At 63.2% G+C, this 115343-nt stretch carries 99 protein-coding genes, 1 tRNA gene and 1 riboswitch (2 of these 101 cut by a window edge); of the genes, 50 read left to right on the top strand and 50 right to left on the bottom strand.

Annotation, left to right across the window (positions count from 1 at the left end; genetic code table 11):
* From KY494_RS00700 to KY494_RS00645, 12 genes are all read left to right on the top strand, one after another.
* Positions 1-1088, top strand: the 3' portion of a protein-coding gene (locus tag KY494_RS00700; protein ID WP_219889477.1) for a phospholipase effector Tle1 domain-containing protein. 4099 nt of this gene lie to the left of the window's left edge; 1088 of the gene's 5187 nt are visible here — the last part of the coding sequence; the start codon falls outside the window, past its left edge; its stop codon occupies positions 1086-1088.
* The gene (locus KY494_RS00695) at positions 1085-1681 is read left to right on the top strand and encodes a hypothetical protein (RefSeq protein WP_219889476.1); all 597 of its coding nucleotides are present in this window, start codon (positions 1085-1087) and stop codon (positions 1679-1681) included. Before KY494_RS00700 ends, KY494_RS00695 begins: the two co-directional genes overlap by 4 nt.
* Positions 1682-1766: 85 nt before the next feature.
* Positions 1767-2360 carry a hypothetical protein gene (locus tag KY494_RS00690; RefSeq protein ID WP_219889475.1) on the top strand — a complete coding sequence of 198 codons (594 nt, stop codon included), beginning with the start codon at positions 1767-1769 and terminating at the stop codon, positions 2358-2360.
* Positions 2361-2607: 247 nt separating this feature from the next.
* On the top strand, positions 2608-3648 hold the full coding sequence (locus KY494_RS00685; RefSeq protein ID WP_219889474.1) for a right-handed parallel beta-helix repeat-containing protein: 1041 nt from the start codon (positions 2608-2610) through the stop codon (positions 3646-3648).
* 943 nt (positions 3649-4591) lie between these two features.
* Positions 4592-5611 (top strand): IS481 family transposase, encoded by a 1020-nt coding sequence (locus KY494_RS00680; RefSeq protein ID WP_219889473.1) that lies wholly within the window; start codon positions 4592-4594, stop codon positions 5609-5611.
* 386 nt (positions 5612-5997) lie between these two features.
* Positions 5998-7971, top strand: coding sequence for a phospholipase effector Tle1 domain-containing protein (locus tag KY494_RS00675; RefSeq protein ID WP_219889472.1), 1974 nt, complete (start codon positions 5998-6000; stop codon positions 7969-7971).
* On the top strand, positions 7968-8561 hold the full coding sequence (locus KY494_RS00670) for a hypothetical protein (protein WP_219889471.1): 594 nt from the start codon (positions 7968-7970) through the stop codon (positions 8559-8561). Before KY494_RS00675 ends, KY494_RS00670 begins: the two co-directional genes overlap by 4 nt.
* 85 nt (positions 8562-8646) lie before the next feature.
* Complete coding sequence (locus KY494_RS00665) at positions 8647-9243, top strand: hypothetical protein (protein WP_219889470.1); 597 nt, start codon at positions 8647-8649, stop codon at positions 9241-9243.
* A gap of 85 nt (positions 9244-9328) precedes the next feature.
* Positions 9329-9925, top strand: coding sequence for a hypothetical protein (locus KY494_RS00660; RefSeq protein ID WP_219889469.1), 597 nt, complete (start codon positions 9329-9331; stop codon positions 9923-9925).
* 83 nt (positions 9926-10008) lie between these two features.
* The gene (locus KY494_RS00655) at positions 10009-10602 is read left to right on the top strand and encodes a hypothetical protein (RefSeq protein WP_219889468.1); all 594 of its coding nucleotides are present in this window, start codon (positions 10009-10011) and stop codon (positions 10600-10602) included.
* 286 nt (positions 10603-10888) lie between these two features.
* On the top strand, positions 10889-11203 hold the full coding sequence (locus KY494_RS00650) for a hypothetical protein (protein ID WP_219136722.1): 315 nt from the start codon (positions 10889-10891) through the stop codon (positions 11201-11203).
* A gap of 104 nt (positions 11204-11307) precedes the next feature.
* Entirely contained in the window at positions 11308-11652 is a 345-nt protein-coding gene (locus KY494_RS00645) for a hypothetical protein (protein WP_219889467.1), read from the top strand.
* A gap of 88 nt (positions 11653-11740) precedes the next feature.
* Here the strand turns inward: KY494_RS00645 and KY494_RS00640 are convergent.
* The 4 genes from KY494_RS00640 to KY494_RS00625 form a co-directional block, all read right to left on the bottom strand.
* A tRNA-Val gene (locus KY494_RS00640) sits at positions 11741-11815 on the bottom strand.
* Between the two features lie 83 nt (positions 11816-11898).
* Entirely contained in the window at positions 11899-12615 is a 717-nt protein-coding gene (dnaQ, locus tag KY494_RS00635) for a DNA polymerase III subunit epsilon (protein WP_219889466.1), read from the bottom strand.
* 87 nt (positions 12616-12702) lie between these two features.
* The gene (gene rnhA, locus KY494_RS00630) at positions 12703-13140 is read right to left on the bottom strand and encodes a ribonuclease HI (protein WP_071076881.1); all 438 of its coding nucleotides are present in this window, start codon (positions 13138-13140) and stop codon (positions 12703-12705) included.
* Positions 13133-13909, bottom strand: coding sequence for a class I SAM-dependent methyltransferase (locus tag KY494_RS00625; RefSeq protein WP_219136725.1), 777 nt, complete (start codon positions 13907-13909; stop codon positions 13133-13135). Before KY494_RS00625 ends, rnhA begins: the two co-directional genes overlap by 8 nt.
* Positions 13910-13928: 19 nt before the next feature.
* Here KY494_RS00625 and gloB point away from each other — a divergent pair, with 19 nt between their 5' ends.
* On the top strand, positions 13929-14738 hold the full coding sequence (gene gloB / locus KY494_RS00620; protein WP_219889465.1) for a hydroxyacylglutathione hydrolase: 810 nt from the start codon (positions 13929-13931) through the stop codon (positions 14736-14738).
* A 79-nt stretch (positions 14739-14817) separates the two neighbouring features.
* Here gloB and aceB read toward each other — a convergent pair whose 3' ends face one another.
* Positions 14818-16416, bottom strand: coding sequence for a malate synthase A (gene aceB / locus KY494_RS00615; RefSeq protein WP_141169697.1), 1599 nt, complete (start codon positions 16414-16416; stop codon positions 14818-14820).
* Positions 16417-16632: 216 nt separating this feature from the next.
* Here aceB and KY494_RS00610 point away from each other — a divergent pair, with 216 nt between their 5' ends.
* Positions 16633-17544 (top strand): LysR family transcriptional regulator, encoded by a 912-nt coding sequence (locus KY494_RS00610; protein WP_035819455.1) that lies wholly within the window; start codon positions 16633-16635, stop codon positions 17542-17544.
* 254 nt (positions 17545-17798) lie between these two features.
* On the opposite strand, the gene KY494_RS00605 is transcribed toward KY494_RS00610, so the two are convergent.
* The 4 genes from KY494_RS00605 to KY494_RS00590 form a co-directional block, all read right to left on the bottom strand.
* Complete coding sequence (locus KY494_RS00605) at positions 17799-18002, bottom strand: cold-shock protein (protein WP_010398811.1); 204 nt, start codon at positions 18000-18002, stop codon at positions 17799-17801.
* 298 nt (positions 18003-18300) lie between these two features.
* Positions 18301-18663, bottom strand: a complete 363-nt coding sequence (locus KY494_RS00600) for an Hpt domain-containing protein (protein ID WP_219889464.1) — start codon at positions 18661-18663, stop codon at positions 18301-18303.
* Between the two features lie 20 nt (positions 18664-18683).
* A complete protein-coding gene (gene upp / locus KY494_RS00595; RefSeq protein WP_219136729.1) occupies positions 18684-19334 on the bottom strand; it encodes a uracil phosphoribosyltransferase in 651 nt (216 codons plus the stop codon).
* A 144-nt stretch (positions 19335-19478) separates the two neighbouring features.
* Entirely contained in the window at positions 19479-21161 is a 1683-nt protein-coding gene (locus KY494_RS00590) for an isovaleryl-CoA dehydrogenase (protein WP_219889463.1), read from the bottom strand.
* Positions 21162-21557: 396 nt separating this feature from the next.
* On the opposite strand from KY494_RS00590, the gene KY494_RS00585 reads away from it, so the two are divergent.
* Both KY494_RS00585 and KY494_RS00580 read left to right on the top strand, forming a co-directional pair.
* Positions 21558-23297 carry a bifunctional diguanylate cyclase/phosphodiesterase gene (locus KY494_RS00585; RefSeq protein ID WP_219889462.1) on the top strand — a complete coding sequence of 580 codons (1740 nt, stop codon included), beginning with the start codon at positions 21558-21560 and terminating at the stop codon, positions 23295-23297.
* Positions 23294-24790: an HDOD domain-containing protein gene (locus tag KY494_RS00580; protein WP_219889461.1), complete on the top strand. Its 1497-nt coding sequence runs from the start codon at positions 23294-23296 to the stop codon at positions 24788-24790. The genes KY494_RS00585 and KY494_RS00580 overlap by 4 nt, the downstream gene beginning before the upstream one ends.
* Before the next feature lie 208 nt (positions 24791-24998).
* Here the strand turns inward: KY494_RS00580 and aroC are convergent, their stop codons facing one another.
* Positions 24999-26093 (bottom strand): chorismate synthase, encoded by a 1095-nt coding sequence (aroC, locus tag KY494_RS00575; protein ID WP_099667641.1) that lies wholly within the window; start codon positions 26091-26093, stop codon positions 24999-25001.
* A 418-nt stretch (positions 26094-26511) separates the two neighbouring features.
* On the opposite strand from aroC, the gene KY494_RS00570 reads away from it, so the two are divergent.
* The gene (locus KY494_RS00570) at positions 26512-28773 is read left to right on the top strand and encodes a bifunctional diguanylate cyclase/phosphodiesterase (RefSeq protein WP_219136734.1); all 2262 of its coding nucleotides are present in this window, start codon (positions 26512-26514) and stop codon (positions 28771-28773) included.
* A 67-nt stretch (positions 28774-28840) separates the two neighbouring features.
* Here KY494_RS00570 and KY494_RS00565 read toward each other — a convergent pair whose 3' ends face one another.
* Together KY494_RS00565 and KY494_RS00560 are read right to left on the bottom strand one after the other, a co-directional pair.
* Positions 28841-29287 (bottom strand): CBS domain-containing protein, encoded by a 447-nt coding sequence (locus KY494_RS00565; RefSeq protein ID WP_010398828.1) that lies wholly within the window; start codon positions 29285-29287, stop codon positions 28841-28843.
* Between the two features lie 224 nt (positions 29288-29511).
* Entirely contained in the window at positions 29512-30135 is a 624-nt protein-coding gene (locus KY494_RS00560) for a 2OG-Fe(II) oxygenase (RefSeq protein ID WP_219136736.1), read from the bottom strand.
* A gap of 281 nt (positions 30136-30416) precedes the next feature.
* Here KY494_RS00560 and KY494_RS00555 point away from each other — a divergent pair, with 281 nt between their 5' ends.
* From KY494_RS00555 to KY494_RS00535, 5 genes are read left to right on the top strand one after another with little or no spacing between them, the layout of a single operon-like run.
* A complete protein-coding gene (locus KY494_RS00555; protein WP_219889460.1) occupies positions 30417-31727 on the top strand; it encodes an O-acetylhomoserine aminocarboxypropyltransferase in 1311 nt (436 codons plus the stop codon).
* A gap of 1 nt (position 31728) precedes the next feature.
* Positions 31729-32541, top strand: coding sequence for an alpha/beta fold hydrolase (locus tag KY494_RS00550; protein WP_219889459.1), 813 nt, complete (start codon positions 31729-31731; stop codon positions 32539-32541).
* 34 nt (positions 32542-32575) lie between these two features.
* Positions 32576-33982, top strand: coding sequence for a PoNe immunity protein domain-containing protein (locus KY494_RS00545; protein ID WP_219889458.1), 1407 nt, complete (start codon positions 32576-32578; stop codon positions 33980-33982).
* A 30-nt stretch (positions 33983-34012) separates the two neighbouring features.
* A complete protein-coding gene (locus tag KY494_RS00540; RefSeq protein ID WP_219889457.1) occupies positions 34013-36001 on the top strand; it encodes a WG repeat-containing protein in 1989 nt (662 codons plus the stop codon).
* Between the two features lie 21 nt (positions 36002-36022).
* A complete protein-coding gene (locus KY494_RS00535; protein ID WP_219889456.1) occupies positions 36023-36337 on the top strand; it encodes a hypothetical protein in 315 nt (104 codons plus the stop codon).
* Between the two features lie 7 nt (positions 36338-36344).
* Here KY494_RS00535 and KY494_RS00530 read toward each other — a convergent pair whose 3' ends face one another.
* A complete protein-coding gene (locus KY494_RS00530; protein ID WP_258194569.1) occupies positions 36345-37721 on the bottom strand; it encodes a YihY family inner membrane protein in 1377 nt (458 codons plus the stop codon).
* Positions 37722-37788: 67 nt separating this feature from the next.
* Between KY494_RS00530 and wrbA the strand changes: the two genes are divergently transcribed.
* Genes wrbA through KY494_RS00485 form a run of 9 tightly spaced genes read left to right on the top strand, consistent with a single transcriptional unit; the run spans position 37789 to position 47974 of the window.
* Positions 37789-38397: an NAD(P)H:quinone oxidoreductase gene (wrbA, locus tag KY494_RS00525; RefSeq protein WP_219891421.1), complete on the top strand. Its 609-nt coding sequence runs from the start codon at positions 37789-37791 to the stop codon at positions 38395-38397.
* Positions 38397-38807, top strand: a complete 411-nt coding sequence (locus tag KY494_RS00520; RefSeq protein WP_219891420.1) for a DUF2069 domain-containing protein — start codon at positions 38397-38399, stop codon at positions 38805-38807. Before wrbA ends, KY494_RS00520 begins: the two co-directional genes overlap by 1 nt.
* Complete coding sequence (locus KY494_RS00515; protein ID WP_219889455.1) at positions 38804-40219, top strand: FAD-binding oxidoreductase; 1416 nt, start codon at positions 38804-38806, stop codon at positions 40217-40219. Before KY494_RS00520 ends, KY494_RS00515 begins: the two co-directional genes overlap by 4 nt.
* Positions 40216-40638 (top strand): DUF4124 domain-containing protein, encoded by a 423-nt coding sequence (locus KY494_RS00510; RefSeq protein ID WP_219889454.1) that lies wholly within the window; start codon positions 40216-40218, stop codon positions 40636-40638. The genes KY494_RS00515 and KY494_RS00510 overlap by 4 nt, the downstream gene beginning before the upstream one ends.
* Positions 40626-43223, top strand: a complete 2598-nt coding sequence (locus KY494_RS00505; RefSeq protein ID WP_219889453.1) for an FtsX-like permease family protein — start codon at positions 40626-40628, stop codon at positions 43221-43223. Before KY494_RS00510 ends, KY494_RS00505 begins: the two co-directional genes overlap by 13 nt.
* On the top strand, positions 43223-44299 hold the full coding sequence (locus KY494_RS00500) for a carotenoid 1,2-hydratase (RefSeq protein ID WP_219889452.1): 1077 nt from the start codon (positions 43223-43225) through the stop codon (positions 44297-44299). The genes KY494_RS00505 and KY494_RS00500 overlap by 1 nt, the downstream gene beginning before the upstream one ends.
* A gap of 34 nt (positions 44300-44333) precedes the next feature.
* Positions 44334-46196, top strand: coding sequence for an ABC transporter transmembrane domain-containing protein (locus KY494_RS00495; protein ID WP_219889451.1), 1863 nt, complete (start codon positions 44334-44336; stop codon positions 46194-46196).
* A 2-nt stretch (positions 46197-46198) separates the two neighbouring features.
* On the top strand, positions 46199-46873 hold the full coding sequence (gene leuE / locus KY494_RS00490) for a leucine efflux protein LeuE (protein ID WP_219889450.1): 675 nt from the start codon (positions 46199-46201) through the stop codon (positions 46871-46873).
* A gap of 9 nt (positions 46874-46882) precedes the next feature.
* The gene (locus KY494_RS00485; RefSeq protein ID WP_219889449.1) at positions 46883-47974 is read left to right on the top strand and encodes a low specificity L-threonine aldolase; all 1092 of its coding nucleotides are present in this window, start codon (positions 46883-46885) and stop codon (positions 47972-47974) included.
* A gap of 134 nt (positions 47975-48108) precedes the next feature.
* On the opposite strand, the gene KY494_RS00480 is transcribed toward KY494_RS00485, so the two are convergent.
* Both KY494_RS00480 and KY494_RS00475 read right to left on the bottom strand, forming a co-directional pair.
* The gene (locus KY494_RS00480) at positions 48109-49491 is read right to left on the bottom strand and encodes an OmpP1/FadL family transporter (RefSeq protein WP_258194568.1); all 1383 of its coding nucleotides are present in this window, start codon (positions 49489-49491) and stop codon (positions 48109-48111) included.
* A gap of 236 nt (positions 49492-49727) precedes the next feature.
* Positions 49728-52472 carry an EAL domain-containing protein gene (locus tag KY494_RS00475; protein WP_258194567.1) on the bottom strand — a complete coding sequence of 915 codons (2745 nt, stop codon included), beginning with the start codon at positions 52470-52472 and terminating at the stop codon, positions 49728-49730.
* A 175-nt stretch (positions 52473-52647) separates the two neighbouring features.
* Between KY494_RS00475 and KY494_RS00470 the strand changes: the two genes are divergently transcribed.
* Positions 52648-53622 carry a thymidylate synthase gene (locus KY494_RS00470; RefSeq protein ID WP_219889446.1) on the top strand — a complete coding sequence of 325 codons (975 nt, stop codon included), beginning with the start codon at positions 52648-52650 and terminating at the stop codon, positions 53620-53622.
* Positions 53622-54665, top strand: coding sequence for an SMI1/KNR4 family protein (locus KY494_RS00465; protein WP_219889445.1), 1044 nt, complete (start codon positions 53622-53624; stop codon positions 54663-54665). The genes KY494_RS00470 and KY494_RS00465 overlap by 1 nt, the downstream gene beginning before the upstream one ends.
* Here KY494_RS00465 and KY494_RS00460 read toward each other — a convergent pair.
* The 4 genes from KY494_RS00460 to KY494_RS00445 form a co-directional block, all read right to left on the bottom strand.
* A complete protein-coding gene (locus tag KY494_RS00460; protein WP_219889444.1) occupies positions 54662-56947 on the bottom strand; it encodes an outer membrane beta-barrel family protein in 2286 nt (761 codons plus the stop codon). The genes KY494_RS00465 and KY494_RS00460 overlap by 4 nt on opposite strands.
* Before the next feature lie 187 nt (positions 56948-57134).
* On the bottom strand, positions 57135-58460 hold the full coding sequence (locus KY494_RS00455) for a VWA domain-containing protein (RefSeq protein WP_219889443.1): 1326 nt from the start codon (positions 58458-58460) through the stop codon (positions 57135-57137).
* A 9-nt stretch (positions 58461-58469) separates the two neighbouring features.
* The gene (locus KY494_RS00450; protein ID WP_219889442.1) at positions 58470-59723 is read right to left on the bottom strand and encodes a TerD family protein; all 1254 of its coding nucleotides are present in this window, start codon (positions 59721-59723) and stop codon (positions 58470-58472) included.
* A gap of 123 nt (positions 59724-59846) precedes the next feature.
* Complete coding sequence (locus KY494_RS00445; RefSeq protein WP_219889441.1) at positions 59847-60422, bottom strand: TerD family protein; 576 nt, start codon at positions 60420-60422, stop codon at positions 59847-59849.
* Positions 60423-60646: 224 nt separating this feature from the next.
* On the opposite strand from KY494_RS00445, the gene KY494_RS00440 reads away from it, so the two are divergent.
* The 4 genes from KY494_RS00440 (at position 60647) to KY494_RS00425 (ending at position 65947) form a co-directional block, all read left to right on the top strand.
* On the top strand, positions 60647-61405 hold the full coding sequence (locus tag KY494_RS00440) for an alpha/beta fold hydrolase (protein WP_258194566.1): 759 nt from the start codon (positions 60647-60649) through the stop codon (positions 61403-61405).
* A gap of 8 nt (positions 61406-61413) precedes the next feature.
* Positions 61414-61899, top strand: a complete 486-nt coding sequence (locus tag KY494_RS00435; protein ID WP_219889439.1) for a dihydrofolate reductase — start codon at positions 61414-61416, stop codon at positions 61897-61899.
* A 238-nt stretch (positions 61900-62137) separates the two neighbouring features.
* The gene (locus tag KY494_RS00430; protein ID WP_071076848.1) at positions 62138-64402 is read left to right on the top strand and encodes an arginine/lysine/ornithine decarboxylase; all 2265 of its coding nucleotides are present in this window, start codon (positions 62138-62140) and stop codon (positions 64400-64402) included.
* 159 nt (positions 64403-64561) lie between these two features.
* Positions 64562-65947, top strand: coding sequence for a sigma-54 dependent transcriptional regulator (locus KY494_RS00425; RefSeq protein ID WP_258194564.1), 1386 nt, complete (start codon positions 64562-64564; stop codon positions 65945-65947).
* On the opposite strand, the gene KY494_RS00420 is transcribed toward KY494_RS00425, so the two are convergent.
* The 10 genes from KY494_RS00420 to KY494_RS00375 form a co-directional block, all read right to left on the bottom strand.
* A complete protein-coding gene (locus KY494_RS00420) occupies positions 65907-66641 on the bottom strand; it encodes an amidohydrolase family protein (RefSeq protein ID WP_258194563.1) in 735 nt (244 codons plus the stop codon). The genes KY494_RS00425 and KY494_RS00420 overlap by 41 nt on opposite strands.
* Before the next feature lie 9 nt (positions 66642-66650).
* Positions 66651-67301: a hypothetical protein gene (locus KY494_RS00415; protein WP_219889437.1), complete on the bottom strand. Its 651-nt coding sequence runs from the start codon at positions 67299-67301 to the stop codon at positions 66651-66653.
* A 34-nt stretch (positions 67302-67335) separates the two neighbouring features.
* A complete protein-coding gene (locus KY494_RS00410; RefSeq protein WP_219889436.1) occupies positions 67336-67632 on the bottom strand; it encodes a hypothetical protein in 297 nt (98 codons plus the stop codon).
* Positions 67633-68147: 515 nt separating this feature from the next.
* Positions 68148-69194, bottom strand: a complete 1047-nt coding sequence (locus KY494_RS00405) for an aminotransferase class I/II-fold pyridoxal phosphate-dependent enzyme (RefSeq protein WP_219889435.1) — start codon at positions 69192-69194, stop codon at positions 68148-68150.
* A gap of 20 nt (positions 69195-69214) precedes the next feature.
* Positions 69215-71374 (bottom strand): hypothetical protein, encoded by a 2160-nt coding sequence (locus KY494_RS00400; protein WP_219889434.1) that lies wholly within the window; start codon positions 71372-71374, stop codon positions 69215-69217.
* 10 nt (positions 71375-71384) lie between these two features.
* Positions 71385-72677 carry a hypothetical protein gene (locus KY494_RS29530; RefSeq protein ID WP_375143497.1) on the bottom strand — a complete coding sequence of 431 codons (1293 nt, stop codon included), beginning with the start codon at positions 72675-72677 and terminating at the stop codon, positions 71385-71387.
* 67 nt (positions 72678-72744) lie between these two features.
* Positions 72745-73464: a hypothetical protein gene (locus tag KY494_RS00390; RefSeq protein WP_219136765.1), complete on the bottom strand. Its 720-nt coding sequence runs from the start codon at positions 73462-73464 to the stop codon at positions 72745-72747.
* A 63-nt stretch (positions 73465-73527) separates the two neighbouring features.
* Positions 73528-74091, bottom strand: a complete 564-nt coding sequence (locus KY494_RS00385; RefSeq protein WP_219136766.1) for a hypothetical protein — start codon at positions 74089-74091, stop codon at positions 73528-73530.
* Between the two features lie 720 nt (positions 74092-74811).
* The gene (locus KY494_RS00380) at positions 74812-75459 is read right to left on the bottom strand and encodes a hypothetical protein (protein ID WP_219889433.1); all 648 of its coding nucleotides are present in this window, start codon (positions 75457-75459) and stop codon (positions 74812-74814) included.
* A gap of 2 nt (positions 75460-75461) precedes the next feature.
* The gene (locus KY494_RS00375) at positions 75462-75968 is read right to left on the bottom strand and encodes a Spy/CpxP family protein refolding chaperone (protein WP_219889432.1); all 507 of its coding nucleotides are present in this window, start codon (positions 75966-75968) and stop codon (positions 75462-75464) included.
* Between the two features lie 191 nt (positions 75969-76159).
* Between KY494_RS00375 and KY494_RS00370 the strand changes: the two genes are divergently transcribed.
* Positions 76160-76849, top strand: a complete 690-nt coding sequence (locus KY494_RS00370) for a response regulator transcription factor (protein WP_219136769.1) — start codon at positions 76160-76162, stop codon at positions 76847-76849.
* 2 nt (positions 76850-76851) lie between these two features.
* Positions 76852-78336 carry a cell wall metabolism sensor histidine kinase WalK gene (locus KY494_RS00365; protein ID WP_219889431.1) on the top strand — a complete coding sequence of 495 codons (1485 nt, stop codon included), beginning with the start codon at positions 76852-76854 and terminating at the stop codon, positions 78334-78336.
* A gap of 40 nt (positions 78337-78376) precedes the next feature.
* On the opposite strand, the gene KY494_RS00360 is transcribed toward KY494_RS00365, so the two are convergent.
* The 5 genes from KY494_RS00360 to KY494_RS00340 form a co-directional block, all read right to left on the bottom strand.
* Entirely contained in the window at positions 78377-78718 is a 342-nt protein-coding gene (locus KY494_RS00360) for a FlxA-like family protein (RefSeq protein WP_219889430.1), read from the bottom strand.
* A gap of 121 nt (positions 78719-78839) precedes the next feature.
* The gene (gene dcd, locus KY494_RS00355) at positions 78840-79409 is read right to left on the bottom strand and encodes a dCTP deaminase (RefSeq protein ID WP_071076830.1); all 570 of its coding nucleotides are present in this window, start codon (positions 79407-79409) and stop codon (positions 78840-78842) included.
* Positions 79410-79542: 133 nt separating this feature from the next.
* Complete coding sequence (locus KY494_RS00350; protein WP_219889429.1) at positions 79543-80343, bottom strand: alpha/beta fold hydrolase; 801 nt, start codon at positions 80341-80343, stop codon at positions 79543-79545.
* A gap of 58 nt (positions 80344-80401) precedes the next feature.
* On the bottom strand, positions 80402-81097 hold the full coding sequence (locus KY494_RS00345; RefSeq protein ID WP_219889428.1) for an HAD family phosphatase: 696 nt from the start codon (positions 81095-81097) through the stop codon (positions 80402-80404).
* 21 nt (positions 81098-81118) lie between these two features.
* Positions 81119-81880, bottom strand: a complete 762-nt coding sequence (locus tag KY494_RS00340; protein ID WP_219889427.1) for a TSUP family transporter — start codon at positions 81878-81880, stop codon at positions 81119-81121.
* 151 nt (positions 81881-82031) lie between these two features.
* On the opposite strand from KY494_RS00340, the gene KY494_RS00335 reads away from it, so the two are divergent.
* The gene (locus KY494_RS00335; protein ID WP_219133870.1) at positions 82032-82955 is read left to right on the top strand and encodes a LysR family transcriptional regulator; all 924 of its coding nucleotides are present in this window, start codon (positions 82032-82034) and stop codon (positions 82953-82955) included.
* A gap of 180 nt (positions 82956-83135) precedes the next feature.
* Here KY494_RS00335 and KY494_RS00330 read toward each other — a convergent pair whose 3' ends face one another.
* The gene (locus KY494_RS00330) at positions 83136-83900 is read right to left on the bottom strand and encodes a hypothetical protein (RefSeq protein ID WP_219889426.1); all 765 of its coding nucleotides are present in this window, start codon (positions 83898-83900) and stop codon (positions 83136-83138) included.
* Between the two features lie 39 nt (positions 83901-83939).
* A complete protein-coding gene (locus KY494_RS00325) occupies positions 83940-86363 on the bottom strand; it encodes a DNA internalization-related competence protein ComEC/Rec2 (protein WP_219889425.1) in 2424 nt (807 codons plus the stop codon).
* A gap of 205 nt (positions 86364-86568) precedes the next feature.
* Here KY494_RS00325 and KY494_RS00320 point away from each other — a divergent pair, with 205 nt between their 5' ends.
* A complete protein-coding gene (locus KY494_RS00320) occupies positions 86569-87402 on the top strand; it encodes a class I SAM-dependent methyltransferase (RefSeq protein ID WP_219889424.1) in 834 nt (277 codons plus the stop codon).
* 87 nt (positions 87403-87489) lie between these two features.
* Positions 87490-89475 (top strand): helicase-related protein, encoded by a 1986-nt coding sequence (locus KY494_RS00315; protein ID WP_219889423.1) that lies wholly within the window; start codon positions 87490-87492, stop codon positions 89473-89475.
* A gap of 16 nt (positions 89476-89491) precedes the next feature.
* On the opposite strand, the gene KY494_RS00310 is transcribed toward KY494_RS00315, so the two are convergent.
* The 11 genes from KY494_RS00310 to KY494_RS00260 form a co-directional block, all read right to left on the bottom strand.
* The gene (locus tag KY494_RS00310) at positions 89492-89965 is read right to left on the bottom strand and encodes a T6SS effector amidase Tae4 family protein (protein WP_219133875.1); all 474 of its coding nucleotides are present in this window, start codon (positions 89963-89965) and stop codon (positions 89492-89494) included.
* A 215-nt stretch (positions 89966-90180) separates the two neighbouring features.
* Complete coding sequence (locus KY494_RS00305) at positions 90181-91422, bottom strand: sorbosone dehydrogenase family protein (protein WP_219889422.1); 1242 nt, start codon at positions 91420-91422, stop codon at positions 90181-90183.
* Positions 91419-92225, bottom strand: coding sequence for a TatD family hydrolase (locus KY494_RS00300; protein WP_219889421.1), 807 nt, complete (start codon positions 92223-92225; stop codon positions 91419-91421). Before KY494_RS00300 ends, KY494_RS00305 begins: the two co-directional genes overlap by 4 nt.
* A 9-nt stretch (positions 92226-92234) precedes the next feature.
* Complete coding sequence (gene lolD / locus KY494_RS00295; RefSeq protein ID WP_035819561.1) at positions 92235-92960, bottom strand: lipoprotein-releasing ABC transporter ATP-binding protein LolD; 726 nt, start codon at positions 92958-92960, stop codon at positions 92235-92237.
* Positions 92961-92976: 16 nt separating this feature from the next.
* A complete protein-coding gene (locus KY494_RS00290) occupies positions 92977-94236 on the bottom strand; it encodes a lipoprotein-releasing ABC transporter permease subunit (protein ID WP_219133878.1) in 1260 nt (419 codons plus the stop codon).
* A gap of 117 nt (positions 94237-94353) precedes the next feature.
* Entirely contained in the window at positions 94354-95631 is a 1278-nt protein-coding gene (locus tag KY494_RS00285; RefSeq protein ID WP_219889420.1) for a lipoprotein-releasing ABC transporter permease subunit, read from the bottom strand.
* Between the two features lie 104 nt (positions 95632-95735).
* The gene (locus tag KY494_RS00280; RefSeq protein ID WP_258194561.1) at positions 95736-97019 is read right to left on the bottom strand and encodes a TolC family protein; all 1284 of its coding nucleotides are present in this window, start codon (positions 97017-97019) and stop codon (positions 95736-95738) included.
* Positions 97019-98332: an HlyD family type I secretion periplasmic adaptor subunit gene (locus KY494_RS00275; protein WP_219889419.1), complete on the bottom strand. Its 1314-nt coding sequence runs from the start codon at positions 98330-98332 to the stop codon at positions 97019-97021. The genes KY494_RS00280 and KY494_RS00275 overlap by 1 nt, the downstream gene beginning before the upstream one ends.
* Entirely contained in the window at positions 98329-100482 is a 2154-nt protein-coding gene (locus KY494_RS00270; protein ID WP_219889418.1) for a type I secretion system permease/ATPase, read from the bottom strand. The genes KY494_RS00275 and KY494_RS00270 overlap by 4 nt, the downstream gene beginning before the upstream one ends.
* Positions 100483-100564: 82 nt before the next feature.
* Positions 100565-101236 carry a thioester domain-containing protein gene (locus KY494_RS00265; protein WP_219133882.1) on the bottom strand — a complete coding sequence of 224 codons (672 nt, stop codon included), beginning with the start codon at positions 101234-101236 and terminating at the stop codon, positions 100565-100567.
* A 66-nt stretch (positions 101237-101302) separates the two neighbouring features.
* Positions 101303-104815 (bottom strand): SdrD B-like domain-containing protein, encoded by a 3513-nt coding sequence (locus KY494_RS00260; protein WP_219889417.1) that lies wholly within the window; start codon positions 104813-104815, stop codon positions 101303-101305.
* A gap of 386 nt (positions 104816-105201) precedes the next feature.
* Between KY494_RS00260 and KY494_RS00255 the strand changes: the two genes are divergently transcribed.
* The 8 genes from KY494_RS00255 (at position 105202) to KY494_RS00220 (ending at position 113745) form a co-directional block, all read left to right on the top strand.
* Positions 105202-106254 (top strand): hypothetical protein, encoded by a 1053-nt coding sequence (locus KY494_RS00255; RefSeq protein ID WP_258194560.1) that lies wholly within the window; start codon positions 105202-105204, stop codon positions 106252-106254.
* The gene (gene recJ / locus KY494_RS00250) at positions 106251-107951 is read left to right on the top strand and encodes a single-stranded-DNA-specific exonuclease RecJ (RefSeq protein WP_219889415.1); all 1701 of its coding nucleotides are present in this window, start codon (positions 106251-106253) and stop codon (positions 107949-107951) included. Before KY494_RS00255 ends, recJ begins: the two co-directional genes overlap by 4 nt.
* A gap of 115 nt (positions 107952-108066) precedes the next feature.
* Positions 108067-108654, top strand: coding sequence for an RDD family protein (locus KY494_RS00245; protein WP_219889414.1), 588 nt, complete (start codon positions 108067-108069; stop codon positions 108652-108654).
* 15 nt (positions 108655-108669) lie between these two features.
* Positions 108670-109086 (top strand): fosfomycin resistance glutathione transferase, encoded by a 417-nt coding sequence (gene fos / locus KY494_RS00240; RefSeq protein WP_219889413.1) that lies wholly within the window; start codon positions 108670-108672, stop codon positions 109084-109086.
* A gap of 267 nt (positions 109087-109353) precedes the next feature.
* Positions 109354-109440, top strand: a riboswitch (cyclic di-GMP riboswitch).
* Positions 109441-109523: 83 nt separating this feature from the next.
* Entirely contained in the window at positions 109524-112139 is a 2616-nt protein-coding gene (locus KY494_RS00235; protein ID WP_219889412.1) for a S53 family peptidase, read from the top strand.
* Positions 112140-112236: 97 nt separating this feature from the next.
* A complete protein-coding gene (locus tag KY494_RS00230) occupies positions 112237-112674 on the top strand; it encodes an MbcA/ParS/Xre antitoxin family protein (RefSeq protein ID WP_219889411.1) in 438 nt (145 codons plus the stop codon).
* Between the two features lie 2 nt (positions 112675-112676).
* On the top strand, positions 112677-113372 hold the full coding sequence (locus tag KY494_RS00225) for an RES family NAD+ phosphorylase (protein ID WP_375143444.1): 696 nt from the start codon (positions 112677-112679) through the stop codon (positions 113370-113372).
* Positions 113373-113424: 52 nt separating this feature from the next.
* The gene (locus KY494_RS00220) at positions 113425-113745 is read left to right on the top strand and encodes a DUF2288 domain-containing protein (protein WP_096235806.1); all 321 of its coding nucleotides are present in this window, start codon (positions 113425-113427) and stop codon (positions 113743-113745) included.
* Here KY494_RS00220 and KY494_RS00215 read toward each other — a convergent pair.
* The 3 genes from KY494_RS00215 to KY494_RS00205 form a co-directional block, all read right to left on the bottom strand.
* Positions 113742-113882 carry a hypothetical protein gene (locus KY494_RS00215; RefSeq protein WP_219889410.1) on the bottom strand — a complete coding sequence of 47 codons (141 nt, stop codon included), beginning with the start codon at positions 113880-113882 and terminating at the stop codon, positions 113742-113744. The two genes, KY494_RS00220 and KY494_RS00215, sit on opposite strands and share 4 nt — an antisense overlap.
* A gap of 99 nt (positions 113883-113981) precedes the next feature.
* Complete coding sequence (locus KY494_RS00210) at positions 113982-114179, bottom strand: hypothetical protein (RefSeq protein ID WP_219889409.1); 198 nt, start codon at positions 114177-114179, stop codon at positions 113982-113984.
* A gap of 82 nt (positions 114180-114261) precedes the next feature.
* On the bottom strand, positions 114262-115343 hold the end of the coding sequence (locus tag KY494_RS00205; protein WP_219889408.1) for a YDG domain-containing protein. 9076 nt of this gene lie beyond the right edge of the window; only the last 1082 of its 10158 coding nucleotides appear in the window; its start codon lies off the right edge, out of view; its stop codon occupies positions 114262-114264.

The following is a 115343-nucleotide window of genomic DNA, read 5'->3' as shown; positions in this document are numbered from 1 at the left end:
GCAATCCGCTCAAGTATGTCGATCCGAACGGGCTGATCCTGTTTGCGTTTGATGGGACGGGCAACAGCGAACATCCGAAGCCGGACAGTTCGATTTCCAATGTACTGAAGTTCTACGAGGTCTATGACGAAATTCAAAATGGAAAGAAATTCTATATCACCGGCATCGGCACCACCAACCAGGATATGCCCTACGCCGGCAGCGCCATTACGGGCGAAGGCTTCGACCAGCGCGTGAGCCTGGGATTGAAATTTCTCAACGACTACATCAAAGAAAGCGCGAACACCGGGCTACTGGATATTGACGTGGTGGGTTTTAGCCGTGGTGCAGCCGAGGCACGCTTTTTTCTCAATGTCGTTGCTGACAACCTCAAGAAAAATGACGGCGCCTATGTCATTGATGGCAAGAGCCGCTGCCTGAACCTGCGCTTCGAAGGCTTGTGGGATACCGTGCCGCATCTCGGCATATTGCATCAGGACGAAAAACAATATTTCTTTTTAGTACCGGCCGCCGTCAAATACGCGGTGCACGCCGTGGCGCTGAACGAACACCGGGGCGGCGGGGATGACTTCGATCTGCGCTCCATCATGGACAGACCCGGCCAGACCAGTTCGGCGAACCGCCTCGAAAAGGCGTTCATCGGCAGCCATTCCGACATCGGCGGCGGCTTCGGCACGGGTGACCTGTCCGATGTAGCGCTGATGTGGATGGTTGAACAGGCAAAGGGACAGGGAATCGCCATAAGCGAAAAAAAACTAGAAAAAAATGGATGGGACATCATCACCAACCCCATCTTGCATGACCGTAGCGGCAACAGATTCTCTGACGGCGATGCCACTTTCACACGATACGTTACTTATGAAAATGGCCAGGAAGTTCTGCAGACTAACGCGGTCTTTGATGGCAAGCGGACCTCCGACACCACTGGAGTTATCAACTTATTCCCCGATGCTTACAAGTGCGGCACGATCGCCAATCCCGATATCGGGCTGGTGGACATGAACAAGTACAAGCTCTGGCTGGCCAGTTATGGCTTAAGCATGACCACCGCCCCTACCATCAACACTTCCTGCAAGGCACCATCATGAAAACATATCTGCTCCAGACGATTTGCTTCCTGGCGACCGTCGTCCTCTGCACAGCCTGCTCTGTAACACGCTCACAGGACGGCCCCGGCATGATCGTGACCTTCAGTAACGGCATCCAAGGAAAAGAGGTCGACGTGCTGCGCGCGCGAACCGCGAACAGCATATTTTTTCCGACCCCTGGCTCCCTGGGACCGGCCAAGAACCCCATGAAAGACGGCGGGGCCACCATGGGTGCCGCACCGGATGGACGCGAACTGCCGCAATGGGTGGAGTTCGAGTGGCAGGTATGGCCCTATCCCTACCCGGACAGGCCCTCTGATCCTGTAGCGCGGCAAGTCTGGAGTGACGGCGTGCACGCCCTGTCGCGCGCCTTGCCCATCCAGACAGCCCGCGTCGCCGTCCGGTCGCGCGTGCCGCAAGACGTCATCGACGAAGTGCTGGCGTCAAACAGGCAAAGAGCGCCCAACGCGCTGCCGGACAAAGATCTCTGGGTGTATTTCATCTGGTACGAGACGGGCATCAAGCTCCGCTGGAAACTGAAAAGCAGCTGCTGTGGCTTGCTGCGCGAAGGCGGCGACGAGCTTCCGCCATGACCAATCCGCTTGGCAAAGACCAGCGGACCAGCGCTCCCACCGTGGCCGCCGGCTCTACCTTCAACGCTTCCTGCAAGGCACCATCATGAAAACATATCTGCTCCAGACGATTTGCTTCCTTGCGGCCATCGCTCTCTGCACTGCCTGTGCGACACCACGTTCGCAGCAAGGACCCGGCATGATCGTGACCTTCAGCAACGGCATCAAAGGCAAGAAGGTCGACGTGCTCCGCGCGCGAACCGCGAACAGCATATTTTTTCCGACCCCCGGCTCCCTGGGACCCGACAAGAACCCCATGACTGGCGGCAAGACCATGGGTGCCGCGCCGGATGGCCGCGAACTGCCGCAATGGGTGGAATTCGAATGGAAGGTATGGCCCTATCCCTACCCTGACGTGCCTGCCGAGCCGGTAGCACTGCAGGCATGGAGTGACGGCGTGCACGCCATGTCCCGCTCACTGCCCATCCAGACGGCCCGCGTCGCCGTCCGCTCGCGCGTGCCGCAAGACGTCATTGACGAAGTACTGGTGTCAAACAGGCAAAGAGCGCCCAACGCGCTGCCGGACAAGGATCTCTGGGTGTATTTCATCTGGTACGAGACGGGCATCAAGTTTCGCTGGAGGCTGCTACAGGGCTGTTGCAAGATGCTGCGCGAAGGCGGCGACGAGCTTGCGCCATGACCAAATCGCCTGGAAACGACCAACGGCTAGCTCTACACGGCACTCGACGCGCAGTCTTAGGCCAGTGCGTGCAACAACCGCAAGCGGTTCGGCACGTGGCCTGAGAATTGAAGCGCGCGCATCATGAACCTCCTTACCCCTTTGATGCCCAAGCAAAGCGCAGCGAAGCATTAAATAAATTAAAGCCATCTGACTACGTTGGCACCATTCTGCCCCAGGGAGCTGCGCCGCTACCAGAGGAAAAAAAATGAACACCTGCCGTCAATTCTGTTCGCGTCGATTCCGAATGCGCGTACTCATCCTTGGGTTCCTGCTCGCTACATGGACGTTATGGCGGATGGATAGCCCGCCAGTTCTGTTGCCGCCGCGTCTAGTAGCCAAGTCATTTCTGCCTTGTATCGAAATTCGGCCAGGATTCGGACCATATCAGGAGGCAGTAATCAAGGCTTCGGGCCTGTACTGCATCGCAGAGGATTTCTGGCAACAGCGCCTATCCGACTTCGCTGGGCATACCGGGCCAGCGCCTTATCGTCATTTACTTGGAGTGATAGCGAACGACGTCACTGTCGACATGGCTAACCACACCTTGCACAGCGACGGACACTCCAGCGGTATTGTCGCGGTCCGGATTGATAAGGAGGACGAGAAACCTGTGGCCAAGAACATCACTATCCGGGATGGTGTTCTCGACATCAGGGGCCTAGGTACGGCAGTGGAGGTCATAGACCACTGGCCCATGTACAGCATTGACGAGCCGGTACCGAAAAATTTTCCCGGCTTCAAAAAATCAGGCGTGGTGCTGGATAATTTACTCATCAAGACTGACAACGTGGGGGTAATCCTGGAAGGAGACGGCAATATCATTCGCAACTGCGTCATCGAGAGCGGCGGCGACAGCGCCATCATGATGGCCGGACCGAATGGCCAAATACTGAACAATATAATTGTCCTCACAGACCCACTCATTCCAACATGGCTGGCCAATGCTTCCGAAGGTTACCTGTATCAGTACGAGAACCTGTCCAAATCCCGAAACAATCCGCGTGCGGCCGTAACCCTGCACCAAGCTAACGGTACGTTAATCAGCGGTAATCGAATCGAGGTCAAGGGTAAATCCACCACCCGACATAACATCTACCTCACCGACGCCAGCATTGGCGTGCGCGTTGAGAGCAACACGATAGTGGGGGTGGACGCTCCCGTCGTCTTGATGAAAGATAGTACGGCCACATTAAAGAACAATGTATTTGAAAAACGGATGAAGAAACCATGGTGGCGTCTATGGTGACGTGCATGGCCATTACCTGCGGCGCTATCACGCCACTGTCCAGGGACACAAAATGGGCCTAAATCACAATGCCGCGCGGTCGATTTCCGTACGCAAGTCATTCTGGCAGAGAAAGCCACTCCTCCTATGCCAGGCCTGCACAGCATTGCTGTCAACCTTTGACAACGGCACCTTCCATACTTTTTGGCAAGGACGAGTTCATGAATGGCATTGGGGGGGCGGAATAATGAAGTCGCCTAAAACTATCCGCTTGGTTCTGGCAGCGCTCTCGCCACCGGGTCTGTATGGCATCTACTCCCTCAGTGTACTGATACTGGGCAGCCCATACTTTGCTACCCCTATGAGCATATTAATTTATGCCAGCATTCTGGTCCAAGGCTGCTGTGTCATATGGGAAGTCACATATTTATTTATTCAGAACGCTCTCGCAACGCCTCCCACTGACCCTCCATCGCACAAGGGGATGACGGTATGTTTTATCAGTCAGTTGGTGTGCTGGCCTTTGTTTTTTTTGCACGGCAGTTACATGATGGTATTGCCATATGCAATCCGTCTCGGTGCTATGGAAGCACCGATGCCAAGAACAGCTGACTTTAGTCTCGTCGCTCTGTTTTACTTACTGTGCGTCCTAGTACTGCCCTCCCTGATAGCAATACTTGGTTTACTGCTGTTCCTATGGCGGTCGCGCCGGCCATACCGAGAAAAATGCATTGCTTTTACTTTCTTTGTGGGTACATTCAATATAGTGCTCGTGTTGAATCTCAGCGGATTAGCACCATTACCCACTGAATTGCTGCCTCTGTTCTGGCTACTGCCGACAATCGTCACATTGACGTACCTGTTTAGAATTGGGTGATCATATTCCTATTCGCAGCTTGCCCTACTTCAAAGCCAGGCGCCTGTTGAGTACACTGTTGATTCCTGTCACCTCACCGCCAGCGCCATGACCCAAGCCCTTCACAGCCGAGCCCGCACCACCCACCTGATCCGGGAAGAAATCCGCAACTCGACACTGCCCCAACGGGAGCTTGCCGAGCGCTATAACGTGAGCCGCCTGACGATCCGTAAATGGCAGAACCGCGACAGCGCCGAGGACCGTTCGCACCGGCCCCACACCATGCATACGACGCTGACGCCAGCGCAGGAACTGGTCGTCATCGCGCTACGCACCACCTTGCTTTTGCCCACCGACGACTTGCTGGCGGTGGCGCGTGAGTTCGTCAACCCGGCGCTTTCGCGTGGCGCCCTGGGCCGCTGCTTGCGGCGCCATGGTGTCTCCAGTTTGCTTAAAATGGCCGCACTCGAAGACGACAAACCGGTTACCAAAAAGTCGTTCAAGGACTACGAGCCGGGCTTTTTACATATGGATATCAAGTACTTACCGCAGATGCTCGATGAAACCGAACGCCGTTACCTGTTCGTCGCCATTGACCGCGCCACACGCTGGGTCTTCATGGAAATCTATGCCAACCAGTCCGACAGCAGCAGTACCGACTTCCTGCTCAAACTGAAAAATGCTTGCCCGATCACCATCGTCAAACTACTCACTGACAACGGCAGCCAGTTCACCGACCGTTTTACCAGCAAGAAAAAAGACCCTGTCAGCGGCGACCGTATCCCGAGCGGCAAGCATGTCTTTGACGTGCTGTGCAAGCAATTGGTGATCGAACATCGATTGATTCCGCCGCGTCACCCGCAAACCAACGGCATGGTCGAACGCTTCAATGGCCGTATCAGCGAGGTCGTCAACCAGACTCGTTTCGGCTCCCGGGCCGAACTGGAATCGACGCTGCGCAATTACCTGAAAATCTACAACCACAACATTCCCCAGCGCGCCTTGGATAACGCAACACCGATTCAGGCGATGAAGAAATGGCAGGAGAAAAAGCCGGAATTATTCGTTAAACGCGTATATAACCAGGCCGGTCTTGACACGTACCTAGATGACGATATGAAGCAATAGTTCATATTTCGCCGCTTCTGAATATGCTATTTACCGATATAAATATTTTAAACCAACGCCAATTAGAATATTGAATATAAAATTTGTGCGACTGAAATGCGGATGACGCTGAGCGGCCTCAAATACCAAGCATATTTACATAACAATTACGGCGAACCTTTAGACCGAAAACTCTACCAAGGCACGATTCTTCCTAAGTAACCTCTCTCTCGGGGCGTGAAATGCATATCAGGATTATATTTAATTTTGCAGTTCTATGTTTCGGATTGGCAATGACATGTTCAAGTTTTGGACAAGAATGTTTTCATGTGCTTCTTCCTCATGGCCTCAATGACGTACGGGTGCCCAGCAAACTCTCTCTCGTTAGAATTCAAGGTGAAGATACCATGTTTCCCGCGGGCTTCTGGATATTCCATAGCGGCCAAAGTCTGGCACTGAGTGGCCCAGCGCACTTCTGCCTTGAGCAGGACATAGTTAGAAATACCGGATTAACAACCCTACTTGGCGAGCCTGGCGGCTTAGGTCCATTGGTAAGACTCTCTAATAGCGACATTGTCTTTGACCTAAACGGTCACGCGTTACGTTCAGACCGAGCCAGCGTTGCTATCCATGGATACTCTGGAGGATATGTCAATCATATAAAGATAAAAAATCTAATCTTTCGAAATGGCACTATTGAAGTAAAAGGTAGCGGCATTTCATTGACGGGGTGGCAGTATCTGGAGCAACGCCCGAATTATCGCCCGGGGCCCGACCAAATCGACACGGCGCTACATAGGTACGGCCCAAACTTCCGGGAATTTGGCGACACCAATATCTTGCTGGAAAACCTCACCATCAAAAGCGGCGACTTGGCCGCGTATCTGGTTGGCCGCAACAATATCATTCGTCATTGCCACATCGAAGTGGAGGGGCATGAGGCGGTCGCGCTGTTTGGCGCAAACAACCAGTTGGTCGACAATACCATTATCATCAAGCGCGCAAGGCCAATCCCTGCCCCACCCCGCCAGCCACCGGCCCACCTGAATATTGGCTCTTACTACCAGCAATACGCTGCCATATGGATACGCGATGCGCCAGGTTTAATCATCCGGGGCAACAAAATCACCATCGAGGGGCTGTTCAACGCCAAAGAGGCGATTATGCTCATCAACAGCCCCAACGTCATTATCGACAACAACGAGGTCACCGGCGCCGACAAGCTCTACCTGACGCCCGACCCGCTGGGCCTGCGCGCCGGCGCCGGCGCCAACAGCTACGTCTATGTCGCGGGCAATCCGCTCAAGTATGTCGATCCGAACGGGCTGATCCTGTTTGCGTTTGATGGCACGGGCAATAGCGAACATCCGAAGCAGGACAGTTCGATTTCCAATGTGCTGAAGTTCTACGAGGTCTATGACCAGATCAAAAATGGAAAGGCTTTTTATATCACCGGCATCGGCACCACCAACCAGGATATGCCCTACGCCGGCAGCGCCATTACAGGCGAAGGCTTCGACCAGCGCGTGAGCCTGGGATTGAAATTTCTCAACAATTTCATAGGAACCGATAGCGATACCAACATTCTTAATATTGACGTGGTGGGCTTCAGCCGTGGTGCAGCCGAGGCATGCTTTTTTCTCAATGTCGTTGCCGACAACCTCAAGAAAAATAACGGCGCCTATGTCATCGATGGCAAGAGCCGCTGCCTGAACCTGCGCTTCGAAGGCCTGTGGGATACCGTGCCGCATCTCGGCATATTGCATCAGGACGAAAAACAATACTTCTTTTCAGTACCGGCCGCCGTCAAATACGCGGTGCACGCCGTGGCGCTGAACGAACACCGGGGCGGCGGGGATGACTTCGATCTGCGCTCCATCATGGACAGACCCGGCCAGACCAGCTCGGCGAACCGCCTCGAAAAGGCATTCATCGGCAGCCATTCCGACATCGGCGGCGGCTTCGGCACGGGCGACCTGTCCGATGTAGCGCTGATGTGGATGGTTGAACAGGCAAAGGGACAGGGAATTGCCATAAGCGAAAAAAAGCTAGAAAAAAATGGATGGGACATCATCACCAACCCCATCTTGCATGACCGCAGCGGCAACAGATTCTCTGACGGCGATGCCACTTTCACACGATACGTTACTTACGAAAATGGCCAGGAAGTTCTGCAGACTAACGCGGTCTTTGATGGCAAGCGGACCTCCGATACCACTGGAGTTATCAACTTATTCCCCGATGCTTACAAGTGCGGCACGATGGCCAATCCCGATATCGGGCTGGTGGACATGAACAAGTACAAGCTCTGGCTGGCCAGTTATGGCTTAAGCATGACCACCGCCCCTACCATCAACACTTCCTGCAAGGCACCATCATGAAAACATATCTGCTCCAGGCAATTTGCTTCCTGGCGGCCATCGCCCTCTGCACAGCCTGTGCCGCACCTCGCTCACAGCAAGGCCCCGGCATGATCGTGACCTTCAGCAACGGCATCAAAGGAAAAGAGGTCGACGTGCTGCGCGCGAAAACGGCGAACGGTATATTTTTTCCGACTCCTGGTTCACTTGGTCCAGACAAGAATCCCATGACCGGCGGAGCCACCATGGGCGCCGCTCCCGATGGCCGCGAACTGCCGCAATGGGTGGAGTTCGAATGGCAGGTATGGCCCTATCCCTACCCGGACAGGCCCTCTGATCCTGTAGCGCGGCAAGTCTGGAGTGACAGCGTGCACGCCATGTCCCGCTCACTGCCCATCCAGACGGCCCGCGTCGCCGTCCGCTCGCGCGTGCCGCAAGACGTCATTGACGAAGTGCTGGTATCAAACAGGCAAAGAGCGCCCAACGCGCTGCCGGACAAGGATCTCTGGGTGTATTTCATCTGGTACGAGACGGGAATCAAGTTTCGCTGGAGGCTGCTGCAGGGCTGTTGCAAGATGCTGCGCGAAGGCGGCGACGAGCTTGCGCCATGACCAATCCGCTAGGCAAAGACCAGCGGACCGGCGCTCCCACCGTGGCCGCCGGCCCTACCTTCAACACTTCCTGCAAGGCGCCATCATGAAAAAATATCTGCTCCAGGCAATTTGCGTCCTGGCGACCGTCGTCCTCTGCACAGCCTGCTCTGTAACACGCTCACAGGACGGCCCCGGCATGATCGTGACCTTCAGTAACGGCATCCAAGGAAAAGAGGTCGACGTGCTGCGCGCGCGAACCGCGAACAGCATATTTTTTCCGACCCCTGGCTCCCTGGGACCGGCCAAGAACCCCATGAAAGACGGCGGGGCCACCATGGGCGCCGCGCCGGATGGCCGCGAACTGCCGCAATGGGTGGAGTTCGAATGGAAGGTATGGCCCTATCCCTATCCCTCCATGCCTGCCGAGCCGGTAGCACTGCAGGCATGGAGTGACGGCGTGCACACCATGTCGCGCGCCTTGCCCATCCAGACGGCCCGCGTCGCCGTCCGGTCGCGCGTGCCGCAAGACGTCATCGACGAAGTGCTGGTGTCGAACAGGCAAAGAGCGCCGCGGGCGCTGCCGGACAAGATGCTGTGGGTGTATTTCATCTGGTACGAGACCGGCATCAAACTCCGCTGGAAACTGAAAAGCAGCTGCTGTGGCCTGCTGCGCGAAGGCGGCGACGAGCTTGCGCCATGACCAATCCGCTAGGCAAAGACCAGCGGACCGGCGCTCCCACCGTGGCCGCCGGCCCTACCTTCAACCCTTCCTGCAAGGCACCATCATGAAAACATATCTGCTCCAGGCAATTTGCTTCCTGGCGGCCATCGCCCTCTGCACAGCCTGTGCCGCACCACGCTCGCAGCAAGGACCCGGCATGATCGTAACGTTCAGTAACGGCATCAAAGGCAAGAAGGTCGACGTACTGCGTGCCAGAACGGCGAACAGCGTATTTTTTCCGACCCCCGGCTCCCTGGGACCCTCCAAGAACCCCATGAAAGACGGCGGGGCTACCATGGGTGCCGCACCGGATGGACGCGAACTGCCGCAATGGGTGGAGTTCGAGTGGCAGGTATGGCCCTATCCCTACCCGGACAGGCCCTCTGATCCTGTAGCGCGGCAAGTCTGGAGTGACGGCGTGCACGCCCTGTCCCGCTCACTACCCATCCAGACGGCCCGCGTCGCCGTCCGATCGCGCGTGCCGCAAGACGTCATTGACGAAGTACTGGTATCAAACAGGCAAAGAGCGCCCAACGCGCTGCCGGACAAAGATCTCTGGGTGTATTTCATCTGGTACGAGACCGGCATCAAACTCCGCTGGAAACTGAAAAGCAGCTGCTGTGGCTTGCTGCGCGAAGGCGGCGACGAGCTTGCGCCATGACCAAAGCAGCAGGCAACAAGCACCGGCCGGCGCGCCCACCGTGGCCGTCAGCTCCACCTTCAACCCTTCCTGCAAGGCACGTCATGAAAAAATATCTGCTCCAGGTAATTTGCTTCCTGGCGGCCATCGCCCTCTGCACAGCCTGCTCTGTAACACGGTCGCAGGACGGCCCCGGCATGATCGTGACCTTCAGCAACGGCATCAAAGGAAAAGAGGTCGACGTGCTGCGCGCGCGAACCGCGAACAGCATATTTTTTCCGACCCCTGGCTCCCTGGGACCCGACAAGAATCCCATGACTGGCGGCAAGACCATGGGTGCCGCGCCGGATGGCCGCGAACTGCCGCAATGGGTGGAGTTCGAATGGCAGGTATGGCTCTATCCCTACCCGGACAGGCCCGCTGATCCTGTAGCGCGGCAAGTCTGGAGCGAAGGGGTACACGCCCTGTCCCGCTCACTGCCCATCCAGACGGCCCGCGTCGCCGTCAAGTCGCGCGTGCCGCAAGACGTCATCGACGAAGTGCTGGCGTCAAACAGGCAAAGAGCGCCCAACGCGCTGCCGGACAAGGATCTCTGGGTGTATTTCATCTGGTACGAGACCGGCATCAAACTCCGCTGGAAACTGAAAAGCAGCTGCTGTGGCTTGCTGCGCGAAGGCGGCGACGAGCTTGCGCCATGACCAAATCGCCTGGAAACGACCAGTGGTTAGCTCTACAGAGGATTGGACGCACACGCCTATATGCGCAGCAGAAATACTCGCTATCTCGAAAAAGACATAGAAAGCAGCGCCACCCACAGGCTCCATGCCGACACCCCGGCCTTGCGGCTTACCGCGTGACGGTACAGCAGGGAGCGAGCTGGGTTGACAGGTTACTCGTCAAGCAACACCAGTCCGATCACAGCATGACACCGCCACCAGGCGCCACCAGGCGGCTCGACCGCCACAACACACTAAGGAGAACACTATGCACTCTTTGACAGCGGTACCTGCCGCCTTGCTGGTGCTGGGCTTGTGTACCCCGGCATCAGCGGATTTCCACATGGAATACGAAGACATCATTGCCTCGATCGATGCTCATGCTGTCGTTTGCAGCGAATTGGATGAGGAAAGCGTTCGTAGAACCCAGGTGACATTGGAAAAAAAACTCACCGAAGAGCAACTGCAAAACCTTCCCTGCGTCCGCAAGACAGATATCTACAAAAGAACTTTCCAGCATGAATACAACTGGCTCATGTCCCTCACCACTAAAGAGCGGCAAAAGGCCTGCCACCACGGGTGATAAAAGTAATTATCCGCGCTGGCGTCAGCAGACGGGCCACAGAAATGACATCGCCACAGTGGCCAGCGCCAAGGCTAACAAAACTGATTTATGGAGATAACAACATGAACTCGATTACAAGCATGGCAACGGTCCTATTGATGCTGGGCGTGTGCACAACCGTCTTATCGGCTGATTTCGAGCGCGATTATGAAGAAATCATTGCCGCCCTGGACGCTCATGTTGCCGCCTGCAGCGAACTGGAACCAGCCAGAGTAAAAATGGCCCAATTCCTGCTGGAATCGGTCATGAGCAAGGAGAAGTTGCAAGATATAGACTGCATCCGCAAGACCGAGATCTACAAGAAATACTTCGAGATAGAATACGGCGTACTCAGGACAAGCAGCACCGAAGTCAGGCAACGCCTCTGCCAGCAAGAGCTCGGTGATCGTAAGCCTGCGGATCAGTAAATGAGATTGCGATACGACCGGCAATAAAAAAGCCGACTACATAAATGTGTCGGCTTTAATATAAGTACTTGATTGTATTGCGAATTCTTGGTGGGAAGTGCAAGTTTCGAACTTGCGACCCCTGCAGTGTGAATGCAGTGCTCTACCCCTGAGCTAACCTCCCGAAGCGAGGCGAATTATCGCATAGGTGTTGCGGCATCTGCAAGGGCTGGCGACAGGAAATTTAGCATGCCGCGCTTTTTTTTCTCAGGCGGCCGCTGGTGGCGCCAGGACGGCGGTCCAGATGCACTGGCCTTTGGCGGCCTTGTCGAGGCCGGCGATGGTGGCTTCGTGGGCGGCCAGTTCGTCGGCCGTGGCGCTCTGGAAGATGACTTCGGCCAGGGGCACGATTTCCAGGGCGGCGCCGTCGGCGGCCACTTCCACTTCTTCTTCCATGCTCAGGCTATTCTGGCCCCGTGTCATGGCCAGGTAGACGTCGGCCAGCAATTCCGAGTCGAGCAGCGCGCCGTGCAGCTTGCGGTGGGCGTTCGAGACTCCGTAGCGGTCGCACAGGGCGTCGAGCGAGTTGCGCTTACCCGGATGCATTTCCTTTGCCTGCACCAGGGTGTCGATTACGCCATGCACTTGCTCATGCACGGGCGGCAGGTTCAGGCGCTTGAATTCCGCGTTGAGGAAGCCGATATCGAACGGCGCGTTGTGGATGATCAATTCGGCGCCGGCGATAAATGTGCGGAATTCTTCCGCGATTTCCGCGAATTTCGGCTTGTCGCTAAGGAATTCCGTCGTCAATCCGTGGACGGCCAGCGCGCCCTCTTCCGAGTCGCGCTCGGGATTGATGTAATGGTGGAAATTATTCCCCGTCAACATGCGGTTGCTCAATTCGACCGCCCCGATCTCCAGGATGCGGTCGCCCGTGCGCGGATTCAGGCCGGTGGTTTCAGTATCGAGAACAATTTGACGCATGGCGGATTCATTCGTAAAAGCAAAAAGCGAAGGGCACAGTATAGCAAACCTGTGCCCTTCGATGACAACCGGCGACGCCAGGCATTCTTACGCGCGCACGGTTTCCACGCCCAGATTGGCCAGCTCATCAGCCCGCTCGTTGCCCGGATGGCCATTGTGGCCGCGCACCCAGCGCCATTCCACTTCATGAACGGCCTGAGCCGTATCAAGGGCTTGCCACAGGTCGACGTTTTTCACGGGCGCCTTGGCCGCCGTTTTCCAACCGCGCGCCTTCCAGCCGTGGATCCATTCGCTGATGCCCTTCTGGACATACTGGCTATCGGTATACAACACCACCTGGCACGGGCGTTTGAGCGCCGTCAAGGCTTCGATCACGGCCTTCAATTCCATGCGGTTATTCGTCGTATTCAGTTCCCCGCCGTAAATTTCTTTCTTGGCACCATCGGCCACCATCAGTGCGCCCCAGCCGCCCGTGCCGGGATTGCCCTTGCATGCGCCATCGGCGTAAATCTCAACCTTATCCATCTTGCTGTTCCCGCCTTTTATTCGTGACCGGTGCGCCTGCGGGCGCCGTCGCCGGTTTCTTGGTCCACGCCGGACCGATCAAACGCATCCCTTTGACACGCTTGATCGCCTGCACTATATACACTGCGCCCAGATATGGCCACCAGCGCGCACCGGCCTTGTCCATGAAAGCGTTGCGACGCAGCCATTTTTCTGTCTTGCAGGCAGGTGCGTAGCAGCCGAAGTGGCTTTGGCTGACGCCCATGTTCAGCAATTTTAACCAGTCTTTCATGCGCGGCATAGAGATCAGCTCGCCCGCCTGCGGCAGGTAATGGCGTCCCGTGACTCTTCCGAGGCCCTGGCGCATGCCCCACAGGCTGGCCGGATTGAAGCCGCAGACGATCACGCGCCCCTCGGGGATCAGTACGCGCTCCACTTCGCGCAAGACCTGATGCGGCTCGGCGGCAAATTCGAGTACGTGCGGCAAGACCACCAGATCCAGGCTTTGCGAGTCGAACGGCAGCTCGTCGAAAGCCGACACCAGGGTCAGGCGGCGCTCCTGCGGTGGGCGTGGCGGCAGGCGCGCATCGAGCAGCCATTTGTTCGGCATGCGGTTGGCCGCCAGCGCATCGAGCTGCGGCAAGCCGATTTGCACGGCGTTGTAACCGAAGATATCGACCGTCAGGCTGTCGAGGCATTGCTGCTCCCAGGCGCGCACGTACAGACCGGCTGGGGTCTGCAACCAGCCGTCAAGCGCTATAATGGATTTTTCGGATGCCACACTGTCCATTCAGTTTTCTCTTTTGCTCATGACACATTCCCCTGAACACGCTTTATCGGTACTTGCCGTGCCCGCCTTTGCCGACAACTATCTGTGGCTGATCCATGACGGCCGCCACGCCGCCGTGGTCGACCCTGGCGATGCAATGGCCATCCTCGATGCGCTGCAAGCACATCAGCTGACCCTGTCCGCCATTTTACTCACGCACCACCACGCCGACCACACGGGTGGCGTCCCTGAATTGTTGCAGCATTTCGCCGTGCCCGTCTTCGGCCCGCGCAATGAGGCTATCACAGCCATCACGCAAGCGCTTGGCGAAGGCGATGTCGCCTATGTGCCAGAGCTGGGTTTGCAGATGACCGTCATCGACGTGCCCGGCCATACCAAGGGGCATATCGCCTATGTGCGCCAGCGCTCGGAGCAAGGCGATGCACCATGGCTGTTTTCCGGCGACACCCTGTTTGCCGGCGGCTGCGGCCGCCTGTTCGAAGGCACGCCGGGCCAGATGGCCGACTCGCTGGGCAAGCTGGCCGCCCTGCCCGACGATACCGAGGTATTTTGCGCGCATGAGTACACCTTGTCCAATCTGCGCTTCGCCAACGCCGTCGAACCAGGCAACCTTGCCCTGCAGGAACGCATCGCCATCGACACGGAAAAGCGCCAGCAGGGTTTAGCGACCGTGCCGTCGACCATTGCCATGGAAAAAGCCACGAACCCCTTCCTGCGCTACCGCGAACCGGCCATCTTGACCAGCCTGAAGGTGGAAGGCAAGCTGGCCAGCGACGCTTCGCCCGTGGAAGCATTTGCGGCGCTACGTATGTGGAAAAACAACTTTTAAGATTCTGTTTCTAAAAAGAAAAATCCCGGCGACACCATCAGGTATCGCCGGGATTTTTTATCGATCTACTTGATCAGGATCAGATTTCTTCATACAGCGGCAAGGTCAGGAATTCAGCGAACGATTCCGACGTCGACATTTCCTCGAAAATCTGGCCCGCGCGCACATAGGTCGGACCGTTGCCGCCTGGCGCATCGCGCTGCACCTTGGCCAGTTCTTCCGGAATCATGGCGCGCACCATGTCGGCCGTGACCTTGCGGCCGTCTTCCAGCACGCCCTTGCTGGAACGAATCCATTGCCACACTTGCGAGCGGCTGATCTCGGCCGTGGCCGCATCTTCCATCAGGTTGTGGATAGGCACGCAACCGTTGCCGGCCAGCCAGCTGCCCAGGTAATGGATGCCCACGTTGATGTTGTAACGCAAGCCCGCTTCCGTGATCGGCGCTTCCGGCTGGAAGTTCAGCAGATCCGATGCTTTCACATCGATGTCGGGACGCTGTTTCTCGATCTGGTTCGGTTTGTCGCCCAGCACCTTGGTAAACTCGCCCATGGCCAGTTCCACCAGACCCGGATGTGCAACCCAGCCGCCGTCGTAGCCGTCGGTGGCATCGCGCGCCTTGTCGTTGCGCACGCCGCCCATGGCGATGTCGTTCTTTTCGGGATCGTTCTTGATCGGGATCAAGGCTGCCATGCCGCCGATGGCTGGCGCACCGCGTTTGTGGCAGGTTTTCAGCAGCAGCAAGGCGTAGGCGCGCATGAACGGCGCCGTCATGGTGACCTTGGCGCGGTCGGCCAGGCAGAAATCCTTGTCCAGCTTGAATTTCTTGATGCACGAGAAGATGTAATCCCAGCGGCCAGCGTTCAGGCCCGAGCTGTGTTCTTTCAGTTCGTACAGGATTTCATCCATCTCGAAGGCAGCCAGGATGGTTTCGATCAGCACGGTCGCCTTGATCGTGCCTTGTGGCAAGCCCAATTCGTTTTGCGTCATGACGAAAATATCGTTCCACAGACGCGCTTCCAGGTGCGATTCCATCTTCGGCAGGTAGAAGTACGGGCCGGCGCCGCGTGCCAGCTGTTCCTTGGCGTTATGGAACATGAACAGGGCGAAATCGAAAATGCCGCCGGAGATGCGCTTGCCGTCAACCAGCACGTGCTTTTCATCGAGGTGCCAGCCACGCGGACGCACGACGAGGGTGGCGATCTTGTCGTTCAGCTTGTACGACTTGCCATTTTGCTCCAACGAAATCGTCTTGCGCACGGCGTCGAACATATTGATCTGGCCCGTCAGCTGGTTATCCCAGTTCGGCGTGTTCGAATCCTCGAAGTCCGTCATGTAGCTATCCGCGCCGGAATTGAAGGCGTTGATGACCATCTTGCGCTCGACGGGGCCGGTGATTTCCACGCGGCGGCATTCCAGCGCCTTCGGAATCGGTGCGATCTTCCAGTCGCCGTCGCGGATATGCGCGGTTTCTGGCAGGAAATCAGGACGCTCGCCCGCGTCGAGGCGCTTGGCGCGTTCCACGCGCACGGCCAGCAACTCCTGGCGGCGCGGCTCGAATGCGCGCGTCAGCTTGGCCACCAGCGCCAGCGCTGCCGGCGTCAAAATCTGTTCGTAGCCGGGCTGGATTTCACCCGTGATTTGCATGCCTTCGGGAAGTGCGATCGTGTTCTGCGTCATGAAGTTCTCCGGTTTTTAATAAATATAAGCAAAGGGTATCTGGTGATCCAAGTATAAGCGGAATGACTGCGCGGACAAGCGGGACAAAGGCGTAAAAACACTCTGCCGGGCGGCGCGTTTGTTCTATAGTATTGCACTATAAGGCATGGAAACGAGATTAAAAATCACTTCATCTATGCGTTTTTATCACAAGTGACGAGATAGCGAGCACAGCATATGGGCCAGTTCAGACAAATATCGACCTTCGTGGAAGTGGTGGCCAAGGGCAGCCTGTCGGCGGCGGCGCGCGCGGAAGGCATCGCACCGGCCATGATAGGCCGGCGCCTCGATGCGCTGGAGCAGCGCCTGGGCGTCAAATTGCTGCAGCGCACGACGCGCAAGCTGGCCTTGACGAATGAAGGCGCCGCCTTCCTGGAAGATTGCCAGCGCATCCTGGGAGAATTGGAAGAAGCGGAAGCGGCCGTGGCCGAGCGCAGCGTGAAGGCCAGCGGCCATTTGCTCATTTCCGCGCCGGCCGGCTTCGGACGCCAGCACGTGGCGCCATTGATCCCCTCGTTTGTCGCCGAGCACCGCGACGTGACGGTGTCGTTGAACCTGAACGACCGCCTCGTCGACCTGATCGGCGAAGGCATCGACGTGGCCATCCGCATCGCCAGCCTGTCCGATTCCTCGCTCGTGAGTACGAAACTGGCCGACAACCAGCGCGTGCTGGTCGGTTCGCCCGCCTATTTGAAACGGGCGGGCACGCCGCGCATCCCGGCCGACCTGGCAAAACATAATTGCCTGGCGATCAGTAGCGAAGGCAGCCAGCGTGGCTGGACCTTCCGCGAAAACGGCAAGAATGTCATTTTGAAGGTGGCCGGCAATATGGTCTGCAACGATGGCGAAGTGCTGCACGACTGGGCCTTGGCCGGCAAGGGCCTGGCGTGGCGCTCGATGTGGGAGGTCGGTGCGGAAATCGCCTCTGGCCAATTGGTGACGGTACTGGACCAGTTCGCCGCGCCGGGCAATGATATTTATGCCGTGTTCGCCCAGCGCCGCCACTTGCCGCTGCGCATACGGGCGTTCGTGGATTTTTTGCGGCATAGCTATTCGCAACCCGACTACTGGCGTGAACGGGCTATCTAGATAGCGCCCAAGCCTAGACGTGGGTGCGCAGGTCGGCGCAGGTCGGCTTAGCGCAGCGTAAGCCGACACCAGCCCATACATCTTGCCAGCACCACCATTGTCGGCTTACGCGCAAGCGCTAAGCCGACCTACCAGGCGACGCAAGCCCGCCAAAAAGAGCGCGCAACCCACGCCAAACCGCTGCCTCACGGAAATTCAGGCGAAAAAAAATCCTCGGAGACCGAGGATTTCTTTATTTCGTTTGATCCAGCGTATTAGATTGGCTGAATGTTCGAAGCTTGCTTGCCTTTAGGGCCAGCGGTCACTTCAAAAGAAACGCGTTGGTTCTCTTGCAGGGACTTGAAGCCGTTCGACTGGATAGCCGAGAAGTGAGCGAACAGATCTTCGCCGCCTTCGTCAGGGGTAATAAAGCCGAAGCCCTTCGAATCATTGAACCATTTTACGATGCCAGTTGCCATTACAATTTCCTATTTCAGTTAAGTTGGGCTTGCGCCCGTTATATCGTTTGAAGCAAGAAAGAAATGACAGACAAACTGCACTACTACCTCGAATCCAACGATGCCCAATTATACCAACAAAACTGAGAAAAACCATTCTTTCGCAAAATAAACTTGCGAACACTACTTTAATAGCCAAATCCCCGTCTTGCGGCGCCCTGTACCAGCGGCATGCAGACACTATATCCTAATCTGCGCCGCCGACGCTTTGCGTTGCATCAAATGAATCATTGCAACCACATCTCTATGGTGCTGTCACTTACACGCTGAAATGGGTGGCGCCCGCATCGCGCGCGGCCCAGTGCAGCAGCGTCTCCACTTGCGCCCGCACGGCGGGCCATTCCGCCACCGCCTGCGCCGGCGCGTTGAGCATGGCGCGCACCTGCTGTTCGATGCGCCGGCATTCCTGGCCCAGCGCGGCAAAGCCGAAGGTGGCGGCCGAGCCGGCGACCGCGTGCAGCGCGCGGTGCAACTGCGTCAGCGGCTCCAGACGGGGGCCTTCGCTGTCGCAGCGGCCGCTGGCCTGCGTGATCGCTTGCATCAGGGCCGGCACGCTGGCCGCATATTTTTCGTTCAGGGCGCGCAAACGCGCGCGAAAATCCGGGTCGATCAAGGTTGCCATCGCAATACTCGCGGATTGGCTTACTTGGTGCCAAAGATGCGGTCGCCGGCATCGCCCAGGCCCGGTACGATGTAGGCATGCTCATCCAGGTGCGAATCGAGCGAAGCGCAGTACATCTTGACCTTCGGATGCGCGTTCTGGAACACGGTCACGCCTTCCGGTGCGGCCACCAGGGCCAGGAAGATGATCTGCTCGTCCGTCACACCGCGTTTCTTCAGCACGTCGACGGCGTACACGGCCGAATTGCCGGTGGCGACCATCGGGTCGCACAGGATGAAGGTGCGCTCGTTCAGGTCGGGCAGGCGCACCAGGTATTCCACGGGCATGTGGGTGGTGGGATCGCGGTACACGCCGATGTGGCCCACGCGGGCCGATGGCACCAGGTTCAGCAAGCCATCGCTCATGCCGATGCCGGCGCGCAGGATGGGCACGATAGCCAGTTTCTTGCCGGCAATGACTGGCGCATCGATGGTCACCAGCGGGGTCTTGATTTCGCGCGTAGTCAGCGGCAGGTCGCGCGTGATTTCATAGCCCATCAGCAAAGTGATTTCCTTGAGCAATTCGCGGAAGGTGCGCGTCGACGTGTCGTGCTCGCGCATGTGGCTCAGTTTGTGCTGGATCAAAGGGTGATCGGTAATGAACAAATTCGGGAAGCGTGGATCTTGTTTCATATTGTTGTTCTTTCTCTGCTCTGGCGCGGCGGCAAGCCTGGGCCGCAGGCGCGCCGTGTGTCGATAAAATGATGGATTGCCGCATTATCCCAGCCCACAGCCCGCCTGTGGCCGGAATTTTCGAAATAATCGGTTTTATTGAAATCAATCCTCGCGCAAGGCGCGCGCCAGGATGGCCGCGCAATCGGTGCCGGCCGGCAAGCGGCCATACGCGCCGCCCGGCGCTTGCGCCAGCCGCGACTGCAGGAAGGCCTGCGCAACAAAGGACGGCGCATGGCGCAGCAGCAATGCCGCCTGCACGGCCAGCACGATGCGCTCGGATAATTGCCTGGCGCCAAACTCGTCCGTTTGCGGCCCGTCCAGGTCGGCCAGCAGGCGCGCGCGGTACTCGGCGAAAATGGCATCGGCATCGCCGGCCAGTGCCAGCTCGCCCGCCAGCGCGTCGCGCGCGGCCGGCGACTTGCCGAAGGCGCGCAAGACGTCGAGACACATGACGTTGCCCGAACCTTCCCAGATCGAATTGACGGGCAGCTCGCGATATAAACGCGCCAGCGGCGCGTCCTCCACATAACCGGTGCCGCCCAGCACTTCCATGGCTTCCGCGCCGAAACCTGGACCGCGCTTGCAGATCCAGTACTTGCCGGCCGGCGTCAGCACGCGCGCCAGCATCGCTTGCCGCGGATCGTCCTTTTCATCGAAACAGCGGGCCAGGCGCAGGGCAAAGGCCGTGGCGGCTTCCGATTCGAGCGCCAGGTCGGCCAGCACGTTCTGCATCAAGGGCTGCCCGGCCAGCGGCTTGCCGAACACGGCCCGCTGGCGCGCATGGTGCAACGCCTGCGCCAGGGCGGCGCGCATGATGCCGGCGCTGCCCAGCACGCAATCGAGGCGCGTGTGGCTGGCCATTTCCAGGATAGTGGGAATGCCCCGCCCCGCCTGCCCCACGAGCCAGCCGTAGGCATTGGTAAATTCCACTTCCGACGAGGCGTTCGAGCGGTTGCCCAATTTATCTTTCAGGCGCTGCACGCGGATGGCATTGCGGCTGCCGTCGGGCAGGTAGCGGGGCAGGAAGAAGCACGATAATCCGCCCTCGTCCGCCTGCGCCAGGATCAGGTGTGCGTCGCACTGCGGCGCCGAAAAAAACCATTTGTGGCCGACGATGCGCCAGGCGCCGCCGGCCTCGTCGCCGAACAGGGCCCGCGCCTCTGCCGGCGGCACGGGCACGGCGCGCGTGGTGTTGCTGCGCACATCGGAGCCGCCCTGCTTTTCCGTCATGCCCATGCCGACCAGGGCGCCGCGCTTCTGTTCCACGGGCAGGGAGCGGGGATCGTATTCGCGCGAGAGGATTTTCGGCAGCCAGCGCGCGGCGATTTGCGGCAGATCAAGGGCCTGGCGCAAGGCCGGCACCGAGGCATACGTCATCGTCACGGGACACTGCGTGCCGTTTTCCACCTGCCCCACTAATAGATAGGCGGCCGCGCGCGCCACCTGGGCACCGGGACCGGGCGACGCCCACGGCGACGCGTGCGCACCGGCGCCCACGAGGATGTCCATCAGCGCATGCCAGGCCGGGTGGAACAGCACTTCGTCGATGCGCCGGCCGGCCCGGTCGAACTGCTGCAGCTCGGGCGTGTGGAGATTGGCCAGGCGCGCCAGCGCATACGTCTCGGCGCGGCCCAGTTTCTCGCCCAGCGCGTCGAGCTCCTGCCGCGCCGCGCCGCCGCCCTCGCGCAGCAGCGCTTCGATCAGCGCCGGGTCGCAGGCGAACAGATTGACGTTTTCAAACGGCGTGGCCTGGTTGAAAACTTCATGCGTGTCAAAAGCATTCATGGGAGTCTCCCGCGATTTGTTATCATGGCGCCCTTGCTGTCGCTGGCGCACCGTCAACACCGTCTGCCAGCCAGACTAGCGCAAAGCGCATGGCGGGGCAAGCGCGCCAGTGGAAGCAAGTACAGAAAAATATTTCCATGTGGAACGAAAATGCCTGCGCGTGTCGCGCAGCATGATTTTTTTCATGGAAGGCAGGAATATTTACAAAACCTGAAGCAATGTTGCTCTATTTCATGTAATCGAATGCTTTTCAATGATACATTTCGTGTGGATCGCATTCCGATAGTTGCCCTCCGGCCCGCTATGGCGCGCGTCACGCACGATGCACTCTTTCCGTTGGCGCCCTGCCCTGCAGCGTGCGCCGGCACTGATAACAAAAAGGTTAAAGCCCGCACGATGTTTTCCAGCACCCCATCCGCCGCCCACCGCGAGGCACGCCACGAGTTGGACAACCTCATGGAAGAGGCCGGCGACGTCGTGTTCCGGCTCGATACGGACGGCCTGATCCTGTTCGCCAGCAAGCGCGCGGCCACCCTGTTCAGCGCGCCCTCGGGCCTGTCCGGCCACTTGCTGCTGCCGCTGGCCGCCGAAGCATCGCGCGCGGCGCTGCAGGCAGCGCTGGAAGATTCCCTGGAAGAGCCGGGCCGCCTGGAAGTGCGCCTGCAAACGCCGGACCAGGAAATCTGGTTCGAGCTGCGCCTGTCTTCTTATATGAACGCAGCCGGCGTGACCGAATTGCTGGTGGTCGGGCGCGACACCTCGGCCCAGCACAACACGGAAGAACGCTTGCGCCACATGGCCACGCACGATGCGCTGACCGGGCTGCCGAACCGCCTGCTGCTGTCGGACCGCATCCGCATGGTGATCGCCCAGGCGGCCCGTTCGGGCCAGGGGTTTTCGGTCGCCACCATCGGCCTCGATGGTTTTAAAAAGGTCAACGATGGCCTGGGCCACCCCGTCGGCGACGCCGTGCTGCGCCTGGCCGCCGCGCGCCTGCGCAAGACCCTGCGCGACAGCGATACCCTGGCGCGCGTGGGCGGCGATGAATTCGTCGCCGTGCTGCCTGGCAGCGCCACCGACGCGCAGATCAAGCTGGTGACGGGCCGCCTGCTGGCCACCCTGCAGGCGCCGTTCGAAGTCGATGGCCACACGATCTACGTGGGAGCGTCCGTCGGCGTATCGATCTATCCGCTGCACGCGGAAGATGAAGTGCGCCTGGTGGCGCTGGCCGATGCGGCCATGTCGCGCGCCAAGGAAACGGGCAAGGCCCGCTGCCTGGTCTACAGTCCGCGCCTGAATGGCCCGTCGGAGCACGATATTTCGCTGGAAGCGGCGATGTTCCACGCCGTGCGCGAGGGCGAATTCCTGCTGTTTTACCAGCCCATCGTCGATGCGCACACGCGACAGATTCAGGGCTTCGAAACCCTGATGCGCTGGAAGCACCCGACCCTGGGCCTGGTGCCGCCCGTGCGCTTCATCCCGATTGCCGAAGCCAATGGCCTGATCAACCTGCTCGGTGCATGGGCGCTGAAGGCGGCCTGCGTGCAGCTCAAGCAGTTCCAGGAAGTGGCCAGGCGGCCGCTGTACATCTCCGTCAACATCAGCCCGCGCCAGTTCCGCAACGACAAATTCCTCGACGTGCTCGATGACGCCATCGCCTTTTCGGGACTCTCGGGTGAACACCTGGTGCTGGAAATTACGGAAGGCACCCTGATGATCGATCCCGTGCATGCGGAAACCATCCTCGTCAAGATGACGGAGCGCCGCGCGCGCATCGCCATCGACGATTTCGGCACCGGCTACTCTTCGCTCGCGTATCTGAAGCGCTTCCCCATTTCCGTACTGAAGATCGACCGTACCTTCATCAAGGACTTGCCCGAATCGAGCAAGGACGCGGCCATCTGCAACACCATTCTCGACCTGGCCAAGCATTTGAATTTGTCCGTGGTGGCCGAAGGCGTGGAAACGGAGGAGCAGATGCGCTTCATGGAGTCGCGCGGCTGCCAGTATGTGCAAGGCTATTTGACGGGCAAACCGATGCCGGCCCATGCCGCGCTATCGGCCTTGAGCGAAAAAACCCATGCGGCGCTGGTGCCCACGCCGTCTGCCAATGAACAGCGCGGAGGGGTGCAATGAATCCAGGTCATTTCGCGGTACCGACACAGCTCGGCAAAAACACCCTGGACCTGCTGTGGGCGCGCACGCGCCAGCAGGGCGACATGCCCGGCTTCGCGAAAGCCATCAGCGCCATCCTGGGCGCCATGCGCGGCGAGGATGACCACGAATTCGACATCACGCAAACGGTGCTGTCCGATCCTGTCCTCACGCACAAGGTGCTGCGGCTGGCCAACAGCGGCATGTATTCGGCCTTCGGTCAGCGGGTCAACACGGTCTCGAAGGCCGTGCTGGTGCTGGGCATCGACGCCATCGGCCACCTGGCGCTGGGACTGAAGCTGATCGAGGAGCTGTCGCAGGCCTCGCCCGACTCCGTCAGCGCGCACGTGGAAATGGAAAAGGCCGTGCTGGCCGGGATGGTGGCGCAACAAGTGGCCAGCAGCGCCGGCAGCCTGCAGGCGGAGCAAGCCGTCGTCTGCTCGATGCTGCACACCCTGGGCCGCATGATGGTGACGTTCTACATGACGGACTTCTGGGCGCGCATGCAGGCGCATGCGGGTCCCGGCAACGAGGCGGCCGCCGCGCGCGAAATCCTCGGCCTGTCGCTGCCGGAAGTGGGCTATGCCACGGCCGCCCACTGGGGCTTGCCGCAGCACCTGATCAACGGCATGCGTCCGATGGAGCCGTCGCCCGACAATGCGCCCGTCAGCGGCGCGGACTGGATGGCGGGACTGTCGACCATGGCGGCGCGCTGCGCCGACTCGCTGTGGCATGACGATGCGGCCGGCGCGGCGCAAGTGCACGCGCTGATCGACGACTATGCGGGCACGCTGGGCATCGCTGCCACGGACCTGGTGGTGGCGGTGGACAAGGCGAAGATGATGGCGGCGGCCGACCTGTCGATCGCCCCCCTGTCGAAACCGGCCGAACGGCGCGCGCGCCAGCTGGCCTCGACGCGCATGCGCGCCGAAGGCAACCGCATCCTGATCGGCGGCCTGGCCGACCTGCGCGGCGCCATCGGCAGCGCCAGTCCGGGCCAGATGGTCTCGATGGCGCTCGAAACGCTGCACCAGGGCTTTGATTTTTCGCGCTCGGTGGCGTTCGTGCGCAACCACCGTGATCATTTGTACTCGGCGCGCATCAGCATGGGCGAAGGCATGGCCGACCTGCAGGACCTGATGGTATTTGGCGACGCGTATGAGCCGAACGTCTTCCACGCGGCCCTCAATAGCGACCGCGTGATCTTCATCGACAATGCGCGCGACCCGAAATTTGCCGCCAAGCTGCCGCAATGGTGGAAAGCGACGTTATCGGAAGCGCGCAGCTTCGTCGTGCTGCCCCTGTCGGCCAACGGCCACCCCACGGGCTTCCTGTACGGCGACTGGGACGACAGCTTCCCGCCGATTCAATTGAACCAGACGGAATTCAACCTGATCAACGATATCCGGGCGTTACTGGTGCAGTCGGTGGAGATGCGGCACCAGTTGGAGTTGGTGGCGAACAAGGTTGCATGAGAACACCTGACCAAACCTACTGCGCGTCGGTATAGGCGGCCTGCGATGCTCACCGTACTAGAGTACGGTTGCGCTTCTTAGCCACCTCTCCCTTCCGCTCGCTACGGTTTTGTCAGGTGTCGCAAGCGTCGTTGTTAACCGAGAAAACGACCATCATGGGTCGTAGGTCGGATTAGGGCCGCAGGCCCGTAATCCGACAACATTCAACTTACTTCAACTTCGGCGTATTCACCGACACATCGCCGCACTGCGCGCGGTGCATCAGCGCGTGGTCGATCAGGACCAGCGCCAGCATGGCTTCGGCGATCGGCGTGGCGCGGATGCCCACGCACGGGTCGTGGCGGCCGAACGTTTCCACCATCACGGGATTGCCCTCTTTGTCGATCGAGCGGCGCGGCGTGCGGATCGACGACGTCGGCTTGATGGCGATCGAGACGCTGATATCCTGCCCCGTCGAGATGCCGCCGAGTACGCCGCCGGCGTTATTGCCGATAAACCCTTCCGGCGTCAGTTCGTCGCCGTGCTCGGAACCCTTTTGCGCCACCGAATCGAAACCGGCGCCGATTTCCACGCCCTTGACGGCATTGATGCCCATCATGGCGTAGGCGATGTCGGCGTCGAGCTTGTCGTAGATGGGCTGGCCCAGTCCCACCGGCACGTTTTGCGCAATCACGTCGATGCGCGCGCCGATGGAATCGCCGTCGCGGCGCAATTGATCCATCGCCTCTTCCATGCGCGCGATCAGGTCCGCGTCGCCGCTGGCGGCAAAGAAGGGGTTCGCATGCACGTGTTCCCAGGATTGAAACGGCACGGGAATATCGCCCAGCTGGCTCATGCAGCCCTTGAAGGTGGTGCCGTACTGCTGCAGCAGCCATTTCTTGGCGATCGCCGCCGCGCCCACCACGGGCGCCGTCAGGCGCGCCGAGGAACGCCCGCCGCCGCGCGGGTCGCGCACGCCGTATTTATGCCAATAGGTGTAATCGGCGTGGCCGGGACGGAAGCTTTCCGCGATATTGCCGTAATCCTTGCTGCGCTGGTCTTCATTGCGGATCAGCAGCGCGATGGGCGTGCCCGTCGTCACGCCCTGGTACACGCCGGAGAGGATTTCCACCGTATCCGATTCCTGGCGCTGCGTCACGTGGCGCGAAGTGCCCGGCTTGCGGCGGTCGAGCTCGGGCTGGATATCGGCTTCCGACAGGATCAATCCCGGAGGACAGCCATCGATCACGCAGCCGATGGCCGGGCCATGCGATTCGCCGAAAGTGGTAACAGTAAACAGCTTGCCAAAAGAATTGCCGGACATAGTAGGAAGTGTGAGGACTGGAAAACTCAATTCTACCAGCCTGCGGGGCAGGCCATGCCGCTAATGCCGCAGCAAGGCCCGATATTCCCGCGCGTTATCCCCATTTTTAAATCCCGTGTTTTTTTTCATACAAAAAACACCAGATATGAGTTGCAATCATGCAATACGAGAAATATTGCTCTACGGAATAGGCTTAAAAAAACATTTTGCTTATTAAATCGCTATATACTTGGATGATGGGCGAGCCTCGACGACACTTGAGTGCTGCTTTTTCGATGCGCCCTGAGTGCATCAGAAATGGCCAGGGCTAGGCGCGCCGCCGAAGACAGTACGCAAGTACGGCGAGGCGGTGCAACAACGCCATGGACATTTCTGATGTGCTCACATCCCGTACTGAGTCATCCTGGAGAAGCTATACATGCCCGCACCGATCATCCCCCTTGACGCCAACAAGGACGATCACGACGACCTGGTATTCCTCGATGAGCAACCAGTGCCGCCGCTGGCCGTCGCACCGCGCAGCGTCTGGCGGGTGATGATCATCGACGACGATGAAGACGTCCACTCCACCACCACTTTCGCCCTGGGCAACCTGGAAATGCAGCATCGCCCGCTGGAATTCGTGCATGCGTATTCGGCCGGCCAGGCACGCGAACTGCTCAAGCATGAAGACGACATCGCCGTCATCCTGCTCGACGTGGTGATGGAACAGGATGACGCGGGCCTGCACCTGGTGCGCTACATCCGCGAAACCCTGAAAATGACGGATGTGCGCATCATTCTGCGCACGGGCCAGCCCGGCTATGCGCCGGAAATCGACGCCATCCGCGATTTCGACATCAACGACTACAAGACCAAGTCCGAACTGACGCGCATCAAGCTGTTTACCACGGTGACGGCCGCCATCCGCTCGTACGAACAGATACGCTCGATCAGCAACAGCCGGCGCGGCCTGGACCAGATCGTCCACGCCAGCACGCAGCTGATGGCGCTGCACGGCGTGCAAAACTTCTCGGCCGGCGTACTGGCGCAGATCGCCGACCTGCTGGACATCCGCGCCGATGGCCTGCTGTGCGTGCAGGACTTGCAGGACAGCGGCGCCAGGGAGCTGCTCGTGTCGGCCTGCACGGGCAGCTTTTCCAGCTTGCCGCACAGCGCCCTGTGCGGCCTGCAAAACCCGCGCGTGATGGCGGCCATCGAGCACACGCTGGCGCAGCGGCGCAATGTCTACGCGCACGACTACGCCACTCTGTACTTCGCGGGCAAGGCCAGCCGCGATGCGGCCGCCTACCTGGTCCTGCCGCGCCCCCTCTCGGCCATCGATGAAAGCCTGCTGGAAGTATTTTGCAGCAACGTCGCCGTGGGCCTGGACAACGTCGAACTGGTATCGCACCTGCACAACGCCGCCTTCTATGACCAATTGTCGAAGCTGCCGAACCGCACGCGCCTGGTGGAAATCCTCGACGCCGCCCTGGCCGGGCCCGCGCGCGACGACGCCACCCTGGCGCTGGTCGACCTCGACCATTTTGCCGAGACCAACGACGCGCTGGGACACCAGTTCGGCGACGCCCTGCTGATCGCCGTGGCGGGCCGATTGCAAACCCAGCTGGGTCCCCAGCTGACGGTGGCGCGCCTGGGCGGCGACATCTTTTGCGTGCTGGGCGACTCGTCGCAAGTCAACCCGAGCAAGATCCTGGCCCTGTTCCAGGCGCCGTTCTGCATCGACGGGCAAGATGTACAGCTGTCCGCCACCCTGGGCCTGGTGCGGCTGGGCGAACATGCGGGCACGGGCGCCGATGCGCTGAAGGATGCCGATATCGCCCTGAAACGGGCAAAAAGCCAGCAGCGCGCCGGGCACTTCTATTTTTCGCGCAGCATGGGCATCGAAATCCGCGAAAGAGTACGCATGATGCACGCGCTGCGCACGGCCTTCAGCCAGGACCAGCTGTTTGTCGTGTACCAGCCGCAGATCGACCTGACCACGCGCCGCCCCGTGGGCGCCGAAGCGCTGCTGCGCTGGCAGACGCCGGACGGCAAGTTCATCTCGCCCGACCGCTTCATCCCCATCGCCGAGTATTCGGGCATCATCATCGACCTCGGTGAATGGGTGCTGCGCACGGCGTGCCGCGAACTGGTGCTGCTGCGCGAGCAGGGCCACCGCAACTTCGTCATGTCCGTCAACGTGTCGCAAGTGCAGTTCCGCCACCCGCTGTTCCTGGAAATGCTGCGCGCCGCGCTGGAAGAGACGCAGGCGCCGCCCGAATTCATCGAGCTGGAAATCACGGAATCGATGGCCATGGAAGAGCCGGACCTGCTGATCAAGATGTTGTGGCAAATCAAGCAGACGGGCGTCAGCATCGCCATCGACGACTTCGGCACGGGCTTCTCGTCGCTGTCGTACCTGCAGCGGCTGCAAGTGGACCGCCTGAAAATCGACCGTGCGTTTGTGACGGAAATCACGGGTTCCGCGCGCGGCAGCAGCATCGCCGAAATGGTCATCCAGCTGGGCCGCAACCTGGGCCTGGCCGTGATCGCCGAAGGGGTGGAAGACGAGCGGCAAGCACAAATCCTGCAAGCGCTGGGCTGCCCCATGGCGCAGGGTTTCCTGTTCGCCCGCCCGATGACGGCCACGGCGCTGGGCACCTGGCTGAACAACGAGGCGCTGCAGGGCGCGGCGTAGGCGCCACTCACATCAAGAATGCAAAACGCCGGCAGTGCCGGCGTTGTTTTTACTGCATTGCGATCGCTTAATCGGTGGTTTCGGCCGGCCAGTCGCGAATATATGCTTTCAGCATCTGGTTTTCAAAGCTTTGCGCCTCGAGCACGGCGCGCGCCACGTCGTAGAAGGAGATGACGCCCAGCAAGGTCTTGGCGTTCATGACGGGCAGGTAGCGCGCGTGCTTTTCCAGCATGATGCGGCGCACTTCATTCACTTCCGTGTCGGGCGTGACGGTGATCGGGTGGTCATCCATGTGCTTGCGCACGGTGCCGCCGCCGATCTGGCCCGCGTTTTCATGCAGCGCGTTGAGCACTTCGCGGAAGGTCAGCATGCCGACCAGGTCGCCAAATTCCATGACCACCAGCGAACCGATGTCTTTTTCAGCCATGGTATTGGCCGCGTCAAGCAGGGGCTGGTCAGGCGTGACCGTGTAGAGGATGTTGCCCTTGACTTGGAGAATTTCAGATACTTTCATATTGGCCGTCCTGTCCGCGTGATTGGTATTTTAGTTATTCTAGCCCTTACTGCGACTGTAGCCTATGCCTGCGGAAAAATCCAGCCTTGCGCGCAATCAAATCGAGGGGGATTGTCGGGCGAGAAAAACGTAGCGAGCGGATGCGCGGCGCGGCCGAGAAGCGCAGCGGTACGCGAGTACCGTGAGCATCGCCGGCCGTGCCCCGCGACGCGCAGTAGTTTTTCTCACGCTCTGCGGCGAAACCAGCCGGCGATGGATAGACGTTCACGCGCCGTCGGCAGCACCTCGTGCAGCATCTCGCCCGACAGAAACATGGCCATGCGCCCTGCTTCGGGCGCGATATCCACGCTGGGGCCGCCATCGGGGTGCAAACGCAGCGCGCCGCCGTGTTCGGGCAGCCAGTCGTCGTTCAGATACAGCACGACGGACACGGTGCGCTTGTCGTCGTCGCGGAAACGGTCCAGATGGGCTCGGTAAAAGGCGCCCGGCGCATACAGGGCGAAATGGCTTTCGTACTCTTCCAGCCCCAGGAACAGCTCGCGGTTGAGGGTCTGGCGCAACGCTTCCATATGCTGCAGATAGCTATCGCAGGCGCTTGAGCGGCCCGCTTCCAGCCATGCGATATGGTCGCCGCGGATATCGGGCTGCAGCAGCGGCGCATGGCCACTGCCCACACCGGCGCCCTTCATCTTGCCGCTCTGCATCGCTTGCACGCATTCGGCGGCCAGTTGGCGGCTGAGTTCAGGGGAAATGAATTGCTCTTGCATCAGCCAGCCTGCGCGGCACAGGCCGTCAACGATAGACGGTCCGGGCACGGCAAGGGCGCCGTCGAACGATATTGCGGGCATAAAGTCTTTCCTGGTGGACATACATGAGAGTGCGCCTGAAGCCCAGGATGTCGTTCGCTTGCAGCTGCTTCCCCGCGGTGCGGCGCACGCGCAATGGTCGAACAACCCGAATATCGCTGATCCGCCATCCTACCACCGCCATGCGGAGGCGGTCACTTTTTTTGACTTCAAGTGACCCGCGCCGCCCGTCAGCACGGCGCCATGCGCCCTGCACGCGAGGCCTTTTACTCAGCGCTAAATCAGGTTACGATCTTGCCACTATAAAACTTGGCGGAGACACCATGAGCGGCCCGAAATACCCCGGTTTCGACACTTTATCCCTGCATGCGGGCGCGGCGCCCGACCCGGCCACGGGCGCGCGCGCCACGCCCATCCATTTCACGTCCTCGTTTGCCTTCAAGAGTTCGGAGCACGCGGCCTCGCTGTTCAACATGGAGCGGGCCGGCCACGTGTACTCGCGCATTTCGAATCCCACCAACGCCGTGCTGGAAGAGCGCATCGCCGCGCTCGAAGGGGGCGTGGCCGGCATCGCCACGGCCAGCGGCCAGGCCGCCATGCACCTTGGTTTATGTACCATCGCCGGCGCCGGCTCGCACATCGTTGCCTCGCGCGCCCTGTACGGCGGTTCGCACAACCTGCTGGCCTATACATTGAAACGCTTCGGTATCGAGACGACCTTCGTCGACCCGCGCGACGTGGATGCCTGGCGCGCCGCCATCCGTCCAAATACGAAAGTGCTGTTCGGTGAAACGCTGGGCAATCCCGGCCTCGACGTGCTGAACATCCCCCAGATTGCCGCGCTGGCGCACGAACACCAGTTGCCGCTGATGCTAGATTCGACGTTCACCACGCCCTACCTGCTGCGCCCCTTCGAGCATGGCGCCGACCTGGTATTCCACTCGGCCACCAAGTTTTTATGCGGCCACGGCACGGCCATCGGCGGCTTGCTGGTCGATGGCGGCACTTTCGACTGGCAGGCGGCGTACGACAAGACGGGCCGCTTTGCCGAACTGTGCGAACCATATGACGGCTTTCACGGCATGGTCTTCGCCGAGGAATCGACGGTGGCGCCGTTCGCCCTGCGCGCGCGGCGCGAAGGCTTGCGCGATTTCGGCGCCGTCATGAGCCCGCACAATGCCTTCGCCATCCTGCAAGGCATCGAAACCCTGGGCTTGCGCATGGACCGCCACGTGGCCAACACGCGCAAAATCATCGACTTTTTGCTGGCCAATCCGGCAGTGGATGCCGTGTCCTACCCCGAACTGCCATCGCACCCCGACTACGCACTGGCCAAGACCCTGCTGCCGAAAGGCGCGGGCGGCGTCTTCACTTTCCGCCTGCGCGGCGACCGCGCGGCGGGCCAGCGCTTCGTCGACAGCCTGAAAATCTTCTCGCACCTGGCCAACGTGGGCGACGCCAAGTCGCTCGTCATCCACCCCGCCTCCACCACGCATTTCCGCGTGCCCGATGAGCAACTGGCGCAGGCGGGCATCACGCAGGGCACCATGCGCCTGTCGGTGGGCCTGGAAGACGCGGACGACTTGATCGAAGACCTGGCCCGTAGCCTGAAACTGTCGCAGAAAGGCGCCTGACATGTTATTCACCATCGACAACACCACGGCCTACTGCTATACGGGCGGCAAACTATACAACCCGGATCAACCCACGGCCGTCTTCATCCACGGCGCGCAGAACGACCATTCCGTGTGGGCCCTGCAAACGCGCTACTTCGCCCACCACGGCTGGAACGTGCTGGCCGTCGACTTGCCGGGCCACGGGCGCAGCCTGGGCGCGGCGAAAACAAGTGTGGAAGAACTGGCGCGCTGGATACTGGCCGTGCTGGACGCGGCCGGCGCGGCCAGGGCCATGCTCGTCGGCCACAGCATGGGCTCATTGATCGCGCTGGAAGCGGCGTCCCTGGCGCCGGAACGCGTCAGCCACCTGGCCATGCTCGGTTCCACCTACCCGATGAAGGTCTCGCCGGCGCTGCTGGAAACGGCGCTCCAGGACGAACAGGCGGCCATCGACATGGTCAATATCTGGTCGCACTCGTCGATCGCGCAAAAGCCGTCGTTTCCCGGCCCCGGCTTCTACGCCATGGGCGGCGCGCGGCGCTTGAAACAGCGCATCGCCGCCCTCAATCCCGCTCACGTGTTTCACACGGATTTTTATGCCTGCAATGCCTACGCGAACGGCGAAATCGCCGCCGCTTCGGTACACTGCCCCACTGTATTCATTTTCGGCGTGCGCGACATGATGACGCCGCCCAAGTCGACCAGGCTGCTGACAGCGGCCATCGCGCACGGCACCGTGGTGCAGGTCGACAGCGGACATGAATTGATGGCCGAGCAACCGGACGCCGTGCTCGACGCGCTGTTTGCATTTGCGCAAAGCACCCCGGCATGACGCCATGCCACGCACACTTTTTCAGGATCGATGAATGATGTTGTTGAATACCCTGCACGATGAACTGACTGGCCGAGGCAGCGGCACGGAAGCGGAGCGGCACGAACGCTATAAATGGCTGGAACAGCTGCGTTTCACTAACCCGCTGGCGGACGAAGGCGGCCCCATGGCCGGCATTCCGTACTACCAATGGTGCCGGCTGCCGCAGGCGCTGGTCGTGGCGGGCCAGCACACGGATCTGCTGGTCGGCACCACGAGCTCCCAGTACCTGGTCTTCGAGGGCCGCCACGCGGCAGCCTTCGCGGCCGAACTGGGCCTGCAATACGACGCCAACAACCGCATCGACCGCCCCGGTGGCCTTGACGAGCTGCTCGATGCCTATGAAGAGCAGGACGACGGCAACTGGACCACCTTGCCGAATGAAGCGCCGGCGCCACCGCTGGCCGGCTGGGACGACGTGTACTTCCGCGTGCGCGACCTGAGCGACGGCAGGACCATCCAGAGCGTGACCACCATCGCCTACGAAAGCAGCCGCTTCCCTGGCTACACCCTGCTGGGCACGACCATGGTGGGCGTCGGCGCCATCGTCCACGACGACGAGACGGCGCAATATATGCAGCAAATCTTCGCCGACTGGGCCATCCAGCGCGATTGCGCGAACGCCTGCCTGCCAGCGCAGGAAGCGTGGCCCCACGCGCCGCGCCAGACGCCACCCGAGACGTTCGGCACTGCGTTCGACTTTGGCCGCAACCTGACTTACCTCGATGCCCTGCTGGCCGCCTACGGGCGCGCGCAGGCGCAGGCGGAAAACGACGGTGGTGACGCCGCCTACTGGGCGTGCGCGGCCGCCAGCACGGCCTACCAGGTCTTCTCGCTGCGCTACACGGCAGGCTTGCCCTTGCCTGACGTGGAAACGGCGCTGGAAGTGGCCGTCGCCGCCAGCGAAACGGCGCGCGCGGCCCTGGCCGCCGCCTACGATGACGATGCCTTGCCCGCCTTTGATTTCGAACAATTGACGGACTATGCGCGCACCCTGCAGTTGCTGGGCGCGACCCTGCTGTTCGGCCGCCACGACCTGGCTGCCCGCCTGGCCGCCCTGCAGACAGCCTTCGATGGCGACGATGGCGTGTATGAGGCACTGCTGTCGACCATTGATCCGCAGCGTCCCGCCGTCGACGAATGGTATTTCGCCGAGCCCTACTCGGCCCTGTTCGAGTGCCTGGACGTGGACGATCGCGCGCAGCAACTGGAACACCTGCGGCACTACCTGGCCAGCTGGCATGGCGCGTTGGTGCGCGAAGACTGGTTCAACGGCCATTTGCGCGCGCACGGCCTGGGCGGCTACTACGGCCTGTGGGCCTTCGAGGCAGCCGCCGTGGCCAAACACCTTGGCCTGGAACGCAGCGCGCTGGCGCATTGGGTCATGCCGCCTACCCCCTGAACACCCCCCTTATTCTTTCAGATAGCATTCATGATCAACACCGCAGCCCTGTTCAGCACCGCCTTCCTGCCCGGCCAGGCCGGCTTCGACACCGAGACGATCACCGGCCTGGCCGAATGGCGGCTGGACGTACCTGCGCTGTTCAAGTTGCTCATCGGCGCAGGCACGCAAGCCGTCGCCTGGCCCATCTACGGCGATGGCGAAGACTGTCCCTGCGTGCTGGCCGCGCCGATGGCGCAGGCGCAGGCCAGCTGGCAAGCCTTGTCCGCGCTGATGGACAAGCCGCGCGACGCGGCCGCCATCGTCGCGCGCGCCGGCATCAGCACCCTGCTGGCGGGCGGCCAGGCGTGGCTGATCCTCGATTGCGTGCAGCTGGTCCGGCACGATATCGACACGCCGGACTACGCCGCCGCGCTCGAGGCCCTGCGCGCCGAAGCGCAAGCCCTGCACCTTGCCCTGCTGCGTGGCGACAGGGAAGCCCTGGCGCCCCTGCTGGCCGCCGGCGCCGCATCGCCGGCCACCGGCTACTGGTCGGCGTCCGCCAGCGCGCAGCTGGCCGAAGTCGAGGAACTCGATGCGCAAGACGTACCGTTCCTGCAAGGCCTGGAAGTGGTGGGATGGGAGGAAGATGCGCTGTGCTATGAGGTAAGCAAGGTCGGACAGCCCGATATCCTGGGCCTGGTCACGCCGTATGGGCGCTGGATCGTGCCGCTGTCGCTGAATGTGACGGCACTGGGGGCGCGCCACGCGGACGACGGCTGGATCACGTTTGCCACGGCGGACGCCCCCGACGCGCACGGCGTGCTGGATTTGAACGGCATGGTGGTGCTGCCGCCCGCGCCCGGCGCCCTGTACGTGATCAGCCCCCACCTGCTGCAGCAGATCGATGCGGACGGCGCCAGCCGCTTGCTGCGCCTGCCCGATGGCGCCCTGCTGATGGACGGCGTGGACCACATCGGCCAGCGCGACGATGGCTATATCGACATCGAGCGCCAGGCGCACGATGACGAGCGCAATGTCTGCGGCGTGCTCGACGCCACCGGCAAGGTGGTGCTACCGACTGCCTACAGCTCCGTGCAGGATTTTGGCACGAAGAAGAAAATCGCCATCGTCAGCCAGCGCATCGATGGCCGCTTCCTGTTTGGCCTGGCGAACAGCCAGGGCGAGCTGCTGGCGCCATGCCAGTACGAAGCCATCGATAGCGCCACCACCTCGTCGCCGCCCAAAGTGCGCAAGAACCTGATCTTCGCCATCGACGCGCAAGGCCTGGCCTGCATGCTGACGCTGGATGGCAAACCGGCCTTCACGCCGCTGTACCCGCCCGCCCATCATTTGCGCGGCGTGGCCGTGCAAAGCGATTTTTTATATGTGGTCAAGGACGGCATGGCCTGGAGCATGGATTTCACTGGCCAGTTGCTGGAACAGTTCGACACCGTGGACAACTTCAAGGCGGCCATCACGGCCCAGTTGAGCGAGGCCATCGGCCTGGGCAAGAAAAAACCCGTCAGGCGGCGCAGCTTTACGCCGTCGCAAATCCTGGCCAAGGCCGACTGCGAGCAGTTGCGCAGCATGGCCGCCCTGCTCTTGCTGGGCGATGCGGACCTGGCCGCGCGCTGCGTGGACATCACTTTGGAAGAGCTGGCGGAGGACGACCCGGAAGAGGAATACGAAGGCGATACGCCCGAGGCGGCGTGCTTCTTCCTGCTCTGGTCCACGGCCGCCGATGCGCTGGGCCACGGCACCACGCTGGACTGGAAAGCCGTCGATGAAGTGCCGCGCATCGGCCAGCATATCGGCCTGCCCGCGCTGCGGGATTTTTCGTGGGCGCAGCGCGAGGATGGCGACGCCATGGCCGAGGGCCTGGCCGCCATCGCCGCCCACCTGGCGCCGCATCAGCTACGCCTGGTCAACCTGCACGGTGGCGAGGATACGTATTATCTGGGCGTCGTGCGCGCGCAGGATGCGGCGGCGTTCAGCAAGGTGGCGCTGCAGGCGGCCTTGCGGCCCGTGCTGCTGTGATTTTTCCAATACAAGGAATCCATGCACGCGAAAAAATTCATCGATGATGTCGTCGCATCCAATGCGTCGCTGCTGGTCTTGTATGCGCAGGGACGCGAGGGACAGACGCAACTTGGCGCCCTGCTCGACGGGCTGGCACTGGACGAGGCCCAGCGCGAACAGGTTCTGGCCTTGATCAAGCTGGCGATCGATGACGCCACGTACCAGCTGGTGTGCGGCATCGAGGGCAGTGCGTCGCTGGGCGACAATCAGCAAGATTACACGCTGCTCGACGAAGATGGCAATACGCTGACGGGCGCGCTCGATGCGCTGCTGTACGACAGGTTGAACACCTGATCGACTGTCAGTTGCAGCGCACTTCCCCGAAATGCTGCGCCAAAGTCAGGCCCAGTCCCTGCTCCACGGCGTTTTCCACCTGCGCCGCCAGCGCGGCCGCTTCTTCCGCCGCCTTGATGTCGCGCTCGTTGGTGGAACCGGCCGGATAGCCGGAGTTCACGCGCATGCCGCCGAAAACGAACAAGCGGTAGACGTCGGCCAGGCTGATGCGGTTGACGTTGCCCAGCAAGACCCAGTGGTCGGAACTGTCGGCCACGCGCTTGCCCCACTGTACGCGCACGGCGCCTTCCACGTTGACTCTGCCCACCCATCCCTGCTGCACCATCTTGTCGAGCAGGGTTTCCATCTCTTCGAAGCCCAGGCGCGTGCTGCGGCGAATTTCGGCCGCGCCCACCAGGGCCGAATCGGCGCAGTGACAGGCCTGGTGCAGCACCTTCAGGATGGCGACGGCGTCGACGAATTCGCTGCCCGGCGCCGCCTCGTACCACCAGCGCTCGTATTTCACGACGGGCAAGGCCGCCACCAGCAAGGCGCCCACCAGGGTGATCATCCAGCTCAGGTAAATCCATACGAGGAACAGCGGCAAGGCGGCCAGCGCGCCATAGATGCGCGAATACGTGGGGAATTCCTGGATGAATTCACCGAAGCCCCGCTTGGCCACCTCGAACGCCAGCGCCGCCAGCAAGCCGCCCCAGGCCGCGTCGCGCCAGTCCACGTCGCGGTTCGGCACGGCGATGTAGAGCAGGGTAAACGCCAGCATGGTCAGGCCGATCGACACCAGCGTATAAAACACGGCGCCGAGGAAAGGCACGGCCCCCACCACGCCGCTGGTGGCCATGAAGAGGCGCGACGTCACCGTCAGCGACACGCCCACCAGCAGCGGCCCCAGGGTGACGATGGCCCAGTAGACGAGCAGGCGCTTGGTCCAGCGGCGCTCCTGGCGCACGCGCCAGATGCGGTTGAAGACGCGCTCGATCAAGCCCATCATGCCCACCGAAGTGACGATCAGGGCACCCGCGCCGATGGCCGACAAACGCGTGGCCTTCGAGGCAAACGTCGTCAGATAATCGAGGATGGTGTTCGATATCCCCTTGGGCATCACGCTTTGCACGAAATAGTCTTCCAGCGCGTGGCGGAAGGTATTAAACAGGGGGAAGGTGGTGAAGATGGCCAGGGCCAGGGTGAGCAGCGGCACCAGCGCGAACACGGTGGCGAACGTCAGGCTGCCGGCCACTTGCGGCAGGCTTTCCTCGCGCACGCGGCGGCGCGCGAACTGCAGCAGGTCGCGCGTTTCGGACCACGTCAGGCCGCGCACGACGGCCAGCCCCATGCTCAGGGCGCGCCACAGATATTGAAAGATCGGGAGTATATATTTTGAAAACATGTGCAAAATCAGAACGGCGCCATGACAGCAGTCGTATCAGGCTGTAAAGCGCCCTATAATACCAATGATGAAGCCAACCAATCTGATTATTCTCGTATTGTTTTATTCACGCCATGGCGCCACGCGCCAGCTGGCCGAGTTGATAGCCCAGGGAGTGGAAAGCGTGCCTGGCTGCGACGCGCGCCTGCGCACCGTGCCCGCCGTCTCGACGGTGGCCGAAGCGACGGCGCCGGAAGTCCCGCCTGATGGCGCTCCTTATGTGGAACTGGAAGACTTGCAGGACTGCGCGGGCCTGGCCCTGGGGTCGCCCACGCGCTTCGGCAACATGGCCGCCGCCATGAAGTACTTCTGGGATGGCACGGCCAGCGACTGGCTGGCCGGCAGCCTGTCCGGCAAGCCCGCCTGCGTGTTCACGTCCACGGGCAGCCTGCACGGCGGCCAGGAATCGACCCTGCTGTCGATGATGATCCCCCTTTTCCACCACGGCATGCTGGTCATGGGCCTGCCCTACACGCATCCCGAACTGATGACGACGTCCACGGGTGGCTCGCCGTATGGCGCCACGCACTGGTCGGGCATCGACGGCGACAAGGCCTTGAGCGACGATGAAAAGCGCCTGGCCATCGCCCTGGGCCGGCGCCTGGCGGAAAACGCCGCGAAACTGGCAGGCGCATGATGCACGGCACACTGCACAAGTATTTTCACTGGGGCGCCATCGCCAGCCTCGTCACCCTGATCGTCTGGTGCCTGCTGTGGGAAACCGTCGTCGCGCCGCTGCAGCCGGGCGGCTCCTGGGTCGTCCTGAAGGCGGCGCCCCTGCTCATTCCCCTGTACGGCGTCATCAAGCGCGACGTGTACACCCTGCAATGGTCGTCGATGGTGATCCTGCTGTATTTTACAGAGGGCGTGGTGCGCGGCTACAGCGACACGAACCCCACCTCGGCCATCATGGCCTGGGGCGAGGCGGCCATCGTCTGCATCTATTTTGCCTGCGCCGTGCTGTATCTGCGCCCGTATAAAAAGGCCGCCAAGCGCATGGCCAAAGAGCTTCTGGAAAAAGTGAATAAAGTGAGCATCAAGAAATGACTGGCCAAACCGATTTCCTCGCCGCCTGCCGCGACCTGGTGGGCGACACCTATGTACTCACCCTGGACGCCGACATGGCGCCCTTCCTCACCGACTGGCGCGACAGGTTTACCGGCAAGGCCCTGGCTGTGCTGCGCCCCGCCACGGTCGACGAAGTGGCCGGCGTGCTGCGCGCGTGCGCGCAATGGCGGATTCCCGTCGTGCCGCAGGGCGGCAATACGGGCCTGGTCCTGGGCAGCATCCCGGACGCTGCCGGCACGGCCGTCGTGCTGTCGCTGGCGCGCCTGAACGGCATCCGCGCACTCGACCCCGTCAACCGCACCATCACGGTGGACGCGGGCTGCATTTTGCAAACCATCCAGGAAGCGGCCAGCGCCGCCGGCTGTCTGTTCCCGTTGTCGCTGGCGGCCGAGGGCAGCTGCACCATCGGGGGGAATTTGGCGACGAACGCGGGCGGCACGGCCGTGCTGCGCTACGGCAATACGCGCGAGCTGTGCCTGGGCCTGGAAGTGGTCACGCCGCAGGGCGAGATCTGGAGCGGCTTGCGCGGCCTGCGCAAGGACAATACCGGCTACGATCTGCGCGACCTGTACATCGGCGCCGAGGGCACCCTGGGGGTCATTACCGGCGCGGTGATGAAACTGTATCCGCAGCCGAAAGCCTGCATCACGGCGCTGGCCGCCATGCCCTCGCCTGCCCACGCCCTGCGTTTATTAAGCCTGATGCAGGACCATTGCGGCGCCAGCCTGACGGGTTTTGAACTGATGTCGCAGTATTGTCTGCAACTGGTGGCGCAGCAGTTCCCCCAGCTGCCGCGTCCTTTCGCCGAGCCGCATGGCCAATATGTGCTGCTCGAACTGTCGAGCAGCCAGTCCGAGGCGCATGCCGTGGAATTGCTCGAAGCGAGCATCGGCGCGGCCCTGGAAGACGAGTTGATCGAGGATGCCGTCGTCGCCAGTTCCGTGGCGCAGTCCGAAGGCCTGTGGCAGCTGCGCGAACACATTCCGCTGGCGCAGGCGCAGGCGGGCAAGAACATCAAGCACGATATCTCGCTGCCCATTTCCCGCATCGCCGACTTCATCGCCGTCACGGACGTGGCCCTGGAAAGCGCTTTCCCCGGCTGCCAGCTCGTGTGCTTCGGCCACCTGGGCGACGGCAACCTGCATTACAACGTGGCGCCGCCAGCCGGCATGACGGATCGCGACTTCCTGGCCAACCAGGACGCCATCAACCGCATCGTGCACGACCAGGTGCACGCTTTTGGTGGTTCGATTTCGGCCGAACACGGCATCGGCGCCCTGAAGAAGGATGACCTGGCCCGCTACAAGTCGCCGCTGGAACTGCAGCTGATGCGCGCCGTGAAGCAGGCGCTGGACCCGCAGAACATCATGAATCCGGGGAAGATATTGTGAAGCCGTCGTATCTCCTGCTCATGGCCTTGCTGACCGGTTCCGCCAGCGCGCAAGACATCTACAAATGCGTGCAGGATGGCCAGACCAGCTACAGCGCCGCGCCCTGCACGGGCGGCCAGCTGCAGATCCTGGAAATCCCCTCGCCCCCGCCTGCCGTCGACAAGGGCGCGGCCACGCGCCAGCAACGGGTGGCCAGCCAACTGGAGGCGGCACGCAAGAAGCAGGAAAATCTGGCAGACCAGGCGCGCGAACGGGCCGCCAGGCAGAAAGAAACACATGACAAGCATTGCGCCCAGCTGCGGCTGGAGCAAAAATGGGCGGCGCAAGACGCCGTCGGCGCGGGCGACAAGAACCGCGACGCGGCGCAACTGAAAGCGCGGCGCGCCGGCGAACGCCTGGCCGTCGAATGCCTGAATTGAGTGCGCCGCTGGCCAGCCCGGCGACGATGCGCCTGCTGTCGCGCTGGCTGCTGCTGGGCGAATGGCGCGCGCATCCCGTGCGCGCCTTCGTCGCCATCCTGGCCATCGCCATCGGCGTGTCGCTGGGCTTTGCCATCCATTTGATCAACGCGGCCGCCTTCAATGAATTTTCCACGGCCGTGAAAAGCCTGTCCGGCCAGGCCGATGTGCAGGTGGCCGGGCGCGAAGCGCTGTTCGATGAAAGCATCTATCCATGGCTGGCGCAGCGCGACGGCGTGGCCATGGCCTCGCCCGTGCTGGACCTGCAAGCCGCAGTGGCCGGCCGCGCCGGCAAGGACGGCGGCCCGCTGCACATCCTGGCGCTCGACGTCTTCCGCGCCGGCTTCATCTCGCCCGACCTGATCGGCGCGCCCGCCGAAGGCCAGCCTTTCGACACACTGGCCGACGACGCCCTCTTTTTATCGCCGGCCGCCTTGCGCTGGCTCGGTGTGGCGCAGGGCGACACGATTGCCCTGCAATCGGGCACGGGCCAGGTGCGGCTGCGCGTGGCCGGTTCGCTGCAGCGCGCGCGCGCCGGCCAGCGCATCGCCGTAATGGATATCGGCGCGGCGCAGTGGCGCTTCAACAAACTGGGCAAGCTGTCGCGCATCGACTTGAAACTGCGCCAGGGCGTCAACCGCGACGCCTTCCAGGCGGATCTCTCTCGCGCACTGGAAGCGCAGTATCCGGGCCGTTTCCAGGTGGGCCAGCCGAATGACGAGAACCAGAATAGCCGCAACAATAACCTCAGCCGCGCCTACCGGGTCAACCTGACGGTGCTGGCCCTGGTGGCCCTGTTTACGGGCGCCTTTTTGGTGTTTTCCACGCAAGCGCTGTCCGTCATCCGCCGCCGCGGCCAGTTCGCGCTGCTGCGCGTGCTGGGCATGGAGCGGGGACAATTGCTGCGCCAGGTGCTGCTCGAAGGCGCCAGCCTGGGCGTGGTCGGCGCTGCCCTGGGCATCGCCGGCGGCTTTGGCCTGGCCGCTGTCGCCCTGCGCTTTTTCGGCGGCGACCTGGGCGCCGGTTATTTCGCGGGCGTGCAGCCGCAGGTGCAATTCACGCCCGTCGCCGCCTTCGTGTATTTTGCGCTCGGCCTCGGCGTGGCCTTGCTGGGCTGCGCCGCGCCCGCGCTGGAAGCGGCGCGCGCGGCCCCCGCCATCGCCCTGAAATCGGGCAGCGAGGAAGTCGTGACGACACGCCTGGCGAAAACCTGGCCCGCGCTGGCTTGTTTGCTGCTGGCCGGCGCATTGACCCTGCTGCCGCCCGTGTTCGAGCTGCCCCTGTTCGGCTATCTGTCCATCGCGCTGCTGCTGATCGGCGCCATCGCCCTGATGCCGCAACTGGCGGCCGTGGTCTTCCGCTTGCTGCAGCGCGCCTGGCTGCGCACGGACGCGAGCCAACACGCGCCCGTGCGCAGCCTGACCCTGTCCCGCCTGGCGAACGCCTCGGGCCAGGCCGGCATCGCGCTCGGTGGCGTGCTGTCGAGCTTTAGCCTGATGGTGGCGATGGCCATCATGGTGTCGAGTTTCCGCGTCTCCGTCGACGACTGGCTGCTGCAGATCTTGCCGGCCGACGTGTATACGCGCACGACCGCCAGCGGCGGCACGGCAGGCCTGAACCCGCGCGAACAAGCCGCCATCACCGCCCTGCCCGGCGTGGCCAGGGTGGATTTCCAGCGCCTGCGCTCGCTGTCGCTGGCGCCCGACCGCCCGAACGTGATGCTGCTGGCGCGCCCCGTCAACCTGGCCGATCCGGGCAAGAGCATGGTGCTGGTGGGCGAGACATTAGCCGTGCCCGATGGCGCGAAACCCGTGTGGCTGTCCGAGGCGGCGGCCGACCTGTACAACGTCAAGCCTGGGCAGCAGATAGCGCTGCCGCTGGCGGGCGGCTTGCACCAGTTCTTTGTCGCCGGCATCTGGCGCGACTATGCGCGCTCTTCCGGCGCCATCCAGATGCCGCTGGGCGACTACCGCGCGCTGACCGGTGACATGGATGTCAGCGACGCGGCCCTGTGGCTGGCCAAGGACGCCACGGGCGAGCAACTGCAGCAGCGCCTGAAGGCGCTACCGTTTGGCGCCAGCCTGGAAGTGTCGAACCCCTCGGCCATCCGCGCTTTGAGCCTGCAAATCTTCGACCGCAGCTTCGCCGTCACGTATTTATTGGAAGCGATCGCCATCGTCATCGGCCTGTTCGGCGTGGCCGCCACGTTTTCCGCGCAAACCCTGGCGCGCGCGCGTGAATTCGGCATGCTGCGCCACGTGGGCGTGACGCGCGGCCAGATCTTGTCCATCCTGGCGCTGGAAGGCGGCGCGCTGACGGCGCTGGGCATCGCCACCGGTTTTGTTCTGGGCCTGTTGATCAGCTTTGTGCTGGTCTTCATCGTCAACCCGCAATCGTTCCACTGGACCATGCAACTGCACCTGCCCTGGCCCCTGATCGCCAGCGTGGCCGCCGCCCTGTTGACGGCGGCCGCCCTCACTGCCCTTATCGCGGGGCGCCAGGCGCTGTCCGCTGGCCCCATCCGCGCCGTCAGGGAGGACTGGTAATGCGCCGTTTGACTTGTTTATTATTGTTCTGCAGCGCCGCCGCCATCGCCGCGCCGCCCGCCTTCGCCCCCGTCACACCGCTGCCGGCCGGCCAGACCCTGCGACTGCCGCACGATTTCGGCGCCCATCCCGCGTATAAAACGGAATGGTGGTACGCCACGGGATGGGTCAAGACCGCCGGCGGCGAACAACTGGGCTACCAGGTGACCTTCTTTCGCAGCGCCACGGCCGCCGATGCAGACAACCCCAGCGCCTTCGCGCCGAAGCAGCTGATCATCGGCCATGCGGCCCTGTCCGACCCGAAGGTGGGCAAGCTGCTGCATGACGAAAAAAGCGCGCGCGAGGGTTTCGGCCTGGCTTACGCCAAGGTGGGCGACACGGACGTCAAACTCGACGACTGGCGCATGCGGCGGCAAGCGGACGGCACTTACCAGGTCAGCCTGGCCGCGCGCGATTTTAATTTGCAGCTGGTCCTGACGCCCACGCAGGCCGTGCTGCTGCAGGGCGTTGGCGGCTACTCGCGCAAGGGCGCGCGGCCCGCGCAATCGAGCTACTACTACAGCGAGCCGCAGCTGCGTACCACGGGCACCATCACCCGCGCAGGCGGCAAGCCGGAAACCGTGACGGGCGCCACCTGGCTCGATCACGAGTGGTCGAGCCAGGTGCTCGATGCGGACGCCAGCGGCTGGAACTGGATAGGCGCCAACCTCGCTGACGGCGGCGCGCTGATGGCCTTCCAGATCCGCAGCAAGACAGGTGCTAAACTATGGGCGCACGCGACATGGCGCGATGCGTCCGGCAAGATGACGCAGTTCGCGCCCGGCGAGGTCGATTTCACGCCCACGCAGCTGTGGCGCTCGCCCCGCACGCAGGCCGAATACCCGGTCGCCACCGAGATCCGCACTGGCTCCACGCGCTGGCAAATCAAGCCGCTGCAAGCCGACCAGGAACTCGATTCGCGCCGTTCGACAGGCGCCGTGTACTGGGAAGGCGCCGTGACGGTGGAGCGCGATGGCCAGCCCGTGGGGCGCGCCTACCTGGAAATGACGGGCTATGTCCAGCCGATGAAGTTGTAAGCACTACCGTATATGTAAATCAAAGCGAAAAACAATGACAACCAGCATAGAAACAGGCAGCACGAGTACCACCGCAACCACACCGTCCCCCGACACCGGCACCAGCCGCGAACTGAAGAAAGGCAGCCTGGCCGCCTTCAAGGGTTTGATGCCCTTTTTGACGCCGTACCGCAAGCAGTTCTTCCTGGCCGGTATCGCGCTGGTGGTGGCCGCCGCCTCGACCCTGGCCATCCCCGCCGCGTTCAAGCAGATGATCGACCTGGGCTTCGGCGGCGCGGCCGGCTCGAAAAGCATCCAGCATGTCGACCTGGTCTTCCTCGCCCTGTTCGGCGTGGCGTCCATCCTGGCGCTGGCCACGGCGGCGCGCTTTTATACGGTGTCGTGGCTGGGCGAGCGCGTCACGGCCGACATCCGCAGCGCCGTGTACCGCCACGTCGTCACGCAAAGCCCCGCCTTCTTTGAAACCACGCAGACGGGCGAAGTCCTGTCGCGCATCACCACCGACACGACCCTGATCCAGGCCGTGGTTGGCACCAGCATCTCGATGGCGCTGCGCAACGTGCTGCTGTTCCTCGGTGGCCTGGTGATGCTGTTCGTCACCAGCGCCAAGCTGGCCGGCATCATCATCGGCCTCTTGATTCTCGTCGTCGTGCCCATCATCGTGTTTGGCCGTCGCGTGCGCAAGCTGTCGCGCGATTCGCAGGACCGCATCGCCGACGCCTCGGCCATGGCCGGCGAAATCCTCAACGCCATGCCCACCGTGCAGGCATTTACGCACGAAAAAATCGAATCGAAACGCTTTGGCGACTCCGTCGAAGGCGCCTTCATGACGGCCATGCGCCGCATCCGCGCCCGCGCCCTGCTGACGATGATCGCGATTCTGCTGGTCTTCGGCACCATCGTCTTCGTCCTGTGGCTGGGCGCGCGCGCCGTGCTGGAAGGCTCGATGACGGGCGGCGATCTGGGCCAGTTTATCCTGTACGCATCCATCGTGGCCGGCGCCATCGGCGCCTTGTCTGAAGTGATGGGCGAAGCGCAGCGCGCCGCCGGCGCCACCGAGCGCCTGCTGGAATTGATGGCCGTCAAATCGGAAATCGAGTCGCCTGTCACGCCACTGCCGCTGCCCGCGCGCGCCGCGAACGGCGCTTCGCTGTCGCTGGACGACGTCATGTTTTCGTATCCGTCGCGCCCGGACACCCACGCGCTCGACCACGTCAGCCTCGATATCCGCGCCGGCGAAACAGTCGCCGTCGTGGGTCCGTCCGGCGCCGGCAAGACCACGCTGTTCCAGCTGTTTTTACGTTTTTATGACCCGCAAAGCGGCAGCATCCGCCTCGACGGCGTGGACATCAAGCAGCTCGACCTGCACACCCTGCGCGACGCCATCGGCATCGTGCCGCAAGATACCGTGATCTTCTCGGCCGACGCCATGGAAAACATCCGCTACGGCCGCGCCGGCGCCAGCGACGAGGAAGTGATCGCGGCCGCGAAAATGGCGGCCGCCCACGAATTCATCGAGCGCCTGCCGAACGGCTACAAATCCTTCCTCGGCGAACGGGGCGTGCGCCTGTCCGGCGGCCAGCGCCAGCGCATCGCCATCGCCCGCGCCCTGCTGAAAAACCCGCCGCTGCTGCTGCTCGATGAAGCGACCAGCGCGCTGGACGCGGAATCGGAACGCCTGGTGCAAAAAGCGCTGGAAGCGGCCATGGTGGGGCGCACCACGGTCATCATCGCGCACCGCCTGGCCACCGTGCAGCGGGCCGACCGCATCATCGTCATGGAAGACGGCAAGATCGTCGAGACGGGCACGCACGCCTCATTGGTTGCGCTCGGGGGCATTTATGCCAATCTGGCGGCCCTGCAATTCCATCACGTACAGCTCAATCCAGCGGAATAATCATGAACGCACTTTTCCACGCCAATCTGGGCATCACCGATTTCTGGACCTTTTTACTGGGGACCATCTTCATCGTCATCCTGCCCGGCCCCAATTCCATGTACGTGCTGTCGGTGGCCGCGCAGCGCGGCGTGCGGCCCGCCTACCAGGGCGCCTTCGGCATCTTCGCGGGCGACCTGATTTTGATGGTGCTGTCGGCCTGCGGCGTGGCCTCCCTGCTGAAGGCCAGCCCGGCCCTGTTCTATGTCGTGAAATACATCGGCGCGGCCTACCTGGGCTGGATCGGCCTGCAGATGCTGATAGGTTGCTGGCGCAAGCTGCGCGCGCCCGCACCGGCTGAAGGCGAAGCGGCTGCCGTACTTGCCCCCGTCAAGGAAAGCGACCCGTTCCGCAAGGCCCTGATCATCAGCCTGATGAACCCGAAAGCCATTTTGTTCTTCATCTCGTTTTTCATCCAGTTCGTCGACCCGGTCTTCCCGAATCCCGTGCTGTCCTTCATCGGCCTGGGCCTGATCTGCCAGGTAATCAGCTTCAGCTATCTGACGGCCATCATCTTTGTCGGCGTGCGCCTGGCCGAGACTTTCCGCCGTCGCCGCCGCCTGTCGGCCGGCATGGGCGGCGGCGTGGGCGCCATGTTCATCGGCTTCGGCGCGAAACTGGCCACGGCCACCCTGTAAGGAACTACCGTGAACGAGCTTGAGCTGCGCCAGCGCTGCCACACCGTCCTGCCGGGCCACCGGCAGCCCACGCCAGCGGCCACTTTCGCCGCCATGGCCGCCTGGTGCGAGGCCAACGACGTTGCGCACGATACCTATGGCGAAGGCGCGCTGATCGAACGGTTCGAAAACAAGGTCGCCAGCCTGCTGGGATTCGAGGCGGCCGTGTTCTGCATCACGGGCACCATGACGCAGGTGACGGCCCTGCGCCTGGCTTGCCAGGACCGGGGTTCGCGCCTGGTGGCGCTGCATCCCACGTCGCACATCCTGCGCCACGAGCGTGGCAACCATGCATTGCTCGATCACTTCAAGGGTTTGATGATCGGCGACCCGCAGCGTCCGTGGACGGTGGACGACTTGCGTGCCGTGCCCGATGCGCTGGGCGCCGTCCAGGTCGAACTGCCGATGCGCGAAATCGGCGGCCAGTGCCCGTCCTGGGATGAGTTGAACGACATCAAGCGGCACTGCCGCGAACACAATATCCACCTGCACATGGACGGCGCGCGCCTGTGGGAAGCGCAAGCGGGTTTTGGCCAGCCGCTGCCCGCCATCTGCGACGGCTTCGATTCCGTGTATGTCTCGCTGTACAAGGGCATCGGCGGCCTCGGTGGCGCCATGCTGGCCGGCAGCCGCGGCTTTGTCGAACGGGCGCGCGCGTGGTTCCACCGCCAGGGCGGCAACATCGTGCACCGCACTCCCTACGTGGTGGCCGCCGCCATGCAGTTCGACGCGCGCCTCGCCGCCATGCCCCGCTATTTCGAACGCACGCAGTGGCTGTACGCCCTGCTGCGCGACTTTCCGAACATCGCCGTCAACCCCGCCCAGCCGCAGGCCAACATGCTGCACCTGCACTTGCCCGTCTCGCGCGAGCGCGCCCTCGCCATCCGCAACCAGGTGGCGCAAGACCACGGCATCTGGCTGTTTGCCCGCGCCAGCCATGCCGCCCTGCCCGGGCACAGCGTGGTGGAATGGTATGTGGGGGATCAGTTGCTGGAACTGCCCGACGACAGCGTGCGGCTGGCATTGACCTTGCTGGACCAGGCCATGCGCGCCAGGACCTGAGCAGCGCAGGTCGGGTAGGTCGGGTTAGCGCGCAGCGCGTAACCCGACAACCTCCGAAAACCCATGCACCAAAAAAAAGCGCCCGAAGGCGCTTTTTTCCTTTCATGGCGGCCGGGTCGGCCGCCACTACCTGCTTAGAACTTGTAGTTGTAAGCGAGACCGATCAACTGCATGCGGGTCTTGAACAGGCCCTTGGTGGTTTCACCGTTGCCGGTGCAACCCTTTTTAACCGGCGAGCAGTCGTTTGTGTAATTGACGTCAGCATCCTTGAAGTCGATATAGCTGTAGGCCAGGTCGATCGAGGAATTGGCGTTCAGCTTCCAGTTCGCGCCGACCGAATACTGCATGCGGTCGCTGTCCGGCAAGGCCGGGTGGCGCAGTTCCGCGCTGGGTACCGGTGCCTGGTCGTGGGCGATACCGGCGCGCAACAGCAGGTTTTCACTGTACTTGTAGTTGGTACCCAGCGAGACGCGGTAAGTGTCTTTCCAGTTCTGGCGAATGCGCTCGGCGCCTTCGGCCGTCGGCGGGAACTGGATGTCCAGGTTCTGCAGACGCGAAGTGCGGGTCCATGTGACGTCGCCCATCAAGGCCCAACGATCATCCATCTGGTGGAAGGCGTTGATCGATACGGTTTCCGGCGTGCGCAGTTCGACCAGCGCCTTGGAATTGACCTTGCCCGATGCACCGCTGATGAAGCCATTCACAGCCGCATTGTTCGACACTTGCGAGAAGTCCCAGATCGTGTCGCCTTTCAGCTTGTGCGAAATCGACGAACGGTAGGAAATACCGAAGCGCGTGCCCTCATTCATCTGGTACAGATAGCCCAAGTTGAAGCCGAAACCCCAGTCGTTGCCATCCATCGAGGCGTGGCCATCCTTGGCGCCCTGCAGTGCAATGCCGGCCGCATTCGCGGCAGCCAGGCCTTGCGCCTTAGCTACACTCGCCAGGAAAGCCCCCGAGATGACCGGATTCGCGCTCAGGGCCTTGACCGTACCCGGCACGTCCACCGCCTGGCCCAGTTCCGCCTTCATGTATTCGGCCGTGATACCGAAACCGAACGAGTGGTGCTGGTCCAGCTTGAACGAAACGGAAGGATTCAGGGCGATGGCTTCGAGCTTGATGTTGGTGATCGCATAGCGGCCGCTCCAGCTGTTGCCGTAATCGAGCTTGGCGCCGTAGGGCACGAACAGGCCCATGCCGACGGTCCATTGCTCATCGATTTTTTTGCTGGCATACACGGCTGGCGCAAAGACCGCATTCGGCACGTAGTCCTTGGTCGTGCCGCCCGTGGGCTTGCCCGTGAAATTGAAGGATCCCTTGTCCTGGAACGTCGAATGCGGTACCACCAGGGTGCCGCCGCCCACGAACTGCGTGCCCTCCAGGCGCGACAGGCCGGCCGGGTTGTAGAAAATGGTCGAAGAGTCGGCCGCTTCGGCGCCGCTGGCATCGGCCGTACCCTGGGCGGAAACGCTTTGCGAACCGAAACGGTAGCCCGATGCCTGGGCGGTGGAAGCCAAGCCGGCGCATGCGACAGCGATGAGGAGGGGCAGATATTTATGTTTCAAGTTAGTCTCTCTTTATTATATGAAGTGTCTTCGTCACATGGTCTCGGGTAGCTCAACCTCACCCGTCTTGCACTGTTCTTGCCGCCGTGAACTCCAATTCACTGACGGCATGAGCGAAGCATATAATATTTTTTAAAAAAAAGCGAACGTTCGCTCTTTTTATGAAACAGCGTTGTTTTTCTCGCCCATCACGGGGCTGCAGGGGGTATGACGGGGGCTGGAAGCGGTATCAGAAAGCGCTGCTGCATCAGCCCCAGCATCTGTTCGGCCGGCACGGGGCGCGAAATGAAATAGCCCTGCACTTCGTTGCATTGCAGCGCGCGCAGGATGTCGAGCTGCTCGCGCGTCTCCACCCCTTCGGCCACCACGCTCATGCCCAGCGCATGCGCCATCGACAGGATGGCGCGCACGAAGACCTCGCCCTGCTCCGAACGGCCCAGCTCCATGGTGAAGGCGCGGTCGATCTTCAAGCCATCCATGGCGAACTTCTGCAGCTGCGACAGCGAAGAATAGCCGGTGCCGAAATCGTCGACCAGCAGACGCACGCCCAGCGCGCGGATGGCCGACAGCTGCTCCACGGCGCGGTTCTGCTCATCCATCATGGCCGATTCCGTGATTTCCACCTCGATCAGCCGCGCATCGATGCGGTGGCGCGTCAGCGCGGACGCCAGCACCTGGTGCACGTCGCCGCGGCCGAACTGGCGCGCCGAGACGTTGATCGATACGGGCACCAGTTCCAGCCCGCTGGCCTGCCAGCGCGCCATTTGCAGGCAGACCTTCTCGATGACGACCTCGCCCAGCTGCGAAATCAGGCCGCTGCTCTCGGCCACGGGGATGAATTCCAGCGGCGGCACCATGCCATGCTGCGGGTGGTGCCAGCGCACCAGCGCCTCCATGCTGCACAACTGGCCGCTCATGGCGTCGACCCGCGGCTGGTAGACGACGAGGAACTGGTCCTGCTCCAGCGCCGTCACCAGGCTTTGCTCGAGTTCGCGGCGGTTGCGGATGGTTTCGAACAATTCCGGCTGGAAGAAGCGGTGGTGGCCCTTGCCCGCCACTTTCACGGCGTACATGGCGATATCGGCATTCTTCAGCAGCACTTCCGTCTCGGCGCCGTCGCGCGGATACAGGCTGATGCCGATCGAGGCGCCCATCTTGTGGCGTTCGCTGCCCAGGTAAAACGGTTCGTCGAAGGCGATGGCGATGCGCTGCGCCACCTGTTCGGCGCGGCTGTCGTCCTCCACCGGGTCGAGCACGACGACGAATTCGTCGCCGCCCAGGCGCACCACATGGTCGCCCGGCCGCAGCACGGCCTTCAGGCGCAAGGAGGCGGCGCGCAGCACCTTGTCGCCTTCGGCGTGGCCCTGCGTATCGTTGATATCCTTGAAACCATCGAGGTCGATGAACAGCAGCGCCAGCATCTGCCCCGCGATGGCGGCGCGCCCCAGGGCGCCGGGCAGGAATTGCTGCAGCCAGTAGCGGTTGGGCAAGCCCGTCAAGCCGTCTTCATTGGCCAGGCGGCGCAAGTCACGTTCGTGCTCCTTGGCCGTGCTGATGTCTTGCAGCGTGACGGCCAGGCGGTCGCCGCTGCGCACCAGGCGCCGGCGTATCCAGCGCAGCTTGAAAGGGTTGCCCTCTGGCAACTCGATCTCTTCTTCGGAAAAGCCGGACTGCATGGCGGCCCGGTAGTTATGGATCAGATCGCGGAAATACGGCTCATGGGCGCGCGACTGCAGGCGCATGCCCAGCAATTGTTCACGCCGCACGCCGAAGTAGCGGGCGCCCGGCTCGTTGCAGTCGACCATCTCGAAGTCGAGGATGCTGCCATCCGCGCCGCGCAGGGCGGCAATGATGTAAAAGCCGTCGCTCGTGCCTTCGGTGGCCATGCGGTAGGCATTGCGCACGCCTTCGGACTGGTGGTGGCGCCACGCCAGGCGCAGCGACAGCACCGTGGCGACGGCGGCAAAGGCCAGCAGCAGCACGGTGACGGCCAGCGCGATGCCGATATATATGGTGCGCGTTTCTTCGTAGGGGTGCAGCATTTCGCCGTCCGACAGGCCGACCACAGCCGTAAACGGATAGGCTTTCAGCGCCTGCCAGCCTACATAACGGCTTTGCTTGTCGGAAAAAGCGATCCTGCCGCCAGAATGCATGGCGCCGCTCTCCGTTTCCAGGAAGCTGGTGTCGAGAAACGGCGTGCCTTCACCGTTCTGTGTCGGCAACACGCGCGCACCGAGGCGCGTGCTGAATAGCTCGCCCTCCTCGCCCACCATGGCGGACATGCCGAACTTGCCAAAATTGACACTGTTATAGAATTCGGAAAAATAGCTGGAATGAATGGAAATGAGCAGCACGCCGTCAAAATTGCCATCCTCGTCTTCCAGCCGGCGCGTGAAATGCACGAGGCTTTCGTCGGTGCCGGGCACCGTGGCCTCGCTGGCGGCAATGGCCTTCCCCAGCGCGATGCGCAGCGCGCTGGAATTGCTGCGCCAGTGGCGCAGCAGGAAATCGCTGCGCTCGTTGACGCGCAGCTGCTGCAGCGGCGCCGTGGCCGTCACGGGGTGGCCCTTGCGATCGAGGATGGCGACGATGGCAAATTGCGGCAAGGCATACATGCCCTGCGTCTTCAATTGATCGAGGCGCAGCTGGCCGCGCGAATTTTCCCACTCATACTTGAGCTGCAAGGTCAGCTGATCCATCTGTTCCAGCGTGCGCAGCAGATACTGGCCATACGCTTTCGACAGGGAAGACACGCTGTCGAGCGCCTGCTGCTGCGCCACCTTCTTTTCCGCCTCCAGCTGCAGCAAGGTGGCCGTCCACAGTACCGCGCACAAGACCAGCCCCAGCAAGGGCCAGGCCAGGATCAGGCGCAGGTTAGCCTTGAGAAAGTCGGCCCTGCTCATCTCCACCACGGCGGCGTTATTACTATTCACAAATTGTCGCAAGAACATGGTGCAGCATCTGCCGTTTCTGTGTATTTCTTGAAGGACACACAAATTACCACAGAGTCATGTTTGCAGGGGAAACGGCAGCGCATTTATGTGTGCGGACGGCAGCCCGCCTGTCGCGCCTGCGTTACAATCACCATCCTTACCGTTGGAGAAATACATGCAGCAATATCAAGATTTGATCAAGACCGTGCTCGAAACGGGCAGCTGGCAAGACAACCGCACGGGCATCCGCACCCTGAGCGTGCCGGGCGCCATGATGCGTTTCGACTTGGCCAACGGCAACTTCCCTGCCGTGACGACCAAGAAACTGGCTTTCAAATCCGTGATCGGCGAATTGTGCGCCTTTTTGCGCGCCTCGCGCAACGCGGCCGAGTTCCGCGCGCTGGGCTGCAAGGTATGGGACCAGAACGCCAATGAAAACGCGCAATGGCTGGCCAATCCCTACCGCGAAGGCGAGGATGACCTGGGCCCCGTGTACGGCGTGCAATGGCGCCAGTGGCCCGCGTATAAACTGCTGGCCGCCGACCAGCCCGCGCAAATTGCCGACGCGCAAGCGAACGGTTTTACCTTGATCGCCCCCCTCGTCGAGGATGGCGTGCAAAAAGTGCTGCTGTACAAGGCCGTCGACCAGTTGCGCGAGTGCCTCGATACCATCATGACGAACCCGGGCAGCCGGCGCATCCTGTTCCACGGCTGGAACCCGGCCGTGCTGGACGCCGTCACCCTGCCCGCCTGCCACTTGCTGTACCAGTTCATCCCGAACGCCAGCACGCGCGAAATCTCGCTGTGTTTATATGTGCGCAGCAACGATATCGGCCTGGGCACGCCGTTCAACATCGCCGAAGGCGCCGCCCTGCTGCACCTGGTGGCGCGCCTGACCGGCTACACGCCGCGCTGGTTCACGTATTTCATCGGCGACGCGCACATCTATGAAAACCACCTCGACATGGTGGAAGAACAATTGAAGCGCACGCCGTTCCCGGCGCCCCGTTTCGTCATTTCCGAGCGCGTGCCCGACTACGCGAAGACGGGCAAGTACGAGCCGGAATGGCTGGAAAAGATCGAGCCGTCGGATTTCTCGCTGGAAGGCTATGAACACCATGCGCCCATCAAGGCGGCAATGGCCGTCTGATGGCGGTCGCACCGCTGGCCGCCCTGCACCGCAAGCTGTTTGACGAAACGGATGGCAGCAAGTTCGCCCGGCTGAAAGAGCGGCTGCTGAAAAAGCATGCGCCCGACGACCGGCTGGCCGTGCTCGATATCCTGACGGCGTATGCGCGCGATGGACAACTGCTGCACTGGCGCAGCTTTTTGATGGCGGATATCGTGCACCTGGTGGAAGGCCGTCAACATGCGGCCTTTTTCGCCTGGGCACTGGAGCAGCCCACACTGGCGTACTGGGGCGTCGATGGCTTGCTGAAAAGTACAGGCGTGGAGGCGTATGCGCCACTGGTGGCGCTGGCAGCGTCCGGCGCCACGCGCCTGGAAGTGCGCGCCAAGGCGATCAAGAGCCTGGCCGTGTTCAGCCGCCAGCCGTTTGACCAGGGCTTGCCGTCCGATCCCGGCCACTGGAAGGCAGAGCAGCTGCGGCTCAATGCCGTGCTGGCCTGGCAAGCGGACGGCTATCCTGACGGTGCCGGCTACAAGGCGCCCGTCACGCATGAGACGCTGACCCGGCCGCTGTCGCGCCTGGAAATGGCCGCCACCTTCCTGGAGCGAAAACTGGCGCTGCGGCGCCAGCGCGAACAGGACCTGGCGCAACCGTCGAACTGGCTGACGCTCGCCAGCGCCGCGGACATGGCCGAGATCGACGCGCACTGGGTCTTGCCGGAAATCTACCGCCGCTTCCTGGAATGGTATTCGCCGCTGCGCGTGCATGTCGACGGCAAGCGCTTCCCCCAGGGCCTGCACCTGTACGGCGCGGCCGAGCTGGTCAAGGCCCAGCACGGCTACTCCGTCCATGCCGTGAGCCTTCGCAAAATCGCGGCCTGGCCGCCGAAGCTGGTGGTGATAGCCGATGCGGGCGGCGACCCGTACTGCGTGGACCTGGAAGAAAGAAGCATCGACGGCGACTTGCCCGTGTACCGCGCCGAACATGGCACGGGCGGATGGCGCTTCGAGCTCCATACGGACGATTTCATCTACTTCCTGCACGAGATCGCGCTGGCGGCCTAGCCTGCTTCGCCTCCCGGCCCACCCGGGCCGGGACCGCCAGGGCCACCCGGCCCCCGTCCGCCCGGCGGACCGAAACGCGGTTCGCGCTCGCCCTCTTTCGCCGCCGACGTGGCACCGCCCAGGCGGTACGACAGCCCCACATAAATCATCCGTCCATCAAAGCGCCGCGTGCTCGTCTCGCGCAGGGAAGCGCTGTTGATGACGGTTTCCATCTTGTTGCTGCTGAACACATCGGTCACGTTCATGACCAGGCTCAGCTGCGGCGTCACCGTATGGCGCCAGCTCATATTCAAGGTATTGTTCGGCGAGCGATAACCCTGCCCCGACAGCATCTTGCCCTGCATTTGCAGGGCCAGCTGCAGCTGATTCGCCGCATCGAACTGGTAATTCAGGCGCGCGCGGCCGCTCAGGGCATTCGCCGTGCGCGTGCTGCGGTTGCCCAGGTCGTCGGAACTGGTCTGCTGGCTGCGCGCCAGGTTGCCGCTCGTGTTCAGGGTCAGCGATGGCGTCAGCTTGCCGCTGACGCTGAACTCCAGGCCGCTCGAATGGCTGCCTGCGCCGTTTTCGCGCGTGGTCAGCAGCACATTGTCGCTGATAAAGTAACGGTAATCGACGATGGCATCCGTGTCGCGCCGGTGGTAGGCGCGCAAGCTGCTTTCCAGGCCAAACAATTTGGTTTCATAGCCGATCTCGAATGAATCCGTCTGCGTGGGTTTCAGCTTCGGATTGCCGGCCGACACATTGAACTCGTCGCGGTAGATTACGTACGGGTTCAGGTCGCCCGCGCTGGGGCGACGCAGGCGGTGCGCATAGCTGAAGCGCAAATTGCTCTCGTCGCTGACTTTATACGTGGCGAACAGGCTGGGGATGTAGTTGACGTAGTTGTTGCCGGCCTCGACGCCGCCCGTGATCTGGCGCACGTTCAAGTCCGTATATTCGGCACGCAAGCCGGCCAGCGCGCCCCAGCGCTCGGTCAGGCGCATCTGGTAGGAGCCGTACAGCGCGATGGTGCGCTCGTCGAGCTCGAAACGGTTGCTGCGCATGGGGTTGATGGTCTCCGCCAGGTTGGCCGGGTTGATGTCTGTATATAAAGTATCGAAACTGCTCTTGTTATCGGCCACCTTGTAGCCCAGCTTGGCCGTGCCGCCCGCCAGCGGACGCTCATAGTCGCCGCTGAAGTCGACAATGCGGTTGCCCGTCTCGCTGTGCTGGCGCGCGCGGCTATCGAAGGCGTTCAAGGGCTTCACCGCGTAGGTATTGACGTAATCGCTGTCGCTCTCGTTGGTCGAGGATGACACGCGCAGGTCGATTTTGAGGGTTTCGCCCGGCAACTCGCCCTTGTGGTCGTAGCGCGCACCCCAGCTGTAATTGCGGCTGTCGCCATTGCGCACGGTACTGCGCACATAGTCGCCGATGGTGCTACCCGTGCTGTCGCCATTGATGTAGCGGTCGAGCGAACGCTGGTCGTTGCTGCGCCCGTTATACGACACGCTGGCGGCCAGGGTGTCGTTGGTGTTCAGGTTGTAATTCACCGTACCGTGCAAACCCAGCGAGTCGTTCAAGCCATTGCTGGTGGACTGCTGGCTGCTGGCGGCGAAGGCGTCTGTGCCACGCTCCAGGCGCTCGCGGCTGACCTCGCCAACGGAATTGCGGCCGTCATGGCGCACATTGATGCCGCCCTGGTAGCCCCACGGCCCTTCGTTGTAGCTGCCGGAGACGGAACTGTTGTAGCGTCCGGCGATGCCCGCATTCGCGTTGACGGTGGCAAAGCCGCCCGGCTTGCGGTTGCGCCGCATCACCAGGTTCAGGATCGGGCCGCCACCGGCTTCGTTGCCGAACTGGGCACCGGGATTGTTGATCACTTCCACCGATTCGATATCGTCGGCCGCCATGGCGTTCAGGGTGGCGCCGCGCGCATCGCCCTGCAGCATGGCCGACGGCTTGCCATCGATCAATATCTGCACATTGCTGCTGCCGCGCAAGGACACGGAACCGTCGGGATCGACGGCCACCGATGGCACATTGTTGAGCGCATCGGCCGCCGTGCCGTTGCTGCTGCCCACATCGGATTTGACGTCGTAGACTTGCCGGTCGATGCGGCCCGTGGGACGTTCGGCCGTCACGCTGACGGAAGGCGTAGACTCGGCGACGGGCGCCTTGGCCGACACTGGTGCTGCTGCGGGCTTGACGACGGCGTCGCCGGTGCCGGTTTGCGCCTGGACAGCGGCGCCCGAGACGAGCAGGCTGCCGCCCGCCAGACAGTGAAAGAGGATTTTATGCATTTGCTTAAAAAAATAATCGAGACGCTACGGATGAGGCACTACGCCGCGGCGTGAGGGCACATGTGGGGGCACAGCTCAAGCATGCCACGACTCCATTGCGCAAAGCAAATGCGAACCATTGTTATTTACTTCAATTTACAAATCTCTTCCACTTGTGGTCGTACAGCCTCATCCGATGACCTTTACGCTACCTCAGCAAGCCATTGCTACGCGCCAGTTTCAGCCAGCCCGGATATTCCGTCATCAGCAGATCGTACAGCTCCGCATCGCTGTGCTCGTCGGGCGAGCTGACGGAAAAGTAATTGGCATTGTCGACCAGGCGTCCCTGCAACTCGTCGAGCTTTTCCAGGAAGGGAAAATCCGAATCGGCAAAGGCGGCGAGGAACTTGCTTTTCGACTTGCGCCCCTTGCCGATACCCATGAATTGCCAGAAGATGGGTTCATTGCTGGCCCAGCGCAATTGCTTCTCCGTTGTCGCCTGGTCGCTGGTGCCGCCGTCGGTGACGAACATCACGTACACGGGCAGCTCGGCCGCGACGGGCCGCGTGCGCTCGCCGCCGGCCTTGTCCGGGAAATAAAACGCGCGGATCGCCTGCATGGCGGCGCCATAGCGCGTGTCGCCTTCCAGCGGATGGCGCTGTATGGCCTGGCCCACGTAGGTATTGCAGTTACTCAAGGCCATCGGCGCCGGATGGTGGACGTTCTTGCCAAACAGAAAAACGTCGATCTCGCCATCGTCGTCGAACTTGCAGCCCAAGGCCAGGATGCGCTCGGCAAAGCGCTGTACCAGCCCCTCCTTATATAGCCGTCCCATGGAGCCGGAAATATCGAGGCACAGACACACCTTGGCGCGGTGGTCAAGCAGGCCCACTTTTTGCAGCGACACGCCCGCCTGCTTGACCAGGCTGACCAGCTGCGGCGCCTCGCGTTCAACCCGCTTTTCCAGGTTGATCTTCGCTTGCTGAATTGCCGAAGCCGCCGCAGGAGCGACTTGGTCGACTTCGCCGCCGAAATGGCGCACCAGCGCATCGAGGCCGCCATTGAAACCCTGGCCCACGGCCATGCAGCGCCAGCCGCCATCCTTGCGGTAAATTTCAGCCAGCATGACGGCTTTTTCCTGTGCGAAATCACTGCCCGCGAACGCGAAGCGGGCCAGCTCGCGCCCGCCCGCCCGCAGGCGCACGTGGCCAGATTGCAGCTGCGACATCACGCCGCCGCCATCGATGGACGCCGTCACGACGAGGCGGTCTATGCCGGCCGGCAAGCGCGCCAGCTGCAAGGCAAATTCAGCCGTGTCGCCAGCGCTGCCGGCACGCGCTTCCACGCCGCCGCACGGCGTGCGCGGCTGGTTGAAAAAGGTCATGTAGCGCTCGTCGGACAATTTGCCCGCCGCATCGAGACCGAAACAGGCCACGTCGAGCGCCAGGCCCTGCGCGGCGACGCCGATTTCCAGCACGCCGTCGGGAACGAGATTGGCCAGCGGCAAGCGCTGACCCTTGGACAAGGTTTCCATCAGTGCCTCCTAGGCGATATAGCGGCGCGGATTGTCCGCATTGCAATCATCTTCATCTTCCTTGTCCTCGCCCTTGAAGACGACGGGACCATTGAAGGCCAACTGCAGGTTCTCGCCCTGCCAGCTCAGCCACGGCGTCGCTTCGCTGCCGGGCTCCGACGTCTTGCCGGACGGTTCCAGGATGATGCTGTCGGGCGTGATGCGCGCCATGCCGATCACATAGGTGTAGACGGTATCGTCGTCGGCCGCCTTGGACAGGCGGAAGTCGAAGTCGCACTCGACGATCTGCTGGCCGTATTGCATGACCATCTTCGGGCGCATGGACGCGACCGATACGGCGCCATTGGCCAGCGCCGAATACACGCTGAAGACGAGGCCCACCGTGCCCCCGTAGTGTTGCGCCAGCGCGGGATTGACTTCCACCGTTTCCGTGGCCGGCTCCTTGCCCGATGCGCCAGCCACGTCGCCCAGGTGGCGCACATACGGCATGACGTCGAAGCTGCCTGCCGTGTCCGGCGCCTGGATGAAGCGCATCTGGCCATTCGGCAAGAGGATGCCGACTCTTAAATCGAGATCGTCGTTATCGTCGTCGCCATCGCCGTTATCGACCCAGGTGGCCTTGACGGTGAGTTTTGTCGGCGCGCCCGCGCCCTTTTCCAGCGACACCTTGTGCGTCTGGCCCGCCTTGGTCAGCGAAATTTTCGACAGGGAAATTTTTGATGGCGGCGCCGGTTCCGCGACCGCCTGCGCCACTACACCGCCAAAATGCGCGACCAGCGCGTCCAGGCCGCCATTGAAACCCTGGCCCACGGCCATGAAGCGCCAGCCGCCGTCTTTGCGGTAGAACTCGCCCAGCATGACGGCTTTTTCTTGCGCAAAATCAGTACCCGCATACGCGTAGCGGGCCAGTTCGCGCCCGCCGTCGAGCAGGCGCAGGTAGCCGCTGGCCAGCTGCGCCATGCTGGCCGCCCCATCGATGGCGGCCGTGACGACGAGGCGTTCGATGGAGGCAGGCAAACGCTCCAGCTGGTAGCTGAAACCGGCCGCATCGCCGGACGGCGCCGAGGTTTCCACGCCGCCGCACGGCGTGCGCGGCTGATTAAAAAAGGTCATGTAGCGGTCGTCGGACAATTTACCCGCCGCATCGAGGCCGAAACAGGCAAAGTCCAGCGCCACGCCCGCGCTGGCGAGCCCCAGTTGCACGACATTGCCCGTGACGAGGCCGGACAGCGCCAGGCGCTGCCCCTTGATCAGGTTTTCCATGGGATTATGTATTCAGGTGTGGGAGCTTCGGACAACGGCTCAGGGCAAGGCGCGTCGTCCGAAGACAGTACGAATAGTACGGCGAGGCGGCGCAACGCCGCCATGGGCTGTTTTCCGGAGCTCTTAAGCGTTAATGCCGAAGGAACGTGCCAGAGGGCCCAGGCCGCCCTTGAAACCCTGGCCGATAGCCTTGAATTTCCATTCGCTGCCGGCGCGGTAGATTTCGCCGAAGATCATGGCCGCTTCCGTCGAGCCGTCTTCCGACAGGTCATAGCGGGCGATTTCCGCGCCGTTGTCGCAGTTCAGGCAGCGGATGTAGGCCTTGCCGACCATGCCGAAGTTTTGCTTGCGGTTTTCCGCGTCGTGGATGGTCACGGCGATGGCGATCTTGTCGATGTCGGCCGGCACGTTGGCCAGGTCGACGGCAATTTTCTCGTCGTCGCCATCGCCGCCACCGGTCGTGTTGTCGCCCGCGTGGACGATGGAGCCGTCAACCGACTTCAGGTTATTATAAAAAATGAAATCGGCATCGGAACGGGCCTTGCCATCCGTTTTCAGCAGGAAGGCGCTGCCGTCCAGATCGAATGCGGCGCCATCGGTGGCGCGCGGGTCCCAGCCCAGGCCAATCACGATTTTATTCAAGCCGGGAGCTTCCTTGCTCAGGTTGACATTGCCGCCTTTTTGCAAACTGATCGCCATGGTAATTCCTCTTTAGTAATGAGTGGGTTGCATTCGGTGTTTCAGGTCACGTCGCCGGCACCCCGGCTTGATGAGCCATGAGCCTACCATAAAGTTCCTGCTTGTCAGCCGCGCACTATTGAAAATAATGCCATGCGGAAAATACCGTACGGCTGTCCCGATGCGCAAAATGACGGATAATGCCGCTCGACAAAAATTTTCACCATCCTGTACCAGGCTTGTCCTTGAAAAATACAACGATACGACTCGACTGCATCCCCGGCACCCTGTGCGATGAACGCCTGTGGTCGCGCCTGGCCCCAGCCCTGGGTGACGCCTTTCATCTGCAGCACGTGCCCCTGCACCAGGCGCGCACGCGCGCGCAGATGCAATCGATGATCGCCAGCCACAGCGCTTCGCAAGCCCACCTGGTGGGCTTTTCGCTGGGCGCCTACCTGGCGCTCGAACACGCGCTGGCGTACCCGCAGCGTGTGAAATCCCTCACTTTGATCGCCAATTCGGCCCAAGGTTTGCCGCCGGCTGAAATTAGCGCGCGCCAGCGCATCGTCGCCATGCTTGAGCGCAATGCCTACGCGGGCATCACGCGCCAGCGCCTGCGCGAACTGCTGCATCCCGCGCACCTGCAGGACGCGGCCATCGCGGGCCTGATCCAGCAGATGGGGTTGGACCTGGGCAAGGAGGTGCTGCTGGCGCAATTTCTCACCACAATCGATCGCCCCGACCTGATGGCGCGCTTGCCGGAACTCGATTTTCCCGTGCTGATCGTGGGCGCCGAAGACGACAAGCTCGTCCATCCCGACGACCTGCGCGCCATGGCAGCCCGCCTGCCGCAGGCTACCCTGCACTTACTAAAAGACAACACCGGCCACATGATTCCGCTGGAAGCACCAAGCGAGCTGGCCGACGCCATGCGTGCGCATCTGGAGGCGTCCGGCAATTTCAACGATAATGACGGGCATCGGGCCATGCCCCAACTACTTTGACAGAAGCAATGAGCCATTTGACCATCATCGTCGCCACCGACCAGCAAGGCGGCATCGGCATCAACAATACCTTGCCTTGGAAACTGCCGGAAGACCTCGCGCACTTCAAGCGTTTGACGACGGGCCACCCCATCCTCATGGGCCGCAAGACCTTCGATTCCATCGGCCGGCCGCTGCCGAACCGCCGCAACATCGTCATTACGCGCAATGCCGACTGGCGCCATGAGGGCGTGGAAGCGGTATCGTCGGTACAAGCGGCCATCGCCCTGTTCGATGGCGCGCAAGGCTATGTCATCGGCGGCGCGGAAATCTACCAGCAGTCACTGGCCCTGGCGCAGCGTTTGATCATCACGGAAATCGGCCAGACGTTTGACTGCGACGCGTTTTTCCCCGCCGTGGATCATGCCGTGTGGCAAGAAACCGCGCGCGAAGCGCATGTCTCGGAGAAATCCGGCCTGCCGTACGCCTTTGTCACGCTGGAACGCAAAGCCTGATAAGGTGATAGAGATAGTCAGAATGTTGCTGTAATACCCCTGTCACACCGTTGCGTCACGCTAGCGCATGCTGGTGACGCTTTGCTACGATATTTTTTTCCCGCAGACGCCGCATTTCTGCGAGAATCCCGTTCTTATTTTTTTTCTGCGGCTGCCGGGTTGTACTACCGCCTGACCGTCGCGCCCTAGTCCGCCCCTCCACATAAGTCAGGGGCGGCTTGCTTTTTTGGAGACATGCATGAAATTTCGTTTCCCCATCGTCATCATTGACGAGGATTTCCGTTCTGAAAATACGTCCGGCCTGGGCATTCGCGCCCTTGCCGCCGCAATGGAAAAAGAAGGCATGGAAGTGCTGGGCGTGACCAGCTACGGCGATTTGTCGCAATTTGCCCAACAACAATCGCGCGCATCGGCCTTCGTGCTGTCGATCGACGATGAAGAGTTCGGTGCCGGCTCCGTCGAGGAAACCGACCACGCCTTGAAATCGTTGCGCGCCTTCGTCGAAGAAATCCGCTACAAGAACGCCGATATCCCGATTTATCTGTACGGCGAAACGCGCACCTCGCGCCACATTCCGAACGATATCCTGCGCGAACTGCATGGTTTCATCCACATGTTCGAAGATACGCCGGAATTCGTCGCGCGCCACATCATCCGCGAAGCGAAATCCTACCTCGATGGCCTGTCGCCGCCGTTCTTCCGCGCGCTGGTGCACTACGCCAACGACGGCTCCTACTCGTGGCACTGCCCCGGCCACTCGGGCGGCGTGGCATTCCTCAAGTCGCCGATCGGCCAGATGTTCCACCAGTTCTTCGGTGAAAACATGCTGCGCGCCGACGTCTGCAACGCCGTCGAGGAACTGGGCCAGCTGCTCGACCATACGGGCCCGGTCGCCGCGTCCGAGCGCAATGCGGCGCGCATCTTCAATGCCGACCATTGCTATTTTGTCACCAATGGTACGTCCACCTCGAACAAGATGGTGTGGCACTCGACCGTGGCGCCGGGCGACATCGTCGTCGTCGACCGCAACTGCCACAAGTCGATCTTGCATTCGATCATCATGTGCGGCGCGATTCCCGTGTTCCTGATGCCGACGCGCAATCACCTGGGCATCATCGGCCCCATCCCGCTGCATGAATTCACGCCGGAAAGCATTGCCCGCAAGATCGAGGCGAACCCGTTCGCGCGCGAAGCGAAGAACAAGAAGCCGCGCATTCTGACCATCACGCAATCGACCTACGATGGCGTGATTTACAACGTGGAAACCCTGCGCGAAATGCTCGATGGCAAGATCGACACCCTGCACTTCGATGAAGCATGGCTGCCGCACGCCACCTTCCACGATTTCTACAAGAATATGCACGCCATCGGCAAGGACCGTCCACGGGCCAAGGAATCGATGATTTTCTCGACCCAGTCCACGCACAAATTGCTCGCTGGCCTGTCGCAGGCCTCGCAAATCCTCGTGCGCGAATCGGATACGGTCAAGCTGGACCAGGATGCCTTCAACGAGGCTTACCTGATGCACACCTCGACCTCGCCGCAGTATTCCATCATCGCCTCGTGCGACGTGGCCGCGGCCATGATGGAAGCGCCGGGCGGCACGGCCCTGGTGGAAGAATCGATCATGGAAGCGCTCGATTTCCGCCGCGCCATGAAGAAGATCGACCAGGAATGGGGCCAGGACTGGTGGTTCCAGGTGTGGGGTCCGGACAGCTTCAACGACGAAGGCATGGGCCAGCAGGAAGACTGGATGATACGCGCCGAGGACGACTGGCACGGCTTCGGCGACCTCGCTCCCGGCTTCAACATGCTCGACCCGATCAAGGCGACCATCGTCAACCCGGGCCTGTCGCTGGACGGCCAGTTCGGCGAGACGGGCATCCCCGCGTCCATCGTCACCAAATACCTGGCCGAGCACGGCGTCATCATTGAAAAATGCGGCCTGTACTCGTTCTTCATCATGTTTACCATCGGCATCACCAAGGGCCGCTGGAACACCTTGCTGACCGCGTTGCAGCAGTTCAAGGACGACTACGACAAGAACCAGCCGATGTGGCGCATCCTGCCGGAATTTGCGGCCGCCAACCCGCGCTACGAAAAAATGGGCTTGCGCGACCTGTGCCAGCAAATCCACGATTTCTACAAGGCCTATGATGTGGCGCGCTTGACGACGGAAATGTATTTGTCGGACATGATCCCCGCCATGAAGCCGTCGGACGCGTTCGCCAAGATGGCGCACCGCGAGATCGAGCGCGTGGCCATCGACGAACTGGAAGGCCGCATCACGTCCATCCTGCTGACGCCGTATCCACCGGGCATCCCGCTCTTGATCCCGGGCGAGCGATTCAACAAGACCATCGTCGACTACCTGCGCTTCGCGCGCGACTTCAACGAGCGCTTCCCCGGCTTCGAGACGGATGTGCATGGTCTCGTGAAACGCGAAGTCGATGGCAAGCGCGGCTATTTTGTTGACTGTGTGAAACTGGACGAGAACATCTAAAGACGTCGTCGTTCCATAAACTACGGTCATGAACGCCGCCTGATGCAGATCAGGCGGCGTTTTTCATTCTGGACCTCCCGCGCACGCTTGCGCCAGATCAAACGGCTGGGGTATCGGGCTTCTAAGATGGGCGACTCGTGCCCTCGTGATGGCTGGCATATGACGCTCAAGGTGTGGCTGGAAATCGTGCAGCAGGCGGCGGCTGGCAGTGGCGCCTTGCTGATGGCGGCTTTGAAGCAGGCTCAGGTAACTGTAGCCCGGCGGCACGATGGCGAGGAGGGAGCGGGCATCGTGCTGTTTGCCGAGGCTGATGCCGCGCTGCTGCAAGCGCTGCCGGCGCTGTGCCGGCACGCCTCCGTGCTGGCCATTGCCGCCTGCGGCCGCTTCCCCAGCTGCGCGCAACAGCGCGCCCTGATGGCGGCAGGCGCGCTCGATGTGCTGCTGTGGCCGGCCGGCAGCGTCGATGCGGCGCAGGTGCTGGCGCGCCTGCAGCGCTGGCAGGCCGTGGCGCAGCTGCTCGCGTCCAACGCCGTGCGCCAGCACCTGGTGGGCGACAGCGCGGCCTGGACCGCCTTGCTGCACCAGGTGGTGGAAATGGCCGCCTTCAGCCAGGCTTCGATGCTGATCACGGGCGAAACGGGCACGGGCAAGGATTTATTGGCGCAACTGGTCCACCGCCTCGGCAACTGCCGCGGCGACTTCACCATCCTCGACTGCACCACCCTGTCACCGGAACTGGCTGGCAGCGAACTGTTCGGCCATGAACGGGGCGCGTTTACGGGGGCGTCCGGTGCACGCGACGGCGCTTTCGCCCTCGCCGATGGCGGCGTGCTGTTTCTCGACGAAGTGGGCGAACTGCCGCTGCCCCTGCAGGCGCAGCTGCTGCGCGCCATCCAGGAACGCAAATACAAGCGCGTAGGCGGCAATACCTGGCAACCCACACAATTCAGGCTCGTGTGCGCCACCAACCGCGAACTGGAAGACGAAGTGGCGCGCGGCGCCTTTCGCGCCGACCTGTATTACCGTATCGCCGGCTGGCGTTGCCAGACCCCGCCCCTGCGCGAACGCCAGGACGATATCCTGCCTCTGGCCCGGCATTTCCTAGCCGAACTGGGACAGCGCCCTGCGCCACCGCTGGACGCCGCCGTGCGCGAATACCTGCTGCTGCGCGACTATCCGGGCAATGTGCGCGAACTGCGCCAGACCGTCACGCGCATCTGGCACCGCCATTGCGGCCCCGGCCCCATCACCATCGGCGCCCTGCCGCCCGAAGAACGGCTGCTGGCGCCGCTCTGGCCCGACCAGCATTTCGAGGCGGCCGTGCGGCGCGCCCTGGCGCAGGGCTGCAAGCTGTCGCACATCACGCGCTGCGCCACCGACATGGCCATCCGCCTGGTGCTGGCTGAGGAACACGGCAACAACCAGCGTGCCGCCGCCCGCCTGGGCGTGACGGACCGCGCCCTGCAGATACGCCGCAAGGCGGCCGCCTGCGCGACAAGCAGCCTCACGCCAGCCCCGCCAGCCGCAAAAAATTGCCACCCATAATCAACGACGCATCCAGCGGCGGCAAGCCCAGCAGCTCAATCTTGTGCAATTCCAGCCCCGGATGCAGCCAGGGGCCATCCGAGCCGAACAAGACCTTGTGCGGCCCCGCGCGGCGCACGGCCTGCTGCAGCAAGTCGAAACGACGCACGCCGGAACTGTCCGTGTAAATGTTCGCGTGACGAACCAGGTGGTCGATCAGCGCCAGCTGCGCCGCCCAGTCGTCGCCGAAGCTGCCCAGGTGGGGCAGGATGAAGTTGACGTCGGGATACTGCTGCGCCAGCAGTTCGGCCACGGCCACTTCACCGGCGGGGTCGTACAGCACGGGCAAGCCGAAGAAGCGCGCCGCGTCGCACAGTTCGCCGCTGATGCGCGCGTCGAGCCGATGCGCCTTGATGCCGACAAAGCCGTAACGCTCGACGGCAGTGCGCAGCAAGTCCATGATGCGGCCCCGGTCGCGCCGCGCATGCACGAAGGCAAAGCCATAAAAACGCTGCGGATCGGAGGCGACCAGGCGCGCCACGCCATGGTTGGCGATCGCATAATCGGAGTGAAAGGTGGCGAACAACACGCTGCGGGCGATGCCGGCCGCCCGGGCGCGGCGCACATAAGCAGCTAGCGGCGCATCGCTGTCCCACGGCCCGTTCAAGCCGTCGCCCGGTCCGGCGTGGCAGTGACTATCGATGACCAGCGCCATGGCCGCCTCTCAGTTCCAGTCGCCCATGACGACGATGCGGTTGCCGCGCCGGCGCCAGCGCCCGCTTTCCTCTTCCTGTTGCGGCGCAGGCGAGCGGAACTGCGGCAATTGCTGGTGCAAGGCCCGCGTCAGCGCGCTTTCCACGGCGCGCGCACTGCCATCGCCGTCGGCCGCCAGGCGCGCCGCCTGCCCCGCGATGCGCACGAAGCGGCGCGCCATCTCCAGTTCGCGGTCGGCCGGCGCCTCGGCTGCCATTTCCAGCTCCAGCGCATCGCTGGCCGCGCGCCCCAGGGCCGAGCCGAGCGCCGTGCCCACGCCCGGTATCGGGATCATCGAACCGAGCGCGCCGCCGACAAAGGGCAAGGCCGTCTTGGCCACGGCCTTCAAGGCGCCGCCCAGGGGCTTGGCCACCTTGGCGATGCTCGATCCCACCTTCTTGACGCCCTTCCACACGCTCTTGAAGACATTGCCGAGAAACTGCTCCAGCTCCTCCTCGCTGGCCACTTCCAGCAATTCCATGGCCAGCTGCAATTCCTCCTCTTCGCCGAAGATGGCCGGCGCCGTATCCTTGCCGGGCCAGTCGTGGCCGAATTCCAGCACGTCAAACGCGGCGCCGGCTCGCTGCCGGCATTGCGCGCATGCGCATTCGAGTTGGTGCATGATGCTCTCCTTCGCAATGATCAAGGTGCTATCGTCAGCTCCACATTTCACCGAGCACGGCCAGTTCCAGTTCGCGTCGCTGGTTGGTCAGCACGCCGCGTTGGTTGGCGAACATGTCGTCGTGGATGCGCTGCTCGATGCGGCGCCGCTGCGCCGCCGAGGACAGGGGCGCCACGTACACCTGGTGCCCGCTCAGGTCGACGCCCATCATCTGGCCGCACAGCCGGTGCTGCAGCAAACGCCGGTGCAGATCGTCCGTCTGGCCGCTGTAGGCGCGGCGCCGCCCGCCCGCATCGAACTCGATCACATACAGGCCCGCCCCCCCGGCCATTCGGGTCGCGCAAGGCATTGGCGAGCGTGCCCAGCGCCAGGTAATTGAGGGCGGCCGCTTCCGGCACCCGGCCCATGGTGCCGGCCAGGGTTGGCGGGATTTCACCCTGCATCTGGCCATCGTCCTGCGCCTGGTCTGGTCCCTGGTCCTGGCCCTGATCCGCATCCGGCTGCTGCTGGTCGCCAAACGCGGGCTCGGCCACAGGATAGGGCGCCGGATAAATCGTCGGATAGATGGCCGGATAGCCGCCCCAGCCCCGGTAACGCGGCGGCAGGTAGGGCAAGGGCGGCGGCGCGGGGCGCGGGAACCGACGCGCCGGATTCGCCTGGTAGCGTGGCGGCATGGGGCGGCGCGGGCCGCGCAGCGGTGGCCGCGCGCGCACGGCGCCGCCGCCATAGCGCCCGCTGCCGGGGCGCCAGCGCTCGCCTTCCCATTCGGACTCGGATTCCCCCTCCTGCGCCCACTCCTGCTCGTATTCAGCTGCCGCTCCCGCTTGCCCCGTAAAGGGCAGCATTTCAAACGCTTCGTTCATATCGCCTCCTGATGTGATGTTCAAGCAAATCCATCGCCTGCTCCAGTTGCCCGGGCGTCTGGTCGGCCCGCAGCAGAAAAGTCAGCGCGCCGGGACCCTCCCCCGCTTGCGCCAGCGCCAGCACGCCCGCTGCGCGCAAGGCCGGCTGCAAATGGGCGCGCCCTGGCAGGCGCTGCACGGGGAAGCTGCCGCCCCGACAAGCGATGCCGGCGGCCGCCATCCCCGCCCTCCATTGCGCCACCCGGTCCGCCAGCCTGGCGCGCAGGGTGTCGCCATGCTGCGCATTGAGCGCCAGCGCGCGCCGCGCCGCCGCCAGCACGGCGGCCGAAGGCGGACTGGCATGCACGCGCGTCTGGCTGTGCGCTTCGAAGCGCCGCAGCAGGGCGCCGCTGCCCGCCAGCACGGCCAGCGGCACGCCGAAACCCTTGGCCAGCGAGGCGCCGACGATCAAATGACCGCCCGCCTTGTCGTGAGCGCCCTGCAAGCCGTGCAGCCGTGCCGAGCCGCCACCGGAGGCGCCCATCACGCCCAGCACCTGCGTGTCGTCCAGCAGCAGATAACCGCCCCCCTGGCGCGCCAGGGCCGCATAGCCGGCCAGCGGCAAGACCTGCTCGCTGCCCGGCACATAGCCGTCGGCCAGTATCAAGGGACGCCGCCCCTGCCTGCCCCAGGCCGCCACCAGGCGCCGCAGCGCCGCCATCTCGCCGCTGGGAAACACTTGCTGCGGCAAGCCCAGCGCCTGCGCGTGCTCGGCGCCCCAGCGCGCGATGGCGTAGCTGCCGCCATCGACGAGGATCACCAGCCGCTCGGCAGCCAGCATGCCGAACAGGTCCCAGAACAAATGCAGGGTCGACGGCAGCACGCAGGCCGCTTCGCAGCCTTGCAGCGCCGCCAGGTCCGCTGCCAGCGCTGGCGCGCCCGGCGGCTCGCGCAGCGCCGCCGGCTGGCCCAGGGTCAGGCTGCTCCATGGCGCCAGCTGGGCCGCCGGATGGCGCATGCCCAGGTACAGGGCACTGGTAAAGTCGAACATGCACGCGCCCCGCTCCCGCCCTAGACGCTGCGCAGCTGCTGGCTCAGGCGCTGGCGCAACAGCACCGAGGGCATCGTCGATTCGATCGCCGGGTCGCTGCTGTCGACGGACAAATCCACCCCCGTGGCGGCGCGGTAGCCGTGGATGTAGCCTTGCACTTGCGGGCGCCAGAAACGGGCCCAGTTGAAGGCCTGGGTGGGCTCATAGATGTCGCTCCAGTTGCCGTAGCGCACGGAGAGCAGCAATTGCTCGCCAAAGATGGCCAGGTTACGGAAATGCATCACGCTCGTATCCGTCCAGCCCTGCAGTTTCTTCATGGCATCGACCCGGTCCATCCACGGTTCCGGATACGCCACCATCACGCGCGTGGGCAAAAATTCGCGGAACTCGGGGCGCGCCAGCATCCATTGCTGCATCAGCATTTCGATGCGCGCCGTCGACGGCAAGTCGCCAAACTGGTTGTGCGCGCCCTGCGACAGGATCAGGTGGATTTCCTTCAAGGCATTCAGCACGGGGAAGGCGTCCGCCTTGACGGTGGTGTCGTCGTCCTGCTTGTAGAACGAGGTGAGCAGGCGCAGCAAATGGTGGAACGCTTCGAGGAATTTCGAGCGGCTGTCGGCTGGCCGGAAGTGCTGTACCGCCTTGCCATCGAGACGCACGCCGTAATGGTGGTCGTACTCGTAATTGCGGCGCACCACGGTCAGCCGGTGCTGCTCATCTTGTGTGTATCCCCACAGCAAGTTGTTCAGCGGACGCAGCATGTCGATTTCCGTGTTCGACAGGGGATCGAGGCCGGCGCCGGGCGCGCGCAGGTTCTGGAAGCGCTGCGTGATGGCATTCATGGTTTGCACCAGCATGCCTTCTTCATGCCAGTACGACCAGATCAGTTCCAGCAGGCAAGGATTAGCCAGCTTTTCCTGGATGATGCCAAAGCACAGGTCCACCTCGCCCTCCTGGCCGCGCGGGATGCTGATGGGGATGTCGGGCAGCTTGCGGCGGATCACGGCCAGGTAGGGCAAGGTCTGGAAGCCGTCGATATTTTCCAGGTAATCGTTGCGCAGCACGGTTTCCAGGTCGCGCCCCTGAGGGATGTCGCGCCGGTCCAGGTAGGCGTTGTCCTCGGCCGGATTGAAGGCCAGCGGCTGGTTCAGCACGCCGCAATTGACCATCACGAACGCTTCCGTCGCCACTTTCAGCACGCGGTAGGAATCGGAATCGGAAAACGGCAGCGCGCGGCGCTGCTTGAGCTGCTGGAACATGTCGGCCTTCTTGACGAAGCGTTCCTGTTTGAAGCCGCGTACATTGGCCAGATCGCCGCAAAACAGGCTGTCCATGAAATGCAGGTAATTCGTAAACGACATCGCTTCGGTGCTGTTGCGTATCAAGGTCCACAGCGGCAAGTCTTCCGTCGGCTCCGTCTCCGTGCGCGTCAGCGACACGCCCACATTGCCGGAAATGGGCTGCGGCTGGCGCTCTTCCGTCTCGTAGTCCGCATCCACGGCCAGCATGGCGTTCGGGCTGAGGCCCTCGGGCACGGGCAAGGCGTTGCGCAGTTCGGGCCGCTGCGACAGCATCATCTGCGCCGCGAAGCGGTGCATGCCGGCGCGCCGCACGGGTGTGGAAAACGCGTTCGGCGTGCCGCGCAGGGGCACCCACGGCGAGGCGGCCAGCACCTGCACCAGGTCGCGTCCATCGGCGCTTTGATCGCCGTCAAACGCGACGCTGGCTACGGCGCGGTCGCCCACCCTGCCGAAATTGCAATCGCTGGGATGGCAGTCGGGCGTCTCAAACGCCAGCGCCACCTGCGGATTGAGCTGGGGCTTGAAGCACAGCACGGCGCTGCAGCCGGCCTGCACCGTCACGCACTGGGGCGCGGTGGTGGGGAAATTGCCATACACCCCCACGTAGCTGCCCGTCGCCAGGTCGGCAAACACGGTGCAGCCACGGCCATCCGTCCAGCGCACGCCCACCAGCATGGCGGGATCGGCTACCCAGGTGACGGGATTGAAATTATGGCAATCCGCATCAAGCCCCCGGTACAGGCTGATGGCGGCATTGACGACCATGGCCCCGCTGTCCTGCTCGTGTACGGTGACCGCGATGCTGCCGCCGCGATGTATCGGGCCAGCCTGGCCAGTCTGGCCAGTCCCCCTGTTTTTGCTGCTGATCTTGCTGCTCATGTCATTCTCCTCAATGGATAATCAAACGGGATGCCAGGGGCGGCAGCGGCCTGCCGGACTGGCGGCCGTGCCGCACGACATCGGCGCACAGCTCCGACGTGTCCAGGGTGCTGCGCAGGGCCCAGTGGGTCAGCAGGCGTCCCAGCAGCTCGCTTTCGTCTTCCGGACTCAGGCTGCCGCTGGCGCGCGCCTGGCCCAGCACGGCGAACACCAGGGTCGGCGTGGCCTCGTACATCTGCGCCGGCGCCAGGGTCCAGCTGCGAAACAGCCGCGCCAGCATGGCCGGCTGGCGCATGTGCACGGCCATGGCTTCGACCAGCGAGCCGCCGCGCAAGGCCGGCGGCCGGTGCTGCACCAGCAAGCCCACCAGGGCCGCCATGCTGGCCTGCAACTGTTCCAGCAGTCGCCGCTGCCCCAGGGGCAGGCCCGTCAGCGGGTAGTACGACAGCCACAGCTGCTCCAGCCGGCTCCATTGCGGATGCGGATACAAGGCCCGTCCCATGGCGCAGCTCAGGCGCACCCGCAGCCATGGCACCGGGTGGGGATCATCGATATTGAGACGGAAGACAAACACGCGCGGCAGGCTGACCACGCCGATCAGGCCCAGGGTAGCGGCCACGCCGACCCGCGCCAGCGACCAGAAATCGGCCACGATTTCGGAAATCCACCGCTCCCACAACTGCCACACGTGCACCAGGCCGCTGCCACCATGCTGCATGGCTTGCAGCATGGGCCGCAGCGATGCCACCAGGTCCAGCAGCGCCGCGCCCTGGTGGCCCACCTCGTGCACCAGCGACGAGGCGATGCTGCTGCCGATCATGCGTTCGCGCGGCAAACGGATGATGGCCACGGGATTGTCGCCGCCGCCCGGCAGGCGCGTACGTGCGCGGCGGATGGCGGCGCCCGGCCCCCGGTCCAGGTAGCAGATCACGGGCGGCGCCTGGTACACATTGCCGGGCAGCGCCAGCGCGTCGGCGGCGACGATGTCGAGGCCGGCCAGCCACACGCCCGTCTTGTGCTCGCTGCGCTGCGTGATGACTTCGTTGAACAGGTCGAACTGGGTCAGCGCGGCGTTGAATTTCAGGCGCAGGAAGGTAAAGCGGCGCTGCGCCTCGGCGGCGGTGGCCATGCTGGCGCCATCGGCGGCTTCGCGCCGCAGCCAGGCCTGGAACTGGGCCACCATGCGCCGCAATTCGCGCCGGCCCTGCACCAGCTGGCTTTCGATGGCCGACTGGGCGCTGGGCATCAGGGCGGCCGCCAGCACCGTCGGCTCGATCAGCGCGAACGGCTCCAGCCGCGCCAGCCGCGTCAGCAGCGAGCGCGCCTCCTGCGCCAGCATCCAGGCAGCGTAAGCGCCGATGGCCATGATGTCAGACGCCGTACAGAACGATTTTATGGCCCTGGCGCGCCCAGCGCCCGCTGGCCGGGCGCATGCCGGCCTGGCTGCGCGCGGCGCCCGGCGCCTGGCCGCCCGCGCCGCTGCCGTTCTGCGTGGCGACCTGGCCGCCGGGGCGGCCCAGCAGGCCGGGCGCGAACTGGCGCGCCGCCGCGCTGGCCGCCGCCTGGGCGATGGCGCGCGGATCGCCATTGCCGCGCGCTTGCGCGGCGCGGTTGACGGTGTCGGCGGCCAGGCGCACGAACTGCTTGGCGCCCTCGAATTCGCGGTCCTCGTTCGACGACGCTTCCGCTTCCAGCCCCAGCGCGCTGCCGGCCGCCGAAGCGAGGCCGCTGCCGATCTTGGCCCCCAGCGGACCGCCGAAATAGCCGCCGATGGCGCCGCCTGCCAGGGGAATCGCCTTCTTCGCCACGCCCTTGAGCACGCCGCCGATGGCTTGTCCCACGGGCGACTTGATGATGCCGCCCGCCACGGAGGCGGCCTTGCGCAGGAAATTGCCGAGAAACTGTTCCAGCTCGGCTTCATTACTCACCGACAACAGTTCATTCGCCAGTTCCATCTCCTCGGCCTCGGAAAACATGGCGTTCGAGCCGCCCTCGCCGCTCCACTCGCCCTGGCCAAACTCGAACTGCTCCGCTTCAAAACCGGACATCTCCTGCCCGTATTCCAGGGTCGTACGATCTATGTCATGCATGATGAGCTCCTCAAAGTTAACACCTCAGTTCGGATTACCTTGCCGGACAGCCTGGCCATCCGGCTAACAATCGAGCACGACGATATGCCCGCCCTCGCGGCGCCAGCGGCCAGCGTCCCGTCCCGGCGTTTGCGCCGCCTGCCTGAGCAAGCCTGGCGCCACGCTGCGCGCCACCTGCAGCAGGGCAGTTTCCACCCGCGCCCTGGGCGCGCGCGCGTCCATGCCGTCACGCGCCAGTTCCGTATTGACGGCATCGATCAGATGCACGACCTGGCGTGCCAGTTCGAATTCCTTGTCTTCCGGGCTCAATCCTTCCAGTTCCATGCCGAAGATGCCCGCAGCGCGCCGCTTGAGCGCCTGCGGCGAACCACCATGCAGTGGCAGCAGGGGCGCCACCACCTTGCCCAGCAGCTGGCGCAGCGGCCCTTCCAGCGGCGTGCCGCGCACTTGCCTGCCCGCCACGGTGGCGCCCAGCTGACGCGCCAGGAAAGCATCGAACTGGGCCGGCCCCTGCAATTCCAGCAAGTGTGCCGCCAGGACCAGCTCATCTTCCTGCTGCAAGGACGGCATGGCTGGCGCGTCAGGCAATTCCATTTCGGGACGATAGGCGAGCAGGCGGCTGGTCATGGCAGACTCCGGTGAAAGACGGGCGTATGGCCCATGCCTCCCTGACGCAAGGGCCATGCCAGCCATCTGTGGGGAAAGGACGCGGGGGAAGAACGGCATGGCACGGCGAACGGCGTTTCGCCGATAGCGTAAAAACCATCGTTTCCGGCGAAGCGAGTTTCGTTGTCAAGATGAGCTTTGGAACAAGCTTAACGGGCAGGAATGATTACGCCGCCAGCGAATCAGACGGCCACCAAGGCCGTGCGGGGCGAAACGGCGAGTGTTGTATGTGACCTGGGGCAGTTCGACACGCATGAGCGCCAGAAGGAGCGGCGTGGCCGGCAGCCAGCTGGCCGAGGTGTTCCCGAATATCGGCAACTTCAGCCGGCGCGACCGGGGTTTCATGACAGTAAATTAACCGTTCACGGCGATGCTCAGGGTGGCAACATAACCCTGGGTGGCATTGCCCGTCGATGCTGAGCGGCACGCCCGCCGCCGCCATGCGTGTTCGTGCCATCGGCCGGATATGGCCCGCCCGTTTCCTCGGGAATCACCGCTCAGGCGCCAGCCCCATCATTTCGAGGTCGGATGCCAGAGCGTGATCATGTAAGTCCATATATATTCCATCAAGAGAGGCAAGCCCGCCAAGGCGGGACTCAGGCTGGCGCACAGGAACAGGACGTGTGTGGCCCGTGGCGAAAGCGTCTTCCTGGCGGCCAGGGCGAGCTTGCGTTCCATGGTTCAGGCCGTTGTATTGACCAGGTTGCCGCTGGATGGCAGGCTGGCGCTGCTGCTGGAAGCGCCCAGGCTGCCCGATAGCGCCTGCAAAAAGCTGCTCAGCTTGGTGCTGCTGTCGCCGCTGGCGCTGGTGCTGGCGCTGCCGCCCAGGGCAGTGATCAGGCTGGAGAAGCTTGACTGCAAGTCCGAAACGCTGCTGTTGTCGCTGCCCGTGCCGGACGACAGGGTCTGGATCAGGCTTTGCAAGTCCGATTTGATATTGCCGTGGCCCCGTGCCCGCCCGCCGCCGCCGCCGCCCTTGTCACCGTCCTTGTCACCATCCTTGTCTGCGCCGGCGCTGGCGCCCGCGCCGCCCTGGGCGTGCAAGCTGCCCATCAGCTGGTGCAGGAACGCGCCCAATGCCTGGCCGGCATCGCTGCCGCTGGCGGTGCTGGTGTCGGCGCCAGTGCTGTCGGACGACGCCGTGTCGGGCACCGTCACCCCGATCGACGACAGGGCGCTGGAAACGGCATCGAGAAAGCCGTTATCGTCCTGCCTGGGCGGCCGCGCGCCGCCCACGCTGTCGGTACTGCCGGTATTGCTGCCGCTGATGCGGTTGAAAGCGCTCAGCTGGGTAGCCGCGCTGCTGGAACTCAAGGCACTGATGCTCATGGTCACTCTCCTGTGGGTAATTGGGGACGGCGCGGGCCGGGGCGGCTGTCGCCCCGCTGCCGCGCCTGCTGGCGCTGCTCCGGCGTCAGCACGGCCAGCAATTGCTGCTCCAGCCGCGCATGCAGCAAGCTGATCTTCGCCATGGCTTGCGCCGCCGTGTTTGCCAGCGTGCTGGCCTGCGCATCGTCGTAGGCGCTGGACCCGGCCAGCTCGCGCAGTTGCGCATGGGCCTTGAAGGCGATCTTTTCCTGTTCTCGCAGCAAGGGCGCCTGCGCGTAGGTGGCGGTGAAAACCTTGTCCTGCTGCGCTTCGCTCAGCTCGATGCCGTGCAGGAACGGTGGCAAGCCTGGCGCGCCGGGTCCGGCACCGTGGCCCAGGCCGGGCGGCGGCCCCGGCATGGCGCGCGCTGGCGGGCCGTCCGGCGCAGATTCCTGCTGGGCGAGTGCCAGCAGCGGCATGCTGCAAGCGGACAGCAGCAGCAGGGATACGGCGATACTCAGGTGTTTCATCGGCTTTCCTTTCGTGGCGATCAGCCTTGATTGTCGGCGTCTGACGTGTAAAGCAACGTTAGGCTGGCGTAAAAGCATGTAAAGAAAGATGCATGAATGTAAGCAGACGTATGTAAAAGCGGGTAAAACGGCCCTGAACCGCCCCTGTTGACTGCTATCATCGGGCGATATTCACCCGAAAAAGCACAGGCATGAGCAAGGTTTTGTTAATCGATGACGACGTGGAACTGGTCGGCATGTTCCAGGAATACCTGACGCAGGAAGGTTTTGACGCGCGCGCCGTGCATGACGGCGAAAGCGGCGCGGCCGAAGCGCTGACGGGCCTGTACGCCATCGCCGTCCTCGACGTCATGATGCCGCGCATGAATGGCCTGGAAACCCTGCGCCGCATCCGCGCCGGCAGCAACCTGCCCGTCCTGATGCTGACGGCGCGCGGCGATGACACGGACCGCATCGTGGGCCTGGAGCTGGGTGCCGACGATTACGTGACCAAGCCGTGCACGCCGCGCGAGCTGACGGCGCGCATCCGCGCCATCCTGCGCCGTTCGCAGGCGGCGCCACACGACAGCTCGGGCCTGGCGCCGCTGGCCGTGGGCCAGTTGACGATGTGGCCGGAACAGCGCCGCGTTTCCTGGGCCGGTGCGCACCTGGAGCTGACGAGCACGGAATTCAACCTGCTGGAAGTGCTGGTGCGCCATGCGGGCAAGCCCGTGAGCAAGAATCAATTGTCGGAACTGGGCCTGGGCCGGCCCATGGCGCGCTTCGACCGCAATATCGACGTGCACTTGAGCAGCCTGCGCCGTAAACTGGGCAGCCTGGCCGATGGCCGTTCCTGCCTGCAGACCGTCTACCGTCTCGGCTACCAGCTGATCAAGGAGTAAGCGTGGGCCGCCTGTTCTGGAAATTTTTTCTGTGCATCATGCTGGCGCAAGTGACGGCCACCATCGGCATCGGCGGCACCTTCTGGCTGAAAAACCGGGCCGCGCAGCAGGAACGGGCCCTCGACATCGACACCAGCCCGCCCGCGCAAATGATCATCGAGGCCGCCAGCGCCACGCTGGAAGCGGGCGGCAGCCAGGCCTTGCGGCATTTTCTCGGCAAGATGGAGCGCATGCGCGTGTTTGCCGTCGATGCCAAAGGGCAAGAACTGATGGGCCGCACGGTGCATCCCGCCATGCTGGCCAAGGCGCGCGCCATGCTGGAGCAAGGCCAGCCCCATCCCGTCGTGCGCACAGTCACCGGCAGCGACGGCCAGCGCTATCTGCTGTTCCTGCCCTCGTCCGAACGCTTCCGCCATCCCGAAGCGGGCGCCGCGCGCGACACGCTCAACGCCGTCACCCTGAGCGGCCCGCGCGCCATGGGACCCGGTCCACGGCCCGACGCAGCGGGCACCCCGCCGCCACGCGGCGAATTCGGCCGCGGCATGCCGCCCGGCTCCCGCATGGACAGCCCCTACCGCACCTTCATTCCGCTGGCCGCCGCCATCGCCGCCAGCCTGCTGTTCTCCTTCTTGCTGGCCTGGTATTTTGCGCGCCCCATCCGCGACTTGCGGCAAGCGTTCGAGGCCGCCTCGCACGGCGACCTGGCGCCGCGTTTTCACGCCAGCGGCAAGCGCGGCGATGAATTGACGGACCTGGGCCGCGATTTCGACCGCATGACGGGCCGTTTGCGCAATCTCATGGAGAGCCAGACGCGCCTGCTGCATGATGTGTCGCACGAACTGCGCTCGCCGCTGGCGCGCCTGCAAGCGGCCATCGGCCTGGCGCACCAGCAGCCGGACAAGATGGACGCCTCGATGCAACGCATCGAACGCGAAAGCGAACGCATGGATAAGCTGATCGGCGAGCTGCTGACCCTGTCGCGGCTGGAAGCGGGCGCCGCCTCCCCCCTCAGCGAAGACGTCGACATCGCCGAGCTGCTGCACGACATCGTGGACGACGCCCGCTACGAAGCGAAGGCGCGCCAGGTGGGCATCGCCCTGGCGGGCGACGCAGCCATTGCCGACGCCGCTGTCACGGGCCGGCCGGAACTGCTGGCGCGCGCCGTGGAAAACGTGGTGCGCAATGCCGTCAAGCACAGCCCCGATGGCGGCACGGTGGAGGTGAATGTATCGCGCCTGCATGACGGCAAGCAGGATCTGCTGCGCATCGCCGTGCTGGACCAGGGGCCTGGCGTGGCCAGCGCCGACCTGGCCCGCATTTTTGAACCGTTCTTCCGCGCCAGCCATACCCAGCACAGCACGGACGGCCTGGGCCTGGCCATCGCCCAGCACGTCATCAACGCCCATGGCGGCCGCATCGGTGCCAGCTTGCGCAGCGGTGGAGGGCTGTGCGTGGAAATGCTGCTGCCCGTCAAAACGCCAGGCTGACCTTCCGGCGAGCCTGGCGTTTTGACGCGCGGATGTGCTGCTACGCCTGCGTATCGATGATGCTGCCCAGGGTCGACGAGGCCGACTTGGCCGGACTCGTCGCCGTATCGGCGCTGCTGGCCGTCTGAAGAGCTTGCTGCGCCGCCTGTTGCGCGGCCGCCGCCTGTAACTGGGCAATTTGCGCCTGCAAGGCCTGGATTTGCTGCGCCAGCTGCTGCTGCAGCTTTTGCGACGCGTCCGTCTGCGTGCCTTTCTGCGATTCCGTCAACTCTTTTTGCGCCGCCGTGATCTGCTTTTGCAGCGCCGCGATCTGCGAACTGCTGCCTGAACTGGCGCTGCTGGCCGCGCCGACTGTGCTGCCTGAACCGATTGCCGCTACCATGATGCCTCCTCAGTGTTTCAATACCAAGGTTAACGGCAAGCATGGAACGCGAACGTAGGGCCGCAGGTGTAAAGGCAGGTAAAGACAGCTCAAGACGGCTGGCGCCCCACCCTTCCAGCGATCAGGTCTTCGGCAAGGTCACGCCCACCTGGCCCTGGTATTTGCCGCCACGGTCCTTGTACGACGTTTCGCAGACTTCATCGGACTCGAAGAACAGCACTTGCGCCACGCCTTCGTTGGCGTAGATTTTCGCCGGCAACGGTGTCGTGTTGGAAAATTCCAGGGTCACGAAACCTTCCCATTCCGGTTCGAACGGGGTGACGTTGACGATGATGCCGCAACGGGCATAGGTGCTCTTGCCCAGGCAAATCGTCAATACATTACGGGGAATGCGGAAATACTCGACCGTACGGGCCAGTGCGAACGAATTCGGCGGGATGATGCAATAGCCCTTGCCCGACACATCGACGAAGTTGTTCGCATCAAAATCCTTCGGGTCGACGATGGTGGTGTTGATGTTGGTGAACAACTTGAACTCGTCGGCGCAGCGGATGTCATAGCCATAGCTGGAGGTGCCGTAGGACACGATGCGGTTGCCATCGCGTTCCTTGACCTGGCCAGGTTCGAACGGCTCGATCATGCCCGTTGATTCGGCCATGCGGCGTATCCATTTATCGCTTTTAATCGTCATCGCAGGGGTATCTTTCTAGAATATCGGAATGGCGGGGGCCGCACGCCAAGTACAGGCGCGGCCCGAATGGCAGGATTTTACGCGAAAACCCGCCACTTTTGGCACCCATCCCCCGAAAATCCTTGGTCTCAGGTTACTGTTTCGCCAGCAAGGAAGTGATCATCTCGCGCACCACTTGCGCCGTCAGTTCTGGGTTTTCCATGGGAAACAGATGGCCACCCGGCACCTGGCGGAAAAATTTCCCGACCAGCTTGCGCGTGGCCTTCAAGCCCGCCTGCCGGCATTCCACCGATTCCGTGCCGCCAATAAAGCCGATGGGCACCGGCAAACCATCCTTGACGAGGCTGCCGATATGGTGCGGCAAGCCGCGGTAGACATCGGTTTCCACTTCGCGCGTAAAGCGCAACTGCACCCCGTCCGGATGGGGGACCAGGCCGCTGTCTATGTAATCGCGCAACACCTGCGGCGCCCAGATGGCGAACATATCCTTCGCCGCGAAATGGGTATAGGCGGCTTGCGCGTCCGGCCACAGCTTGCGCCGCTTGGCGGAAAAACGTGCCGGCGAGAACCGCTCGCCCAGCGCCGTGTTGCGCGCCAGCCGCACCAGCAAGGCGCGCCAGCCCGCCACCACGGGCGAATCGAGCAAGACCACACTGCGCACGAGATCCGGCCGCTGCTTGGCCACCATCACGCTGAGCATGCCGCCCAGCGAATGGCCGACGAGGATCACGGGCGCGCTGTAGCGACGCTCCAGGTCATCGATATACTCGCGCACCAGCTCGGGCCAGCCCGTGCTGACGGGATAATCCGGGTCGTGCGCATGCATGTCGAGCGCCTGCACGCTGTAATGCTGGCCCAGCAGGCCGAACAGCTTGCGGTAGGTACCGGCCGGATAACTGTTGGCGTGGGCAAAGTGCAGTTGCGGGAGTGTCATCGTGGGGCCGTGCCGGTGAATGCGATAGGCAATTGTAATGGCATGCCGGCAAGCCGTATCAGAGGAAGGCCTCTAATTGCCGGGGAGCTTGCGCCATGCCGGGGACGAACGAAGCCAGCACTTCGCCCAGCTCGGCGTTTGAATCCACCACGCAAAAAGCGTCATCAAACGCGTGGTGACGGTTCATCTGGTTGCGCACGACGATGCATTCCAGTCCGGCGGCCCTGGCGGCGCGCAAGCCGCGCGGCGAGTCTTCCACGGCCACACAGTCGGCCGCAGCCAGGCCCAGGCGCTGCAGGCCCAGCTGGTAGCCGTCGGGCGCCGGCTTGCTTTCCCTATACATTTCACGCGTCAGCACGAAGTCGAAGTGCTGCAACAAGCCGGTGGCCGCATGGCTGATCTGGAAATGCTGTGCATAGGCGCTGGTGACCACGCCCATGGCCACGTGCGGGCGCAGCGCCGCCAGCACTTGCCCGATGCCGGGCATGGCCAGCTGGCGCGCCTGGCGCAAGCGTTGCGCAAACAGCTCGGTGCGCTCGGCGCGCAGGCGCTCGACCAGTTCGATGTCATGGCCTTGCCCCAGCAACAGATGCCAGGCGCCGTAGTTATTGTCCAGGAACCAGTCAAAGAATTGCTTTGGCGTCAGGTCTATACCGTAGGGCAAGAGCAAGTCGCGGTTGCTTTCGTAAAACAGCTGTTCGGTGGCGACCAACACGCCATCGTTGTCCCACAGCACGCCCCGGATGGTTTTCATGGCGAGGGTAGGCTCAAAAACTTACTTGAAGAAGATGTCGTAAGACAACTTCACGATCAGCAGCACCAGCAGCACGAGGAAGAGGATGCGCACGAAGGCGGCGCCGCGGCGCACGGCGATCCAGGTGCCCGTCAGGGCGCCCAGGATGTTGCACACGGCCATCGGTGCGGCCACCGCGTAGACCACGTGGCCGGCGGGAATGAAAAAGGCCAGCGCGGCCACGTTGGTGGCGATGTTCACCAGTTTCGAGCAGGCCGAAGCGAGGATAAAATCGAAGCCGAAGACGCGGATGAACAGGAAAATCAAAAAGCTGCCCGTGCCCGGCCCGAACAGGCCGTCATAAAAGCCGATGGCGCCGCCGATGACGATGGCGAGGATGCGTTCGCGCGGGCCGATGGGGCGCGCCTCGCGCGTGCTGCCGAAATCTTTCTTGATGAAGGTGTAGATGGCCATGATGATGATCAATACCAGCACCATGGGGCGCACCACCTGCTGCGGCACGTAGGACACGGCGGCCGCGCCGATAAACGACATGATGAAGGCGCTGGCCACGGCCGGCAGCACCAGCAGCCAGGGAATGTTGACCTTGCCGACAAACGAGCGGGCGGCAAACGTGGTGCCGCAGGCGGACGCCAGTTTGTTCGTGCCCAGCAAGGATGTCGAGGCCATGTTCGGCATCAGGTTGAACAGGGCCGGCAGCTGTATCAGCCCGCCCCCGCCCACGGCGGCATCGATCAGGCCGGCAAAGAAGGCAAATAAACACAGCAGCGAAATGGTCAGCATGATAGGCAATGAGGAATGGGCGACAGCGGCAGTATAGGCGTCAGTCACTTTTCCGGATGCAACTTCAAATTGCGGAAAACGCAATCAGGCGTAACGCTTGACGGAATGCGCCCCCGTGCGGTCTACTGGCCTCTTTTGCCGGGAGTCACCGATGTCGATGAAACTGATGTGGGAAATCCGCGCCTTCTGCACCGTGGTGGAAAAGCGCAGCTTCATCCACGCGGCGCGCATGCTGGGACGTTCGCCGTCGGCCGTCACGCGCGCCATCCAGTTCCTCGAAGACGCCATCGGCGCCGAGCTGATCCTGCGCACGCAAAAGCAGTTCACCCTGACGACGGCCGGCGAAACCTATTACGCGTCGGCCAAGCACTTGCTGGAAACACAGGCCGAGGCGGAAGACCAGTTGGCGGAATTGAGCAACTCGCCGCAAGGCTGGGTGCGCCTCTCGGCGCCGGAAATTTTGTCGCTGGGCTTCTTGCCGAAAGTGGTGGCGCAATTTTCGCGCGACTACCCGAACGTGTCCATCGATATCCATTTCTCGGACAAATCGATCGACCCCATCCAGGAAAAGCTGGACTTTGCCATCCGCGGCGCCTTTCCGCAGTCGAGCGAGCTGATCGGCTATCCCCTGTGGAATTACCGCCGCTATATGTACGCCTCGCCCGACTATATAGAACGCATGGGCGCGCCCGACGAACCGGAAGAGCTGGCCGGCCACGACATCATCATGCACTCGGCCCCGCGCATCCTGCGCGACTGGCATTTCGTTTCCAGCGAGCGCAACGTGCGCTACCAGGTGCAACCGCGTTTCCGCTTCACTTCCGGCATCGCCACCTTTCAGGCCGCCCTGGAAGGCGCCGGCATCGTGCGCCTGGCCAGCTGGCTGGCTGAACCGGCCGTGGCTGCCGGTAATTTACGCAGGGTCTGCACGGCGTACCGGCTGACGTCGTCGAAGGAGCTCGATCCCAGCATCCATGCCGTGTACGGCACGTCGAAGATGGCCAAGGGAGCAAGGCTGTTTCTGGAATATGTGCGGCAGCGGGGGCTGGAGATACCCGATGAACGCATAAGTTAGCGTCTATTTGGCGGCGATAGCATCGCCATGCACGGCGAACGGCGCACCCTCAAAGACAAAGCCGGCCACCTCGCGCATGCCCAGCCGTTCGACGCAGTGCGAGCACTGCTAGCAGTGGGCAACACCGCAGAGCGCCGGTTATGGAAGTCAGAAATCACAATAATTTATTGGGGGAGGTGCTTAATGTGCAACCTCACAAGCGGCCACCTCGCTGGCCTTGGCGCCATCCGCCACCTGCACGGCGCTTCGCTTGACATCGCCCCACAGGTAAAAGATGAGAAAAATTCCTACCAGTGGAAAAATAAAGTGCAGGACCTCATACTTTTTTTGCGGTGCAGGACAGTCTTCGTCAGCGCAGTTCTTCTTTCGCCATAGCCCCACCACGCCGTAGCGACACAAATAAATAACTGCGTTCATCGTCACTGCGAGTAGCCACACTGCCAAAATAATAAGGAGGCTGCCCAACCATGGCCTGACATTCGGTAGAAAACTCTTCGTCAGCACCTCCGAAAAGACGAGCGACAATAACATTCCGGTGGTGATGGACACCGTATGCGAAATGCCATGTATGACAGGCACCAGCACTTTCTGCCTGAAAAAATGCCCCCACTCGGCAGTCAACAACATCGTGCATGCCACCAGAAATAGGACAAGATTGAACAAGGGCCCTGGAATATCCTGGTAATGCACAATAAATTTGCACTGTAGTGACTTGGCCATGGCATTGACAGGCTGATCACTCGTAAATTGCAATCCAAATAAGATCAAGCCTGTAAACAAGCCACTCGCAATGCCAATACCCGTATGCCGCATCGCCTGCGCCAACGCTGGCGAAACGTCCTCCACATAACGTAACCATTGATCCCACCGAATCGAACGCAGGCGCCAGTAAGCAGCGTCGGCTTTCGCCACCAGGCGCTCGAAGGGATTGCATTCATCGCACATAATAAATCTCCTGTCCGGCATCCGGTGAGACGTATTACCTTATCGCCCATGCCAGTAACGTGGCCGGCTGGCCCGATACCGGGTCACCTCAACAGCGTCCCCAAACTCCATTACCACCGCGCCTTCCACATCCGTGCGCAGCCGCGCAATCCCCATCTCGCCATAGCGCGCGTAGACCTGCGCCTTCGGATGTTTATAGCGATTCCTGTGCCCAACCTGGAAAATCGCCAGGGCCGGATGGACGGCGCTCAAGAATGCTGACGTGGAAGACGTGCCGCTGCCATGATGGGGCGCCAGCAGCACATCGGCGGCCAGCTCACCGTCTGCCGAGCGGCCAAGCAATTGCGCTTCCTGCGCCGCTTCGATGTCGCCAGCCAGCAAGATTGCATGCTTGCCCGCCGTGATTTTCACCGCGCAGCTGCGGGCGTTCGGTTTCAGGGAAATGTCCGTGTGGCTGGCGGGCAGTGGGTGCAGCATGGCGAAGCGCACGCCTTCCCAAGTCCAGCGCTGGCCCGCCATGCAGTGCAGATACGGACGCCGGGCTTGCCGCCGGGCCTCGACGGCCGGGTGGCCGTCGAACAGCGACGAGGCCAGCCAGCCCACGTCTATATTTTCCAGCAGGGAAATGGCGCCGCCCGCGTGATCGAGGTCGCTGTGGGAAATGATCACGCCGTCCAGCCTGGCTATGCCGCGCGCGCGCAAATAGGGCACGATGACGCGGCTGGCGCCATCGGAATCGAGGCTGTAGGCGGGCCCCGTGTCGTACAACAAGCGGTGTCCATGCGTTTCCACCAGCACGGCCATGCCTTGTCCCACATCAAAGGCCGTGATCCACATCTGGCCAGGTGGCGGGCTGGACGGCAAGGCCGTCAGCAGCGGCAGCCAGCCCAGCATGCCCGCCCAGCGATGCGGCCATCCGCGTGGCGCCAGCAGCCAGGCCGTGCCAAACAATGCCCAGCAAAAACTCCACCATGGCGGCGCGGGCGCCGTCCACACGGCAAAACGGCGCGCACCGAGCCAGTCCAGTACCTGCGCCAGCATCTGCACGATGGCGTGTGCCAGCAGCAACAGCCCGTCGCACAAGGGCGCGGGCAGCAGGCTGCCCGCCAGGGACAAGGGCGTGACGACCAGGCTGATGACGGGAATGGCCAGCGCATTGGCCACAGGGCTGACCAGCGACACTTGCGAAAACAGCAGCATCGTCAACGGTACCAGCCCCACCGTCACCACATACTGCGTGTGCGCACCGAGCGCCACGGCCGCGCGCAAACGGCGCCAGCGGCCGGCGCTCTCCGGCAAGGGCGCCGTGGTGCGGCCTGCCGTCGCGTACAGCATGGTGGCGACGGCGCCGAACGACAGCCAGAAACCAGGCCACAGCACGGCCCACGGATCGAGCAGCACGACCACGCCCAACGCCAGGCACAGGATATGGCCGATGCTGGTGATGCGCCCCAGCCACAAGGCCAGCGCCACCACCAGCAACATATATAAAGTGCGCTGCGCCGGCACGCCGAAGCCCGCCAGCAGCACATAGGCAAATGCCGCCAGCGCACCGGCCAGGGCCGCCACTTTTTGCGCCGGCAGCAGCAAAGGCAGTTGCCGCTCCGTGAAAAACGAGCGCCGCCACAGCGCGCCTGCGCCCAAGGCGAACATTCCCGCGATCATCGTAATATGCAAGCCGGAAATTGAAATCAGGTGGCTCACGCCCGTGCGGTTGAATACTTGCCAGTCCGACTGGGGAATGGCGCGCTGATCGCCCACCACCAGCGCCACGATCACGCCCGCATACTGTTTATTCTCCAGGCTGCGCAGGATGCGCGCGCGCAGCACTGCGCGGCTCGCTTCCACCACGTTGCCGAAAGCAGGCACGAAGGCCGCCAGGCGCATGTTCGGCGTATCGGCGCGCGGCTGCGGCCGCACATAGCCGGTGGCGCGCACACCCTGCTCCAGCAGCCACGCCTCGTAATCGAAACCCATGGGATTCGCGTTGCCGTGCGGACGCGGCAGCCGCACCGTCAAACGCCAGCGTTCGCCCGGCTGCACGTCGCCCACCTCGTTCGTCACTTCATCGCGAAACCCCGCGTACCAGGACAGCGCGATCAGGGGCGGTACCTGCGCGCCAACCGCCTTTTCCACGGCAAAGTTAAAACGCACGCCCTGCTCGAAACGGTACGGCAAGCTGGCCACCGTGCCTGTCACGATGATGTCCTGCCCTTCATCGGCCAGCGCCAGTTGCGGCGCCATGGCGGCCTGGGCCAGCCAGGCCGCCCAATAAAAGCCCAGTCCCACGCCGGCGGCAAGCGCGACAACGCAGCGCCAGCGCGCGTGGCGACGCAGCGCCAGACTAACCGTCAACCCCAAGCCAGCGATCAGCCACAGCAGCACGCCAGCATGGGCCGGCAAGCTGGTCTGCATCTGCAGCGAAGCGGCGCCAGCGGCAAAGCCGAGTATCAGGGTGCGCATGGGAAGGCAGGATCAAGGCAAAATCCGCTCGCTGCGAAAGGGACTCAGATATTCTGATCGCTTTCGACTCGTTGCCGTCTGATCTGGCGCAATGGCGGCGTGGATAAGAACGCCCAGGCACACCATCCGTCGCCACCGTTGGCGACACTTTCCGCATGCTAAGATGACCATCCGGCGCCAGGCGCCACGACTTTGCGGACCTTGCATGACTCCACTGACAGCGGCCGAAACCTATTTGCAGGATTTTCATCAAAGGCAAGTCGGCGTGACCAGCGCCGCGTTCGCCCATCTGCCGGCCAGCTCCCCCGTCGGCAGATGGGCTTCGTCCTACGCCGTGCTGACCGACCTCGTGCCGGTCGGCGATAACCCCTTGTCTGTGCTCGACCTGGCCTGCGGCAATGGCCATCTGCTGGGATTGCTGGCCGCCCGGCAACAGGCGCAGCTGCAACTGCTCGGCGTCGACATGAGCGAGGCTGAACTGGCCGTGGCGCGCGCCGCCCTGCCCGCCTCCGTGCGGCTGCTGCCAGGCCGCAGCCAGGCGCTCGACCTGCCATCGGCCAGCGTCGATTATCTCGTGTCGCACATGGCGCTGATGCTGATGGACGACATCGAACAAGTCGTGCGGGAAATGCGCCGCGTGCTGCGTCCTGCTGGCCACTTTGCGGCCATCGTCGGCCGGACTTTCTTGCTGGGCGAAGTGAACGACGTTTTCATGCGCGTGTTCAAGCCCATCGCCAGCGACGCGCTGCCGCCGCTGCGCTTCGGCGACCAGCGCGCGGGGTCGGAAGCGGGCTGGCGCGAACTGCTCGATGCCGGTTTCGCAGACGTCGCGTTCGACGACATCGACGTGCCATGGGCACCCACGCCGGGCGAACTGTGGGCCGCACTGCTGGACACCTACGACATCGACCGCCTGGACGATGACGCCCGGCGGCGCCTGCGCAGCGCATTCCTGGATGCCGTGACGCCGCTGCAAGCCGGTGACGGGACAATCGCTACCGGCTGGGGCCTGCGCCTGGTGCGCGCGCGTGCCGCCTGAACATGCAGACGCCAAGGCTGGCGCCACCACCGCCCGTCCTCATCGACGGTATAATCGGCCTCGCTTACTTCAACACCCAGGCACGACATGACTTCCTCCGCACTTCCTCCCGACACTTCCACCGACATTTCCGACAGCAGCGAAGACAATAACGACGCCACCCTGGTCGCGGAACTGGGGGAACTGGCCGAGCATATCCGCCTGGTCAAGATGGAAGGCCGCGTCTTCGTGCGCTTCACCGGCACGGTCAAGGCCGGCCACCTGGTGGTGCCGTATGCGCTGGTGCCAAGCCAGGGCGTGCTGGCGCGGCCGGCCAAGTGGCGCAAGATGGACCGCGAAACCAAGCTGGCCCTGGTGCGCGAACGGGCCAGCGCGGCCGTCTTCGAAGAGCTGCGCCAGCATGTGATCGATTTCGTCGCCGATATCGCGGGCCTGAGCGAGGACGTGGACGCGGACCCGATGGTCTTCCTGCACACGCTGGCCGGCATGCAGACGTCGGAGCCGGCCGGCATGGTCTTCGACCGCATCCGCCAGCGCTTCAATCACGCCATCGAGCGCCAGCAGGAAGAGCAGCACGCGGCGCGCACGCGCCAGAGCATCAACCTTGCCGAGTATCCGGCCTCGTTCGAGATGGCGCGCCGCCTGCCGCGCCGCTTCATCGCCCTGCTCGGCCCCACGAATTCCGGCAAGACGCACCGCGCCATGGAAGCGCTGGTGAAGGCGAAGAGCGGCATCTACCTGGCGCCATTGCGCCTGCTGGCCCTGGAAAACTACGAACGCCTGCAGGAAGCGGCGCCGCACGGCAAGCCGCTGGCCGTGAGCCTGATCACGGGCGAGGAACGCCGCGTGGTCGACGGCGCCACGCACGTGGCCAGCACGGTGGAAATGCTGGACACGAAAACCGTCGTCGAGGTGGCCGTCATCGATGAAATCCAGATGCTGGCCGACCCGGACCGGGGCGCCGCGTGGACGGCGGCCGTCTGCGGCGCGCCCGCCCACACCGTGTACCTGGTGGGAGCGCCGGAAGCGCGGCGCGCCATTGAGGCGCTGGCCGAGCGCCTGGACTGCCCGCTGGAAGTCCATGTCTTGAAGCGCATGGCGCCCCTGTCGATGGAGCCGAGCGCAGTGCGCAAGGTACGCAACCTGCGCCGCGGCGACGCCGTCATCGCCTTTTCGCGCCGCGAAGTGCTGATGTGGCGCGACATGATCACGGAAACGGGGCTGTCCGTGGCCACCGTCTACGGCAATCTGTCGCCCGAAGTGCGGCGCGCGCAGGCGCAGCGCTTCCGCGACGGCACAGCCGATATCGTCGTCGGCACGGATGCACTGGCGATGGGCCTGAACATGCCGATCGCGCGCATCGTCATGACCACCTGCGTCAAATACAATGGCCGCGAAGAGGAAGAGATTTCGGCCGCGCTGGCGCGCCAGATCGCCGGGCGCGCGGGCCGCTATGGCGTGCATGAAGAGGGCCTGGTGGCCGGCTACGACAACGAGACGCATGAAGTCATGCGCGCGCTGCTGAAGGAAAAACTGCATCCGCTGAACACCAGCGGCTTTGCCGTGGCGCCCTCGCTCGAACACCTGCACCGCATTTCGTCGGTGACGGGCGAGCTGTCGCTGTCAAAACTGCTGCGCCGCTTCATCCACAATATCGACGTGCCGGACGGTTTCTTCTTCCCCCGCATCACGCAAGACCAGCAAGATCGTGCCGTCTGGCTCGACACATTACCGCTGTCCGTGGCCGACAAGTTCACGCTGTCGCTGGTGCCGATTTCGAGCAAGGTGCCATCCTTGCAAACGGCGTGGGAGCACTGGGCGAAGAATCTGTCGCAGGGAAAAACCAGCACCTTGCGCCAGCACGCGTACGGCGGCGGCACGCAGAATCTGCAGCAGGTGGAAGACACCTGCCGCTACTATTCGGCGTATGCGTGGCTCAGCTACCGCCTGCCCGAATTCTTCCCCGATATCGCCGTGGCGCAAAACCTGTCGCGCGACGCGTCGGAACGGGTCGACTCCATCCTGCGCGCGCACAATGCGGCTTCGCGCGGACGCTCGAAGAAGTTCAAATAGGCGTAAAAAGTAAGCGTCAACCGATTGGCCAGAACCAGACTTCGCCGCAATCCCAGTAGCACTCCGTGCCGCACAGCTTCACGCCGATAGACGGCAGCAGGATGTCGATATGCCCACCCGCGCCGCCCAGGTAGCCGGGAATGCGGAAGAAGGCGACCATGCCCTGGCGCTGGCCGATGCCGGCATTGGCCGCCCCGCGGCTGAATTTTTCGGGCGCGCCGAACAACGCGGGGCTGGCCAGCATGTGCGCCAGCTTGGCTTGTCCCGGCTCGATCAGCGCGCCCTTGAACGGCCCCTTGCGAATCGCCATGCGGCCTTGCAGCTGTATCCCCGCCTTGATCAGCGCCAGGCTGACGCGAATGGCGCAGGTGTTGGCAAAGCTGTCCTTGCCGATCAAATCTTCCCAGCCGATTTCGCCGAACAGGGCCGCCTGGTCGACGGCCGCCACGCTCGAATAATTTTCACGCAGCTTGATGAATGCAGGTTTCACGTCAGCCTCCCGTTGCTCCTGGTGGACAGGGAACATCAGGCCGATTGTAGGAGGATGCGGCAGCCCCGCACTGAGCGAGGTCAAGCACAGGTAGGGTAGGTCGGATTAGCGCGTCCGAAGGGCGCGCGTAATCCGACGACATTGTTGGCGCTACGGGTGTTGTCGGGTTACGGCCTTTGGCCTAACCGGACCTACACGTGCGAGGCCGGTGAAAGTTACGGCTTGCCCGCCGCCGCATAATGCAGCTTCAGCACCAGCCCGTTATGGTCGTCGGCCATATAGATATCGCCATCCTGGCCCTGCTTCACGTCGACGGGTGCGCCCCTGCCCTGCTTGCCCTTGCGCTCCCAGTTGCCGATCAACTCGACGGACTTGCCCAGCGGCGCGCCGGCCTTGTCGGGCAGCAGCGCCACCAGGCGGTGGCCGTTGCTGCGGTAGCCGTGGTAGCCGATGATCAGGCTATTCTTGTACAACGCCGGAAAGCGGCTGGCCGTGTAAAAGGTCATGCCCAGCGGGGCGGCATGGCCGGGCAGCAGACGCTCCGGCGCCGCATATTGGGCGTCGCAAGCCGTCTTCGGATATTCGGGACTGGCCACATTGTCGTCGTAGAAGTACGGCCAGCCGTAGTGCCGGTCGGCCTTGATCAAATTCAGTTCCTCGTGCGGCAGGTTCTCGTCGTTTTTCAACTGCGGCATGGCGGCCTGGATGGCGTCGCGCGCGTTTTCCGCCTGCCATAACTCGCCCGTCGCCGGATGAAAAGCCAGCGCCATCGAATTGCGCAAGCCGCGCGCATGCGTGCGCCAGCCCGTCACCGTGCCGGCCGGCCAGTCCATCTTGTATTCGCGGATGGCGCCCAGCGCTTCCGGGCCTTCGGCCGAAGGACAGGCCTTGGCCGGATCGGGCGCCTTGCCATCGTTCTCGCAATGGTCGGTGCTCGATCCCACGTTCACATACAGATCGCCCTTGGGGCTGAAGCGCATGTTCGTCAACAGGTGCAAACCGAGGCCCGGCAGGCGCGGCGTTTTCGCCGTGCCGCCGATGATGTCGGTGAGGGCGCGCGATGGATCGCGCAAGTCGAAGCGGAAGATGCGTCCCACCTCGCCCACGTAGACCATGCCGTCCGGTCCCTGCACGATGCCGTTCGGGCGATCTAGCTTGTCGAGCAACAGCTTGCGCTCGTAACCGGCGCCGGCCGCCTTGCGCTGCAACAGCCACAATTTACCCTGCTTCGGCGCCCATCCCGCCATGTCCGTGACGAGGATATCGCCATTCGTCAGCGGCAGCACGCCACGCGGGAATTTCAGGCCGTCGGCCAGCACGGCCACGCAAAAGCCGGCCGGCGTGGTGACGTCGAGGCGCGGCATGCCATCGCACTGGGCATTGACGGCCGCCAGGGCGGGTGCCAACGCGCTGCTCAAACAGGCCGCCAGGGCGCCGGTGATGATCTTCTTGTTCATAAGGGTGTTTCCATCAAGGGTAATCGGGGCAGCACGGCGCGCGCGTTGGCGCTGGTCGCAGCCGCCACTTGCGCCATATCCAGGCCGCGCAATTCGGCCAGCACGGCGCCGATGCGCGGCAATTCTTCGGGACTGTTGCGGGCCGGGTGAATCCAGCTGGGGGAAATGTCGGGCGCATCCGTCTCCAGCACGATGGCGTCCAGGGGCAAGTCCGTGGCCATGCGGCGTATCTGCAGCGCGCGGGTAAACGTCATGGCGCCGCCGAAACCGAGCTTGAAACCCAGGTCGATATAGCCCTGCGCCTGCTGGAAGCTGCCATTGAACGCATGCGCGATGCCGCCGTTCGGACGGATCTGGCGCGCGTGTTTGAGGACCATGTCCTGCGAGCGGCGCACGTGGACCAGCACGGGCAAATCGAAGTCGCGGGCGATTCTCAGCTGCTCGCGCAAGAAATGCTCCTGTTTGGCGCGCATGGCCGGTTCGCACAGCATGGGAATGAAGAAATCGAGGCCGATTTCGCCGATGGCGACAAAGCGCGGGTCATGCATGGCCAGCGCCACGGCGTCGCGCAGGGCGAGCAAATCGTCATCGGTGGCGTGCGGCACGTAGATCGGGTGGATGCCGAGCGCGTAGCAGGCGTTGGGCGCCGCTGCCGCCAGGTCGCGCACGATGCTGAAATTGGCCCGTTCGACGGCGGGAATGACGATCATGGCCACGCCTTGCGCGGCCGCGCGCGCCGACACCTGCAGCGATTCGCCGCCGAATTCATGCGCGTCGAGGTGACAGTGCGTGTCGATCCACATGGCGGACTCCTAGTATTGGTAAGGCTGCAGCCCTTCATCCGTCAGGCGCAGCACGCGATCGCAGCGCTTGGCCAGTTCGATATCGTGAGTGACGATAACGAAGGCCGTGCCCAGGGTGCGCGACAATTCCAGCATCAGGTCGAAGATTTGTTCGGCCGTGGCGTGATCGAGGTTACCCGTCGGTTCATCGGCCAGCACGCAGGCCGGCTGCGTGACGAGGGCACGGGCCAGGGCCACGCGCTGGCGCTCGCCGCCCGACAATTCGCCCGGCGTGTGCGTGACGCGCTTGGCCAGGTTCACACGCGTGAGAATCTGCTGCGCCAGCTCGGTGGCGGGCGCGCGCTTCATGCGCCGTATCATCAGCGGCATGGCGACGTTGTCGAGCGCGGAAAACTCGGGCAGCAGGTGGTGGAACTGGTAGACGAAGCCCAGCGAGGCGTTGCGCAAGTCGCCGCGCGCCTTTTCGCTGAGGGTGGCGAAATCCTTGCCCAGCAGGGTTACCTTGCCGCTGGTGGGCGTATCGAGGCCGCCCAGCAGGTGCAGCAGGGTCGACTTGCCGGAACCGGAGGCGCCGACGATGGCGACGCGCTCGCCACGGTGGACGTCGATGTCGATACCGGCCAGCACCTGCACCTTGTAGCTGCCCTGCGTGAAAGTCTTGCCCAGGCCTCGGCAGCTAAGGACGGCGGAATCGGCGGAAGCGCCGTTGGAGGCAGGTTTGTTCAGATCGGTCATGGTAGTCGTCAGTGGTTTATTCATAGCGCAGGGCTTCCGCAGGTTTGACGCGGGCAGCCCACCAGCTTGGGTACAGGGTCGCCAAAAAGGCGAGGATCACGGCCAGCACGCCGATCTTGGTGACGTCGGGCCAGCGCAGGTCGGACGGCACGGTGCTGATGAAGTAAATGTCCTTGGAGAGGAATTGCACGCCCAGCAAATGCTCGATGAAGGGCACGATGACGTCGATGTTCATCGCCACCAGCACGCCGCCGCCAACGCCCAGAAGCGTGCCCAGGATACCCACCAGCGCGCCCTGGATCATGAAGATCTTCATGATCGAGCCTGGCGAGGCGCCCAGCGTGCGCAAAATAGCGATATCGGCCTGCTTGTCCGTCACCGTCATCACCAGGGTCGAGACGAGGTTGAAGGCCGCCACGGCGATGATCAGGGTCAGAATGATGAACATCATGCGCTTTTCCGTCTGCACGGCGGCGAACCAGTTGGCGTTCAGCTTGGACCAGTCGCGCAGCCACAGGTCGCCCGGCATGGATTTTTTCAATTCGGCTGCCACTTGCGGCGCCTGGTTCATGTCGACCAGGCGCAGGCGCAGGCCGGACGGGCCGTCGAGGCGCAGCAAACGCTGGCCGTCTTCGATATTGATGAAGGCCAGACCGGCGTCGAATTCATTGTGGCCCGCCTGGAAGATGCCGCTGACGGTAAAGCTGCGCATGCGCGGCAGCACGCCGGCCGGCGTGACCTGGCCCTGCGCCAGCATCAAAGTCACTTTTTCACCGAGGTTGACGCGCAAGGCGCGCGCCAGCTCGATGCCCAGCACGATATTGAAGGTGCCCGGCTGCAGGGCCTTGAAGCTGCCCATGCGCGTCTGGCCGGCCACGTCGGAGACGTTCGGCTCTTCCTCGGGCAGCACGCCGCGCACGATGGCGGGACGCAGCGCGTCGTCGCGCAGCAGCATGCCCTGCGTTTCAACGAACGGCGCGGCGCCTTTGACGGCCGGATTTTTAAAGGCTTGCGCCGCTTCCGCGCGCCAGTCAGGCATGCTGCCGCTGTTGTCGAACACTTCCACGTGGGCCAGCACGGACAGCATGCGGTCGGTGACTTCCTTCTGGAAGCCGTTCATCACGGACAGCACGACGATCAGCGCCGCCACACCCAGGCCGATGCCGGCCATGGAAATGAGCGAGATGAAGGAGATAAAACTGTTGCGGCCACTGCGCTTGCCGGCCCGCGTGTAGCGCAGGCCGACCAGCCATTCGAAGGGAATATTTTTTAACATGCTTGTGATGTGATTGATTCTTGTGTAAGCGACATGCCACCGTGCTGACCCAACGGCGAAGTGCCGGGGTCGGACCCTGAGGGTCCGACCCCAGGTTCTGCCTTAGGGGTAATTTTCTTACTCATAGCGCAACGCCTCGGCCGGCTTGACGCGCGCGGCGCGCCAGCTCGGGTAGATGGTCGCCACCAGCGCCAGGCCAAAGGCGATCAGGCCGATCTGCGCCACGTCCAGCCAATGCACGTCCGACGGCACGGCGCTGATCTGGTAGATTTCCTTGGAGATGAAGTGCAAGCCAAAGATGCCTTCGATGAAGGGCACGATGACGCCCACGTTCAGCGCCAGCACGACGCCGCCGATCACGCCCAGCGCACTGCCCAGCAAGCCCACCAGCGCGCCCTGGATCATGAAAATCTTCATGATGGAAAACGGCGAGGCGCCCAGGGTACGCAAAATCGCGATATCGGCCTGCTTGTCGGTGACCGACATCACCAGGGTCGAGACCAGGTTGAAGGCGGCCACGGCGATGATCATGCTGAGGATGATGAACATCATGTTCTTCTGGCTTTGCACCAGCGCATACCAGCTGGCACTGGCGCGCGACCAGTCGCGCATCCACAGCTGGCCCGGCATCGAGGCTTTCAGTTCGCGCGCCACCTGCGGCGCCTGGTTCATGTCATGCAGACGCAGACGCAGGCCGGACGGGCCGTCGAGCTGCAGCAGCTGCTCCGCATCCTGCATGTTGACGAAGGCCAGGCTGCCATCGAGTTCATTGTGGCCTGCCTCGAAGATGCCCGCCACCTTGAGCGCGCGCATGCGCGGCATGACGATGCCAGTGGCCGGATCGCCCGCCCTCGGCTCGCGCTCGAGCATCAGGGTCACGTTCTGCCCCACTTTCACGTCAAGCGCCTTGGCCAGGTCGATGCCCAGCACGATGTTGTACGAGCCTGGCGTGAGATCCTTGAAACTGCCCTGCTTCATCTGGGCGGCCACGCTGGAGACGGTGGCTTCCTGCTGCGGCAGCACGCCGCGCACGACGGACGGGCGCATGGTTTCGTCGTTCAGCAGCATGCCCTGGGTTTCCACGAACGGCGACACGGCTTTCACTTGCGGGTTGGCGTAGGCGGCGCGCTCCTGCGCCTGCCAGTTCGGCATGGAACCGCTGGTGTCGAACACCTCGACGTGGGCCAGCACCGACATCAAACGGTCGGTGACTTCCTTCTGGAAGCCGTTCATGACGGAGAGGACGACGATCAGGGCCGCCACGCCCAGGCCGATGCCGGCCACGGAAATGAGGGAAATGAAGGAAATGAAGCTGTTGCGGCCACTGCGCTTCCCGGCGCGCGTATAGCGCACGCCGACCTGCCACTCAAAAGGAAATTGTTTGATGATGCTCATGCGCTCCCGCGACAACGATAATATGCGAGCGCGCAGTGTGCCACACAATGGACTTTTTATGCATGAAACTATGTGTGCAACGCCGCACCCGCGCAGCAATTGTCCTATTGCGCCAGGCCGAACACCTGCAACAGCTGCCCGGACAGGGCGTACTGACGCATCTGCGCCAGGGTCAAACGGTGCATCTGGTCGATGCGCCGCTGCTGTATCGTGAAGTAGCTGTCACGCGTCTGGATGATCTGTTGCAGGTTGCGCCGGCCCGCCTCGTACTGGATGGTCCCACCCCGCACGACAAAGGCCATCTTCTTTTCCTGCTCTTCCAGCAAGGCCAGGGTGCGCTGCGCATTGGCGATACGCGGCAGCATGCTGGCCAGGTCGGCGCGCGTGCCCTGCTCGGCGCGGACCACGTCCGCGTCGGCCGCCTGGGCGCGGCTGATGCTCTCGTCGCGCTGCGCCAGGCTGCTGCCGCCCAACGGAAACTCCCAGCTCACGCCCACCGACCAGCCGCGCTGCTGGATGGTCGATGGCGGCGGCGTGGTCTTGTTATTCAACAGATGGCTGACATCGAGGTCCACTTTCGGCGCCAGGGTGGCCGCCACGCTGCGCACGCGCAGCCGGGCGGCGGCGGCGCGTTCGCGCGCGGCGCGCAATTGCGCCTGCTGCGTGTCGGCGTTTTCCAATGCCTGCGCCGGCAGCGGCGCAAACGTGAAGTCGGCAAACTGCGCCACCGGCTCGAAAGCCAGCGCTTCAAGCTTGATCTGCGCGGCCAGACGGTCCGTCAGCAAGCCGTCGTGTACCAGTTCCGCATCGAGCTGCGAGCTTTGCGCCAGCTCGCGGTCCACTTCCGATGCCTTGCCCAGCTCCGCCTGGCGCATCACCTGCTTCACCAGCTGCGTCACGTCGCGCAAGCGCTCCTGCGACTGCAGCAGGCCGCGCTCCAGGCGCTGCATGTCGAAATAGGCTTCGGCCAGCTTTTCCGCGCTTTCCTCCCTGGCCCGCTGCACGTCGAAGGCGGCGCCCGCCACTTCGCGCCCGGTCGCATCCATTTCGGCGCCGTCGGCGCCGCCGTTGTACACATTCCAGCGCAGGCTGGCCTCCACCTGGTGCGTGCGCCGTTGCACGTCCAGCGTGCCATCGAGGTCGTTGCTGCGCCCGCGCGTGGCCTGCAGCGCCGCATTCGGAAACAGGCGCGAACGGGCCTGTTTGTAGCGCGCCTCGGTGGTGGCCAGCGCCGCCTGCGCGGCGACCACTTGCGGATCGCGCGGCACGGCGCGCGCCAGCAAGGCCGGCAAGCCGCGCGCGGACTGCGCCTGGAAGGTGGCCGGTGGCGCGGACTGGGCCACCGCGTTTGCGCAGGCGAATGCCATGCAAAGTAAAAAAGCACGCATCAACGCTCCTGCAGGGAAGACTGCAAGCCGCGCAGCACGGGCTTGAACACATATTGCATCACCGAGCGGCGTCCCGTCAGGATGCCTACGTCGACCGGCATGCCGGGCGTGATCGGCAGTACCTTGCCATGCGCCGTCAACTGGCGGCGGTCGGTGCTGAGCTGCACCTCGAAATACGGCTCGTTGCGCTCGTCGGGGATGGCGTCGGCGCCCACGCGCACCACCTGCGCCTGCATGCGGCCATAGGTGGTGGCGTCATACGCCAGCACATTGGCCGAGGCGCTCTGCCCCACATGGATAAAGCCGATATCGGACGGTTTCACGCGCACGGAGATGAGCACCTCGGAGTCGGCCGGCACGATTTCCAGGATAGGCTTGCCTGGCTGCGCCACGCCGCCGACGGTGGCCACCAGCACGCGGTTGACGACGCCGTCGACGGGCGCCGTGATGTCGCGCCGGCTCACTTGATCCTGCTGACCCTTGACCGTGCTGGCCAGGGCGCCCGCCTTGGTTTCGTATTCGCTGCGCTGCGCGCCCCACTGGCCGCGCATGCGCGCTTCGACTTCGCCGGCCTGCGCCTGCGCTTCGGCCAGGGTAGCCAGCAAACGCGGCACGGAGCTGCGCAGGCCGTCGAGTTCCGTGCGCTGCTGCTGCACGCGCTGCTGCGCGTTCAGGTAGTCGCCGCGCGAACCGGCGCCCTCCTTGAACAGCCGCTCCTCGATCGACAGGCTTTCCAGCGCCAGCTTCATTCCCGCGTCCAGCTGGGCGATGCGGCCGTGCGCCTCGGCCAGTTCGCCGCGCCGGCGCGTCACGCCTTCGCGGGCGGCCGCCGTGGCGGAGGCGAATTCGCGCTGCCCGTCGCGCCACAACTGGGTTTCCTTGGCGATCAGTTCGGGCACTTCTTGCTGCCATGCCGGCTCGAAGCGGGGCGTGCCGCCCGTCAGCAGCGCGTCCAGGCGCGCCCTGCCCGCCAGCGCGGCCAGGCGATTCTGCACGCTGGCGCCCAGGTTGGCTTCATACTGGGCCGTGTCCAGGCGCAGCAGCAAATCGCCGCGATGCACTTGCTGGCCCGGCTGCACCAGCATCTCGCGCACGATGCCGCCTTCCAGGCTTTGCACTTCCTGCAGATGCGATGGCGGCGTGATGGCGCCACGGCCATTCACGGACACGTCGAGCTGGGCGAACGTGGCCCAGGCCAGCGTCAGCACCAGCAGCACGGCGATCAGCGCCAGCATGCGGATGACGAGGCGCCGCGGCTCGCGTTCCGGGTCCGGGTGGGCCGCCGGCAGCGGACGGGCGTTCAGGGCGCTCATGCCGTGGCTCCCTGTTCCACCGCAGGCTTGGCTGCCTGGCTATTGAGCACGCGCATGACCTCGTCGCGCGGGCCGTCGGCCACGATGCGGCCACGGTCGAACACGATCAGCCGGTCCACCAGCGCCAGCATGGCCATGCGGTGCGTGACGAGCACGATGGTGGTGTCCTGCAAGGTGCGCAGGCGCGCGATCAGGCGCTGTTCCGTGGCCGGATCGAACATGCTGCTCGGTTCATCGAGCAGCAGGATCGGCGGCTTGACCAGCAGCGCGCGCGCCATGGCCACGGCTTGCCGCTGGCCGCCGGACAGGCGCTCGCCCCGCTCGCCCACTTCCGTCGCCACGCCGTTGGGCAGCTGGGTGATGATGTCGTCCAGGCAGGCCAGGCGGATGGCGTCGAGCAGCTTGGCGTCATCGGGCTGGCTGCGGCCCAATTCGATGTTTTCGCGCAGCGTGCCATGGAACAGGGTCACGTCCTGCGGCACATAACCGATCTGGCGGCGCAGGCTCAACGGTTCGAGCTGGGTGCTGGCCAGGTCGTCGAACAGCACGCTGCCGCTTTGTGGACCATACTGGTTGAGCAGCAAGCGCAGCAAGGTGCTCTTGCCAGAACCGAGCTTGCCGATCACGCCCACTCTTTCGCCGGCGCGGATCTGCAGCTTGAGTTTATCGAGCAGCGGCGGCGAGTGCGGATACGCAAACCCCACGTCGCGAAATTCGATGCGTCCGGACAGGGGCGGCGCCTGCAGGCTGGCCGCATCGTCGTCGGTGGGCGCTTCCATGATTTTATTGAGTGCGTGATACGACAGCTTGGTCTGCTCCCAGCGCATGATCAGGCCCGCGATCTGGCTGACGGGCGCCAGGGCGCGGCCCGTCAGCATGCTCACGGCGATGATCTGGCCCAGGGTCAGCAGGCGTTCGCCCATCAGCAAGGCGCCGACGGCCACCACGGCCGTGCCGGACAGGGCCAGCACGGCCGTGTTGATGTAATTGACGCGGCTGACGATTTCGCGCGTCTCGACGCTGTTGGCGGCGATGGCCACGGTCAGGCTTTCCCATTTGCGGCGGCTCCACGCCTCGGCGCCCAGCGCCTTGATGGTGTCGAGGCCATTCATGGTTTCAAACAGGTGCGCCGTGCGCTGCCCGCTTTCCTGCATCGAGGCGGCCACATGGCGCGCCAGCGCCGCGCGCGAGGCAAAGGCGACCAGCAGCAGGATGGGAATGGCGGCCAGCGGCACCAGCACCAGCCAGCCGCCGACCAAGGCAATGACCAGCAGGAACAGCAGCAGGAAGGGCAAGTCGCCCAGGGTGGTCAGGGTGGTCGAGGCGAAGAATTCGCGCACCGATTCGAAATCGCGCACGGTATTGGCCAGCGTGCCGCCCGAGGCGGGCCGGCTGGCCGCGCGCAGGCGCAGGCACTGGGCGAAGATGCTCGACGAGAGGGCCACATCCATGCGCCGCGACGCCGTTTCCACCAGTTCGCCGCGCAGCAATCGCATGGCCAGTTCAAAACCGGTCAGCGCCACCACGGCGATCGTCAGCACCCACAGGCTGGAGGTGGCGTTGTTCGGGATCACGCGGTCATACACGGCCATCGCGTAGAACGGCACCAGCGCGCTGATGATATTGAGCACCAAAGTGCCCAGCAAGGCCCAGCGGAAAACCCAGCGGTTGCGATTGAAGACATCCCAGAACCAGCGCCCCGCCGCCGGCATGCTGTAGAGCAAGCTGCGCTGGTCGAAGAACATCACTGGACGCACGGCCACCCAGCGTCCGGCGGGCACTTCCTGCGCCAGCATGGCCGCGTCCAGCCAGGAACTGCCTTCGATGCCGGGCACATGGCATTCATACTTGCCGTCGGCGATCGTCAGCACCACCAGCGCCTGCCCCGCGCCATTCAACAGCAGGGCCGGCATTTCCGTGGGACGGCGCGGCTGGTCCATCGGCAGCGCCGTGCCGGCCAGGCTGCCATGGGCCAGCGCCTGGTCGAGGAAGTCGGCGGCGGCCAGGTCGCCATGCGCGACCACCCTGGCGCGCAGGCGTTCGGCCTGCACGGCAACGCCGAAAAAGCGCGCCAGGAAGACGATGGCCTCGGCGATGGCATCGGTGGACATGCCGGCCGAAGCGGTGGAAGTGTCGGGGGGTGGGGTCATGATCGGTTCACAATAAAACGCTGCGGCGCGCCGGTCGGGCGCGCCGCAGCGGGAACGCTATCGCTTGCGCGATGAGCGAGGGTTAGTTCAGCGCGGCGGCGCCCTTGCGGCGGCGCGCCATAAAGCCCAGCAAGCCCAGGCCGGCCACCAGCATGGCCCAGGTTTGCGCTTCCGGCACCGGCGACACGCTCAGCAGGGTTTGCGAAGCGGGGTTGACGCTGGTCAGGCTGGTGTAGTTGTACAGGTTCTTGATGCTGCCGTCGCCCGTCGCCACGCCCAGCATGGCGTTGGCCTGGCTGACGACTGCATTGTTCAGGTTCCTGAAGCGCAGCTCGCCCGTCGACAGATTGCTGTTGTCATTATTCAATTCCCACAGGGCCAGCTGGAAGGCGGCGGCACTGTTGGCATTGGTCGACACATTCGCGATGGACGAGGCGTAATAGCCCTCGTACAGGCGCTTGACGGCGTCGCTGGCGGCAAAGACGCCACTGCTGTAGTTGTTCGAGACGTTGCTCAGCCCGACATGGGGATCGAGGCAAAACGCCAGGAAGGTATTGCTGTCGTACTTGACTTGCCACAAGGTCGGCGAAATGCTGCTGCCGGCGCCGAAGGCACCGCCGCTGGCCGTAAACACACTGACGCTATGCGAGTCGACGACTTGCAGATTGGACGCTGCCAGGGCACTGCCGCTGGCGAGGGTGAAAACAGCGGCTGTGATGGCGGCGCGGACGATCAGGTGCATCGATTGTTTCATGGTGTATTCCCTATTATTTATCAAATGTGGAGAGCGCCGGGCAGGATGACTGCCCGGCAAGAGACATCAGACAGCCATTTCCTGGGGCTGTGCAGTGGTGTGTGCCATGGCGCGGCGCAATACCTCCGCCATCTCGCACTGCGCCTGGGCTTCGACAGCGGGAGCAGCCGGGGCTGCAGCCACCGTGGCGACGCTCGCATCCTGCCCCAGCGCCGTGTCGAGCGCGTGGTCGTCGCGCAGCAAGTCAGCCATGCTTGGCAGCGATACGCCGGCCTTGGCCGCATCCTTGGCATCGACGTTGAAGTACACGTCCGTCATGTCGACTGTCTTGCCGTTGGCCAGGGTGGCGCTGCTGCGCTCCAGGTGCAGGTTGTCGTTGGCGTCGAGGAAAGGCAGTGCCGTGTAGGACACCGTCAGGCTGGCGACGCCCGCGTCGTGCAGCGACATCAGTTCGCCGTCGTCCGTCACGCCATTGCTGTTGGCGTCGCGCCAGATGCGCAGTTCGGCAAACTTGTCATCTTTCGCGTCGACCACGCCGTCGCCGTTCGAGTCATAGCTGGACAGCTTGGCAAAGCCCGTGCCCTTCTCGTTGCCGCCAAACAGTTCGGAAATATTGTCGATCTTGCCATTGCCATTGCTGTCGATGGCCAGCAAGCCGTCATGGGCCGAGACCCAGCCCGACTGGATGGCGCTGCCCGTGCCCAGCAAGTCGAAGCTGCCGTGGAAGTCGGCGCGGGCGATGGTATGCACGCCGTCGCCGTTCAGGTCGATCACGATAGGCGTGATGGCGGCATCCCAGCTCATGTCGTTCTGGCCCGAGGCCAGTTTCAGGACGTCCGTGTAGACCACGTTGGCATACGAGCCATTGCTGTTGACGTCCGAATCGACGTTGTCGTTCGAGCCCACGTTCTTCACGCCCCAGCGCCAGCTATCCATGGCGTAGCCGGCATGGTACACGCCCGATTTGTCGAACTTGAGCGAGTAGCTGCCCGGATCGAGGTCGGCAAACTTGTAGTTGCCATTCGAGTTCGTGTAGGTGGTCGCCAGCAACGTCCCACTGCCCGAAAACAGTTGCACCTTGATGTTGGCGATGCCCGCCTCGTTGCTATCCTGTACGCCGTCATGGTCGGCGTCGCGCCACACCTTGTCGCCCAGGCTGGCCTTGCGGTAGATGCCCGCATCCCAGCTCATGTCGTTCTGGCCGGCGGCCAGGTTGATCAGGCCGGAACGCCCCGTGCTCGTATCGATGTCGGAATCGCTGGCGTCATTGCCGACATTCGCCTTGGTGTAATAAAAACCCGATAGACGCACGACTGCCACCTTGTAGCCGCCGGCGACGAGATTGTCGAACAGATAATTTCCGCTGGCATTCGTCGTTGTCGTGGCAATGATCTGGTTGCTGGCATTGAGCAGGTTGACTTTCACCCCCGCCACGCCCAGTTCGCCCGCATCCTGCACGCCATTGTAGTTATTGTCTTCCCACACGCGATTGCCGATGCTGCCGGTGACAGGCGCGCATTTGACCAGGCCCGCATCCCAATCGAGCTGGACGTCACCCGATTTCAGCGCGATCATGGTGGTGGTCAGACCGGTGGCCGGATTGACATCCGAATCGGTGGCATAGCCGCCCACATCCGCCTTGGTGAAATTGTAGCCGGCTGGTGGCACGAAACCCAGGTAGTAATTGCCGGGCACCAAGTTGCTGAACAAGTAATGGCCAGTGGCATCGGTGGTGGCGCTGGCCACCACAGCGCCTGCGGCGTTGTACAGATTGACTTTCACGCCAGCCATACCCGCTTCGCCCGCGTCCTGCGTGCCGTTGCCGTTGGCGTCAAGCCACACGCGGTCGCCAATGCTGGCTGTTTTATACAGGCCCGCATCGAGGTCCTTGTAGTTCTGGCCGGCGGCAACGGTCACCAGGGCGCTCTGGCCTGCCGCGTTGATATCGCTGTCGAGCGCATCGTTGCCGCCCGCATCCTTGACCGTGCTCAAATAGCCTGGCGGCGCGACGACGGCGACGGAATACGTGCCGGCATCGACGCTGAAGTTGTAATAGCCGGCGGCATCCGTGACGGTCGAGCCGATCACGCCGCCGGCCGCATTTTTCAGCTGCACCGTGACGCCGCCGATACCCGCTTCGCCCGCATCCTGCACGCCGTTCAAGTTGGCGTCATGCCAGACGCGGTCGCCCAAGGAGGCCGGCAGGGCCACGATGCCCGCATCCAGGCTATGGTTGCTGTCGCCGGAAGCAAGCAGCACTTGCGCCGTCTTGCCGTCGATGGCGCTGGCGTCGGAATCGCGCTGCTCGTCGCCGCCCTGGTCCTGGCCCGTGAAAGCATAGCCAGCAGGCAAGCTGGTCTTGTCGAACTGGACGCTGTAGGCGCCCGGTTTCAGATTCGTAAACAGATAGTTGCCATTCGCATCCGTGACGAGCGGACTGCCGACGGCATTGCCCGAGGCATCGAGCAAGGTCACTTTCACGCCGGCCACGCCCGCCTCGCCCGCATCTTGCACGCCGTTCTTGTTGGCGTCGAACCACACACGGTCGCCCAGCTCGGCGGCGCGGTACAGGCCCGCGTCCAGGCTCGAATTGGTCTCGCCCGGCGCCAGGGTGACGGGCGCCATGTTGCCGGCAGCATCGATATTGCTATCCTTGGCCGCGTCGCCGCCCTGGCTGGCAGCTGTCGCCGTGTAGCCATTCGGCGTGACGACGGTGACGGAATACGTGCCGGGATCGACGTCGAAGTGGTAGCCGCCATTGGCGTCAGTGGTGGTCGACGCCACCACCGTGCCGGCGCCATCTTTCAATTGCACCACGACATTGGCGATGCCCGCTTCGCCCGCATCCTGCACGCCGTTGGCGTTCTTGTCTTCCCAGACGAAGTCGCCCAGGTGGGCCATCGGTACGTTGAAGGTCAGGTGATGCGGAACCAGGCTCAGGTCTTGCGCGTTGCAACCGGCGGTGCCGCCGTCATCGCGCACCTTGAAGCCCAGATCGAAATTGCCGGCCACGCTCTGGCTAGGCACAAAGACCAGGTGGCCAGCGCGGATGTCGTCGATGGCAATCTCCGTGCCCACCGCGACGGCCACGCCATTGAGCAAAACCTGGCCGGCAGTCGTCGTGTTGGTAATGACGACCGACTTGAAGCCGTTGTGTTCCACCTCGTCGTGGAAGCCGAAATCGCCTTCGCTGAGCACGACGCTGGCGCCATCGACCAGGTTGAAGGTCTTGTCGGCCGCGTCGGGCGCGTCGTTGACGGGATCGATGATCACTTGCAGTTCCAGCTGGAAGAGATCGCCATTGCCCTTGTCGATCGTCACCTGGATGGTCGAGAAATTGCCGTTGTAGTTGGCTGCCCAGTCGCCGGGACGCACATACACGGTGTCCGCGTCGAGCATGCCGAACAGGGGCGTGTTGCTGGTCGATTCCGTATCATCCGGTAACAGGACGGTAAAATTCTTGATGTTCAGCTCGCCTTGCGCCGTGTAGCCGGCCTGTATCAGCAAGTCGCGGATATCAAAGTTCTTGTTGATGTCTTCGCACACGTGAACCGTGGTCGACAAATTGTAGGTAGTCATGCGGCCTCCTGGCGATGCGCAGCGCTGGCGGCAGGAGTGGAAACGTGAGAGGCCAGGGCGCGATCAACCTGGCTGCGCAAAGCGGCGAATGTATACATGAGTGGGCTTCCAAGAAAGAAACTTGTTTAAAAAATGAAGCCGGCAGCATCTTGTATACAGTTTCGAGGGACACAAGAGCCAAACGACGCAACCACACAGCAGGAGTGTGATTATCTTTCTGACATTTAAGTTGACGCAATTATATCGTCGATATTTTCAAAAGCAAATTGTTTTCCCTAAATAAAAATTAAATTTATATAACCTTGATGTTTTTTTGATACCTAGCCTGCCCAAGGAAGATTATCTGCCCCTACTCTGGCATGGCCACAATCGCCTACAATCTCGGGATGAATCAACTTACCCTCGTCCTGCCCTGCGCCTTGCCCAATGCCGAACTGGCTGCCGACCTGCTCAAGGTCTTGCAGGCGCCCACGCTGGCGGCCCTGCTGTCGCGCACCTCCGCTTGCAATGTGGAAGCTTTTGACAACGCCAAGCGCCTGTTGCCGCACGAAGCGTGGCTGGCGCATGCGCTGGCCCTGGCGCCCGCGCCCAACGGCGAGGCGGCGCAGGCGGCCTTTGCCGCACTGGCCATGCGCGGCTACGGCCTTGTGCCGGAGCCTGGCGCCCGTTACTTCCTGCTGCACCCGGCCCACCTGGCCATCGCCCGCAGCCATATCAGCCTGGAAGACTTGCGCCAGCTCAAGCTGAGCGAGGATGACGGGCGCGCCCTGTTCGACATTGCGGCCCCGTATTTCGACGAAATCGGCCAACCGCTCGCGTATGGCGATGCGGGCACCTGGTTCATGCGCGCCGACGCCTGGAGCGACTTGCAGTGCGCCTCGCCGGACGCCGCCACCACGCAGGATCTGTCCGTCTGGATGCCGGAAGGCGAGCACGCGCGCGCCGCGCGCCGCCTGCAGAACGAAGTGCAGATGCTGTGGCATGAACACCCTGTCAATGCGGCGCGCGAAGAGCGGGGCTTGAAAGCCGTCAATGCCTTCTGGATCTGGGGCGCCAGCCTGGCTAACGCTGAAGCTGCGCGCTGCGCCGCCAGCCTGCATACGCAGAATGCGCCCGGCTGGCTGGCCGCGCTGGCGGAACCGGCGCGGCGCGATGCCAGTCCAAACAGTGTGCTGGCGGACCAATCCGACACGATCGTCGTGCTGGGCGGCCTGATCGAAGCGGCGCAGGCCCAGGAATGGGGCATGTGGCTACAGCAATTGCACGCGCTGGAAGCGGACTGGTTCGCCCCCCTGCTGGCGGCCCTCAAAGATGGCCGTGTGGGCCAGTTGCGCCTGGTGCTGAGCCACCGCGACGCCTGGCTGGACTGCACCACCAGCAAACATGCGCAGCGCAAATTCTGGCGCGCGATTACCCTGAACAAGTTGAAAGCATCATGACCCGTACCCGCATCGCCACCCGTCCCTGCCCCTACCGCGAATCCGAACTGCTGCGCCAGGGCGGCATCCACCCCGTGCTGGCCCGTTTGTACGCCTCGCGCGGCCTGTCCGACGCGAAAGAACTGTCGAGCGAACTGGCGGCCCTGATGCCGCCGTCCGGCTTGCTGCACATCGGCGCGGCCGGCGTCTTCCTGGCCGACGCGATTGCCGCCAAGAAACGCATGGTCATCGTGGCTGACTACGATTGCGACGGTGCCACCGCCTGCGCCGTGGCCATCCGCGGCTTGCGCGCCATGGGCGCCGACGTCGATTTCATCGTGCCCAACCGTTTTGAATACGGCTACGGCCTGACGCCGGAAATCGTCGCACTGACGGCGCGCGAAAAGTCGCCCGACATCATCATCACCGTCGACAACGGCATCGCCAGCATCGACGGCGTGGCCGAAGCGAACCGGCGCGGCATCCAGGTGGTCGTCACCGACCACCATTTGCCGGCCGACACCCTGCCCGACGCGGCCGTCATCGTCAACCCGAACCAGCCCGCCTGCGGTTTTCCCAGCAAGAACCTGGCCGGCGTGGGCGTGGTGTTCTACGTGCTGCTGGCCCTGCGCGCCGAGCTGCGCCAAAGAGGCATTTACGACCAAAAAACCCAGCCGCCCCTGCAAAACCTGCTCGACTTGGTGGCGCTGGGCACCGTGGCTGACGTGGTGCGCCTCGATAGCAACAACCGCATCCTCGTCGCGCAAGGCCTGAAACGCATGCGCAAGGGCAATATGCACGCGGGCGTGGCCGCCCTGTTCCGCGTCGCCGGCCGCGAAGCGCGCAGCGCCACGCCGTTCGACCTGGGCTTTGCCCTGGGCCCGCGCCTGAATGCGGCCGGCCGCCTGCAAGACATGTCGCTGGGCATCGAATGCCTGATCACGGACGACGAAGGCCGCGCCTGGGCGCTGGCGCAGCAACTCAACGACATCAATCTGAAACGCCGCGAAATCGAGGCGGAAATGCAGGATACGGCCCTGCTGCACCTCGATGATTTCGAACCGGCCAACAGCAGCACCATCAGCGTCTTCGATGCATCCTGGCACCAGGGCGTGATCGGCATCGTCGCCTCGCGCCTGAAGGAAAAGTTTTATCGTCCGACCATCACGTTTGCACCGGGCGCGGACGGCTGGATCAAGGGGTCCGGCCGCTCGATTCCCGGCTTTCATTTGCGCGACGCACTCGACCTGGTGTCGAAACGGGCGCCGAGCCTGATCGACAAGTTCGGCGGCCACGCCATGGCGGCGGGCCTGACCATCCGCGCCGACGCTTTCGACGCGTTTTCCCAGGCCTTCGAAGCCGTGGGCCAGGCCTGGCTCAGCCAGCAGCAATTGGAAAGAGTCGTGGAAACGGACGGCCCGCTGGAAGACGCGTATTACACGACGGCCTTCATCGAGCTGATGGATGGGCAAGTGTGGGGCCAGGGCTTCGCCCCGCCCGTCTTCTGCGACGAATTCCGCGTCGTCAGCCAGCGCATATTAAAAGAGCGCCATTTGAAGCTGCTGCTGGAAAAGAACGGCGTGCGCTTCGACGCCATCTGGTTCGGCCACACGGATGCGCTGGGCGAACGCACCAGGGTCGCCTTCCGGCTCGATGCGAATGAATACAATGGCACGACCAAGGTGCAGCTCATGGTCGAACACGCGGAGCCTGCTTAATGGCGTGACTGTTGCCCCACCTCAAGCATGCGCCAGATAGCCAACATTCCCCCTAAGTAATAGCGTATCTAGTCATGCAGGCAACCGCCGGTTGCCTTGACTGGGAGGATATCGGATGGAATACGGGGGATTCTGGCGCCGGCTGGGCGCGTTTTTATTTGATCAAATAACGATGATATTAAGCCTTGCCGTAATTGGCGGCGTCATTGCCGCGGCAATATTCATTGCTTTACGTACCGTTGTGCCTACGCATATTATTGAAGAGCTTTCTCCTCTTCTTCTGCCTATCATGCTGGTATACAACGTCTTTCTAGTTGCTCGCTACGGTTCGACTCCAGGCATGTGGCTATTCAAATTAAAACTACGCATGCAGGATGGATCTGCAGTTACCAGCCGCGCCACTTGGCTACGCTACTCTGTCGTAGCCGGCCTCAGTCTATTGGCCGATATTCCAAGACTTTGGGAGCTCTTACTACTGTTCCTTCCTGCCACATTGACTCAGGGAGCCTCGGCCTTCGGCTACGCGAGCGCCTGGGAGGAATGGTTCGTTAATATAGTATGGATCTGGATGCTTAGCGAGTTCATCGCCCTGATGCTGAATAAACAGCGCCGCGCCCTGCAAGACTTCATGGCCGGCACTGTCGTCGTCAAGCTTTCAGCCAAAGCACCGCAAACGCCGCCACTGGCCATCACCCCCACCTGAAAGTTATCCAGCAACATGTTAACCGGCCTGAACCACCTCACCCTGTCCGTGCGCGACCTGGCGCGCAGCGTCGTCTTTTACCGCGACACCCTGGGCCTGCGCCTGCATGCGCGCTGGGACAGGGGTGCGTATTTATCGGCCGGGGATTTGTGGCTGTGCCTGTCGCTGGATGCAGGGGTGGCCAACGGCACGGGCGGCAGCTACACGCACTATGCCTTTTCCATCTCGCAGCAAGACTTCGCCGCCTTTGCCGCCCGCCTGCGCACGGCCTGCGTAGTGGAATGGCAGCAAAACAGCAGCGCCGGCGATTCCCTGTATTTTCTCGATCCGGACGGCCACCGACTGGAAGCCCACGCGGGCAGCCTGGCGCAGCGGTTGGCGGCCTGCCGCGCAGCGCCGTATTCAGGCATGGTGCTCGAGGCTGATGCTTGAAACAGCATATTCGATAAATTCATGAAATTCATTAATACAACAGAAGGAACAAGCGCCGTTGCTGTGAAAAAACACTGTCACGCATCGATACCCCTCTGACAACCTTGCCTATAAGGCTTAATCAAGCTGGCAAGATTGCACCCGAGAATAGGTAAATTCGCCACATTTCATTGCAAAAATGAAAATGTTCATTGAAAATAGTTAACACTTATTTGGCAAATTCACTAGAATCAATAACGCATCAAGAAGTTTGTAGCGATGCATGATCAATTCTGAGGGCAAACCCGTCGAAAGGCGGGGACGCAAAGCCACCGGCCTACCGCGCACAAGCGCCACGGCAGCGGGGCTGCCAATGCAGGGCCAGGACCGCCAGCGCGCGGCACCATGCCAGGATGCATTGTCGAGATGTGGCCCTCGCCAACTCGGAGAGTTTCGCCATGAAAAAATTCACCCCCCCGCATCCCCGTCACGGGCGCCTGCTGCTGGGCGCCACGGCCGCCATCCTGCTGGGCGCTTGCGGCCCCGGTCAGGAGACATCGGCGCCGCCCGCCGCCATTGCCACGGCGGCAACTCAATTCACTGTCGAAGTGCCCGTCATCCCCGCCGCCGTCGGTGCGCTGGTGGCGCAGCCGATGTTCCATGCCGCCCCCGCCCTGCTCGATGCGCCTGACGGGCGCGACAGCGCCAACAGCAGCGGCTCGGCCCACTGGCGCCCGCACATGCAGCGGGTGCCCGGCGCCATGACGGACATCAGCACGCGCCGCCTGACGGCGCAAAAGATCGCCGCCGCGCAACAGGCAGCACAGGATATCTCGCCGCTGGCCAGCGACGGATCGGGCCTGGCCGCGCCCATGGCTGGCAGCAGCATGGTGGCAACGTACTCTCCCGCGCAAATCCGCGCCGCCTACGACCTGCCCGCGCTGCCGGCGGCGGGCACGGCGCTGACGCCCAGCCAGGCGGCCCAGTTGGGCGCGGGGCAGACGATCTATATCGTCGACGCCATGCACAACCCGAACGCGGCGGCCGAACTGGCCATCTTCAACCAGAAATTCGGCTTGCCCGGCTGCACCACCAAGGCCATCGCCACGAATGCCACCCTGCCCTTGCCGTCCGCCCCGGCCAGCGGCTGTGAATTTTCTGTTGTCTACAACACGCCATCGAGCACGATGACGGCCACCGCGCCCGCCTACAACTCGGGCTGGGCCATGGAAATCGCGCTCGACGTGCAGTGGGCGCATGCCACGGCGCCGCTGGCGCGCATCGTGCTGATCGAGGCGCCCGACGCGTCCATCAACAGCCTGCTGGGCGCCGTGCGCCTGGCCAATCTGATGGGACCTGGCGTCGTGTCGATGAGCTTTGGCGCCGCCGAAGGCAGCTGGACGGCTTCCGTCGACAGCGCCTTCACGGGCAAGAACATGAGCTACCTGGCCGCCACGGGCGACTCGGGCAGCGGCGTATCCTGGCCGTCCGTGTCACCGAACGTGCTGGCCGTGGGCGGCACCACGCTCAGCTACAGCGGCAGCGGCGTGCGCAGCGAAGCGGCCTGGTCCGGTACGGGCGGCGGCATCAGCGCCTACACGGCACTGCCCACCTACCAGACGGCCAACGTGCCCGGCCTGACCAATCTGCTGCGGCGCAACGTAGCCGATGTGGCCTTCAATGCCGACCCTGCCACCGGCCAATACACGGCCGTGATGGCACAGGGCAGCAGCACCGCCAGCTGGCTCAGTATCGGCGGCACCAGCCTGTCCACGCCACAGTGGGCCGGTCTGGTCGCCATCGCCAACGCCAGCCGCGCGCTGCAAGCGAAGACGGCGCTCGGCTTGCCGCACAGCATACTGTATGGCCAGATCGCCACCGTCCCCGGCACCTTTGCCAGCAGCTTCGCCGACATCACGCGCGGCAGCAACGGCACCTGCGGCGTGTGCACGGCCAGGGTCGGCTATGACCCGCTGGGCGGCCTGGGCACGCCCAACGTGAAAAGCCTGCTGGCCAGCCTGTCGGGCACGCAGATCGCCCCAACCGCCCCCGTGGTGACCGGGGCCAGCATCAGCGGCATGGTCGGCACGTCGCTGTCGTTCACGGTATCGGCCAGCGCCGCCAATGCCCTCAGCTACACCATGCTGGGCGCGCCGGTCGGCATGAGCATCGCCGCCACAGGCGTGGTCAGCTGGACCGCCCCCGTGGCCGGCACGTATGCCGTGACCATGGTGGCCAAGGATACCGTCAGTGGTCTCAGTGGCCAGGGCGTGTACAACATCGTCATCGCGCCGCAACCGGCGCCTGTCGTCGCCGCCGGCGCCGTCACGGGCAAGGTCGGCACGGCGCTGGCCTTCACTGTCAGCGTCACCGCGCCGAACCCCGTCAGCTATACGCTCGCAGGCGCGCCGGCCGGCATGAGCATCAGCAGCGCGGGCCTGGTGAGCTGGGCGACGCCGCTGGCGGGCACCTATGCCGTCACCGTCACGGCCAAGGACAGCAAGACCGGCTTGAGCGGCAAAGGCATCTACACGGTGGCCATCTCCGCCCCGCTGCCGCCCGTGGTCACCGTCGCCGGCGTCAGCGGCAAGCCCGGCGTGGCCCTGTCGTTCACGGCCACGACGGTGGCGCCCAATCCCGTCACCTACAGCCTGTCGGGAGCGCCGTCCGGCATGAGCATCAATGCCGCAGGCGTCGTCAGCTGGGCCAGCCCCGTGCTGGGCAGCTACAGCGTGACCGTCATCGCCAAGGATACGAAAACGCTCTTGACGGGCCAGGCCGTGGCCACGGTGAAAATCGCCGCCACCGGTCCGACGATCAGCGCCGCCGCCATGACGGGCGTGGCGGGCAAGGCCATGAGCGGCAGCATCGTGCTGACGGCGCCAGGTGCGACCTCGCTGCGGATCTCGATCGACGGCGCGCCGCTGGGCATGCAGTTTTCCATGAGCGGCCTGACCATCACGGCCTACTGGCCGCAACCGGTGACCGGCAGCTATACGCTGAAGGTGGTGGCGCTGGACAATAACGGCTTGACGGCACAACTGAACGTGCCTGTCACCATCACGGCAAAGTAAGCCAGCGAGATCCGCCAACTCATGCGCACGCACCTTGCAACGAATCCTGAAACGGAGTATAAATAGTCCATAAACAGAGTCCCAGTAAAGGAATGCCATGAATCTCGCGTATGCCTACCCCAAGAGCCGCTTCGAGCCGGCCGTGCTCGTCGACCTGAATGCCAAGGCCGAGCGCGAGCGATTGTCGCAGGCGGCCCTGAAAGGCTTCTTCAAGCTGGCCACCGCCTGGAAGCTGCGCGACGACGATGCGCGCGAGCTGCTGGGCGGTCTGTCCAGCAGCGCCTGGTACGAGTGGAAAAAGCACCCGGACCGCGTGCTGGAAGTGGACCGCATCACGCGCATTTCGTATTTGCTGGGCATCTACAAGGCCTTGCACATCCTGTACGGCGACAAGCTGGCCGACGACTGGGTGAGCTTGCCCAACAAAAACCCGGTCTTCGGCGGCCGCACGCCCCTGTCGCAGATGCTGGCCGGCGGCTTGCTGGCCATGCAGACGGTGCGCAAGCTGCTCGACGCGCGCCGCGGAGGGCTGTAATCGTGCTGCCGCACCTGGCATGCCTGCCGCCGCTGGCCGCCCTGCGCCAGATCGACACCTGCCGCCTGATTCCCTCGCGCTTCGCCGACATGGAAGACTCCGTGCTGGCGCCCCTGGCCGAAGACGACGATCACCTGCGCGAACTGTTCGAACTCGATAACGCCACCAACGCGCGCCTGGTGGCCGAGTACGGCGGCGCGCCAGGAATTGGCGTGGACGAGCTGGTTTTTGGCGTGCCGAACTTTCGCATCATCAACGCCGCCTACACGTATGCCCGCCCGGAAGGGGCGCGTTTCAACGATGGCGAGCGGGGCGCCTGGTATTGCGCCTTCGACATGAAAACGGCGCTGGCCGAGATCATTTTCCATAAAACCGTGGAATACCAGGAAATCGACTATTTCGACGACAGCGTCAGCTACCAGTCGCTGCTGGCTGATTTTTCCGCCAGCTTCCACGACCTGCGCGGCCAGCAGCGCTATCAGGCTTGCCTGGACCCGGCCAGCTACATCGCCTCGCAGGACCTGGCCGCCATCCTGCTCGACGCCGGCTCCATGGGCGTGATCTTCCCCAGCGTGCGGCACGCCAGCGGCACCAATCTGGCCTGCTTCCGCCCTGCCCTGGTGGGCAATGTTCGCAAAGGCGCCGCCTATCGGTTAACATGGCGGGGTACGCCGACGCCGCGCGTGGAAGCCCTGTAAGGCCAGCCAGCAGCGCGCAACGGCACCCGACTCACCGAACATTGATACTCGCATGCAAACCAATCCTGAAAAAGACACCGAACTGCGCCTCAAAGTGAACAGCGAAACGGCCCGCCTGGCCTGGAGCGAACTGGAAAAGCACTTCGCCCAGGGCAACGTCGTCTGGGTCGCCAATGAACTCGACCTGGTCGAAGTGGCCGTGCGCATCTCGCACGACGACAAGTCCACCATCACGCAATGGATGGTCGATGGCAAAGTGGCCAAGGTGTCGGACCAGCAGGCGCTGGACTGGCAGGCGGCCGATGCGGCCCTGTGGGCCGTCGTCGTCAGCCCGTTCATCCTGGTGCAGCAGGAAAAGCCGACGCAACACTAAAGACTGCGTTCGAGCATCAGGCGCAGCGACGCGCTGCCGTCCAGGCGCGTCACGCTGTCGCTGCGGCCCGCCTCATCCACATACGATTGCCCTTGCAGCGGTAGCTGGCGCAGCACGTTGGCTACTGACAGGCGCATGCGCGTTTTCGCGCCGCGCCAGCCGCGTGCCGACCGGATCGGACGCTGTTTCAGTCGTCCTTCCCGCCACGTCATCAGCCGTGCGCTCGACCGCCCCCGTCAGCAAATAGGCAAAATCGGGCAGCTTGTCCGCCACGCGCAGGGACGCGCCAAGCTGCTGTCGCCATATTGGGGCAGATCGTCGCTGGCGGCCGAAATTTCAACTTTCTGCAGCGGCGCATCCTCGGCGCAGGCAGCGACGGGCAAGAACAGCAAAGACAGAAAAAAGAACGGGGAAGTCGGCCTGGCGCTGCGCATGATGCCTTTTCTACACTGCGAAAATGAAGAGCGCAGTGTAGAGGATTTGACAATGCGCAGCCAGCGCCTTGTCAGCGCATGCTTACTGGCTTTCGATGCTCGTGTTGCCAGCCGCCACAGGCAGTCGCAGGCCCGTATCGACCACACTCAGGCGCAAGCCCGGCAAGACATTGCTGTTCACCGATGCCGTCGTCAGCACCACTGGCGTGCTGCCGCCCTGCCGCGGTTGACTACCCTCCAGCGCCACCTGCACCGCGTCTTCCTTGCTGGTCACGGTTTCGCCTTTCGCCACCACTTCGGCCTGCACCATATTGCCCTGCGATGGCGCTACATTGACCGCCGCGATCACACTGGCCACCGCGCCTTGCCGCGCTTCGGTCGGCTTGATGGTCAGCACACCCGGCGTGTAGGTCAACGCATAGTTGCTCGACGTCTGGCCGGCCGCCGACACCAGATAGCTGCCCGATGGCGTAGCGATGCTGGCCGGTGTGCTGAACACCAGATTGCCGCTGACCTCGTTCGCCAGCGTGTCGTTGCCCAGCAAGCCCGTGTAGCTGGCCGTGAAGGCCGGATTGACAAAGCCCTGGTCTTTCTCGGCATTGCCCACCTTCACCCCCAGGGCCGCCTGCGTGATGCTGGCCGTGGTGGTCGCCGTGGCGTTGACCGTGTAATTGCCGGCGTCCGTACCGCTGAGCGCAATGCCGTTCACCGTCACCGTTTTGTTGGCGCCGGCGTTCTTGTCGGCAAAGCTGGCGCCGCTGTTGCTGATGGTCAGCACGTCGCCGGCGATACGGTTGTCCGACAGGGTCACGCTGGCGTTGGTGCTGGTGTCATACACGCGCGGCACTGCGCCCGTGGCACGCACCATCAGGCTGGCCGGCGTAATGCTGGCCGTCAAGCCGGTCGGGTTGCTGACCGTGTAGTTGCTGGCCAGGCCGGTACTGGTATCGACCAGGGTCGTGCCCGTCACCGTCACCGCCTTGGCGGTGGCCGCGTTCTTGTCGCTGAACACGGCAGTTTGACCCGCAATGCCCAGCGTTTCGCTACCCACCAGGCCGCTCAACACACCGCCGGACAGGCTGGCTTGTGCATTGCCGTCGTAGACTTTATTACCGGCCAGTTGGCCGGTCACCGTCAATGCCTTGGCCGTGATGCTGGCCGTCA

Origin of the sequence: Janthinobacterium sp. PAMC25594 (genome assembly GCF_019443505.1) — a bacterium.
In the GTDB taxonomy this organism is placed as follows: Bacteria; Pseudomonadota; Gammaproteobacteria; order Burkholderiales; family Burkholderiaceae_D; genus Janthinobacterium.
The sequence above is the reverse complement of the archived record's forward strand: the minus strand, read 5'-3'. Positions and strand labels throughout refer to the sequence as shown.

Excerpts from the sequence above, each read along its gene's own strand:
- KY494_RS00290 (WP_219133878.1), bottom strand. The coding sequence starts at position 94,236 with ATGTTAAAAAATATTCCCTTCGAATGGCTGGTCGGCCTGCGCTACACG.
- dcd (WP_071076830.1), bottom strand. The coding sequence starts at position 79,409 with ATGACGATTAAAAGCGATAAATGGATACGCCGCATGGCCGAATCAACG.
- KY494_RS00260 (WP_219889417.1), bottom strand. The coding sequence starts at position 104,815 with ATGACTACCTACAATTTGTCGACCACGGTTCACGTGTGCGAAGACATC.
- KY494_RS00410 (WP_219889436.1), bottom strand. The coding sequence starts at position 67,632 with ATGGCCGGGGGGGCGGGCCTGTATGTGATCGAGTTCGATGCGGGCGGG.
- KY494_RS00580 (WP_219889461.1), top strand. The coding sequence starts at position 23,294 with ATGAATCCAGGTCATTTCGCGGTACCGACACAGCTCGGCAAAAACACC.
- KY494_RS00645 (WP_219889467.1), top strand. The coding sequence starts at position 11,308 with ATGAACTCGATTACAAGCATGGCAACGGTCCTATTGATGCTGGGCGTG.
- KY494_RS00675 (WP_219889472.1), top strand. The coding sequence starts at position 5,998 with ATGTTTCCCGCGGGCTTCTGGATATTCCATAGCGGCCAAAGTCTGGCA.
- aroC (WP_099667641.1), bottom strand. The coding sequence starts at position 26,093 with ATGTCCGGCAATTCTTTTGGCAAGCTGTTTACTGTTACCACTTTCGGC.
- KY494_RS00560 (WP_219136736.1), bottom strand. The coding sequence starts at position 30,135 with ATGCCCGCAATATCGTTCGACGGCGCCCTTGCCGTGCCCGGACCGTCT.
- KY494_RS00680 (WP_219889473.1), top strand. The coding sequence starts at position 4,592 with ATGACCCAAGCCCTTCACAGCCGAGCCCGCACCACCCACCTGATCCGG.
- KY494_RS00315 (WP_219889423.1), top strand. The coding sequence starts at position 87,490 with ATGACTTCCTCCGCACTTCCTCCCGACACTTCCACCGACATTTCCGAC.
- leuE (WP_219889450.1), top strand. The coding sequence starts at position 46,199 with ATGAACGCACTTTTCCACGCCAATCTGGGCATCACCGATTTCTGGACC.
- KY494_RS00340 (WP_219889427.1), bottom strand. The coding sequence starts at position 81,880 with ATGCTGACCATTTCGCTGCTGTGTTTATTTGCCTTCTTTGCCGGCCTG.
- KY494_RS00460 (WP_219889444.1), bottom strand. The coding sequence starts at position 56,947 with ATGCATAAAATCCTCTTTCACTGTCTGGCGGGCGGCAGCCTGCTCGTC.
- KY494_RS00695 (WP_219889476.1), top strand. The coding sequence starts at position 1,085 with ATGAAAACATATCTGCTCCAGACGATTTGCTTCCTGGCGACCGTCGTC.
- KY494_RS00585 (WP_219889462.1), top strand. The coding sequence starts at position 21,558 with ATGTTTTCCAGCACCCCATCCGCCGCCCACCGCGAGGCACGCCACGAG.
- KY494_RS00235 (WP_219889412.1), top strand. The coding sequence starts at position 109,524 with ATGAAAAAATTCACCCCCCCGCATCCCCGTCACGGGCGCCTGCTGCTG.
- KY494_RS00245 (WP_219889414.1), top strand. The coding sequence starts at position 108,067 with ATGGAATACGGGGGATTCTGGCGCCGGCTGGGCGCGTTTTTATTTGAT.
- KY494_RS00400 (WP_219889434.1), bottom strand. The coding sequence starts at position 71,374 with ATGAGCAGCAAGATCAGCAGCAAAAACAGGGGGACTGGCCAGACTGGC.
- KY494_RS00565 (WP_010398828.1), bottom strand. The coding sequence starts at position 29,287 with ATGAAAGTATCTGAAATTCTCCAAGTCAAGGGCAACATCCTCTACACG.
- KY494_RS00505 (WP_219889453.1), top strand. The coding sequence starts at position 40,626 with ATGCCTGAATTGAGTGCGCCGCTGGCCAGCCCGGCGACGATGCGCCTG.
- KY494_RS00660 (WP_219889469.1), top strand. The coding sequence starts at position 9,329 with ATGAAAACATATCTGCTCCAGGCAATTTGCTTCCTGGCGGCCATCGCC.
- KY494_RS00665 (WP_219889470.1), top strand. The coding sequence starts at position 8,647 with ATGAAAAAATATCTGCTCCAGGCAATTTGCGTCCTGGCGACCGTCGTC.
- KY494_RS00320 (WP_219889424.1), top strand. The coding sequence starts at position 86,569 with ATGACTCCACTGACAGCGGCCGAAACCTATTTGCAGGATTTTCATCAA.
- KY494_RS00275 (WP_219889419.1), bottom strand. The coding sequence starts at position 98,332 with ATGAGCGCCCTGAACGCCCGTCCGCTGCCGGCGGCCCACCCGGACCCG.
- KY494_RS00465 (WP_219889445.1), top strand. The coding sequence starts at position 53,622 with ATGGCGGTCGCACCGCTGGCCGCCCTGCACCGCAAGCTGTTTGACGAA.
- KY494_RS00435 (WP_219889439.1), top strand. The coding sequence starts at position 61,414 with ATGAGCCATTTGACCATCATCGTCGCCACCGACCAGCAAGGCGGCATC.
- upp (WP_219136729.1), bottom strand. The coding sequence starts at position 19,334 with ATGAAACAAGATCCACGCTTCCCGAATTTGTTCATTACCGATCACCCT.
- KY494_RS00405 (WP_219889435.1), bottom strand. The coding sequence starts at position 69,194 with ATGTTCGACTTTACCAGTGCCCTGTACCTGGGCATGCGCCATCCGGCG.
- KY494_RS00385 (WP_219136766.1), bottom strand. The coding sequence starts at position 74,091 with ATGACCAGCCGCCTGCTCGCCTATCGTCCCGAAATGGAATTGCCTGAC.
- KY494_RS00390 (WP_219136765.1), bottom strand. The coding sequence starts at position 73,464 with ATGCATGACATAGATCGTACGACCCTGGAATACGGGCAGGAGATGTCC.
- KY494_RS00255 (WP_258194560.1), top strand. The coding sequence starts at position 105,202 with ATGAATCAACTTACCCTCGTCCTGCCCTGCGCCTTGCCCAATGCCGAA.
- KY494_RS00265 (WP_219133882.1), bottom strand. The coding sequence starts at position 101,236 with ATGAAACAATCGATGCACCTGATCGTCCGCGCCGCCATCACAGCCGCT.
- KY494_RS00500 (WP_219889452.1), top strand. The coding sequence starts at position 43,223 with ATGCGCCGTTTGACTTGTTTATTATTGTTCTGCAGCGCCGCCGCCATC.
- KY494_RS00515 (WP_219889455.1), top strand. The coding sequence starts at position 38,804 with ATGACTGGCCAAACCGATTTCCTCGCCGCCTGCCGCGACCTGGTGGGC.
- KY494_RS00300 (WP_219889421.1), bottom strand. The coding sequence starts at position 92,225 with ATGTGGATCGACACGCACTGTCACCTCGACGCGCATGAATTCGGCGGC.
- KY494_RS00650 (WP_219136722.1), top strand. The coding sequence starts at position 10,889 with ATGCACTCTTTGACAGCGGTACCTGCCGCCTTGCTGGTGCTGGGCTTG.
- KY494_RS00425 (WP_258194564.1), top strand. The coding sequence starts at position 64,562 with ATGACGCTCAAGGTGTGGCTGGAAATCGTGCAGCAGGCGGCGGCTGGC.
- KY494_RS00420 (WP_258194563.1), bottom strand. The coding sequence starts at position 66,641 with ATGGCGCTGGTCATCGATAGTCACTGCCACGCCGGACCGGGCGACGGC.
- KY494_RS00330 (WP_219889426.1), bottom strand. The coding sequence starts at position 83,900 with ATGTGCGATGAATGCAATCCCTTCGAGCGCCTGGTGGCGAAAGCCGAC.
- KY494_RS00325 (WP_219889425.1), bottom strand. The coding sequence starts at position 86,363 with ATGCGCACCCTGATACTCGGCTTTGCCGCTGGCGCCGCTTCGCTGCAG.
- KY494_RS00455 (WP_219889443.1), bottom strand. The coding sequence starts at position 58,460 with ATGGAAACCTTGTCCAAGGGTCAGCGCTTGCCGCTGGCCAATCTCGTT.
- KY494_RS00520 (WP_219891420.1), top strand. The coding sequence starts at position 38,397 with ATGCACGGCACACTGCACAAGTATTTTCACTGGGGCGCCATCGCCAGC.
- KY494_RS00375 (WP_219889432.1), bottom strand. The coding sequence starts at position 75,968 with ATGAAACACCTGAGTATCGCCGTATCCCTGCTGCTGCTGTCCGCTTGC.
- KY494_RS00655 (WP_219889468.1), top strand. The coding sequence starts at position 10,009 with ATGAAAAAATATCTGCTCCAGGTAATTTGCTTCCTGGCGGCCATCGCC.
- KY494_RS00470 (WP_219889446.1), top strand. The coding sequence starts at position 52,648 with ATGCAGCAATATCAAGATTTGATCAAGACCGTGCTCGAAACGGGCAGC.
- KY494_RS00530 (WP_258194569.1), bottom strand. The coding sequence starts at position 37,721 with ATGTTTTCAAAATATATACTCCCGATCTTTCAATATCTGTGGCGCGCC.
- KY494_RS00625 (WP_219136725.1), bottom strand. The coding sequence starts at position 13,909 with ATGGACAGTGTGGCATCCGAAAAATCCATTATAGCGCTTGACGGCTGG.
- KY494_RS00495 (WP_219889451.1), top strand. The coding sequence starts at position 44,334 with ATGACAACCAGCATAGAAACAGGCAGCACGAGTACCACCGCAACCACA.
- KY494_RS00285 (WP_219889420.1), bottom strand. The coding sequence starts at position 95,631 with ATGAGCATCATCAAACAATTTCCTTTTGAGTGGCAGGTCGGCGTGCGC.
- KY494_RS00415 (WP_219889437.1), bottom strand. The coding sequence starts at position 67,301 with ATGCACCAACTCGAATGCGCATGCGCGCAATGCCGGCAGCGAGCCGGC.
- KY494_RS00345 (WP_219889428.1), bottom strand. The coding sequence starts at position 81,097 with ATGAAAACCATCCGGGGCGTGCTGTGGGACAACGATGGCGTGTTGGTC.
- KY494_RS00550 (WP_219889459.1), top strand. The coding sequence starts at position 31,729 with ATGTTATTCACCATCGACAACACCACGGCCTACTGCTATACGGGCGGC.
- KY494_RS00270 (WP_219889418.1), bottom strand. The coding sequence starts at position 100,482 with ATGACCCCACCCCCCGACACTTCCACCGCTTCGGCCGGCATGTCCACC.
- KY494_RS00430 (WP_071076848.1), top strand. The coding sequence starts at position 62,138 with ATGAAATTTCGTTTCCCCATCGTCATCATTGACGAGGATTTCCGTTCT.
- KY494_RS00230 (WP_219889411.1), top strand. The coding sequence starts at position 112,237 with ATGAATCTCGCGTATGCCTACCCCAAGAGCCGCTTCGAGCCGGCCGTG.
- KY494_RS00670 (WP_219889471.1), top strand. The coding sequence starts at position 7,968 with ATGAAAACATATCTGCTCCAGGCAATTTGCTTCCTGGCGGCCATCGCC.
- KY494_RS00280 (WP_258194561.1), bottom strand. The coding sequence starts at position 97,019 with ATGCGTGCTTTTTTACTTTGCATGGCATTCGCCTGCGCAAACGCGGTG.
- KY494_RS00380 (WP_219889433.1), bottom strand. The coding sequence starts at position 75,459 with ATGAGCATCAGTGCCTTGAGTTCCAGCAGCGCGGCTACCCAGCTGAGC.
- KY494_RS00350 (WP_219889429.1), bottom strand. The coding sequence starts at position 80,343 with ATGACACTCCCGCAACTGCACTTTGCCCACGCCAACAGTTATCCGGCC.
- KY494_RS00605 (WP_010398811.1), bottom strand. The coding sequence starts at position 18,002 with ATGGCAACTGGCATCGTAAAATGGTTCAATGATTCGAAGGGCTTCGGC.
- KY494_RS00570 (WP_219136734.1), top strand. The coding sequence starts at position 26,512 with ATGCCCGCACCGATCATCCCCCTTGACGCCAACAAGGACGATCACGAC.
- wrbA (WP_219891421.1), top strand. The coding sequence starts at position 37,789 with ATGAAGCCAACCAATCTGATTATTCTCGTATTGTTTTATTCACGCCAT.
- dnaQ (WP_219889466.1), bottom strand. The coding sequence starts at position 12,615 with ATGCGTCAAATTGTTCTCGATACTGAAACCACCGGCCTGAATCCGCGC.
- KY494_RS00220 (WP_096235806.1), top strand. The coding sequence starts at position 113,425 with ATGCAAACCAATCCTGAAAAAGACACCGAACTGCGCCTCAAAGTGAAC.
- aceB (WP_141169697.1), bottom strand. The coding sequence starts at position 16,416 with ATGACGCAGAACACGATCGCACTTCCCGAAGGCATGCAAATCACGGGT.
- KY494_RS00545 (WP_219889458.1), top strand. The coding sequence starts at position 32,576 with ATGATGTTGTTGAATACCCTGCACGATGAACTGACTGGCCGAGGCAGC.
- KY494_RS00445 (WP_219889441.1), bottom strand. The coding sequence starts at position 60,422 with ATGGCGATCAGTTTGCAAAAAGGCGGCAATGTCAACCTGAGCAAGGAA.
- KY494_RS00555 (WP_219889460.1), top strand. The coding sequence starts at position 30,417 with ATGAGCGGCCCGAAATACCCCGGTTTCGACACTTTATCCCTGCATGCG.
- KY494_RS00210 (WP_219889409.1), bottom strand. The coding sequence starts at position 114,179 with ATGCGCAGCGCCAGGCCGACTTCCCCGTTCTTTTTTCTGTCTTTGCTG.
- KY494_RS00215 (WP_219889410.1), bottom strand. The coding sequence starts at position 113,882 with ATGCGCCTGTCAGTAGCCAACGTGCTGCGCCAGCTACCGCTGCAAGGG.
- KY494_RS00360 (WP_219889430.1), bottom strand. The coding sequence starts at position 78,718 with ATGGTAGCGGCAATCGGTTCAGGCAGCACAGTCGGCGCGGCCAGCAGC.
- KY494_RS00540 (WP_219889457.1), top strand. The coding sequence starts at position 34,013 with ATGATCAACACCGCAGCCCTGTTCAGCACCGCCTTCCTGCCCGGCCAG.
- KY494_RS00590 (WP_219889463.1), bottom strand. The coding sequence starts at position 21,161 with ATGAATGCTTTTGACACGCATGAAGTTTTCAACCAGGCCACGCCGTTT.
- KY494_RS00600 (WP_219889464.1), bottom strand. The coding sequence starts at position 18,663 with ATGGCAACCTTGATCGACCCGGATTTTCGCGCGCGTTTGCGCGCCCTG.
- KY494_RS00610 (WP_035819455.1), top strand. The coding sequence starts at position 16,633 with ATGGGCCAGTTCAGACAAATATCGACCTTCGTGGAAGTGGTGGCCAAG.
- KY494_RS00450 (WP_219889442.1), bottom strand. The coding sequence starts at position 59,723 with ATGGAAAACCTGATCAAGGGGCAGCGCCTGGCGCTGTCCGGCCTCGTC.
- KY494_RS00690 (WP_219889475.1), top strand. The coding sequence starts at position 1,767 with ATGAAAACATATCTGCTCCAGACGATTTGCTTCCTTGCGGCCATCGCT.
- recJ (WP_219889415.1), top strand. The coding sequence starts at position 106,251 with ATGACCCGTACCCGCATCGCCACCCGTCCCTGCCCCTACCGCGAATCC.
- rnhA (WP_071076881.1), bottom strand. The coding sequence starts at position 13,140 with ATGGATAAGGTTGAGATTTACGCCGATGGCGCATGCAAGGGCAATCCC.
- KY494_RS00305 (WP_219889422.1), bottom strand. The coding sequence starts at position 91,422 with ATGAACAAGAAGATCATCACCGGCGCCCTGGCGGCCTGTTTGAGCAGC.
- fos (WP_219889413.1), top strand. The coding sequence starts at position 108,670 with ATGTTAACCGGCCTGAACCACCTCACCCTGTCCGTGCGCGACCTGGCG.
- KY494_RS00535 (WP_219889456.1), top strand. The coding sequence starts at position 36,023 with ATGCACGCGAAAAAATTCATCGATGATGTCGTCGCATCCAATGCGTCG.
- gloB (WP_219889465.1), top strand. The coding sequence starts at position 13,929 with ATGACACATTCCCCTGAACACGCTTTATCGGTACTTGCCGTGCCCGCC.
- KY494_RS00685 (WP_219889474.1), top strand. The coding sequence starts at position 2,608 with ATGAACACCTGCCGTCAATTCTGTTCGCGTCGATTCCGAATGCGCGTA.
- lolD (WP_035819561.1), bottom strand. The coding sequence starts at position 92,960 with ATGACCGATCTGAACAAACCTGCCTCCAACGGCGCTTCCGCCGATTCC.
- KY494_RS00370 (WP_219136769.1), top strand. The coding sequence starts at position 76,160 with ATGAGCAAGGTTTTGTTAATCGATGACGACGTGGAACTGGTCGGCATG.
- KY494_RS00335 (WP_219133870.1), top strand. The coding sequence starts at position 82,032 with ATGTCGATGAAACTGATGTGGGAAATCCGCGCCTTCTGCACCGTGGTG.